Origin of the sequence: Streptomyces sp. NPDC053541 (genome assembly GCF_044544705.1) — a bacterium.
Taxonomy (GTDB): Bacteria; Actinomycetota; Actinomycetes; order Streptomycetales; family Streptomycetaceae; genus Streptomyces.
Map to the genome: position 1 here is coordinate 56,469 of NZ_JBITXM010000007.1, position 115,343 is coordinate 171,811.

Below are 115,343 nucleotides of genomic sequence, written 5' to 3' on the forward strand. Positions count from 1 at the left end.
CCTTCCCTTCGTCGGCGCCCCCTACGGGCACCCCACCCGCCTGGCGGGCGGGCCGGAGCGGATCGCGGCCGACTGCCGCCGCGCCGAGGCCGTCGGCTGCGCCGGCGTCGACCTGCTCGCCCACCGCGCCACCGACGCCGACCCGCTCGACCTGGTGAGGGCCGCCCGCGCCGCCACCGCCGGGCGGCTCGTCGTCGCCGGGTCGATCACCACCGACGCCCAGATCCACGCCCTCGCCGAGGCCGGCGCCGACGCCTTCACGGTCGGCTCCGCGGCCTTCGCCGGGGCCGTCCGGCCCGCCGCCGGCGGACTCGCCGCGCAGCTCACCGCCGTGCTCGCGGCGGCCGGACGCCCGGCCCGGCGCCGGGGTCGCCCCGGGCCCGCGGCCGAGCGGGCCGGGCAGCTCCGCGCCCCCCTTACCCTTGAGTGATGACCAGCAGCAGCGACCGGACCGGAGCAGTGGACGAAGTGGGCGAAGTGCGAACCTACGAAGTGCGCACCTACGGGTGCCAGATGAACGTCCACGACTCCGAGCGGCTCTCCGGCCTGCTCGAGGACGCCGGTTACGTCCGCGCCCCCGAGGGCTCCAACGGCGACGCCGACGTGGTGGTCTTCAACACCTGCGCGGTCCGCGAGAACGCCGACAACAAGCTGTACGGCAACCTCGGCCACCTCGCGCCGATGAAGGCCGCCCGGCCCGGCATGCAGATCGCCGTCGGCGGCTGCCTGGCGCAGAAGGACCGCGACACCATCGTCAAGCGGGCCCCCTGGGTCGACGTGGTCTTCGGCACCCACAACATCGGCAAGCTGCCGGTGCTCCTGGAGCGCGCCCGGATCCAGGAGGAGGCGCAGGTCGAGATCGCGGAGTCGCTGGAGGCCTTCCCCTCGACGCTGCCCACCCGCCGCGAGTCCGCGTACGCCGCCTGGGTCTCGATCTCCGTCGGCTGCAACAACACCTGCACCTTCTGCATCGTCCCGGCGCTGCGCGGCAAGGAGGAGGACCGCCGGCCCGGCGACATCCTCGCCGAGATCGAGGCGCTGGTCGCCGAGGGCGTCTCCGAGATCACCCTGCTCGGCCAGAACGTCAACGCCTACGGCTCCGACCTGGGCGACCGCGAGGCCTTCAGCAAGCTGCTGCGGGCCTGCGGCGAGATCGAGGGCCTGGAGCGGGTCCGCTTCACCTCCCCGCACCCGCGCGACTTCACGGACGACGTGATCGCCGCGATGGCCGAGACTCCGAACGTGATGCCGCAGCTGCACATGCCGCTGCAGTCCGGCTCGGACACGGTCCTGAAGGCGATGCGCCGCTCGTACCGCCAGGAGCGCTTCCTCGGGATCATCGAGAAGGTGCGCGCCGCGATCCCGCACGCCGCCATCTCCACCGACATCATCGTGGGCTTCCCCGGCGAGACCGAGGAGGACTTCGAGCAGACGATGCACGTGGTCCGCGAGGCCCGCTTCGCGAACGCCTTCACCTTCCAGTACTCCAAGCGCCCCGGCACCCCCGCGGCCACCATGGAGGGCCAGGTCCCCAAGGAGGTCGTGCAGGCGCGCTACGAGCGCCTCGTCGCCCTCCAGGAGGAGATCTCGTGGGAGGAGAACAAGAAGCAGGTCGGCCGCACCCTGGAGGTCATGGTCGCCGAGGGCGAGGGCCGCAAGGACGGCGAGACCCACCGCCTGTCCGGCCGCGCCCCCGACAACCGGCTCGTCCACTTCACCAAGCCCGACGAGGACGTGCGCCCGGGCGACGTGGTGACCGTCGAGATCACCTACGCCGCCCCGCACCACCTCCTCGCCGAGGGCCCGACCACCGCCGTCCGCCGCACCCGCGCGGGCGACGCCTGGGAGAAGCGCCGCGCGGACGCCGCCGCGAAGCCGGCCGGCGTGCTGCTCGGCCTGCCGAAGATCGGCGTGCCGGAGCCGCTGCCGGTGGCGGACGCGCCGGCCTGCGGCAGCCACTGAGCCACGGCCCCCGGCCCGGGCGGACCCGCCGCCCCCGGCGCGCCGGCGCAGTAGGCTGCGGATCATGCTTGTCGCCGTCGCCGTCTGTCCCTGCCCCCCGCTCCTGGTGCCCGCCGTCGCGGCCGGGGCCGCGTCCGAGCTGGACGAGGCCCGCACGGCCTGTTCCGACGCGCTCGGGGTGCTCGCCGCGTCCCGCCCCGACCGGCTGGTCGTGGTCGGACCCGGCGGGGAGGGGGAGCCGGTGTGGTTCCCGGCCGGCTCGGGCGGGTCGTTCGCCGGGTACGGCGTGGACCTGACCGTACGGCTCGGGGACGGGCCCGGCGGGGAACGGCCGCTGCCCGCCCCGCTGGCGGTGGCCGGCTGGCTCCTGGAGCACACGGACTGGGCCGACGCGCCCATCGAGGGCCTGGCCGTCGGCGAGTCCCTGGAGGCGGCGCGCTGTGCCGGGACGGGCCGGGAGCTCGCCGCGTCGGCGGAGCGGGTCGCGCTGCTCGTCATGGGCGACGGCAGCGCCTGCCGGAACGTGAAGGCCCCGGGCTACCTCGACGAACGCGCCGAGCCCTTCGACGCGGCCGTCGGGCGCGCCCTGGGCGCGGCGGACCCCGAGGCCCTGCTCGCCCTGGACGCGGAGCGGGCGCGGGAGCTGCGGGCGGCCGGCCGGGCGCCCTGGCAGGTGCTCGCGGGCGCCGCCGAGGGCGCGGGCCTCGCGGGCCGGCTGCTCTACGAGGACGCCCCCTACGGCGTCGGCTACTTCGTCGCCGCCTGGAGCTGACGGCACGCCCCACCCGTACCGCACGACGGCGGACGGCCGCCGAGCGCGCTGCCCGGCGGCCGTCCGCCGTCGTGCGGGGGAGGAGCGACCCGGGTCAGGCGGCCGGCGGCGGAGGCGGCGTGGGCGGCGTGGGCGGCGTCGGGCCCTCGTCCTTGTGGGCGAGCCGCTCGATGGCCTCCTTGGCCTTCCCGGTGCCGGTCTCGATCTTCCCGCTGTACTTGCCCTTGGTCTTCTCGTCGACCACCTTCGCGGCCTTCTCCAGGCCCTGCTCGACCTTGCCGCCGTGCTGCTGTGCGAGATCGGAGACCTTGTCCTTGGCCGGGGCGAGCTTCGCCTTCAGTGAATCCAGGAGACCCATGGGGTCACCGTCCCTCCGCGTCCTCGTCGCTCTACTTCCGGGCGTCCTCGGCGGCCGCACCGCTGTCCGCGGCCTCCTCGGCCGACTGCTGCCGGGGGATCTCCACGGTCCCGTCCCGCAGCACCGGCACGTCCTCCCCGGCGCCGGCCCCTCCGGAGACCTCGGCCCCGGAGACCTCGGCCCCGGAGACCTCGGCGCCGGAGACCGCGACGCCGGACTCCGCCACCGGCTCGGCCGCCTCCGCCTCCGTCTCCTCCGTCACGGCCGCGGTCTCCGCGGCCTCCTTGCCCTTCCGGCGAAACAGCGCGAAAACGCCCATATCTGCTCCCTAGCGTACTCAGGGTCGGAATTCCGCAACAGGCAACGAAGCCGGATCGGAGCCGTCACGTCGCTCATTCGGGGACGCGCCGTGAGGTTTGCGAGACTGGGGCGGTGAGAAGTGCAGCTCCCGCCTCGCGGGTCATCGCCGTCGTCGGCCCCACCGCGGCCGGAAAGTCCGATCTGGGCGTCTTCCTCGCCCAGGAGCTGGGCGGCGAGGTCGTCAACGCCGATTCCATGCAGCTCTACCGGGGGATGGACATCGGCACCGCCAAACTGACGATGGAGGAGCGCGCCGGCGTCCCCCACCACCTCCTCGACATCTGGGACGTGACCGAGGCCGCCAGCGTCGCCGAGTACCAGCGGCTCGCGCGCGCCGAGATCGACCGGCTGCTCGCCGAGGGCCGGGTGCCGATCCTGGTCGGCGGCTCCGGCCTGTACGTGCGCGGGGCCCTGGACGTCATGGAGTTCCCCGGCACCGACGCCGGGATCCGGGCCCGTCTGGAGGCCGAGCTCGCCGAGCGCGGCTCCGGCGTCCTGCACGCCCGGCTCGCCGCCGCCGACCCCGAGGCGGCCCGCGCGATCCTGCCCAGCAACGGGCGGCGCATCGTGCGCGCCCTGGAGGTCATCGAGATCACCGGGAAGCCCTTCACGGCCAACCTGCCGGGTCACGAGTCCGTCTACGACACCGTGCAGATCGGCGTCGACGTCGCCCGCCCCGAGCTCGACGAGCGGATCGCGACCCGGGTGGACCGCATGTGGGAGGCCGGCCTCGTCGACGAGGTGCGCGCCCTGGAGGCGCGCGGCCTGCGCGAGGGGCGCACGGCGGCCCGCGCGCTCGGCTACCAGCAGGTGCTCGCGGCGCTCGCCGGGGAGTGCACCGAGGACGAGGCCCGGGCCGAGACCGTGCGCGCCACCAAGCGCTTCGCGCGCCGCCAGGACTCGTGGTTCCGGCGCGATCCCCGGGTGCACTGGCTCAGCGGGGCGGCCGAGGACCGCGGGGAACTCCCGCGGCGGGCCCTGACGTTGGTCGAACGAGCGGTTACAGCCTGATCACGTGATGGCATCGGGACGTCATGCCCGTCATTCCGGGGGTGCCGGGCGTGCCATCATCGAGCATCGATCGACCAAGTGGAGTCCGAGTTGGGAGGGCGCGTGGCGATGGAGGCCGGCCCTCGTGACACCGATCAGCAGGCCGCCGTCCGGGGAGAAGTCCCCGGTGGGGCGCCCGGGCTGACGCCGGACGGCCCGGACGAGGCCGAGGGCAGCGCCGTCGAGGTGGACGCGGCGGAAGTCGAGGTGGAACTGCGCCCGCAGCGCCGCCTGAGGATCTGGCAGCTCGCGCCGATCGTGGCGCTGGCCGCCGTCGGCTCGCTGATGTTCGCCTTCCCGCTCGCCTTCGGCTCGGGCGACGGCGGCGCCGTCGTCGCCATGCTCGGCCTGCTGATCAGCTCCTGCGCGGCCGGCTGGGGCATGATGGCGGCCCGCCGGGTCGGCCACACCTGGCCGGGCCTGCCGGCCCGCGGCTCCGGCGAGCGCCCGAACTGGCGCGCCCTCGCCCTGTACGTGCTCCTCAGCGGCGTCCTGGTCGCCCTGGCCGTCTGGCGCGTCGCCCGCCTCCGCTGAGCCCGGCCCGCGGCCGATGGCCCGTCCCGTCCGGCGGACGTTCCGTCCGGTGGCCCGTCCGTCCGTCCCACGGACCGTTCCGCGCCGCGCCGTACCCGACCCGTACAGTTGATCCCGTGACCAGCGCGCAGACCTCTCCCCTCGTCTTTCTCAAGGGCCACGGCACCGAGAACGACTTCGTGATCGTCCCCGACGCCGAGAACGCCGTCGACCTGCCCCCCGCCGCCGTCCGGCGGCTGTGCGACCGACGGGCCGGGATCGGCGGGGACGGGGTGCTGCACGTGGTGCGCAGCGCCGCCCACCCCGACGCGCGGGACATGGCCGGCGAGGCCGAGTGGTTCATGGACTACCGCAACGCCGACGGCTCCGTCGCCGAGATGTGCGGCAACGGCGTCCGGGTCTTCGCCCGCTACCTCCAGCACGCCGGGCACGTCACCGCCGGCGAGGTCGCCGTCGCCACCCGCGGCGGGGTCAAGCACGTCCACCTCGACAAGGACGGCTCCGTGACCGTCCGCATGGGCCGGGCCCTGCTGCCCGCCGACGGCGTCACCGTGACCGTCGACGGGCGCAGCTGGCCCGCCCGCAACGTCAACATGGGCAACCCGCACGCGGTCGCCTTCGTCGAGGACCTCGCCCACGCCGGCACCCTCCACGACGAGCCGCCCTACGAGCCCGCCGCCGTCTACCCCGAGGGCGTCAACATCGAGTTCGTCGCCGACCGCGGCCCCCGGCACGTCGCCATGCGGGTGCACGAGCGCGGCGCCGCCGAGACCCGCTCCTGCGGCACCGGCGCCTGCGCCGTGGCCGTCGCCACCGCCCGCAGGGACGGCGTCGACCCGGCCGAGACCGGCGCCCCCGTCACGTACACCGTCGACGTGCTCGGCGGCACCCTGGTGATCACCGAGCACCCCGACGGCGAGATCGAGATGACCGGCCCCGCCGTGATCGTCGCCGAGGGCACCGTCGAGCCCGAGTGGCTCGCCGGCACCGTCTGAGACCCGTCCCGGGGCGCGGGCGGGGCGCCGGAATCGAAACCGTCAACGACTGATTCGTCCCTCGAATGGGTGATCCCGTTCACGCTCGGCGAGAGCGGGACTGCGCCACGTGGTGGGGTCGGTAGCATCAAGCACCGGCCCGCCGGGCACGCCTGCCCGGCCCTTCCGCCGGTCGACGCCGCCGGAGGTGCCCCATGAGCGCAGAGGCCGCCAACCCCGTGAGCGACGCCGAGGCCGCCGGCCCGGACGCTCCCGGGCGCAGACGAGCCCGCCCCAGGATCGACCTGCGCCGCCTCGGCCGCGCCGCGCTCCTCGGCGCCACCGCGGGACCGGCCGCCCGCGACCGGCTGCCCGACGCGATCGGGCACGTCGCCGAGGCCCACCGCGCCCACCACCCGGACGCCGACCTCGCCGTGCTGCGCCGCGCCTACGTGCTCGCCGAGTCCTCGCACCGCGGCCAGTTCCGCAAGAGCGGCGAGCCGTACATCACCCACCCGCTCGCGGTCACCCTGATCCTCGCCGAACTCGGCGCCGAGACCACCACGTTGACCGCCGCGCTGCTCCACGACACCGTCGAGGACACCGAGGTGACGCTCGACCAGGTGCGGCGCGAGTTCGGCGACGAGGTCGCCTATCTCGTCGACGGCGTCACCAAGCTGGAGAAGGTCGACTACGGGGCGGCGGCCGAGCCCGAGACCTTCCGCAAGATGCTCGTCGCCACCGGCAACGACGTGCGCGTGATGTCGATCAAACTCGCCGACCGGCTGCACAACATGCGCACCCTCGGCGTGATGCGGCCCGAGAAACAGGCCCGGATCGCCAAGGTCACCCGCGACGTCCTCATCCCGCTCGCCGAACGCCTCGGCGTCCAGGCCCTCAAGACCGAGCTGGAGGACCTGGTCTTCGCCATCCTCCACCCCGAGGAGTACGAGACCACCCGGGCCCTCATCGCGGGCAACACCGGCGCGGGCGACGCCCTCGCCGCCATCGCCGAGAACGTCTCCGGCGTGCTCCGCGAGGCCGGCATCGGCGCCGAAGTCCTCGTTCGCCCGCGGCACTTCGTCTCCGTCCACCGGGTCCGCCTCAAGCGCGGCGAGCTGCGCGGCAGCGACTTCGGCCGGCTCCTCGTGCTGGTCGCCGAGGACGCCGACTGCTACGCCGTCCTCGGCGAGCTGCACACCTGCTTCACCCCGGTGGTCTCGGAGTTCAAGGACTTCATCGCCGCCCCCAAGTTCAACCTCTACCAGTCGCTGCACACCGCCGTCGCCGCCCCCGACGGCGCCGTCGCCGAGGTCCTCATCCGCACCCACCGGATGCACAAGGTCGCCGAGGCCGGCGTCGTCGCCCTCGGCAACCCGTACATCGGCCCGGAGGGCGGCGACGGCGTCGAGGACGGCGAACGCGTCGACCCCACCCGCCCCGGCTGGCTCTCCCGGCTCCTCGACTGGCAGCAGTCCGCCCCCGACCCCGACACCTTCTGGACCTCGCTGCGCGCCGACCTCGCCCAGGACCACGAGATCACCGTGTTCCGCACCGACGGCGGCGCCCCCGGCATGATCAGCCTGCCGGCCGGCGCCACCTGCGTCGACGCCGCCTACGCCGCGCACGGCGAGGCCGCCCACAGCTGTCTCGGCGCCCGCGTCAACGGCCGGCTCGCCCCGCTGAGCACCGTTCTGCACGATGGCGACACCGTCCAGCTGCTGCTCGCCGAGGACGCGCCCTCGGGGCCCTCCCCGCAGTGGCTCGACCACGCCCGCACCCCCGCCGCCCGGATCGCCATCACCGGCTGGCTCCAGGCGCACCCCGAGGCCGCCCGGATCCCCGCCGCCGCGCCCCGCCCGCCCGCCAGCGTCACCGCCGACCGGCGCACCGGCAGCCGGCTGCGCGCCGAGCTGCCCGGCGGGCCCGAGGGTGCCCCGCCCCCCGTCGTACGGCCCGCCGGCTGCTGCACCCCCGTGCCGCCCGACGAGATCACCGGCTTCGTGGTCCGCGGCGGCTCCGTCACCGTCCACCGCACCGGCTGCGCCTCCGCCGACGCCATGCGCCGCCTCGGCCGCGACCCCGTCACCGTGCACTGGGGCGACACCGCCGAATGCCGGGTCACGCTCGTCGTCGAGTCCTTCGGCCGCCCCCGGCTGCTCGCCGACCTCACCGAGGCCATCGCCGCCGAGGGCGTCGCCGTCGTCGCCGCCACCGTCGAACCGCCCAGCGAGCAGCGGGTCCGGCACACCTACACCCTCCAGCTCCCCGACGCCGCCGGTCTGCCCGCGCTCATGCGAGCCATGCGGGACGTGCCCGGCGTGTACGACGTGAGCCGCGCCCGGCACCCCGCCACCCCGCAACGGTGAGCGCCGGCGCGTGACACCTTCGGGTGGCGGTCGCGCGCGCCGCCCCGGAGGGCGGCCAGGGTCCTGGTAGCGGTAACCCATGTCGCTCCCCTCCCGTGCCGTCCCCGCCCCGCAGCCGTCCCCACGCGCGCGTGCGCCCCGCGCGCGTGCCCTGCGCGCCGCCGTGCTCGTCGCCCTCTCCGCGGGCCTGGTCGCCGCCGCGCTGCCCGCCCCCGCCCCGCTCGGCATCGGCGACCCGCTCTTCCCGCAGCTCGGCAACCCCGGCTACGACGTCCTGTCGTACGACATCGCGCTCGACTACCGCGGTCGGAACACCGAGCCGCTCGCCGCCGCCACCACCATCGAGGCGGTCGCCACCGACGCGCTGGACCGGATCAACCTCGACTTCACCCACGGCACCGTCTCCGCCGTCACCGTCGCCGGCGAGCCCGCCTCGTTCGAGAGCAGCGGCGAGGACCTGGTGATCACCCCGGCCAGCCCGGTCGAGCGCGGGGAGGTCGTCGAGATCGCCGTCCGCCACACCAGCGACCCCCGCGGCCCCGCCGACTCCGGCGGCTGGGTCCGCACCGGCGACGGCCTCGCCATGGCCAACCAGGCCGACGCCGCCCACCGGGTCTTCCCGTCCAACGACCACCCCTCCGACAAGGCCTTCTTCACCTTCCGGATCACCGCGCCCGACCGCTTCACGGCCGTCGCCAACGGCCTGCGCGAGAGCCGGGTGCGCAGCGACGGCAGCACCACCTGGACCTACCGCACCACCCACCCCATGGCCACCGAGCTCGCCCAGGTCTCCATCGGCGAGTCCGCCGTCGTGCACCGGCGCGGCCCGCACGAGCTGCCCGTGCGCGACGTCGTGCCCGCCGCCGACAAGGAGCGCCTGGAGCACTGGCTGGCGCGCACCCCGAAGCACCTGGAGTGGCTGGAGCGCCGGGTCGGTCCGTACCCCTTCGAGAACTACGGGGTGCTGATCGCCGACGCCGACACCGGCTTCGAGCTGGAGACCCAGACCCTCTCGCTCTTCGAGCGCCGCCTGTTCACCCAGCCCGGCTTCCCCGAGTGGTACGTCGAGTCCGTCATGGTGCACGAGCTGGCCCACCAGTGGTTCGGCGACAGCGTCTCCCCGCGCGCGTGGTCCGACCTGTGGCTCAACGAGGGGCACGCCACCTGGTACGAGGCGCTGTACGCGGAGGAGCACGGCGGGCCCACCCTGGACCGGCGCATGAAGGCCGCCTACGCCGCCTCCGACCAGTGGCGCGCCACCGGCGGCCCGCCCGCCGCGCCGGAGCCGCCCGAGCCGGGCGAGAAGATCAGCCTCTTCCGCCCCGTCGTCTACGACGGGGCCGCCCTCGCCCTCTACGCGCTGCGCGAGGAGATCGGCACCGAGGCCTTCGAGGCCCTGGAGCGCCACTGGGTGGCCGAGCACCGGGACGGCACCGCCACCACCGCCGACTTCACCGCGCTGGCCGGCCGGATCGCCGGGCGCGACCTGAGCGCCTTCTTCCAGGCCTGGCTGTACGGGGCCAAGACCCCGCCGATGCCGGGGCACCCCGACTGGAAGAGCCGGGCCCCGCGCGCCGAGCGCCCGCCGACGGCGGCGAAACCGGGGTGACGGGCCCCCTCCGGCCGTGTCACCATCGTCGGGTCGGCGACGCGGCCGGACGGGCGGGAATTCTCCCGCCGGGTCACGCGTTGTGACCGGCATCAAGTGTTTTCTCTTCGACGTAAGGATCCAATGACCTCCTCTTCATCCCCTTCCCAGGACAAGCAGAGCTTCGCGGACACCCGCCGCACCGAGAGCCTTCGGGCCGATGCCCTGATGGAAGAGGACGTCGCCTGGAGCCACGAGATCGACGGGGAGCGGGACGGCGACCAGTTCGACCGCTCCGAGCGCGCGGCCCTGCGCCGTGTCGCGGGCCTCTCCACCGAGCTCGAGGACGTCACCGAGGTCGAGTACCGGCAGCTGCGCCTGGAGCGCGTGGTGCTGGTCGGCGTCTGGACCTCGGGGACGGTGCAGGACGCGGAGAACTCGCTCGCCGAGCTCGCCGCCCTCGCCGAGACGGCGGGCGCGCTCGTGCTCGACGGCGTCATCCAGCGCCGCGACAAGCCGGACCCGGCCACCTTCATCGGCTCGGGCAAGGCCCAGGAGCTGCGGGACATCGTGCTGGAGACCGGCGCCGACACCGTGGTGTGCGACGGCGAGCTCAGCCCCGGCCAGCTCATCGCCCTTGAGGACGTCGTCAAGGTGAAGGTGGTCGACCGGACCGCCCTCATCCTCGACATCTTCGCCCAGCACGCCAAGTCGCGAGAGGGCAAGGCGCAGGTCGCCCTCGCGCAGATGCAGTACATGCTGCCGCGACTGCGCGGCTGGGGTCAGTCGCTGTCCCGGCAGATGGGTGGCGGCGGCGGTGGCGGCATGGCCACCCGCGGTCCCGGTGAGACCAAGATCGAGACGGACCGGCGACGGATCCGCGAGAAGATGGCGAAGATGCGCCGGGAGATCGCGGAGATGAAGACCGGCCGCGACATCAAGCGCCAGGAGCGCCGGCGCAACAAGGTGCCCTCGGTCGCCATCGCCGGTTACACCAACGCGGGCAAGTCCTCGCTGCTCAACCGCCTCACGGGCGCGGGCGTGCTGGTGGAGAACGCGCTGTTCGCCACCCTCGACCCGACCGTGCGCCGGGCCGAGACCCCGTCCGGCCGGGTCTACACCCTGGCCGACACCGTCGGCTTCGTCCGGCACCTGCCGCACCACCTGGTCGAGGCCTTCCGCTCCACCATGGAGGAGGTCGCCGACTCGGACCTCATCGTGCACGTGGTGGACGGCTCGCACCCGGCCCCCGAGGAGCAGCTCGCCGCCGTGCGCGAGGTGTTCCGCGAGGTCGGCGCGGTCGACGTGCCGGAGCTCGTGGTGATCAACAAGGCGGACGCGGCGGACCCGCTGGTGCTCCAGCGGCTGCTGCGGATCGAGAAGCACTCCATGGCCGTCTCCGCCCGCACGGGCGAGGGCATCCCGGAGCTGCTCGCCCTGATCGACGCCGAGCTGCCGCGCCCGCAGATCGAGATCGAGGCCCTCGTGCCGTACACGCAGGGCGGTCTGGTCTCGCGGGTGCACGGCGAGGGCGAGGTGATCTCCGAGGAGCACACCGCGGAGGGCACCCTGATCAAGGCCCGGGTGCACGAGGAGCTGGCGGCGCACCTCGCGTCGTACGTCCCCGCCGCGCACTGACCGGCCCGACACGGAACGGGCACGGACCGAAAAGGGCGCCGGCCGCCTCCCGCGAGGGAGGCGGCCGGCGCCTTCGTCCTGTCCGCAGCCCGGATCAGCGGGCGAACTTCTTGCTGATCATCTCGTGGGCGTTCTTGGCGCCCCTGCCCAGCTGCGGTCCGGCCAGCCAGCCGTTGCTGCCGGCCGGGCCGATCGAGGTGTTCGACACCAGCGCCGTGGTGCCGTTGGGCAGTACCCGGAACCAGCCGCCGCCCGAGGAACCGGCGGTCATCGTGCAGCCGATCCGGTACATCACCGGGGTGGCCGGAGCGGTGCTGAGCCGGGTGGCCCGGTCCAGGCACTTGTGCATGATCACGCCGTTGTACGGCGCCGCTCCCGGGTAGCCCCAGGCGCCGATGGTGCCGGCCTGCGCGGGCTGCGGGGCGGAGAAGTCGACCGGCAGGGCCGCGCCGACGGTCTCCTCCAGGGACTTGCGGCCGTTCTGCGGCCGCACGTGCAGGATCGCGTAGTCGTAGGGCCAGGCCTGGTTGGTGCCGCCGCTCTGGATCCACTCGCCGGAGGTCACGGCCCAGTCGGCCCAGTACTGCCCGTAGGGGTAGATCTCGTAGCCCTGCGCGTTGCGCAGCGCGGCGGGGGACTTGCCCTTGTCGTTGAAGGCGGGCGCGAACATGATGTTGCGGTACCAGCCGCCGCGCTTGCCGGCGTGCACGCAGTGCCCGGCGGTCCACACGAGGTTGGACTTGCCGGGGTGGCGCGGGTCCTTCACGATCGTGCCGGAGCAGGCCATGGAGCCCTCGGGCGCGTCGAAGAAGATCTTGCCGACGGGAGCCGCGTAGCGGTGGTACGGGGTCTTCTCGCGCTGGGCCGTCACCGGCCTCGGCGTGGGGTCGCTGCCCCCGCTGGTCGCCTGGGTCTCGACGGTCTGGTCGGGGCTCTTCGCGGACTGCATCCGCTCGCCGTCCCAGAGGTCCTCGATCACCGGGTTGACGAAGTCCTCGGCCTCACGGAGCCAGGTGTCCCGGTTCCAGTTCTTCCACTCGCCGTCCTTCCACTTGTCCAGGTCGACGCCGTGCTTCTTCAGCTTGTCGGCGAGGTCCTTGGGAAGGCCGGACGAGGAACCGGAGCCGTCCCCGGTCGGGCTCGCGGTCGCGGTCTGGTCGGCGGGCTTGTCGCCCGCCGGGGTCTCCGTCGGGCCGCAGGCCGTGGCGGTCAGCGCCAGCGCGAGCGCGGCCGCGACGCCGCCGGCGGCGGGCAGGAGTCGTATGGAACGCATGAAGTGGTGTCCCCCTGGGATGTCGGCGCGTCCGGCCGGGAGGGCAGGGCCGGTCGCCACTGCCGCGCGATTGCCATGGACGCGTCATTCTGCGGTGCACAGTATGCCCCGGTGCCGGGCGGGACCGAGGGGGCCCGCCCGGCTTCACGGAGTCCTACTGGTTCGCGTACTTCTTGCTCACGCCCTCGTAGAGGGCCTTGGCCTCGGGACCGAGCCGCGGACCGGCCAGCCAGCCCGCCGTCACCGGGCCGATCGAGGTGTTGGACACCAGCGCCGGCTCGCCGTCCTTGCCGGTGGCCACCCAGCCGCCGCCGGACGAACCGCCCGTCATCGTGCAGCCGATGCGGTACATCGTCGGCTGCGAGGCCTTGATGGACAGCCGGCCCGGCTTGTCCGCGCACTGGAACATCTTCTGCCCGTCGAAGGGCTTGCCCGCCGGGTAACCGGTCGCCGTCATGCTCGCGATCTTCGGCACCGCCGGCGCGTTGAACTCCACCGGGAGCGCCGAACCGACCGTCTCCTCCAGGGACTTGCCGTTCCCGCCCTTCTCCGGCGTCACGTGCAGCACCGCGAAGTCGTACGGCGCGCCCTTGCCGCCGGTCTGGCCGCCCTCGTCGATCCACTGCTGCGAGGTCTGCGCCCAGTCGCTCCACCACACGCCGTAGGGAGCGATCTCCTCGCGGGTGGCGTTCTCCAGCGCGGAGGTCGGCCGGCCCGCGTCGTTGTACGAGGGGACGAAGGCGATGTTGCGGTACCAGCCGCCCTTCTGGCCGGCGTGCACGCAGTGCCCGGCCGTCCAGACCATGTTCGACTTGCCCGGGTGCGCCGGGTCCTTGACGACCGTCGCCGAGCAGACCATGGAGCCCTCGGGGCCGTCGAAGAAGACCTTGCCGGAGGCGGGGGAGCTCTGGTGGTACGGCGGCTGCACGGCCTTCGCCGGCACCTTGGCCGGGGTCGGGTCGGTCACGCCCTTGTCACCGGAGATGTCCTCCTCCTCGACCGGCTTGTCGGGGCGCTCGGCGTCCCGCATCCGGTCCGGGTCCCAGAGGTCCTCGATGATCGGGTTCACGAAGTCCTTGGCCTCGCGCAGCCACTTGTCGCGGTCCCAGTTCTTCCACTCGCCGCCGCGCCACTTGTCGACGTCGATCCCGTGCTCCTTCAGACGGTCCTTCAGGTCGTCCGGAATCTTGATCTTGCCGTCGGCGGAAGGCGTCACGGCGGTGGGCTTGTCACCCCCCGCGGTGTCCTCGGTCGGACCGCAGGCCGTGGCCGTCAGCGTCAGCGCCGCCACGGCGGACGCCGCGGCCAGCAGCGGACGAATCGATCGCATCTCGTGATCCCCCTGGGACTACGTCAACTTGTGCATCAGTGAACAGCGGCGGCACGGCGCGCCGTGCCGCGTGAAGCCCCCACTATGCCGGTGCCGGAGGGGACGGTACGACGCAGGTCCGCGGTTCCGGCACCGGCCGGGCCGTTGCCGTGCCGTGATCCGGGACACGCCAAGGAACTTGGCTCCGGCCCGTGATCCCCGGCAGAGACCGTCGTTGGTACGTACGGGGGACACACCGGCGGCCTTCAGAACGCCCTCGCGGGGCGGCTCTGCAACGTACCGATGTGCAACGCAACCGTTACCGCAACCGTGACAGCGGGAGGACACCGAGCCGTGGCCGTGACCGAACCAGCTCCGGCCGCAGCGCCGGGCACGCGGAGCCGTGAGGAGCAGCGGGCGAGCGGCGAGGGGGGCGCCCACGAGGGCATCCTGCGCCGCCAGGCGCAACGCGAGTCCGCCGCGCGCACCTATGCGCGGTCGCTGCCGATCGTCCCCGTCCGGGCCCGGGGACTCACCATCGAGGGCGCCGACGGGCGCCGCTACCTCGACTGCCTGTCCGGCGCGGGCACCCTGGCGCTCGGGCACAACCACCCGGTGGTCCTGGAGGCCGTCCGCAAGGTGCTCGACTCCGGCGCGCCGCTGCACGTCCTGGACCTCGCCACCCCGGTCAAGGACGCCTTCGTGACCGAGCTGTTCGCCACCCTGCCGCCCGAACTCGCCGCCGACGCCCGCATCCAGTTCTGCGGACCGGCCGGCACCGACGCCGTCGAGGCCGCCCTCAAGCTCGTCCGCACCGCCACCGGCCGGCGCGGCGTCCTCGCCTTCACCGGCGCCTACCACGGCATGACGGCCGGCGCCCTCGACGTCTCCGGCGGCGCCGAGGACGTGCGGGTCGCCCGGCTGCCCTACCCCCGGGACTACCGCTGCCCGTTCGGCGTGGGCGGCGAGCGCGGCGCCGAACTGGCCGCCCGCTGGACCGAGACCGTCCTCGACGACCCCAAGAGCGGCATCCCCGAGCCCGCCGGGATGATCCTCGAACCGGTCCAGGGCGAGGGCGGCGTGATCCCCGCCCCGGACAGCTGGCTGCGCCGGATGCGCGCCCTCACCGCGGCCCGCTCCATCCCGCTGATCGCCGACGAGATCCAGACCGGCGTCGGCCGCACCGGCGCCTTCTGGGCGGTCGACCACGCCGGCGTCGTGCCCGACGTGATGGTCCTGTCCAAGGCCATCGGCGGCTCCCTCCCGCTCGCCGTCGTCGTCTACCGGAGCGCGCTCGACGCCTGGGAACCCGGCGCCCACGCCGGCACCTTCCGCGGCAACCAGCTCGCCATGGCCGCCGGCGCCGCCACCCTGGCGTACGTCCGCGAGAACGGCCTCGCCGAGCGCGCGGGCCTGCTCGGCGCCCGCATGATCGGCCGCCTCCAGGGCCTCGCCGCCGCCCACCCGTGCGTGGGGGACGTGCGCGGACGCGGCCTGATGCTCGGGGTCGAACTGGTCGACCCGGCGTACGGGACGGGGCGGCCCCGGGGAGAGCTCGCCGACCCCGGCGCGACCGCCCCGGCCGAGGCGTACGGCCCCGGCGGCGCCGCGCCCGACCTCGCCGTCGCCACCCCGCCGCCCGACCCGGAGCTCGCCGTCGAGGTGCGGCGCCAGTGCCTCGACCGCGGGCTCATCGTCGAACTCGGCGGCCGCCAGGGCGCCGTCGTCCGGCTGCTGCCCCCGCTCACCCTCACCGACGAGCAGGCGGAGGCGGTCCTGGACCGCTTCGCCGACGCGCTGGCCGCGGCCGAACGCGCCCTCCGGTCCCGCCCCACCGGACCGTCCCGCTGAACCCCGGACCGCCTCCCACCCGGTCCCCTCCCCCCTCCCCAAGGAAGACCCGTGAACCCGACCCCCGCCCCCACCCCGAGCACCGCCGGCGCGACCGCCACCGCCACGGTCGACGGACCGCCGAGCGCCGCGGCGTCCTTCCCGCGCCAGTTCCCGGGCCCGCACCCGGCCCCGTACCCCGCCGCACCGGCCGGCGCCCCGAGCGGGGCACGCACCGACTCCCGGGCCGACGCCCAGGCCGACCCGCTCGACGACGCCGACCCCGCGCGCGCCGCCGACGCCGCCGCCGTCGAGAACCTGCTCCGCTGCTGGGTGCGGGAACGGAACCTGCCCGCGCCCGAGCCCGCCGCCACCGGTGCGGCCGACACCCTGCGCATCCCGCTCGACGCCAGCGGCACCGCCCTCCTCGTTCCCGTCCGCCACTGGTCGCCCACCGGCTGGCACCGCTTCGGCGCCCCCGTCCTCGAAGGGCTCCCCGGCACCGCCCCCGCCGTCGACGCCGTCACCCTCGCCGCCCTGCTCGGCCGCGAGACCGGCGGCTCCGGCGGCACCGAGGCCACCGAACTCGTCGGCCGGGTCGCCGACTCCGCCCGCCGCACCGCCGAGTTCATCGCCGAACGGCGCCGCGACCCGCGCCCCGCCCCCGGCGCCGACCTCTTCCTCACCGGCGAGCAGTCCCTGCTGCTCGGCCACCCGCTGCACCCCACGCCCAAGAGCCGCGAGGGCCTCTCCGAGGCCGAGGCCCGCCGCTACTCGCCCGAACTGCACGGCTCCTTCCCGCTGCACTGGATGGCCGTCGACCACTCCGTCCTCGCCACCGACTCCGCCTGGACCGAACAGGGCCGCCCGGTCGCCGCCGCCCAGCTCACCGCCGGCCTCGCCGAGGGCCTCGACCTCCCGCCCGGCACCGCCGCCCTGCCGCTGCACCCCTGGCAGGCCCGCGAGCTGCGCGAGCGCCCCGCCGTCGCCGCCCTCCTCGACGCCGGCCTGCTCCACGACCTCGGCCCCTACGGGGAGCCCTGGCACCCCACCTCCTCGGTCCGCACCGTGCACCGCCCCGGCGCCCGCGCCATGCTCAAGCTCTCCCTCGGCGTCCGGATCACCAACTCCCGCCGCGAGAACCTGCGCAAGGAACTGCACCGCGGCGTCGAGGTGCACCGGCTGCTGCGCACCGGACTCGTCGACCAGTGGCAGGCCGCCCACCCGGGCTTCGACATCGTCCGCGACCCGGCCTGGCTCGCCGTCGACACCCCCGAAGGGCAGCCGCTGCCCGGCCTCGACGTGATGATCCGACACAACCCCTTCGGCCCCGGCGACGACGCCGTCTGCCTCGCCGGACTCACCGCCCCCCGACCCTGGCCCGGCTCGCCCCGGATGCGCTCCCGGCTCGCCGACCTCGTCCTGCGGCTCGCCGCCCGCACCGGCCGCCCCACCACGGCCGTCGCCACCGAATGGTTCCTGCGCTACCTCGACCTCGTGGTCCGCCCCGTGCTGTGGCTGGACGGGCAGGCCGGCGTCGCCCTGGAGGCCCACCAGCAGAACACCCTCGTCCTGCTCGACACCGAGGGCTGGCCCGCCGGCGGCCGCTACCGCGACAACCAGGGCTACTACTTCCGCGAGTCCCGCCGCGAGGAGCTGGAGAGCCGCCTCCCCGGCATCGGCTCCGTCAGCGACACCTTCGTCTCCGACCAGGTCGCCGACGAGCGCTTCGCCTACTACCTGGGCATCAACAACGTCCTCGGCCTCATCGGCGCCTTCGGCTCCCAGCACCTCGCCGACGAGCGCGTGCTGCTCGCCGCCCTGCGCCGCTTCCTCACCGGCGCCACCGGCCTCGGCTCCCCGCTGCCGCACCGCCTCCTGGAGGCCGCCACCCTGCGCTGCAAGGCCAACCTGCTCACCCGGCTGCACGGCCTCGACGAGCTCGTCGGCCCCGTCGACACCCAGTCCGTCTACGTCACCGTGACCAACCCGCTGCGCGCCTGAGCCGCCCCGCGCGGGCCCACGACCGTCCCCCGGGCCCGCGCCGCCCCCGGCCCGTGACCGTCCCACCCACCGAAGCCGAGAGGAGAGCGCCCCCGTGCCTCCCACCGAAGCGCGCCCCGACACCGGGCCGAGCCCCGAGGACACCCTCGACCTCCACCTGCCCGCGGACTTCCTCGCCCTGCTCGCCGCCGACGGCCCCCGCCGCCCGGCCGTGGCCGCCCGCGACCTGCCCGCCGATGCCCTGCCCGCCGAGGACCTGCTCGACCGGGTCGCCGGCTGGCGGCCCGCCGACACCCCCGCCGGCCGCTTCGCGCTCGTCCCCGTACGCCTCGACCACGACCTGCCCCTCGTCACCCGCTGGATGAACGACCCCGCCGTGGCCGCTTTCTGGGAGCTCCAGGGCCCCGAGCGCGTGACCGCCGACCACCTGCGCGCCCAACTCGACGGCGACGGACGCAGCGTGCCCTGCCTCGGCGTCCTCGACGGCACCCCCATGAGCTACTTCGAGATCTACCGCGCCGACCTCGACCCGCTCGCCCGCCACTACCCGGCGCGCCCGCACGACACCGGCGTCCACCTGCTGATCGGCGCCGCCGCCGACCGCGGCCGCGGCCTCGGCACCCTGCTGCTGCGCGCCGTCGCCGACCTGGTCCTCGACCACCGTCCCCGCTGCACCCGGGTCGTCGCCGAACCCGACCTGCGCAACACCCCCTCCGTCACCGCCTTCCGCCGCGCCGGCTTCCGGTTGGCCGCGGAGCTCGACCTGCCCGACAAGCGCGCCGCGCTCATGGTCCGCGACCGGGACCCGCGCCCCGCCCCCTGACCACAGACGCACCCGCACCCACCCTCAGAGCCTGCCGGGTGGCCCCCGACCGGACCGCGGACGAGGGCCACCCGACGGGCTCTCCGCCCCACCGCGCCACCCACCGCGGTGCCCACCTGGAGGAGTCCTCGTGTCGACGTCCCCTGCACCCCACGACTCCGCACGCCCCGACCCCCGGCCCACCCCCGCACCGCCGCCCCCGGCCGACGCCGCCCTGCACAGCCCGCCCGAGCTGACCGCGCAGGCCTGGGAGCGGGCCGGCGCCCGGCTGCTCACGAAGACGGTCGCCGAGTTCGCGTACGAGGGCATCCTCCGGCCCCGGCCGGTCGACCCCGCACCGGACGGGCGCGGGCCGGAGGAGCCCGGGCGGGAGGGGCGCTACGCCCTGGCCCTCGACGACGGCGCCGAGCTCGCCTTCACCGCCCGCCGCGGCGCGTACGACAGCTGGCGGATCACTCCCGGCTCGGTCACCCTCGACGGCCGACCGGCCACCGACCCGCTCGACTTCCTGGTCCGCGCCCGGCGGCTGCTCGGCCTCGACGGCGCCACCCTCGGCCACCTCATCCGCGAGCTCACCACCACCCTCGCCGCCGACACCCGGCTCGACCACACCGCGCTGGCCGCCGCCCGGCTCGCCGAGCTCGGCTACGCGGAGCTGGAGGGCCACCAGACCGGGCACCCCTGGCTGGTCCTCAACAAGGGCCGGATCGGCTTCTCCGCCGCCGACGCCGCCCGCTGGGCCCCCGAGGCCCGCCGCCCCGCCCGCCTCCCGTGGATCGCCGTCAGCACCCGCCTCGCCGCCTACCGGGGCGTGGGCGGCCTCGACACCCCCGAGCGCCTGTACGAGCGCGAGCTCGACCCCGGGGTCCGCGCCGTCTTCCACGGCGTGCTGCGCGAGCGCGGCCTCGACCCGGACGGCTACCTCCTGCTGCCCGTCCACCCCTGGCAGTGGGACGAGGTCCTGCTGCCGCTGTACGCCCCCGCCGTCGCCGCCGGCACCGTGGTGCCGCTGCCCGCCGACGACGACCTGCGGCTGCCCCAACAGTCCATCCGCACCTTCCTCAACGTCTCCCGGCCCGACCGGCACACGGTCAAGCTGCCGCTCTCCGTCCTCAACACCCTGGTCTGGCGCGGCCTGCCCACCGAGCGCACCCTCGCCGCCCCCGCGGTCACCGCCTGGGTGCTCGGGCTGCGCGACGCCGACCCCTTCCTGCGCGACGAGTGCGGGGTGATCCTGCTCGGCGAGGTCGCCTCCGTCACCGTCGAGCACCCGCTCTACGACCGGCTCCCGGAAGTGCCGTACCAGTACAAGGAGCTCCTCGGCGCGATCTGGCGCGAACCCCTGCGGCTGCCGCCGGGCGAACGCGCCCGCACCCTCGCCTCGCTGCTGCACACCGATCCCGCCGGCCGGGCCTTCGCCGCCGAGCTGGTCGAGCGCTCCGGCCTCGCCCCTCGCGCCTGGCTCCAGCGCCTCTTCGCCGCCCTGCTGCCGCCGCTGCTGCACTTCCTCTACCGCTACGGCACCGTCTTCTCCCCGCACGGCGAGAACGCGATCGTGGTCTACGACGAGCAGGACGTGCCCGTCCGCCTGGCGATCAAGGACTTCGTCGACGACGTCAACATCAGTGCCGTACCGCTCCCCGAGCACGCCGGCATGCCCGAGGACGTCCGGGCCGTGCTGCTCACCGAGGAGCCGGACTTCCTCACCCAGTTCATCCATTCGGGCCTCTTCGTCGGCGTCTTCCGCTACCTGGCACCGCTCTTCGAGGAGCAACTGGGCGTGCCGGAGGAGGAGTTCTGGACCCTGGTGCGCGCCGAGATCCTGCGCCACCAGGGCCGCTTCCCGGAGCTGAAGGAACGCTTCGAGCTGTTCGATCTCCTGGTGCCGCGGATCGAGCGGCTCTGTCTCAACCGCAACCGGCTGCACCTCGACGGCTACCGCGACCGCTCCGAGCGGCCCCACGCGGCCGTCGACGGCACCGTCCCGAACCCGCTCGCGTGAGCGCGGGGAGGGACCGCGGTGTCAGTGCCGCCCCGTAGGGTGGAAGGGCTATGACGAAGCCATCCCTCCCCGATCTCCTCCACGCCGCCGTCTCCGCCGTCGGCGGTGTGGAGCGCCCCGGCCAGGTCGCCATGGCCGAGGCCGTGGCCGAGGCCATCGACGACGGTTCCCACCTCCTCGTCCAGGCCGGCACCGGCACCGGAAAGTCCCTCGGCTACCTCGTGCCGGCCCTGGCGCACGGGGAGCGGGTCGTGGTCGCCACGGCCACCCTGGCGCTCCAGCGCCAGCTGGTCGAGCGCGACCTGCCGCGCACGGTCGAGTCGCTGCACCCGCAGCTGCGCCGGCGCCCGGAGTTCGCGATGCTCAAGGGCCGCTCGAACTACCTGTGCCTGCACCGGCTGCACGAGGGCGTGCCGCAGGACGAGGAGGAGGGCCTCTTCGACCCCTTCGAGGCGGCGGCCCCGACCAGCAAGCTCGGCCAGGACCTGCTGCGGCTGCGGGACTGGTCGGACGAGACGGAGACCGGCGACCGGGACGACCTGACGCCGGGCGTCTCCGACCGGGCCTGGGGTCAGGTCTCGGTCTCCTCGCGCGAGTGCCTGGGCGCGAGCAAGTGCGCGTACGGGGCGGAGTGCTTCGCCGAGGCCGCCCGCGAGCGGGCCAAGCTCGCTGACGTCGTCGTCACCAACCACGCGCTGCTCGCCATCGACGCGATCGAGGGCGCGCCGGTGCTGCCGCAGCACGAGGTGCTGATCGTGGACGAGGCCCACGAGCTGGTGTCCCGGGTGACCGGGGTGGCCACCGGCGAGCTCACCCCGGGCCAGGTGAACCGGGCGGTGCGGCGCGCGGCCAAGCTGGTCGACGAGAAGGTGGCCGACCAGCTGCAGACCGCCGCCGAGGGCTTCGAGAAGCTGATGGAGCTGGCGCTGCCGGGCCGCCTGGAGGAGATCCCGGAGGACCTGGGCTATGCGCTGATGGCCCTGCGGGACGCCTCCCGCGCGGTGATCACCGCGCTCGGCTCCACCCGTGACCGCTCGGTGCAGGACGAGGACGCCGTCCGCAAGCAGGCCCTCGCCTCGGTGGAGACCGTGCACGGGGTCGCGGAGCGGATCACCAACGGCTCGGAGTGGGACGTCGTCTGGTACGAGCGGCACGACCGCTTCGGGGCCTCGCTGCGGGTCGCGCCGCTGAGCGTCTCCGGGCTGCTGCGGGAGAAGCTGTTCGCGGACCGCTCGGTGGTGCTGACCTCGGCGACCCTGAAGCTGGGCGGCGACTTCAACGGGGTGGGCGCCTCGCTGGGCCTCGCGCCGGAGGGCACCCAGGGCGAGGACGTGCCGGTCTGGAAGGGCATCGACGTCGGCTCGCCCTTCGACTATCCGAAACAGGGCATCCTCTATGTCGCCAAGCACCTGAACCGGCCCGCGCGGGACGGGGAGCGCGGCGACATGCTGGACGAGCTGACCGAGCTGATGCAGGCCGCCGGCGGGCGGACGCTCGGCCTGTTCTCCTCGATGCGCGCGGCCCAGCAGGCGGCGGAGGAGCTGCGCACCCGGATCCCGGAGCTGCCGATCCTGCTCCAGGGCGAGGACACCCTCGGCGAGCTGATCAAGAACTTCGCGTCCGACGCGAAGACCTGTCTCTTCGGCACGCTCTCCCTGTGGCAGGGCGTGGACGTGCCGGGGCCGAACTGTCAGCTGGTCGTCATGGACAAGATCCCCTTCCCGCGCCCGGACGACCCGCTGATGAGCGCCCGGCAGAAGGCGGTGGAGGAAGCCGGGGGCAATGGCTTCATGGCGGTCGCGGCCACCCACGCGGCGTTGCTGATGGCGCAGGGCGCCGGCCGTCTCGTCCGCGCCACGGGCGACCGCGGCGTGGTCGCGGTCCTCGACCCCCGGCTGGCGACGGCCCGCTACGGCAGCTATCTGAAGGCCTCGCTGCCGGACTTCTGGTACACCACGGACCGCAACCAGGTGCGGAAGTCCCTGGCGGCGATCGACGCGGCCGCGATCAAGGCCGCCGCGGACCAGCCCTGAGGGGCGGGGGTGCACACCGAGGGCGAGTGAGCCGAAGGGCCACGCCGAGGGAACGGTGCCGGGCGCGCGCAGGCCCCGAGGAACGGGGGGCGAGCACGAGCGGTGCCGTGAGCTCGGCTCCGGCGCCCCGGAGGCGAACCGAGCCTTGGAACAACGCAGGGCCCCGGGACCGGCGCAGTGGGTCCCGGGGCCCGGTTCAGGGGCGGCGGGGTGGGGTCAGACCCGTCGCAGGACGGCGACGACCTTGCCGAGGATGGTGGCCTCGTCGCCGGGGATCGGCTGGTACGCCGAGTTGTGGGGGAGCAGCCAGACGTGCCCGTCCTCGCGCTTGAAGCGCTTGACGGTGGCCTCGCCGTCGAGCATGGCGGCGACGATGTCGCCGTTCTCGGCGACGGGCTGGCGGCGGACCGTGACCCAGTCGCCGTCGCAGATCGCGGCCTCGATCATGGAGTCGCCGACCACCTTGAGGACGAAGAGCTCGCCGTCGCCGACCAGCTGCCGGGGGAGCGGGAAGACGTCCTCGACGGACTCCTCGGCCAGGATGGGGCCACCGGCCGCGATGCGGCCGACCAGGGGGACGTAGGAGGCGGCGGGCTTGCCGGTGGTGTCGGTGGGCTGGGTGCTGGGCTGGTCGGAGCCGCGCACCTCGTACGCACGGGGGCGGTGCGGGTCGCGGCGCAGGAAGCCCTTGCGCTCGAGGGCCATCAGCTGGTGTGCCACGGAGGAGGTGCTGGAGAGGCCGACGGCCTGGCCGATCTCGCGCATCGACGGCGGGTAGCCGCGGCGCTGGACGGAGTCGCGGATGACCTCGATCACCCGGCGCTGGCGGTCGGTGAGGCCGGAGCTGTCGGCCCGGATGCCTGGAGGTCGTCCGGGGAGGGAGCGCGCGGGTCGGCCGGGCTCCTCCCCGTTCATGGCGGCGTCATTCATCGCATGCACCGGCTCGAGTCGGCCCTGGGAGCGGCCCTGGGCAGTGATGGTGGCACTGTCTGCGGTGGTGGTCACGTCGTCGGCCCCTCTCGAATGTTCTCCCTGGCTGGCACAACGGTAGTAGCTTTCGAAAGGTTGCGCCAAACACACGTTCGAGTGAAAATTCGCCGTTCGCCTTACGTGTGCGCGAGGGCAGGTGTATACGCCGATCCGACGAGTTCCCGAAGGGTTCGCAAATCGGGGCATCACGGTCGTCTTCGCCGCCGGTTCGCAGGACCCCGGGACCCGCTGTGCGCCCCGCTGCGGGCGCCTCGGCGCCGGCTGCACAGTCTGACACCGGTGACCCCGGGAAGGCCGCCGCCGCGCCCTTCCCGTACCCTCGTGGCCGGTCGCCGGAGCTTCTCCACCGGCCCCCGGGCGCGCGACACGCGCAGGGGCCCGAAATGCCGACCAACCCAAGATCTAGTGGTTGGATGGCACCAGCCACCCACAAGTAGTGGTCCCGGTCGGCCGGGGCAGCTCGTATCGCCTATGCTGGTGGTCGCTTCGCGGGGGCCTTGACGGGCCGGGCGGGGCTATTCAGTCGTGCCTTGAGGGAGGGTCGGAACCACATGCACTGCCCCTTCTGCAGGCACCCCGACAGCCGCGTCGTCGACAGTCGCACCACCGACGACGGGACGTCGATCCGCCGTCGCCGCCAGTGCCCGGACTGCTCCCGTCGTTTCACGACGGTGGAGACCTGTTCGCTCATGGTGGTGAAGCGGTCCGGGGTCACCGAGCCCTTCAGCCGTACCAAGGTCATCTCCGGCGTGCGCAAGGCCTGCCAGGGCCGGCCCGTCACCGAGGACGCCCTCGCCAAGCTCGGCCAGCGGGTCGAGGAGGCGGTGCGCGCCACCGGGAGCGCCGAGCTGACCACCCACGACGTGGGCCTGGCCATCCTCGGCCCGCTGCAGGAGCTCGACCTCGTCGCGTACCTGCGCTTCGCGTCCGTGTACAAGGCTTTCGACAGCCTCGAAGACTTCGAGGCCGCCATCGCGGAACTCCGCGAGCGGCCTCCCGCCGGGAACGGCGAGCGCGGGGCTGCCCCCGCCGTGCCCGTTCCCGCCCACGCCGCCGACTAGCGGCGCGCCGGACCCGAGGGTCCGGCTGCCGGCCCGCGCGGCCGGACGGAAGACCTGCCCCGAGCGGCCCCTGAGGTGTTCGTGGCAATTGCACTACATAACGCAGTACAGAAGGCGGAGCCCTGGAATTTTCCGGGCGCTCCAGGGTGTTTTGCCCGTATATGGGAGGCGGCATGACAGAGACGGCGAGCGGTCCGGCACGTGGTTCCCGCACCAAGGGAGCCAAGGCGGCGAGCAAGGGCCTGCGTATCGAGCGCATCCACACCACCCCCGGCGTGCATCCGTACGACGAGGTGAACTGGGAGCGCCGTGACGTCGTCATGACCAACTGGCGCGACGGCTCGATCAACTTCGAGCAGCGTGGCGTCGAGTTCCCCGACTTCTGGTCGGTGAACGCGGTCAACATCGTCACCAGCAAGTACTTCCGCGGGGCCGTCGGCACCCCGCAGCGCGAGACCGGTCTCAAGCAGCTCATCGACCGGATCGTGAAGACCTACACGAAGGCCGGCGAGGACTACGGCTACTTCGCCTCGCCCGCCGACGCCGAGATCTTCGAGCACGAGCTGGCCTACGCCCTCCTGCACCAGATCTTCAGCTTCAACTCCCCGGTGTGGTTCAACGTCGGCACCCCGCAGCCCCAGCAGGTCTCCGCCTGCTTCATCCTGTCCGTCGACGACTCCATGGAGTCGATCCTCGACTGGTACAAGGAAGAGGGCATGATCTTCAAGGGCGGCTCCGGCGCCGGCCTGAACCTCTCCCGCATCCGCTCCTCCAAGGAGCTGCTCTCCTCCGGCGGCAACGCCTCCGGCCCGGTCTCCTTCATGCGCGGCGCCGACGCCTCCGCCGGCACCATCAAGTCCGGTGGTGCCACCCGCCGCGCCGCCAAGATGGTCATCCTCGACGTCGACCACCCCGACATCGAGGACTTCATCGAGACCAAGGTCAAGGAGGAGGAGAAGATCCGCGCCCTGCGCGACGCGGGCTTCGACATGGACCTGGGCGGCGACGACATCACGTCCGTCCAGTACCAGAATGCCAACAACTCCGTCCGCGTGAACGACGAGTTCATGAAGGCCGTCGAGTCCGGCGGGAAGTTCGGCCTGCGCGCCCGCATGACCGGCGAGGTCATCGAGGAGGTCGACGCCAAGGCGCTCTTCCGCAAGATGGCCGAGGCCGCGTGGGCCTGCGCCGACCCGGGCATCCAGTACGACGACACGATCAACCACTGGCACACCTGCCCCGAGTCCGGCCGCATCAACGGCTCGAACCCGTGCAGCGAGTACATGCACCTGGACAACACGTCCTGCAACCTCGCCTCGCTGAACCTGATGAAGTTCCTCAAGGACGACGGCAAGGGCAACCAGTCCTTCGACGTCGAGCGCTTCGCCAAGGTCGTCGAGCTCGTCATCACCGCGATGGACATCTCCATCTGCTTCGCCGACTTCCCCACCCAGAAGATCGGCGAGAACACCCGCGCCTTCCGCCAGCTCGGCATCGGCTACGCCAACCTCGGCGCCCTGCTGATGGCGACCGGCCACGCCTACGACTCCGACGGCGGCCGCGCCCTCGCCGGTGCCATCACCTCCCTGATGACCGGCACCTCGTACAAGCGCTCCGCCGAGCTCGCCGCGGTCGTCGGCCCGTACGACGGCTACGCCAAGAACGCCACCCCGCACCAGCGGGTCATGAAGCAGCACGCCGACGCCAACGACAAGGCCGTCCGCATGGACGACCTGGACACCCCGATCTGGGCCGCCGCCACGGAGGCCTGGCAGGACGTGATCCGGCTCGGCGCCAAGAACGGCTTCCGCAACTCCCAGGCCTCGGTCATCGCCCCGACCGGCACCATCGGTCTCGCGATGTCCTGCGACACCACCGGCCTGGAGCCCGACCTCGCCCTGGTCAAGTTCAAGAAGCTGGTCGGCGGCGGCTCGATGCAGATCGTCAACGGCACCGTCCCGCAGGCCCTGCGCCGCCTGGGCTACCAGGAGGAGCAGATCGAGGCGATCGTCGCCCACATCGCCGAGCACGGCAACGTGATCGACGCCCCCGGCCTGAAGACCGAGCACTACGAGGTCTTCGACTGCGCCATGGGCGAGCGCTCCATCTCCGCGATGGGCCACGTCCGCATGATGGCCGCCATCCAGCCCTGGATCTCCGGCGCCCTGTCCAAGACGGTCAACATGCCGGAGTCGGCGACCGTCGAGGAGGTCGAGGAGATCTACTTCGAGGCCTGGAAGCTCGGCGTCAAGGCGCTCGCGATCTACCGCGACAACTGCAAGGTCGGCCAGCCGCTCTCCGCCAAGAAGAAGGAGGACGAGAAGGCCGAGGTGACCGCGAAGACCGAGGCGACGATCCGCGAGGCCGTCGAGAAGGTCGTCGAGTACCGCCCGGTCCGCAAGCGCCTCCCGAAGGGCCGCCCGGGGATCACCACCTCCTTCACCGTGGGTGGCGCCGAGGGCTACATGACCGCCAACTCCTACCCGGACGACGGTCTCGGCGAGGTCTTCCTGAAGATGTCGAAGCAGGGCTCCACCCTCGCGGGCATGATGGACGCCTTCTCCATCGCCGTCTCCGTGGGTCTGCAGTACGGCGTGCCGCTGGAGACCTACGTCTCGAAGTTCACCAACATGCGCTTCGAGCCGGCCGGCATGACGGACGACCCGGACGTGCGGATGGCGCAGTCGATCGTCGACTACATCTTCCGCCGCCTGGCGCTCGACTTCCTGCCCTTCGAGACCCGCTCCGCCCTCGGCATCCACTCCGCCGAGGAGCGCCAGCGCCACCTGGAGACCGGCTCCTACGAGCAGTCCGTCGAGGACGTGGACGTCGACGTCGAGGGCCTGGCCCAGTCGGCGCCCCGCGCCCAGGAGCTGAAGGCCGTCGAGACGCCGGTCGCCGCCAAGGCCGAGATCCCGGCCCCGAAGCAGGCGCACACCTCCGCGGAGCTGGTCGAGATGCAGCTCGGCATCAGCGCGGACGCCCCGCTCTGCTTCTCCTGCGGCACCAAGATGCAGCGCGCCGGCTCCTGCTACATCTGCGAGGGCTGCGGTTCGACCAGCGGCTGCAGCTGACCCACCGCGGCGGCCGCGCGCCCACGCGCGCGTGGCCGCCGCCGGCTGACCCGTAGCACGCGAAGGGGACCGACCACACCGGGTCGGTCCCCTTCGGCGTACGGGTCCCGGTCAGGCCGGGCGGGCGCCCATGACCGCGCCGAAGGTGCTCGGGTCGATGTCGAAGCCGCGCAGCAGCGGCCGGAACAGCCACTCACCGGAGCCGTCACCGCCGTCGCCCTCGCCGCCGCCCTCGGCCCCGTCCCGGACGAACTCGGCGATCGTCGCCGCGGTCGCGTCCGCCACCGAGCCGAGGGTGTCCTCCAGGAGGTCGGTGTAGCCCTCGCGCACCCGCACCCCGGTCCGCGCGACCTGCCCGAAGGTGAGCCGCCCACCGCCCTGCTGGATGGCCACGCCCACCACCACGCGCGCGTACCGCGCGGCGATCCGGTCGAGCTCCACGGTCATCGCCTCGTCGTAGCCGAAGCCCTGCCCCGTACGGCTGTCGCGGTGGAGGGTGATCGTGCCGTCGGGGGAGCGGCTGTCGAAGTGCACCAGATGGGCCGGCGGACCGTACGGGGCGTCCGCCGGGTAGACCGCCGCGACGAGATCCAGGTCGTGCGCGGGGGAACCGGCCGGGCTCGGGTCCCACTTGAGCGCGACCTCGACCTTGCCGACCCCCTTGTTGAGCCCGCTCACGCTCAATCCCCTCTCTCTGTACGGTTCCTGACGAGCAGTTCATGGTGTCATGTGATCAACATGTCATCGCTGGAGGGGGAGTGCCGCATGTGGGGCGGGGAAGAGCTGGATCTGGACGCATATCTGGCGCGGATCGGACACTCGGGCGCGGTCGCCCCGGATCTCGCGACCCTGCGCGCCGTGCACCGCGCGCACGTGGAGAGCCTGCCCTTCGAGAACCTGGACGTGGCGCTCGGCCGCCGGATCCCGCTCGACGTGAAGAGCCTCCAGGCCAAAATGGTCGCCCGCCGCCGCGGCGGCTACTGCTACGAGCAGAACTCGCTGCTCGCCGCCGCCCTGGAGCGGATCGGCTTCATGGTGGCGGGACGCGGCGCCCGCAACCGCACCCGAGGCCCCGCGCTGACCCCGATCACCCACGCGCTGCTCGTCGTCACCGTCGACGGGCGCCCCTGGCTGGCCGACGCGGGCTTCGGCTGGCAGGGCCCGCTGGAGCCGGTGCCGCTCGCCGACGGGGCGCGCGTCGAGCAGGACGGATGGGTCTACGGCATCGGCACCGAGGCGGACGGCGTCCGCGTGCTGCGCACGCTGCGCCCGGAGGGCTGGACCGACCTCTACTCCTTCGCCCCGCATCCGCTCCACCCGGTCGACTTCGAGCTCATGAACCACTACAGCTCCAGCCACCCGCGCTCCCGCTTCGTCGGGCAGGTGGTGGCCCACCGGCCGGGCGCCGCCGTGCGGCACGCGCTGGTCCGCGACGGCCTCATGTCGGTGCGCGCCGACGGCAGCCGGGAGGAACGCCGGATCGGGGCCCAGGAGTTGCCGGCGGTGCTCACCGGCCTGTTCGGAATCGAACTGGACGACGAGGAGCTCGCCGCCCTGCCGAGGGCGGACTCCCCGGAGGTCTGACGGGGCGTCGCTCCGCCCCGTACGATGGCGCGGTGCTGGTCAAGTGGATTCGCTGCACCGTGGTGGACCGTCGAGGGTTCGAGCGGGGGCAGCGGAAGTGGGCGGGGCTGCTCGGTGAGCCGGGGTTCCGGGGACAGGGCGGCGGATGGAGCCGGCGACGGCCGGACGTCGCCCACGTCTTCGCGTTCTGGGAGAGCAGGGCCTTCTACGACTCCTTCATGGCGCGCTCCCACGACCGGCTGGCCGCCGCCCAGGTCGGCACCTTCCGGAACGCCCAGGTCAAGCTGTTCGACCACCGCTTCGACGTGAAGACCGGCTTCGAGCCGCGCTTCGCCGACGCCGACGTCGCCCGGGTCGCCCACTGCCGGGTGCACGAGGAGCGGGTCGAGCACTTCGCGCTGATGCAGGAGAAGGTGTGGAACCCGGCGATGGCAGGGTCGCCCGGCATGCTCCGGGGCCTGTTCGGCGAGGCGCCCGGCCACGAGTTCCTGGTCCTGTCGATGTGGAACTCGGCGGCGGAGCACGGCAAGTACCGGGTCGAGCGGATCGAACGGCTCGGCCTGCGCGCCCAGACCGAGGCGGACGTCGCCGCGATGAGCGGCGACGTGGTGCAGCTCGAACCCGCCTGGGCGGTCTGACCCCGCCGGGCCCCTCCGCCGCGGCGCCGCCGTTCCCGTACCGGAACCGGCCGGGTCCACCGGATGGCCGCCGGACCCCCGGCCCGCTGAGCCGTCCGGAGGAACGTTGTCTAGGGTCGAGCCATGGCACGACCACGGCGCATCGTCCTCGTACGGCACGGCGAATCCGAGGGCAACGTGGACGACACGGTGTACGAGCGCGAGCCGGACCACGCCCTCCGGCTCACCGGCACCGGCTGGCGCCAGGCCGAGGCGACGGGGGAGCGGCTGCGGGAGATGTTCGGCGACGAGGCGGTCAGCGTCTACGTCTCCCCGTACCGCCGCACCCACGAGACCCTGCGCGCCCTCCGGCTCGACCCCGCCCGGGTCCGGGTCCGCGAGGAGCCCCGGCTGCGCGAGCAGGATTGGGGAAACTGGCAGGAACGCGACGACGTGCGCCTCCAGAAGGCCTACCGCGACGCCTACGGCCACTTCTTCTACCGCTTCGCCCAGGGCGAGTCCGGCGCCGACGTCTACGACCGGGTGGGCGCCTTCCTGGAGAGCCTCTACCGGAGCTTCGAGGCCCCCGACCACCCCCCGAACGTCCTGCTCGTCACCCACGGACTGACCATGCGCCTCTTCTGCATGCGCTGGTTCCACTGGTCGGTCGCCGAGTTCGAGTCGCTGTCCAACCCGGGCAACGGCGAGACCCGCTGCCTGCTGCTCGGCCCCGACGGGAAATACCGCCTCGACCGGCCCTTCGAACGCTGGCGTACCCCGGAACCGTACGGTCCCACCGGATAGAGTGGCTGGTCGATGACCCCTGACTCCACTCTCGACCGGCGCTTCGCCCGCGCCCTGGCCAGCCTGCGCGGGCTGTCCGTGGGAGACGCCCTGGGCTCCCAGTACTTCGTCCCCGCCCACTATCCGCTGCTCAAGCGGCACGAGCCGCCGACCGGCCCCTGGCAGTGGACCGACGACACGGAGATGGCCTGCTCGGTCCTGGCCGTGCTCGCCGAGCACGGACGCATCGACCAGGACGCCCTCGCGCGGTCCTTCGCCCACCACCACGACTTCGACCGCGGCTACGGCCCGGCCGTCAACCGCATGCTCCGGCTCGTGCGCGAGGGCGGGGACTGGCGGCAGCTCGCGGCCGAGCTCTTCAACGGGCAGGGCTCCTGGGGCAACGGCGCCGCCATGCGGATCGCGCCGCTCGGAGCCTGGTACGCCGACGACCCGGAGCAGGCCACCCACCAGGCCGAGATCTCCGCGTACACCACGCACCAGCACCGCGAGGCCGTCGTCGGCACCATGGCCGTCGCCGCTGCCGCCGCCCTCGCCGCCGACCCCGGCGGCCCGCCGACGCCCGAGGCGCTGCTCGACGGCGTCATCGCGCTCATCCCGCGCAGTGCGGTCGGGGCCGGCCTGCGCCGGGCCCGCGACATGCTCGACTACGGGGACGCCGGCACCGTCGCCGCCGTCCTCGGCAGCGGCCGGCGCACCAGCGCCCACGACACCGTGCCCTTCGCGCTCTGGTCCGCCGCCCGCGGCCTCGGCGACTTCGAGCGGGTCTTCTGGACGACCGCCGGAGTCGGCGGCGACGTCGACACCACCTGCGCCATCGCCTGCGGCGTCGTCGCGGCCGGCCCCGGCGGCACCCCGCCCGCCGCCTGGCTGGAACAGACCGAGGACCTGCCCGACTGGCTGCCGGAGGCGCCCCGCCCGTAGGGACCTGCCCGCAAGGTCCTGCGCGGCTTCGCTCCCGCCCGGGCGAATGGTCCGGTTCTTCCGGACCTGGCCGCTCCGGCTGTGTCACGGTCCTGCCACAGCCGCCCCCGGGCCGGTCCGGTGCGGGCTCCCGCCGTTAAAGTCGGCCACTCGCAGCGCTGATCATGACAAGCAGCGTGCCGACGAGACGCCCGGGACGCGGCGGGCCGCACGGCCCCGCGCGCCGGGCCGGGAGGGGCCCCGTGACCGACACACCATCCGCGGACCAGCCGTCCGAGCAGCCGCCCGCGGACCAGCCGTCCGAGCAGCCGTCGCCGGCGGACCAGTCGCCGGTGGACCGGCCGTCCGCGGAGCGGTCGTCGCCCGTGGACCAGCCGTCCCAGCAGCCGTCGCCGGCGGACCAGTCGCCGGTGGACCGGCCGTCCGCGGAGCGGTCGTCGCCCGTGGACCAGCCGTCCGAGCAGCCGTCGCCGGCGGACCAGTCGCCGGTGGACCGGCCGTCCGCGGAGCGGTCGTCGCCCGCGGACCAGCCGTCCGAGCAGCCGTCGCCGGCGGGCCAGCCGCCGGTGGACCGGCCGTCCGCGGACCGGCCGTCCGTAGACCGGTCGCCCGAGCGGCCGTCCGCCGCGGGCAAGCCGTCCGCGCAGCCCGTGGACAGCCCGCCGCCGAGCGGCCCCCCGAGCGGATCGCCGAGCGGTGCGGCCCCGCCGGCCGGTGCGCCCGCCGGTCCGCGGGCCGCGGCCTCGGCGGGCGTGTGGGCCACTCCTCCCGGCGGCGCCCCGACGGGCCGGCCCGTCGCCGTGGCGCCGCCGCCCGGCGCGTATCCGCCCGGCGGCCACCCAGGGGCCGGTGGGCACGCGCGAGCGGGCTACCCGCAGGGCGCGTACGCCCCGTACCAGGCCTGGGCGCCGCACCGGAAGCCGCAGCCGAGCAAGCTGCGGCCGCCGGTTCCGGCCCGGCCGAACTCCGCCACGCTGTGGGCGGTCGTGGCCACCGCCGTGGCCGCCGCGTTGCTCCTCAGCGGCGGCGCCGGCGCCAACCTGCTGCTCGTGGCCGTGCCCGCCACCGCGGCCGGCGCCCTCGCCGCCCGCGCGGCCGGCCGCCGGCTGCGCCCCTGGACGCTGGTGTGGGCCGTCGGCGGCGCCGCGCTGCTCGTCGTCCCCGTCCTCAGCGACGCGGGCTGGCCCACCTTCCTCGCCGTCGTCACCACCCTCGGCCTCACCGGCTACGCGCTGCACGGCGGCCGCGGCTGGCCGAGCATGCTCTTCGCACCGCTCGGCCTCTTCGACTCCATGGGCAGCGGCATGCCGTGGATCTGGCAGGGCATGCGGCAGGGCGCGGGCGGCGCGCCGGGCCGCTTCGGCGCGCTGCTGCGCCCGATCCTGATCGCCCTGGGCCTGCTCGTGGTCTTCGGCGCCCTGTTCGCCGGCGCCGACGCCGCCTTCGCCGACCTCCTCGGCGGGCTGATCCCCGACATATCCCTCGACCAGGCGCCCTGGCGGCTGCTCTGCTTCCTGATCGGCCTGTTCGGCGCGATCGCCGTCGCCCGCACCGCCGCCGCCCCGCTGCGCTGGGACCGGCTCGCCTTCGCCCCGGGCCGTCCCCGCGCCCGCCTGGAATGGGCACTTCCGCTCGTCGTCCTCTGTCTGCTCTTCGCCGCCTTCAACGCCATCCAGCTCACGGTGCTCTTCGGCGGCTACCGCAAGGTGCTCAGCGAGACCGGCCTCAGCTACTCCGAATACGCCCGCCAGGGCTTCTGGCAGTTGCTCTTCGCCACCCTGCTCACCCTCGTGGTGATCGGCCTCGCGCTGCGCTGGGCGCCCCGCGGCACCCCCGGCGACACCCGCCTGGTCCGCTCGGTGCTCGGCACGCTGTGCGTGCTCACGCTGGTCGTGGTCGCCTCGGCGCTGCGCCGCATGGACCTGTACGTGGACGCGTACGGCCTCACCCGGCTGCGCATCTCGGTGGCCGCCATGGAGATCTGGCTCGGGGTGGCGATCCTGCTGATCATGGCCGCCGGGATCTGGGGCGCCCGCCTGCTGCCCCGCGCCATCGCCGCGAGCGCCGCCGGCTTCGTGCTCGCCTTCGGACTGATCCAGCCGGACGCCGTGATCGCCGAGCAGAACGTCCAGCGCTACGAGCGCGACCACAAGATCGACGTGCGGTACCTCGCCGGTCTGTCCGCCGACGCCGCACCGGCCCTCGACCGGCTCCCCGAGCAGCTGCGCACCTGCGCGCTGTCCGGGCTCGCCGACCGCTTCGAGGACACGGAGGAGCCCGCCTGGTTCGCGACCAGCCGTTCCGAGGCCCGCGCCCGCGAGATCCTCGAACGCCGCCCCGCGAGCTCCCGCGCCTACTGCGGCGACCCCACCCGCGAGGAGGACTACGACCCGGAGGACGACCCCTACGCCCCCGACGCGGACCCTTACGCCCCCGACGCGGACCCCTACGCGCCCTGAGGAGTGGCCACTTCACACCCCGTGGCCGCCTTCCGGAACGACCCTGACCCTGCTTCGCGAACGCGATGCGGACGCGGTCGGGTCATACGGGGTGACGTGTGAACATCTCGCTCCCGGCGCCGTTTTCCCGCTGTCTTCGCTTCCCCCTCCAGGGTGTGCGGCAGCGAAGGAGGCGGCGCCGGACCGCTTCCGGAGCCGGTCGCTCCGACCGGCCGGTTCCGGCCGGTTCCGCCCCGGCCGGAGCGGCGGCGGGGAGGGCGAAGGGGAATCCGGGTACCGAGGGAGGTATCGATCGGCGTAACCTGTCAGCGCCATGCCGTACGAACCACCCACCCACACCGTCGAGCGTTCGATCCGGGCCACCACCGGCGCCAGGATCGTTGCCGGTGTCGACGAGGTCGGACGCGGGGCATGGGCCGGGCCCGTCACCGTGTGCGCCGCCGTCACCGGCCTGCGCCGCCCGCCCGCCGGGCTCACCGACTCCAAGCTCCTCACCCCCAAGCGCCGCACCGAGCTCGCGCTCGAACTGGAGGGCTGGGTCACCGCGTACGCGCTGGGCGACGCCTCGCCCGCCGAGATCGACGAGCTCGGCATGACCGCCGCCCTCCGGCTGGCCGCCGTGCGCGCCCTGGAGGGCCTGCCCGTCCGCCCCGACGCGGTCATCCTCGACGGCAAGCACGACTACCTGGGCAGCCCCTGGCAGGTCCGTACGGTGATCAAGGGCGACCAGTCGTGCGTCGCCGTGGCCGCCGCCTCCGTGATCGCCAAGGTGCGCCGCGACACCCTGATGGCCGGACTGGAGGGCGTGACCGGGCCGTACGCGGCCTACGCCTTCGACGCCAACGCCGGCTACCCCTCGCCGGTCCACAAGGCCGCCCTGGAGGAGCTGGGGCCCACCCCGTACCACCGCCTCTCCTGGGCCTATCTCGACGCGATGCCCCGCTGGCGCCACCTCAAGAAGGTCCGCCTCTCGGCCGAGGCCGCCGCACTCGAAAGCGGGGGTCAACTCGGCTTCGACTTCTGACCTTCCCACCGTTCGGACCCCTTCCGCCCCCCGCGCCCGCGCGCGCCCGGCGAGCCCCTGGCGGCCCACGGGTCTCACGGGCCCGCGGAGCCGGCCCGTAGAGCCCTCCGGGCCGGCCGGATCCCTCCGGCCCCCGGACCCTTCCGGCCGGGTCCCCGGTCCGACCCTGATCTTCCGGCTTCTGGCATGTCCGGCGGGACTCCGGGGAAACCCCCCGACGGAACCGTGCGAGGAGTCGGGGCGCCCCTGTGCGCCCACCCGCCCGAGCCCCTTGCGACGGCGTTTGATAGACATCCACCCATGCCTCTCATCCCCGAGGAGCCTCAGATTCACGAGAGTGCCCAGGGTCCCCGCGCGACCGCGGCCGCAGGCCGCCCCGTGCCGACCCCCCGACCCGTACCCGGCCCGCGTTCCGCGGCCTCTCCGCGCCCCGGGCGTCCCGGCCCCGGCCCGGCCAGGCCCGCACCGCCGGCGCCGCGCCCGCCCGCTGCCGGAGCCGCTTCCCCCGCCGCCCGTGCGGAGAATCGTTCCGACCAGCGGACCGAGCCGCAGATCCAGCTGATCCCCGCGCCCGTCGACGGAGCCGTCGACGCCGCCGAGGAAGCGGTGGACCTGCTCCTGGACAACGGCCGCGCGCCCGGTGACGTCCTGGTGCTCACGACCGGCGAGCAGCACCCCTGGACGGCCCACGAGCTGTCCTTCGGTGAGGCCGCCTACTGGGCGCAGCAGGACACCCGCGAGGACGTGTTCTTCGCGGACGCCGCCGCCGTGGACCGGGCCGCCGCCCGTCCCGTGGTGGTCGTCGCGGTCAACGGCGGCACCGACGAGGACGTCGCCCGCCGGCTGCCCGAGGCGCTGCGCCGCGCCACCGCCCTGCTGATCGTCTGCGGCGACCCGCAGCGGGTCAACGCCGCGCTCGGCGCCGGCGTCTGACCCCGACCGGCCCCGCCCGCTCGGGTCCCGGCCGCCCACCGGCCGGGTCACCCGGCGGGCCGGCCGTGCCCGGCACCCGTCCCGTACGGGGGCTCCACGCGCGCGTGGCGTGACGGGGCGGCCGGCGCCCGTCGTACGGCGGCGGGGTCGTGCTCGTACGCACCCGGCCCCGGCCTCGTACCGTCGCATCGTCGTGTCGCAGGCGCCGAGGCCCGACGCCGGGCCCTCGGCGGAAGCGGGTCAGTGGGCACCGCGTGGGCCCCAGTGGGTCAGCGGGCCGCGGCCCGGCGCAGGGGCTCGGGGGCGCCGCTCGCGATCCGCGGCACCAGGCGGTCGAGTGCGGGGTCCGCGCCCAGCGGCGCCGGCTTCGAGTCGGAGCTGGGCCTGCGCCCGCCCCGCCCCTCGCCGAGCACCTGCCAGCCGCCGCCGGTCAGCGTGATGTACGCCCCGCAGCGCAGCCCGTGCAGGGTGCACGCGTCGCGCAGGCCCCACATCCAGGCGCCGTCCTCCTCGGTCCAGCGCTCGTCTCCCTCGCGGCAGTAGAGCAGCACCGCCGTGCGCACCGGCGCACGCCGGCGCAGGTCGTGCGGGACGACCCGGCGCAGGTGGGCGAGGAGCGCGTTGCGGAACTCCCAGCCGTCCGCCGGTACGGCCCGGCGGGTGAACGAGGCGCTGGCCGCGAGCCGTTCCTCGTGGTCGAGCACCGCGACCACGGCCGTGGTCGGCGTGGGGCTGTGACGGGAGTGCAGGCCGCTGACGACCTCGCGCGGATTGCGCAGGAGCGGGATCCCGGCGGCTGCCCACTCGGCCGGTTCGAGCATCCGAGCGAGGCGGCTGGCCGACCCGGACGACGAGGTCGACGGAGCGGTCGAGGGCGGAGCGAATCCGAGGGTCACGATCCTCCCTTCGGATACGCGCCCGCTCCGCGGGCAGGGTCGGATGAGGGCGCACCACGGCACGGCCAACGGGCCGCGTTGGGCGTGCGGGGTGTGTGAGCAATTCTTCCCTGGCCCGTGCGCGGGCGGCAACGAGCAATTGGCGCCGCTGACTGGAATCCACCGGTATGACTCTCATATCCCTGCCCAGTTGCCCATTGTTCACGCTCCGTTCCGCGAACGGACGTCTGACGGGGAGCGCGCGGGGTCACCGTCCGTCACGGGGGGTGAAGTGGCCGATTGTCAGTGCCATCGGGTTGCATGGGGGCATGGACAACCTGGACCTCCGGACCGAAGCAGACGCCGTCCTCGCCGAGCTCGTCGGCGACCCGGGCGGCGCGGCCAGACTGCGCGAGGACCAGTGGCAGGCGGTCTCGGCCCTGGTCGAGGACCGCCGGCGCGCGCTGGTGGTGCAGCGCACCGGCTGGGGCAAGTCCGCGGTCTACTTCGTGGCCACCGCGCTGCTGCGCCGCCGCGGCGCCGGACCCACCGTGATCGTCTCCCCGCTGCTCGCCCTGATGCGCAATCAGGTCGAGGCGGCGGAGCGGGCCGGCATCCGCGCCCGCACCATCAACTCGGCCAACCCGGAGGAGTGGGAGGCGATCCACGAGGAGGTCGAGCGGGGCGGGACGGACGTCCTGCTGGTCAGCCCGGAGCGCCTCAACTCCGTCGACTTCCGCGAACAGTTGCTGCCCAAGCTCGCCGCCACCACCGGTCTCCTCGTGGTCGACGAGGCGCACTGCATCTCCGACTGGGGACACGACTTCCGGCCCGACTACCGCCGCCTGCGGGCCATGCTGACCGAGCTCGCGCCCGGCGTGCCGGTCCTCGCGACCACGGCCACGGCGAACGCGCGGGTGACCGCCGACGTCGCCGAGCAGCTCGGCACGGGCGCGGGCGAGGCCCTGGTGCTGCGCGGCACGCTGGAGCGGGAGAGCCTCCGGCTCGGCGTGGTGCGGCTGCCGGACGCCGCCCACCGGCTGGCCTGGCTCGCCGAGCACCTGGACGAGCTGCCCGGCTCCGGCATCGTCTACGCGCTGACCGTGGCCGCCGCCGAGGAGGCCACCGCCTACCTCCGGCAGCGCGGCTTCGCGGTCGCCTCCTACACCGGCCGCACGGAGAACGCCGACCGGCTCCAGGCCGAGTCCGACCTCCTTCGGAACCGGGTCAAGGCGCTGGTCGCCACCTCCGCCCTCGGCATGGGATTCGACAAGCCGGACCTCGGCTTCGTCCTGCACCTCGGTTCGCCTTCCTCCCCGATCGCCTACTACCAGCAGGTGGGCCGGGCCGGCCGCGGCGTCGACCACGCCGACGTGCTGCTGCTGCCCGGCAAGGAGGACGAGGCGATCTGGCGCTATTTCGCCGACACCGCCTTCCCGCCGGAGGCCCTGGTCCGCCAGACCCTCGCCGCCCTGGAGGAGGCCGGGGGCCGCCCGCTGTCCGTGCCGGCCCTGGAAGCCGCCGTCGACCTGCGCCGCAGCCGCCTGGAGACGATGCTGAAGGTGCTCGACGTGGACGGGGCCGTCAAGCGCGTCAAGGGCGGCTGGATCGCCACCGGCAACCCCTGGGTGTACGACGCGGAGCGGTACGCCTGGGTCGCCCGGCAGCGCGCCGCCGAGCAGCAGGCCATGCGCGACTACGTGAGCAGCACCGCCTGCCGCATGGAGTTCCTGCGCCGCCAGCTGGACGACGAGGGCGCCGTCCCGTGCGGCCGCTGCGACAACTGCGCGGGCCCCTGGGCCGATTCCTCCGTCTCCGCGGAGACCCTGACGGCCGCCGAGAAGGAACTCGACCGCCCCGGCGTCGAGATCGAGCCCCGGCGCATGTGGCCCACCGGCATGCCCGCCCTCGGCGTCGACCTCAAGGGCCGGATCCCGGCGGGCGAGCAGTGCTCCCCGGGCCGCGCCCTCGGCCGCCTCTCCGACATCGGCTGGGGCAACCGGCTGCGCCCGCTGCTCGCCGAGCACGCGCCGGACGGCCCCGTCCCGGACGACGTGCTGCGGGCCGCCGTCGCGGTCCTCGCCGACTGGGCCCGCTCGCCCGGCGGCTGGGCCTCCGGCGCCCCGGACGCCCCGGAGCGCCCGGTGGGCGTCGTGGCCCTGCCCTCGCTGTCCCGGCCGCAGCTGGTCGGCTCGCTGGCGCACGGCATCGCCACCGTGGGCCGACTGCCCTTCCTCGGGACCCTCGCGTACGTCACGGAGGAGGGCGCCCACGCCGCCCGGCGCAGCAACTCCGCGCAGCGCCTGCGGGCCCTGTCCGGTGCCCTCGACGTGCCCGCCGAGCTGGCCGCTGCCCTGCGCGAGGCCCCCGGCCCGGTCCTCCTCGTCGACGACTCCACCGACTCCGGCTGGACCCTCGCCGTCGCCGCCCGCCTGCTCCGCCGCGCCGGCAGCGGGCCCGTGCTGCCACTGGTGCTGGCCGCGGCAGGCTGACCGGCGCGCCCGGCGCCGGCCCGGGCCGGGGGTCGAACCGGGCGCGTTGCCGGGTCCGGGCGGGTGCCGGCTCCGAGCGGGTGCCGGTCTTCCATCGAAGCGCATCGGGCGGCCGGGCGCGACCCCCCGGACCCGGCCTGTGGAAAACTCCCGAAGCCCCGTCAACCAGGAGTTATCCACAGGGGTTTCGCGATCGCGGAGATCGCGGGACCGTCGTGACCATGAACACGAACCGCCATGAATCCCACGACTCCTCCGCACCCCAGCAGATCACCCTGCGCGGCCCCGCCGAGCTCGCCGACGCGCTGCCCTTCATGCTCGGCTTCCACCCCAGCGACTCCGTCGTCCTCGTCGCGCTCCACGGCGAGCACGGGCGCTTCGGCGGGCGGGTCAGGGTCGGCATCCCCGGCTCGCCGCGCGAATGGCCCGCCACCGCCGGCCACTTGGCCGACTGCCTCGTCGAGGGCGCCGGCCGCCGCGGCGAGCGGCCCGACGGCATCGTCGTCTTCCTCTGCCAGGACCCCCGACCCGGCGAGACCGCCCGGCACGTCATGGAGCGGCTGCGCCCCTTCGCCCAGCGGCTGCGCACCGCCTGCGGCGCGCTCGACGTCCCGGTCCTCGAAGCCCTCTGCATCTCCGACGGGCTCTACTTCTCCTACTGCTGCCCGGACCCCCGCTGCTGCCCGCCGGACGGCACGCCCCTCGCCCTCTCCGGCACCTCGGTCATGGCCGCCTCCGCCGCCTACGCCGGCATCCAGGTGCGCGGCACCCTCAAGGACATGGAGGCCCGGCTCAAGCCCCGCACCGAGGACGACGCGGCGCAGCGCGCCGCTCTGAACGAGGCGGCGACGGTCATCGTGCCGAGGATCCTGGACGCCCCGGCGAGCGGCCACGGGCGGCGCGAGACCCGCGAGACCACCCTCGGGCTCGCCCGCCGCCTGCTCGACCGGTTCGCCGCCGCACCGGAGGACCCGGCGCCCCGGCCCCTCTCCGGCGGCGCCCACCTGCCGCCCGGGCTCACGGCCGCCCTGACCGGCCCCGTGACCGCCGACGACCGGGACGACGCGCTGCTCTCGCCCGACGAGGCCGCCACCCTCATCCTCGGCCTCCAGGACCGCGACACCCGCGACCGGGCCGCCGAGTGGATGGAGGGCCCCGAGGCCGCGCCCGCGCTCCGGCTGTGGCGCGCGGTGTCCCGGCGCTGCGTGCCGCCCTACCAGGAGTACGCGGCGGCCCCGCTCACCCTGGCCGGCTGGGTCGCCTGGTCCACCGGCGACGAGCCCTCCGCCCGGGTTGCCCTCGGCCTCGCCCTGGAGGCCGACCCCGACTACCTCTTCGCCCGCCTCCTGCACCAGGCGTGCAACGAGGGGCTGGACCCGGAGGCCCTGCGCGTCTGCCTCCGCCGCGAACGGGACACCCGCCTCGCGGCCGAGGCCGGCACCCCGGACGACCCGGCCCCGAACAGCCCCGCCCCGACGGCGGACCCCCGCCGCCGCGCCCGCCGGACCACCCACCAGCCCGCCCTGCGCGCCCCCTCCGCCACCGCCCGCCGCCGCGCCCTCGCCGCCCGACCGGCGCGGCGCGCGGTGGTGACGCGCGGCCGGCGGCCGGGGCGGACGAGGAACGGGGGGTGAGGGCCGTGGCGGGATGGCGTGCCAGGGAGACGGCGGTGCCGCGGGGGCCCGGGGCGGAGCGGGGCCGTCGTCCGGAGGCTCGGCCGACCGGGGTTCCGGGACGGCGTGCGGCGTGGCGCGGCCGGCGGGCCGGGACGGTGCGGAGCGCGAGGTGGACGGCGTGTTCGGGCGGGGCGTGACTCGGCGGGGTGCGGGGGCGTTCACGTGGGTGGCGGTCGTGCGGGAGCGGGACCGCCGTTGCACGGCCGGTCGGGCGGACCGCCGGGGCCGCCCGACCGGGCCCGGTGAGGACGCCGCCCGGGCCCGGCCGCACCGCCCGGACCGCACAGAGAGCGCCGCAGACCCGTCATGGCCCCCAGTACCGCCCAGGTCCCCGGACCCGCAGCCGGACATCCGCCCCTGCCCGGCGCGGGGGCGGCCCGCCCCGGCGAGCCGCCGGCCGTGCACGACACCCTCGTCGGCGTCGCCCTGCCCGCCCTCGCCGTCAGCCCCCGGCACGGCCAGCTCACCGGCACCGGCCTCGAAGGCGTCTACCAGCACGGCCGCCGGCTGCTCGCCCGCTGTGTCCTGCGCGTCGCCGGACGCGAGCCGGTCCCGCTCCGAAGCCGTGCGGACGGCGCGGAACGGGCCGAGTTCCTCGGCGTGCTGCGCGGCCCCGGAGACCTCGGCCCCGACCCCGGCCTCGTCGTCGAACGCACCCGCGACGCCGACGGCACCGAACGCCTCACGGTCCGCAGCTCCGCGCCCAGGCCGGTGCGCATCCCGGTGGAGCTCGCTCTGGGCACGGATCTCGCGGACCTGGGCGCGGTGGCGGCCGGCTGCCCCGGGCCCGAGCTCACCGCAAGCGTCCACGGCAGCGGACTGCGCTGGACCGCCCCCGACGGCACCGCCGTCAGCGTCCTCGCCGAACCGGCGCCCAGCGAGGCGCTGGCCGCCGCCGGACTGCTGCGCTGGGACGCCGAGCCCGCCCCCGGTGCCCCCTTCACCCTCACCCTCCGGGTCCGCCGCGAGCGCGCCGGCCGGACCCAGGCCGCCGGGGCGGGAAGGCCCGGCGGACACCTCCTCGCCGACGCCGTCGCCGAGGGCGACGACCCGCGCGTCGGGCCGCTGCTGCGGGCCTGCGTCGCGGACCTGCGCGCCCTGCTCCAGCGGGATCCCGCGCATCCCGCCGACGTGCACCTGGCGGCCGGCGTCCCCTGGCGCATGGGGCCCGTCACCGCCGAGGCGCTGTGGGCCGCCCGGATGGCCCTTCCGCTCGGCACCCGGCTCGCCGCCACCACCCTGCGCGCCCTCGCCCGCACCCAACTCCCGGGCCCGGGGCCGGAGTCCGGGCGCGTTCCGGGTCCGCTGCGGGACGCCGGTCCGCTCCTTCCGCCCCGCTGCACCGGTGTCGAGGCCACCCTCGCCTTCCCCGTCGTGCTCGCCGAGGCCCGCCGCTGGGGCCTGCCCGAGCAGGACCTCGCCGAGCTGCTGCCCGCCGCCGAGCGGTGCCTGGACTGGCTGCGCGGCGCCGTGGACGGTGCCGGGTTCGTGCCGGACCCGTGGCCCTCCGGACCCGCGCGGGCCGAGACCCAGGCCCACGCGCACCGGGCTGCCGTGCTCGGCGCCGACCTCCTGGACGCCTGCGGGCGGCCCGGCGGCGAGGCCTGGCGGGAGTGGGCGAGGGCGCTGCGGGCCCGGTTCCGCGAGCGGTTCTGGCAGGACGACCCGGCCGGCGGGCGGCCGCTGCTCGCCCTGCTGCCCGACGGGCGCCCGCTGCCCCACCTGGGCGGCTGGGCCGCGCACCTGCTCGACACCGGCCTCGCCGACGCCGGGCGCCGGGCCGCCGGGCTGCTCGACAAGGCGCGGACCGAGCGCCTGGCCCGGCTGCTCGCCGCGCCCGCGCTCGACTCCGGCTGGGGGCTGCGGGGCCTCGGCGAGAAGGAGCCCGGCTACAGCCCGTTCGGGCACCGCTCGGGCGCGGTGCGGGTGCACGAGACGGCGGTCGCCGTCGCGGGACTCGCCGGCGCCGGGCACGAGCGGGAGGCGGGGGCGCTGCTGCGCGGGGTGCTCGACGCGGCGGAGGCCTTCGGTCTGAGGCTGCCGGAGATGTACGCGGGGGAGCGGCGCACCCCGGGCGCACCGCCGGTGCCGCATCCGGCGGCGTGCCGACCGGCCGCGGTGGCGGCTGCCGCCGGGGTGCACCTCCTGGCGAGCGTCCTCGGCGTCCGTCCGGACGCCCCGGGCCGCACGGTCACCCTCGCGCCGCTGCGGTCCTCGCCGCTCGGCGAGCTCCGGCTCTCCGGTCTCGTCGTGGCCGGCGAACCCTTCGCGGCGCGCGTCGGCCGACTGGGCCTCGGCATGGTGGAGGAGGCCGCTCCCGGTCTTCAGCTGGGAGTCTGAGGGGGAGTCGCGCGAAGAAGTGGAGGCGGATCCTTCCGGCGGGCGTGTTTATCGTCAGGAAGACGACTATGATCGCGGGCATGTCTCCCTACGACCCGTCGGCCTTTCCGCCCTTCGCTGTCACCGTCGATCTGGTCGTCCTCACCGTGCGGCGCCATGCGCTGTGCGCGCTGATCGTGAAACGGGGGGAGGCGCCCTTCCAGGGCCGCTGGGCGCTGCCCGGCGGGTTCGTCCGGGACGACGAGGACCTCGACGCGGCCGCCGCGCGGGAACTGGTCGAGGAGACCGGACTGTGCGTGCACGAGCCGGGGGCGCCCGAGCCGGAGCCGGTGGCCGGGCACGGCGCGCACCTGGAGCAGCTGGCGACGTACGGGGCGCCCGACCGCGATCCGCGGATGCGGGTGGTCAGCGTGGCCCACCTCGCGCTCGCCCCGGACCTGCCCGCGCCGCGGGCCGGCGGCGACGCCAACAGCGCGCGCTGGGCGCCGGTGGAGGAGCTGCTCGGCGAGGACGGCACGGCCGAGCGGGAGGGCGAGCCGGTGCCGCTCGCCTTCGACCACGCGAAGATCCTGGCGGACGGGGTGGAGCGGGCCCGCTCCAAGATCGAGTACTCCTCGCTCGCGACGGCCTTCTGCCCGCCCGAGTTCACGGTCGGCGAGCTGCGCCGGGTGTACGAGGCGGTCTGGGGCGTGGCGCTCGACCCGCGCAACTTCCACCGCAAGGTGACCGGCACGCCCGGCTTCCTGGTGCCCACGGGCGGGACCACGACCCGTCAGGGCGGGCGCCCCGCCCAGCTGTTCCGCGCTGGTGGGGCCACGCTGCTGAACCCGCCGATGCTGCGCCCCGAGGTCTGACGGGCGCTCGCGGGGCCGCCCCGAGGCGCCAACCCTGCACCAAAAGTCCGAAATGTAGCGTTATCTTGCTGGGACAGCCGCCCTGCCGCGGAGCGGTCTCACCTACCCGCGAGAGAAGCGATGCTCCAGGCCATCGGACTCACCAGCACCCCCCGCCGGGACCGCCCGGCCGCCGTGGACGACCTCACCTTCGACGCCCGGCCGGGCACGGTCACCGCCCTGCTCGGCCCGGCCGGCGCCGGCAAGACCACGGCCCTGCGCCTCATGCTCCAGCTCGAACCCGGCCGTGGCGTCACCTACTTCCGGGGTCGCCCCTTGCACCGGGTCGCCCACCCCGCCCGCGAGGTCGGGGTGCTGCTCGGCGACGTGCCCGGACACCCGTCGCGCACCCTGCGCAGCCAGCTGCGCATGCTGTGCGCCGCCGCCGGAGTGCCCGGTTCGCGCGCCGACGACCTGCTCCGGACCGTCGGCCTCACCGGCCTGCACGACCAGCGGATCGGCAGCCTCTCGCTCGGCATGGACCGCCGACTCGGCCTGGCCTCCGCGTTGTTGGGCGACCCCCACACGCTGCTGCTCGACGAGCCCGCCGCCGGACTCTCCGTACGCGAGAGCGCCTGGCTGTACGAACTCCTGCGCGCCCACGCCGACGAGGGCGGCACCGTCCTCTACACCACCGCCGATCCCAAGGACGCGGCCCGCAACGCCGACCGGGTCGTCACCCTCGACGGCGGCCGGCTCGCCGCCGACCAGGACGCCGCCGAGTTCGCCCGCACCCGCCTGCGCCCCCGGGTCGCCGTGCGCACCCCGCACGCCGCCCGGCTGGCCGCCCTCCTCACCCAGGAGTCCCGCTCCGCCCGGCGCCCCGTGGAGGTGGTGACCGAGGGCGGCAACCGGCTCTCCGTCTACGGCAGCGACTGCGCGACCGTCGGCGAGAGCGCCTTCCGTCACGGCGTCCTCCTCCACCGCCTCGCCGACGAGACCGGCGACACCCGTGACGCCGGCGCCCCCCACGGCCCCGAGGCCGCCCGGGCCCCGCGGTCTCCGGAGACCGCCGGGGCCGCACCGGCCGGGGGCCCGCCCGTCCCGGCGGCGCCCGCGCCCGCCGCGTACCGCAAGCACCGCGCGCCCCACCGTTCCCCGCTCCGCCCGGTGCGCTACGAGATCCGCCGGCTGCTCGGGGTGCCCTCCACGCCGCTGGTGGCGGCCGGGGTGCTGCTGGTGTCGGTGGTCCTCGCGGTGCTCCTCGCGCGCAGCGGGCGCACCCCGCTGCCCGCCGTCCTGGCCGGCTGGCCGGGGATCTCCCCGCTGCCGCCCGCCGCGCTGGGTGCCGGGCTGCTCGGCGCCTTCTCCTTCGGCGAGGAGTACCGCTACCCGGCGCTGACCACCGGACGCGGCGCCGTACCGCGCCGGCTCGGGCTGCTGCTGGCCAAGCTGGCGGTCGCGGCGGGCGTCGGCGCGCTCCTCGCCGCGCTGGCCGTGCTGGCCGACCTGGAGGCCGTGCGCTTCGTCTACGGCGGGGAGTTGATCCCCGTACCGAAGAACTGGCCGACCCTGTGCGCGAATTGGTTCGGCCTGGTGATCGGCTGCGCCTGGGCCGGGCTGCTCGGCGCGGGAGTGTTCCGGGCCGCGGCCGCCGGGGTCGCGGCGGTGCTCGCGGTGCCCGTGGTCTTCGCGCCCCCGCTGCAGCGGATGCTCGCGGGCGTGCCCCGTCGCTCGGTGGCCGGACTCCCGGCCCGGCTCCGCGAGTTCGCCAGCGTGGAGTGGTCCTCGGCCGCCGACCGCTGGGTGATGGGCGCCCTGCGGGTGGTCGGCCAGCCCGTCGGGGTGGCCCTCTCCCTGACGTTGACTGTCCTGCTCTGCGCCTATGTGCTCACCGGCCGCCGCAGCAGGGCCCGTTGGTGATCACTGCCGGACCGAATGCTTTCGTTTCCCCGGTAACTCCCCAAAAAATTGCCGGGAATGTCCGGTAAATCGTCAATTGCCCAAGGGGTGCCGATCACCCTTTCGTGTGCTTTTCACCAAAGACCTCAAGGGGCACGGGAGCCACGCCGACAAAGGATGCGTGAGTACCCTTGCGCACACGATGATGACCCCCGCCCGCCCCGTCGAGTCCGGCCTCGGCGCCCCGGGCGACCTCGACCGCTACCCCTACGCGGAGGCGCCCGGAGCCGACCGCGTCGGACCGCCCGCCTGGGAGGCGACGGAGGAGCTCGGCAGGGTCGGCCGCCGCGCCGCCGGCAGCCGCGGCCGCGGACTGCACGGCCAGCTCGTCCAGCAGCTCGGCCAGATGATCGTCTCCGGCGACCTCGGCGCCGACCGCCCGCTCGTGCCCGAGGAGATCGGCCAGCGCTTCGAGGTCTCGCGCACCGTCGTCCGGGAGTCGCTGCGCGTCCTCGAGGCCAAGGGCCTGGTCAGCGCCCGCCCGAACGTCGGCACGCGGGTCCGCCCGGTCAGCGACTGGAACCTGCTGGACCCCGACATCATCGAGTGGCGCGCCTTCGGCCCACAGCGCGACGACCAGCGCCGCGAGCTGAACCAGCTGCGCTGGACGATCGAGCCGCTGGCCGCCCGGCTTGCCGCCGGCCACGGCCGCGAGGACATCCAGCAGCGCCTCGCCGACATGGTCGAGATCATGGGCCACGCCTACGCCCAGGGCGACGGCATCACCTTCTCCCGGGCCGACACCGAGTTCCACGCCCTGCTGATCCAGCTCGCCGGCAACCGCATGCTGGAGCACCTGTCCGGCATCGTCGGCGCCGCCCTCCAGGTCTCCGGCGCCCCCGCCACCGGCTGCGACCGGCCGAGCGAGAGCTGCCTCGCGCACCACGCCCGGATCGTCGACGCGCTGGCCGCCGGCGACGCCAACGGTGCCGAGACCGCCATGCGGCAGCTGCTCACCGTCCACCCCGAGGAGGGGCGGGTGGTCCCGGCCCCGCGCGGGAACTGATCCGCCGGCCGTGACGAACAGCGCCGAGGCGTACGCAGCGCGTGCCGCCGGACCCGAGTGGAGCCCGGGAACCACCCCGTTCCCGGGCGCGCCGGGGTCGGGCGGCACGATCTCGTGCCGATCCGGGCGGTTCGGGGCGGATTCGCCACATATGCGGTGTGACTCGGGCCACGCGGATTGGGCGTAACGCTCTTCGAAGCCGTGCGATGACCTAAGAGGTGACAGCCGAGGAAGGAATACAGCCGCCGATCAGGGCGCTGTGCAGTTCCCCGGTCCAGCCCGCGCCGTCGGCACATTCCCGGCCGTCGGTCGTCGGCTCCAGCCTGATCCAGGGCGGGGCCGGAAGCCGTTTTCCATCGTTCCGAGAGGTTGTTCGTGTCGGCCAGCACATCCCGTACGCTCCCGCCGGAGATCGCCGAGTCCGAGTCTGTGATGGCGCTCATCGAGCGGGGAAAGGCTGATGGGCAGATCGCCGGCGATGACGTGCGTCGGGCCTTCGAGGCTGACCAGATTCCGCCAACCCAGTGGAAGAATGTTCTGCGCAGCCTCAATCAGATCCTCGAGGAAGAGGGTGTGACGCTGATGGTCAGTGCAGCGGAGTCGCCGAAGCGCGCCCGCAAGAGCGTCGCAGCGAAGAGCCCGGCCAAGCGCACCGCCACCAAGACCGTCACCGCCAGGACGACCGTGACGAAGACCGTCGCGGCCGCCACCGCGGCCCCGGCGGCCGAGAGCGCGGACCCGGCCGACGAGGCCGCCGCGCCCGCCAAGAAGGCCGCGGCCAAGAAGACCGCCGCGAAGAAGACGGTGGCGAAGAAGGCCGCCGTCAAGAAGACCGCCGCCAAGAAGACCGCGGCGAAGAAGGACGACGAAGAGCTGCTCGAGGGCGAGGAGCTGCTCGAGGACGTCGCGCCCGGCAAGGACGACGAGGAGTCCGAGGGCGAGAGCAAGGGCTTCGTCCTGTCCGACGAGGACGAGGACGACGCGCCCGCCCAGCAGGTCGCCGTCGCCGGTGCCACCGCGGACCCGGTGAAGGACTACCTCAAGCAGATCGGCAAGGTCCCGCTGCTCAACGCCGAGCAGGAGGTCGAGCTCGCCAAGCGCATCGAGGCCGGTCTGTTCGCCGAGGACAAGCTGGCGAACTCCGACAAGATCGCCCCCAAGCTCAAGCGCGAGCTGGAGATCATCGCCGAGGACGGGCGCCGCGCCAAGAACCACCTCCTGGAGGCCAACCTCCGTCTGGTGGTCTCGCTGGCCAAGCGCTACACCGGCCGCGGCATGCTCTTCCTGGACCTGATCCAGGAGGGCAACCTGGGTCTGATCCGCGCCGTCGAGAAGTTCGACTACACCAAGGGCTACAAGTTCTCCACGTACGCCACCTGGTGGATCCGTCAGGCGATCACCCGCGCCATGGCCGACCAGGCCCGCACCATCCGCATCCCGGTGCACATGGTCGAGGTCATCAACAAGCTCGCCCGTGTGCAGCGCCAGATGCTCCAGGACCTGGGCCGCGAGCCCACCCCGGAGGAGCTGGCCAAGGAGCTCGACATGACCCCGGAGAAGGTCATCGAGGTCCAGAAGTACGGCCGCGAGCCGATCTCGCTGCACACCCCGCTGGGCGAGGACGGCGACAGCGAGTTCGGTGACCTCATCGAGGACTCCGAGGCGGTCGTCCCGGCCGACGCGGTCAGCTTCACCCTGCTCCAGGAGCAGCTGCACTCCGTCCTCGACACGCTCTCCGAGCGCGAGGCCGGCGTCGTCTCCATGCGCTTCGGCCTGACCGACGGCCAGCCGAAGACGCTCGACGAGATCGGCAAGGTCTACGGCGTGACGCGTGAGCGCATCCGCCAGATCGAGTCGAAGACGATGTCGAAGCTGCGCCACCCGTCCCGCTCGCAGGTCCTGCGCGACTACCTGGACTGACGCGGCCCGTCCCGCCGAGGGACAAGCACGGCGTACGAAGGACCCGGTTCCCCGTTCGGGGGGCCGGGTCCTTCGCGCATGAGTGCGGGTGCGCGGTGGGCGGGCCCGGGCGACGCTGGGTGAAAAGATGTCAGCGGAGAGTCAGGAGGCTTCATGCGTCGTCCCATCGCCCGTGCCGTCACCGGAGTCCTGGGCCTGGTCGCGACGGCCGCCGTGCCGCTCGGCGCGGCCGGTACCGCGCGCGCCGACAGCGTCGTGGTCGGCGGGCAGCCCGCCCGGACCAGCGAGGCGCCGTGGGTCGTGGCCCTGTCCAGCCGTGACCGGTTCGGCGGCAGCAGGGCGGGGCAGTTCTGCGGTGGGGTCGTGGTGGCCCCCACCAAGGTGCTCACCGCGGCGCACTGCCTGGGCCGCGAGGTGCTCGGCGGGACGCCGGACCGGCTGTCCGACTTCTCGGTGATCGCCGGCCGCACCTCGCTGCGCGGCCACGGCGGCCAGGAAGTGAGGGTCGCGGACACCTGGGTGAACCCCGACTACGACCCGTCGAGCAATTCGGGCGACCTGGCGGTGCTCACGCTGGCGAGGGCGCTCCCGGAGTCGTACGCGATCGAGGTGGCCCGCCCCGGTGACGCGGCGCTCGCGGAGGGGCAGGCGGCGGACGTCTACGGCTGGGGCGACACGACGGGCAACGGCACGTACGCGACCTCGCTGCGCTCTGCGCGGGTCCGGGTGCTGCCCGACACGGTCTGCGAGCGCGCGTATCCGGGCGGTTTCGGTGCCGCGTACCGCGGCGACACCATGCTGTGCGCGGGGGATCCGGCCGGGGGCCACGACGCCTGCCAGGGCGACAGCGGCGGTCCGCTGGTGGCCCGCGGCCGGCTGATCGGGCTGGTGTCGTGGGGGAGCGGCTGCGGTCAGGCGGAGAACCCCGGCGTCTACACCCGGGTCTCGGCGCTGCTGCCGCGGCACGTCTGAGGGCGCCTCCGGTCCGGCGCCGGCCGGAATGCGAGAACGGGCGGCCACCCCCCTCGGAACGCGGGGGTGGCCGCCCGTCGGCCGGTCGTCAGGAACCGGCCCGTGGCTCGTCGGGGATGCGAGGCGTCAGTGGTCGTCGCCCTGGGTGCGGGCCGGCACGTCGGTGAGCCGGTCCGTCTCATCCTGTATCTCTGCGGCGATCTTCTTGAGTTCCGGCTCGAACTTGCGTCCGTGGTGGGCGCAGAAGAGCAAGTCACCGCCGCTGACCAGGACGACACGCAGGTATGCCTGGGCGCCGCAGCGGTCGCAGCGGTCAGCGGCCGTCAGGGGGCTCGCGGGGGTCAGAACAGTAGTCACGTCGCCTCTTCTCTAGCTCGACGAGCTGTCGTACCAGGGTCAACATCCAACCAGGCCGAAAACGTTCCCGCTCGTGGCTTTTCCTCGAAACTTTTTCTTCCCAAGGTGGCTGTCTGCTGCCGGTTGGCGGCGAATGAGCCGTATTGCTTCGCTCTACGGGTTTCGCATTGCTGTGTGTGGTCGTGCCCTCCCGGCGGGTTGCCGGTTGTTCATGAGGACGTGCCCGGAGCCTAAATGGTTCATGCCTGGAAGGGAACGTGACGTTCGCGTCACCCCATCGAGGGATCGAACACCCATGCGACTCTGGACTAGCATGAGGAATCAGGAGGGTGGCGTGACAACGGCTCTACCAGGGCTCTGTACCCTCTGAACCGGTGCAGGCCGCCGTGCCTTACCCACCGGGCCAGATTTCAAATTCAGCGAGGAGCGAACCGCGTGACCGCCGAGACGTCCGTGCCGTCCAGTGCGCTGCTGACCGCAGACCGTGACGGTTCCAACTACACCGCGCGGCACCTGCTCGTCCTCGAAGGGCTCGAAGCCGTCCGCAAGCGCCCCGGCATGTACATCGGGTCCACCGACAGCCGCGGCCTGATGCACTGCCTCTGGGAGATCATCGACAACTCCGTCGACGAGGCCCTCGGCGGCTACTGCGACCACATCGAGGTCGTCCTCCACGACGACGGATCCGTCGAGGTCCGCGACAACGGGCGCGGCATCCCCGTCGACGTCGAGCCCAAGACCGGACTCTCCGGCGTCGAGGTCGTCATGACCAAGCTGCACGCCGGCGGCAAGTTCGGCGGCGGCTCGTACGCGGCCTCCGGTGGTCTGCACGGCGTGGGCGCCTCCGTGGTGAACGCGCTCTCGGCCCGCCTCGACGTCGAGGTCGACCGCAACGGCTCCGTCCACGCGATCAGCTTCCGCCGCGGCGTCCCCGGCATCTTCACCGAGCAGGGCCCCGACAGCCCCTTCGACCCCTCGGGCGGCCTGCGCAAGACCAAGCGCGTCCCCAAGACCCGCACCGGCACCCGCGTGCGCTACTGGGCGGACCGCCAGATCTTCCTCAAGGACGCCAAGCTCTCCCTGGAGACGCTGCACCAGCGCGCCCGCCAGACCGCCTTCCTCGTCCCCGGCCTCACGATCGTCGTCCGCGACGAGCGCGACCTCGACGGCATCGGCAAGAGCGAGGAGACCTTCCGCTTCGACGGCGGCATCAGCGAGTTCTGCGAGTTCCTCGCCCAGGACAAGGCCGTCTGCGACGTGCTGCGGCTCACCGGCCAGGGCACCTTCAAGGAGACCGTCCCGGTCCTCGACGACCGCGGCCACATGACCCCCACCGAGGTCACCCGCGAGCTCGGCGTCGACGTCGCGCTGCGCTGGGGCACGGGCTACGACACCACGGTCCGCTCCTTCGTGAACATCATCGCCACGCCCAAGGGCGGCACCCACGTGTCCGGCTTCGAGCAGGCGATCACCAAGACGGTGAACGAGGTGCTGCGCGCCAGCAAGCTGCTGCGCGTCGCCGAGGACGACATCGTCAAGGACGACGCCCTGGAGGGCCTCACCGCCGTCGTCACCGTGCGCCTCGCCGAGCCGCAGTTCGAGGGCCAGACCAAGGAGGTGCTCGGCACCTCGGCGGCCCGCCGGATCGTCGCCAACGTGGTGAGCAAGGAGCTCAAGGCCTTCCTGACCTCCACCAAGCGGGACGCCAAGGCCCAGGCCCGCGCCGTCCTGGAGAAGGCCGTCGCCGCCGCCCGTACCCGGATCGCGGCCCGCCAGCACAAGGAGGCGCAGCGCAGGAAGACCGCCCTGGAGTCCTCCTCGCTGCCCGCCAAGCTCGCCGACTGCCGCAGCGACGACGTGGAGCGCAGCGAGCTCTTCATCGTCGAGGGCGACTCCGCGCTCGGCACCGCCAAGCTCGCCCGGAACAGCGAGTTCCAGGCACTCCTTCCGATCCGCGGCAAGATCCTCAACGTCCAGAAGTCCTCCGTCTCGGACATGCTGAAGAACGCCGAGTGCGGAGCGATCATCCAGGTCATAGGAGCGGGCTCCGGCCGCACCTTCGACATCGACGCCGCGCGGTACGGAAAGGTCATCATGATGACCGACGCCGACGTCGACGGCTCGCACATCCGCACCCTGCTGCTGACCCTCTTCCAGCGCTACATGCGGCCCATGGTCGAGCAGGGCCGGGTCTTCGCCGCCGTGCCGCCGCTGCACCGCATCGAGCTGGTCCAGCCCAAGAAGGGCCAGGACAAGTACGTGTACACGTACTCGGACAACGAGCTGCGGCAGACCCTGCTGGAGCTCCAGCGCAAGGGCGTCCGCTACAAGGACGCCATCCAGCGCTACAAGGGCCTCGGCGAGATGGACGCCGACCAGCTGGCGGAGACCACCATGGACCCCCGCCACCGCACCCTGCGCCGGATCAACATCGGCGACCTGGAGGCGGCCGAGCAGATCTTCGACCTGCTCATGGGCAACGACGTGGCGCCCCGCAAGGAGTTCATCACCAGCTCCGCCGCCACCCTGGACCGCTCCCGCATCGACGCCTGACGCGGCCGGCGGGTCCGTGGACCCGCCGCGCCGTCCACCGGCCGGCCCACCCGATACGACTGTCGGACGGGCCGGTCCGCCATGTCCGGGCTTCCGTCACCTGATGGGGTGAAGAAGGCGGGAGAAGAGTCCGGGATCCGCCCAGTCTGTCCATCCTTGGGCACGCGGCCGAAACGGTTCGCTGACAAGGAGAGTTCACCGGTGGAGAAGCAGGACGGGCTCGGTGCCGCGGAGGTGCGGCTCGACGACCCCTGGTACGACGAACTCGCCGCCGGCTGGGGCGAGCACGACGGGGCGGCGGCGGCCGGCGCCGTCCCCCGCCCACAGGCCCCGGACCCGGCCGGCGGCCACAGCGCCGCGGACATCTATCTGGAGGTCCAGCGGAGCCCCGCCTTCCAGGAAGTGCGCCGCCGATACCGCCGCTTCGTCCTCCCGGCCTCGCTCGCCTTCCTGCTCTGGTACCTGGCGTACGTCGTGGCCGCCACCGCCGCTCCCGGCCTGATGGCCCGCCCGGTGGCCGGCGCGGTCAACGTCGCGATGCTCGCCGGGCTCGGCCAGTTCGCCACCACCTTCCTGCTGACCTGGGCCTACGCCCGGCACGCCCGGCTGCGCCGGGACCGGGCCGCGCTCGAACTGCGCTGGGACACCCAGGAGATGACCCGGGGAGCGCGGCGATGACCGGAGACCACCAGACCCTCGCGCTGCTGCTGTTCAGCGCCTTCATCGCGGTCACCCTCGGCATCACCACCTGGGTCAGCCGCAACCGGCACGGCTCCGCCGAGGAGTTCTACGCCGGCGGCCGGCTCTTCTCGCCGCTGGAGAACGGCTTCGCCATCGCCGGCGACTACATGTCCGCCGCCTCCTTCCTCGGCATCTCCGGCCTCATCGCCCTCTTCGGCTACGACGGCATGCTCTACTCCGTCGGCTTCCTCGTCGCCTGGCTGGTCGTGCTCCTGCTGGTCGCCGAACTCGTGCGCAACTGCGGCCGCTTCACCCTCGCCGACGTCGTCGCCGCCCGCATGGCCGAGCGGCCGGTCCGGATCGCCGTCGGCACCTCCTCCGTCACCGTCTCCGTGCTGTACCTGGTGGCCCAGATGGTCGGCGCCGGCAGCCTCGTCGCCCTGCTGCTCGGCGGCACCAGCGACGCCGCCCGCTCCTGGACCGTGATCGGCGTCGGCGCGCTCATGGTCGTGTACGTGTCGCTCGGCGGCATGCGCGCCACCACCTGGATCCAGATCGTCAAGGCCGTCCTGCTCATGGCCGGCACGATCGCCCTCACCCTGCTCGTCCTGCTGCGCTTCCACTTCGACGTCGACCAACTGCTCACCACCGCCGCCGAACGCAGCGGCCACGGCCGGGACTTCCTCGCGCCCGGGCTGCGCTACGGCGGCGACTGGACCGCCCGGGCCGACTTCGTCAGCCTGGGCCTCGCGCTCGTCCTCGGTACCGCCGGGCTGCCGCACATCCTGTCCCGCTTCTACACGGTGCCCACCGCGCGGGCCGCCCGCCGCTCGGTCGTCTGGTCCATCGGCCTCATCGGCGGCTTCTACCTGATGACGATCGTGCTCGGCTTCGGCGCCGCCGCCGTGGTCGGCCCCGACGCCGTCCGCGCCTCCAACGCCGCCGGCAACACCGCCGTGCCGCTGCTCGCCCTCGACCTCGGCGGCGGGGCCGGCTCCACCGGCGGCACCGTGCTGTTCGCGGTCGTCGCCGCCGTCGCCTTCGCGACCATCCTCGCCGTGGTCGCCGGCATCACCCTCGCCTCCTCGGCCTCCGTCGCGCACGACCTCTACGCCTCGCTGCGCCGCCCCGGCGGCAGGCAGCGCAGCGAGGTGGCCGTGGCCCGGCTCGCCGCCGCCGGCATCGGGGCCGCCGCGATCGGCCTCGGCCTGCTCGCCCGCGACCTCAACGTGGCCTTCCTGGTCGGCCTCGCCTTCGCCGTCGCCGCCTCCGCCAACCTGCCCGCGCTGCTCTACTCGCTCTTCTGGCGCCGCTTCACCACCCGCGGCGCGGTCTGGTCGGTGTACGGCGGGCTCGTCCCGGCCGTGCTGCTCGTGGTGGTCTCGCCGGTCGTCTCGGGCAGCCCCGAATCGCTGTTCCCCGGCGTCGACTTCCAGCTCTTCCCGCTGCAGAACCCCGGCGTGGTGTCCATCCCGCTGGGCTTCCTCGCGGGCTGGCTCGGCACCGTGACCTCCCCGGAGCCGCCGGACGAGGCCCGGCACGCCGAGACGGAGGTACGGGCCCTCACGGGCGCCGGAGCGGTCTGAGGAGTCGGCGGGCCACGGCGCGGCTCAGCCGGTCGCCGCCGGGCCCGCCCACGCGTACCGGTGCTCGGGGCGGCCCGTCTCGCCGTACTTCAGCGACAGCCGCACCCGGCCGGTGCGCTCCAGGAGCTTCAGATAGCGCTGGGCGGTCTGCCGGCTCACCCCGGCCCGCTCGGCGATCGCCTGCGCCGACAGCGGTCCGTCCGCCGCGAGCAGCACCTGCCGCACCAGTTCGGCCGTCGTGGGGGAGTGCCCCTTGGGCAGGTCCGGGACGACGGAACCGGCGGACAGGGCGCCGAAGATCCGGTCCACCTCGGCCTGCTCCGCCTCGCCGCCGCCGTCCAGGGTGCGGCGCAGGCCCGCGTACGCCTCCAGCTTGGCCCGCAGGCCCGCGAAGCCGAAGGGCTTCACCAGGTACTGCAGCGCCCCCTGCCGCATCGCCGCCTGGACGGTCGCCACGTCACGGGCCGCCGTCACCATGATCACGTCGGTCTGCCGGCCGAGCGCGCGCAGCTCCCGGACCACCGCCAGACCGTTGCCGTCCGGCAGGTAGTGGTCGAGCAGCACCAGGTCCACGGCGGGCTCCGGCGCGGTCAGCGCGGCGAGCGCCTCCGCCGCCGAGTGGGCCACGCCGACCACCCGGAAACCCGGCACCTTCGCCACGTAGGCGGCGTTGACCCGCGCCACCCGCACGTCGTCGTCGACGACCAGGACGCCGATCACCAAGCCTCCTCCGCGACCACGGGCGCGAGGGCGCCGTCCGCCCCTCCGTCCGCCTCGCCGAGCGCGTCCGGCAGCAGCACGGTGAACTCGGCGCCGCCGTCCGGCCCGGTGCCGACCACGGCGCTGCCGCCCCGCCGCTCCGCGAGCCGGCGCACCAGCGGCAGCCCGAGGCCCCGCTTGCCGTGAGCCGGCGGCTCCTTGGTGCTCCAGCCCTCCGCGAAGATCAGCTCGCGCCGCTCCTCGGGCACGCCGGGCCCGCTGTCGCCGACCCGCAGGACCACCGTGCGCCCCTCGGCCCGCAGCTCCACCTCCACGCGCGCGTGCGGCGTGCCGGAGGCCGCGTCCAGGGCGTTGTCCACCAGGTTGCCGACGACCGTGACCAGCTCGCGCGGGTCCACCAGGCGGTCCGGGAGCAGCGAGCCGGGCGCGACGCGCAGCGCCACACCGCGCTCGGCGGCCACGGCCGCCTTGCCGACGAGCAGCGCGGCGACCAGCGGGTCGTGCACCTTCTCGGTGACCTGCTCGGCAGTCGCCCGGTGCACGCCGACCACCTCGGTGACGAACTCGACGGCCTCCTCGTACATCTCCAGTTCGAGCAGGCCGAGGAGGGTGTGCATCCGGTTGGCGTGCTCGTGGTCCTGGGCGCGCAGCGCGTCGATCAGACCGCGCGTCGAGTCCAGCTCGCGGCCCAGGCGCTCCAGCTCGGTGCGGTCGCGGAGGGTCGCGACGGCGCCGCCGTCGTGGGTCGGCATGCGGTTGGCGATCAGGACCCGGCTGCCACGCACCGTGACCAGGTCCTCGCCGGTGGCCCGGCCCGCCAGCACCTCGGTGGTGCGGCCCTCGCCGAGCACCTCCTCCAAGGGGCGGCCGGTGGCCTCGGGGCCGATGCCGAGCAGCCGCTGCGCCTCGTCGTTGACGAGCCGGATCCGCCCCGCGCCGTCGATCGCGACGACGCCCTCGCGGATGCCGTGCAGCATCGCCTCGCGCTCGGCGAGCAGCGCGGAGATGTCGGAGAAGGCCAGGTCGTGGGTCTGCCGCTGGAGCCGGCGGGAGATCAGCCAGGCGGCCAGCGCGCCCGCCGCCAGGGCGCCGCCGGCGTAGCGCAGCAGCCCGGGGATGGCCGCGACCAGGCGGTCGCGCACGCTGTCGTACTCGATGCCCACCGAGACGGCGCCGACGATCTCGCCGCGCCGGTCCCGCAGCGGTGCCTTGCCGCGCGCCGAGCGTCCCAGGGTGCCGCTGTCGATCTCCATCACGGTGCGCCCGGCGAGCGCGGCGCTGGGGTCGGTGGACACCCGCCGCCCGATCTGGGCGGGGTCGGTGTGCGACCAGCGGATGCCGGCGGTGTCCATCACCACCACGTACTCCGCCCCCGTCGAGCGCCGGATCCGCTCGGCCTCGGTCTGCACCGGGCCGTCCGGCGTGGGCCGGGTGGTGGCGAGGTCGGCGGCGACCTGCGGGGAGGCCGTGGTCTCCGCGATGGCCAGGGCCCGGCGCATGGCCTGGTCGTCCAGCTGGGCGCTGAGCGGGGCGAGGAAGAGCCCGGTGGCGAGCACCGTCACCCCCGTCGCGACGGCCAGCTGCATCAGCAGGACCTGCGAGAACACCCGCCGCGGCCACCCGATCCTGCGCCGGCGGCCGGGCGGCCGCGCGGGCGGGGAGGCTGCGGGGCTCATGCCGGAAACGGTACGGGCAGGAGGTCGCCGACCGGAAATGCCGGGCCGCATCGCCGGGCGCGGCCCGCGCCGTGCGGCGCGCCGAGTCGGTCGGGCCCCGGGTCCGGCGGCCCCGAGGCCCTGGTCCCGCCGCCGGCCCGGGCGCCTCGCCGCGCGGGGCGCGGGGCGGCACGCGCGCGTGCCTATTCTGGGGGCTTCGTCATCGCAGGCACCGAGCGTACGGAGGCACGATCCTTGACCACGCCGCAGATCCCCGTCGTCGTCCTGGCCGGGTTTCTCGGGGCGGGGAAGACCACCCTGCTCAACCATCTGCTGCGCAGCGCGCGGGGGACCCGGATCGGGGTGATGGTCAACGACTTCGGTGACATCGGCATCGACGCCATGACCGTGGCCGGTCAGGTCGGCTCCACCGTCTCCCTCGGCAACGGCTGTCTGTGCTGCGCCGTGGACGCGAGCGAGCTCGACACCTACCTGGAGGTGCTCACCCGGCCCGAGCTGCGGCTCGACGTGATCGTCATCGAGGCCAGCGGCCTCGCCGAGCCGCAGGAGCTCGTGCGCATGGTGCTGGCCAGCGACAACGACCGGATCGTCTACGGCGGTCTGGTCGAGGTGGTGGACGCCGCGGAGTTCGCGGCGACCCGGGAGCGGCACCCGGAGACGGACCGGCACCTGGCCGTCGCCGACCTGGTGGTGGTCAACAAGGCCGACCGGGTGCCGGCCGAGCGGCTGGCGGCGGTGCGCGGCGAGGTCGCCGAGCTCGCCCCGCGCGCCGCGGTGGTGGAGGCCGCGCACGGGCGGGTGGATCCCGAGCTGCTCTTCGACCGGGTGGTGCCGGAGGGCGAGATCGAGGGCCAGATGTCGATCGAGGACATCCTGTACGGCGAGGACGCGGACGGGGCGGAGGCGCACGCCCACCCGCACGCCGCCTACGAGACGCTGTCGCTGACCGCCGCCACCCCGCTGCACCCGCGCCGGCTGATGGCCTTCCTCGACGCACGGCCCGAGGGGCTGTACCGGATCAAGGGCTTCGTCGACTTCGGCGCCGCCGACCCGGCCCACCGCTACTCCGTCCACGCGGTGGGCCGCTTCCTGCGCTTCTACCCCGAGCCCTGGCCGGACGGCGAGGAGCGGCTGACCCAGCTGGTGCTCATCGGCTCCCGCATCGACGCGGCGGGCCTGCGCGCGGAGCTCGCCGGCTGCGAGCTGGGCGGCCCGCAGGACGTGCCCGACGAGCACGCGATGTGGGGCGTGCTGCGCTACGTGCCGCGGACCGAGGAGCCCTCCGAGGATCCGGACGGCTCCGAGGAGCACGACCCCTCCGGGGAGCAGGCCGACGCCTACCCGGAGACCGTCGCCGGCTAGACCGTCTCTTCCGCATCCTGCCGGGCTCCCGACTCCCTCAGGCTTCGCCCGGGTGGGGGTGCCCCCGGCGGAGCCTGGGGGAGTGCCCCCCGAACGGCCTGATCCGAGAGAAACGACCTGGGCGACGAGCGGCCGGACGGCGTCCGGCGAGGTGCCCGCGGTGGTGCGTGCACACGTCGGAGCCCCCGGCTCCGCGCTCCTCGCAGCGCGGAGCCGGGGGCTCCGTCAGGATCCGGTCAGCTGGCCGGGCCGGCCACCACGTCGACCGGCTTCGCCAGCGGCGTGCCCGAGCCGTCCCGGCGCGGGTCCGGCTCCGGCAGCTCGGACGGCGTGCCGTTCCGCTGGGCGGCCCGCGCCGGTGTGGCGCCCGCCCAGGCGAACACCAGCAGGTCCTCGCCCTTCAGGAAGCGCTGGCAGCGCACACCGCCGGTGGCGCGGCCCTTGCGCGGGTACTGGTCGAACGGGGTCAGCTTCGCCGAGGAACCGGCCGAGGCGTCCAGCGTGCCGGAGCCGCCGGCCACCGTGAACACCACCGCGTCCGCGGCCGGGTCCACCGCCGTGAAGGAGATCACCTCGGCGCCGGCCGCCAGCTTGATGCCGGCCATGCCGCCCGCCGGGCGGCCCTGCGGCCGCACCTGGGAGGCCTGGTAGCGCAGCAGCTGGGCGTCGGAGGTGATGAAGACCAGGTCCTCGTCCCCGGTGCGCAGCTCGGTCGCGCCCACGACCCGGTCGCCCTCCTTGAGGGTGATGACCTCCAGCTCGTCCTTGTTCGCCGGGTAGTCCGGCACGACCCGCTTGACCACGCCCTGCAGGGTGCCGAGCGCGAGGCCCGGCGACTCCTCGTCGAGGGTGGTCAGGCACAGCACCGTCTCGTCCGCCTCCAGGGACACGAACTCCGCGAGCGGCGCCCCGCCCGCCAGGTTCGGCGCGGTGGCGGTGTCCGGCAGCTGCGGCAGGTCGATCACGGCGACCCGGAGCAGCCGGCCGGCCGAGGTCACCACACCGACGTCGCCGCGCTGGGTGGCCGCCACCGAGGAGAGGATCACGTCGTGCTTGGCCCGCTTGCCGTCCTGCGCGGCCGGCAGCGTCTCCGTCACCGTGCGGGCGAGCAGGCCCGTGGAGGAGAGCAGCACCCGGCACGGGTCGTCCGCGACTTCCAGGGAGGTGGCCGCGACCGGCGCGCCCGCCGACTCCAGCAGGACGGTGCGCCGCTCGGTGCCGAACTTCTTGGCGACGGCGGCCAGCTCCGCCGACACCAGCTTGCGCAGCTCGGCGTCGGACTCCAGGATCCCGGTCAGCTCGTCGATCTCGCCGGTGAGCCGGTCGCGCTCGGTCTCCAGCTCGATCCGGTCGAACTTGGTGAGCCGGCGCAGCGGGGTGTCCAGGATGTACTGCGTCTGGACCTCGCTCAGCGAGAAGCGTTCCATGAGCCGGGACTTGGCCTCCGCCGAGTTCTCGCTCTCCCGGATCAGGCGGATGACCTCGTCGATGTCGAGCAGCGCGACGAGCAGGCCCTCCACCAGGTGGAGGCGGTCGCGCTTCTTGCCGCGGCGGAACTCGGAGCGCCGCCGCACGACGTCGAAGCGGTGGTCGAGATAGACCTCAAGGAGCTCCTTGAGGCCGAGGGTGAGCGGCTGTCCGTCGACCAGCGCCACGTTGTTGATGCCGAAGGACTCCTCCATCGGCGTCAGCTTGTAGAGCTGCTCCAGGACCGCTTCCGGCACGAAGCCGTTCTTGATCTCGATGACCAGGCGCAGACCGTGGTTGCGGTCGGTGAGGTCCTTGACGTCGGCGATGCCCTGGAGCTTCTTGGAGCCGACCAGGTCCTTGATCTTGGAGATGACCTTCTCGGGGCCGACCGTGAAGGGCAGCTCGGTGACGACGATGCCCTTGCGGCGGGCGGTCACCGTCTCGATCGTGGTGGTCGCGCGGATCTTGAAGGTGCCGCGGCCCGTCTCGTAGGCGTCCTTGATGCCGGACAGGCCGACGATCCGGCCGCCGGTGGGCAGGTCGGGGCCCGGCACGAAGCGCATCAGCGCATCCAGGTCCGCGTTCGGGTGGCGGATCAGGTGGCGGGCGGCCGCGACGACCTCGCCCAGGTTGTGCGGGGGCATGTTGGTCGCCATGCCGACGGCGATCCCGGAGGCGCCGTTGACCAGCAGGTTCGGGTACGCGGCGGGGAGCGCGACCGGCTCCTGCTCCTGGCCGTCGTAGTTCGGCGTGAAGTCGACGGTGTCCTCGTCGATGGACTCCGTCATGAGCAGCGCCGCCGGAGCCATCCGCGACTCCGTGTACCGCATGGCGGCCGGCGGGTCGTCGTTGCCCAGCGAGCCGAAGTTGCCGTGGCCGTCGACCAGCGGCACGCGCATGGAGAAGGGCTGCGCCATGCGCACCATCGCGTCGTAGATGGACGCGTCGCCGTGCGGGTGCAGCTTGCCCATGACCTCGCCGACGACGCGGGCGCACTTGACGAAGCCGCGGTCGGGGCGCAGGCCCATCTCGTTCATCTGGTAGACGATGCGCCGCTGCACCGGCTTCATGCCGTCGCGGGCGTCGGGCAGCGCGCGCGAGTAGATCACCGAGTACGCGTACTCGAGGAAGGAGCCCTGCATCTCGTCAACGACGTCGATGTCGAGGATTCGCTCCTCGAACGCGTCGTCCGGCGGCGGTGTCTTCGTGCTGCGGCGGGCCATCGCGGCTGCGGCTCCTTCACCAACAAGGTTGATCTGACGCGGACCATTGTGGACCGTGGCACCGACAACGCCGACCGCGACCCGGAAGAGGGACATCCGAGGCGGCCGGGAACTTCGCCAGGTGTCGGCGCGCTTGCATACAGTGGCAGGACTTTTTCCCGATCGCGATCGAAGGGGACACATGCCCATGGGTCACACGGCTGCGGCCGAGGCCGGCTCCGGCGGCCTGACAGCGACCGAGCACCGGCTGGCCAACGGCCTGCGCGTGGTGCTCTCGGAGGACCACCTGACCCCGGTCGCCGCGGTCTGCCTCTGGTACGACGTCGGCTCCCGGCACGAGGTCAAGGGCCGTACCGGTCTCGCCCACCTCTTCGAGCACCTGATGTTCCAGGGATCGAAGCAGGTCCACGGCAACGGCCACTTCGAGCTGGTGCAGGGCGCGGGCGGTTCGCTCAACGGCACGACGAGCTTCGAGCGCACCAACTACTTCGAGACGATGCCGGCCCACCAGCTGGAGCTCGCGCTCTGGCTGGAGGCCGACCGGATGGGCTCGCTGCTCGCCGCCCTGGACGACGAGTCCATGGAGAACCAGCGGGACGTCGTCAAGAACGAGCGCCGCCAGCGCTACGACAACGTGCCCTACGGCACCGCGTTCGAGCGGCTCACCGCCCTCGCCTACCCGGACGGTCACCCGTACCACCACACCCCGATCGGCTCGATGGCCGACCTGGACGCGGCCACCCTGGAGGACGCGCGGAACTTCTTCCGCACGTACTACGCGCCGAACAACGCGGTCCTCTCGGTGGTCGGCGACATCGACCCCGAGCAGACCCTGGCCTGGGTGGAGAAGTACTTCGGCTCCATCCCCGCGCACGACGGCAAGCCCGAGCCGCGCGACGGCTCGCTGCCCGACGTGATCGGCGGGCAGCTGCGCGAGGTCGTCGAGGAGGAGGTGCCGGCCCGCGCGCTGATGGCCGCCTACCGGCTGCCGCACGACGGCACGCGCGAGTGCGACGCGGCCGACCTCGCCCTGACCGTCCTCGGCGGCGGCGAGTCCTCCCGGCTGCACAACCGGCTGGTCCGCCGCGACCGCACCGCCGTCGCCGCCGGCTTCGGCCTGCTGCGGCTGGCCGGCGCGCCCTCGCTCGGCTGGCTGGACGTCAAGACCTCCGGCGGCGTCGAGGTGCCGCGGATCGAGGAGGCCGTCGACGAGGAGCTGGCCCGGTTCGCCGCCGAGGGCCCGACGGCCGAGGAGATGGAGCGCGCCCAGGCCCAGCTGGAGCGCGAGTGGCTGGACCGGCTCGGCACCGTCGCGGGCCGCGCCGACGAACTCTGCCGTTACGCGGTGCTGTTCGGCGACCCGCAGCTGGCGCTGACCGCCGTCGACCGGGTCCTCGACGTGACCGCCGAGGAGGTCCGGGCGGTCGCCGCGGCCCGGCTGCGGCCCGACAACCGCGCGGTGCTCGTCTACGAGCCGGTGGGTGACGCGGCCGAGGAGGCCGACAGCGACGAGGAAGAGGGAGCGGACCAGTGAGCGACACCGCCGCGTCTTTGACCAGCATGACCTTCCACCCGCAGCCGCGGGCCGGCGAGGCGAAGCCCTGGGCCTTCCCGGCCCCCGAGCGCGGCGCGCTCGACAACGGGCTCACGGTGCTGCGCTGCCACCGCCCCGGCCAGCAGGTGGTGGCCGTCGAGATCTGCCTCGACGCGCCGCTGGACGCCGAGCCCGAGGGCCTCGACGGCGTCGCCACGATCATGGCCCGCGCCCTGTCCGAGGGCACCGACCGGCACACCGCCGAGGAGTTCGCGGCCGAGCTGGAGCGCTGCGGCGCCACCCTCGACGCGGCCGCCGACCACCCCGGCGTACGGGTCTCCCTGGAGGTCCCGGTCTCCCGGCTGCCCAAGGCGCTCGGCCTGCTCGCCGAGGCCCTGATCGCCCCGGCGTTCCTGGAGACCGAGGTCGAGCGCCTGGTGCGCAACCGCCTCGACGAGATCCCGCACGAGACGGCCAGCCCGGCCCGCCGGGCCGCCAAGCAGCTCTCCAAGGAGCTGTTCCCGGCCTCCTCGCGCATGTCCCGGCCGCGCCAGGGCACCGAGGAGACCGTGGCCGCGATCGACGCCGCCGCCGTCCGCGCCTTCTACGACGCGCACGTGCGCCCGGCCGCCGCCACCGCCGTCGTGGTCGGCGACCTCACCGGCGTCGACCTGGACCAGGTGCTCGCCGACACCCTGGGCGCCTGGAGCGGCGAGCCCGCCGCCCCGCGCCCGATGCCGCCGGTCACCGCCGACGACACCGGACGGGTCGTCATCGTGGACCGCCCGGGCGCCGTCCAGACGCAGCTGCTCATCGGCCGCGTCGGCGCCGACCGCCACGACAGCGTCTGGGCGGCCCAGGTGCTCGGCACGTACTGCCTGGGCGGCACCCTCACCTCCCGCCTGGACCGCGTGCTGCGCGAGGAGAAGGGATACACCTACGGCGTGCGGGCGTTCGGCCAGGTGCTGCGCTCGGACGGCGAGGGCAACGGCGCGTCGATGCTCGCCATCAGCGGCTCGGTCGACACGCCCAACACCGGCCCGGCCCTCGACGACCTGTGGAAGGTGCTGCGCACCCTCGCCGCCGAGGGGCTGACCGACGCGGAGCGCGACGTCGCCGTGCAGAACCTGGTCGGCGTGGCCCCGCTGAAGTACGAGACGGCCGCCTCCGTCGCCGGGACGCTCGCCGACCAGGTCGAGCAGCACCTCCCGGACGACTATCAGGCGCAGTTGTACGCGCGGCTGGCCGCGACCGGCACGGTGGAGGCGACCGCCGCGGTGGTCAACGCCTTCCCCGTGGACCGGCTCGTGACCGTGCTGGTGGGTGACGCGGCGCAGATCGCGGAGCCCGTGCGGGCCCTCGGCATCGGCGAAGTGAGCGTCGTCTCCGGCTGATTGAGACGCCGTCACGAGGGCCCCGGCGACCTGGTTCGTCGGGGTCCTCCCTTTTGTCCGTATTGCCAATGAGTGTGATCGAATGCCCTGTGGCATGTCTTACAAAAATGCGTGTCCGTTTGGTTATTGAAAGGTGATCGGCCTAGCGTCGATGCGGCTGTCCGGCCACTGCTCGACGCCGCACCCGCGGCAACGGACAGTCATCGCCGAGTCCCCACAAGGCGCGAGCCTGGGGAGCCGGGGACCCGCACGCAGTCCCTGGGGTGAATCGGACGCCTTCGCTCCGCGCGGAGGGGCCCGTAGGAGACCTTCCTGCTCCGAACCCGTCAGCTAACCCGGTAGGCGAGAGGGAAGGAAAGGACCAGCCACTTCATGGCGTTCACCCGTGCCACCGGGAAGCACCGTGCCCCGAGCCGGCTCGCTCGCCGCAGCGCCGGCATCGCCGGCGTCGCGACGCTCGCCACCACCGGTGTCATCGGCACCCTCGCCTCCCCGGCGCTCGCCGCCGACACGGAAGGCGCCTCCCCGGAGGACACCGGCCTCACCCAGGTCATCGTCGACGAGTCCCTCGCCGAGCGGGTCGACGCCCAGGCCGCCGCCCAGGAGAAGGCGGCCGCCGAGGAGGCCGCCCGCATCCGGGCCGCCGCCGAGGCCAAGCGCAAGGCCGAGGCCCGCGCCAAGGAGATCCGCGAGGCCAAGGAGCGCGCCGCCCGTGAGGCCGAGCGCAAGCGCCTCGCCTCCTTCCAGCTTCCCGTGGCCGGCTCGTACGTGAGCACCGGCTACAAGACCGGCGGCTCGCTCTGGTCCTCCGGCAGCCACTCCGGCGTCGACTTCCACGCCGCCTACGGCACCAAGGTCGTCTCCGTCGGCTCCGGCACCGTCGTCGAGGCCGGCTGGGGCGGCGCCTACGGCAACAACGTCGTGATCCGGATGAACGACGGCACGTACACCCAGTACGGGCACCTCTCCGCCATCACCGTCTCCGTCGGCGAGAAGGTCACCCCCGGCGAGCAGATCGGCATCTCCGGCTCCTCCGGCAACTCCACCGGCCCGCACCTCCACTTCGAGGCGCGCACCACCGCGGAGTACGGCTCCGACATCAACCCGATCAGCTACCTCCGCGCCCGCGGCGTCGACGTCTGACGGCCCGGACCGCCCCCGGGCGGCCGATCCCGTGAAAAGGCCCCGGCTCGAAACGAGCCGGGGCCTTTTTGCGTCCCTTTCCACCGGGCGCCGTCGGAATTTCCGGCGACCTGCAATAGAGTCGCCGGACAAGGCGGCGCTCGACGGGGTATCGCGCGGCGGAAAACGGAGGTCGGACATGCGCATTCCCGCGCAATCGGTATGCACGGCGATCCGGGACGACATCGTCTCCGGGGTGTACGCGCGGGGCGACCGGCTGACGGAGGAACAGTTGGCCCGCCGCTACGGGGTCTCCCGCGTCCCGGTCCGCGAGGCGCTGCGCACGCTGGAGTCCGAGGGCTTCGTGGTGAGCCGCCGGCACGCCGGCGCCCATGTCGCCGAGCCCGGCGAGCAGGAGGCCGCCGACCTGCTCGACATGCGCTCCCTGCTGGAGCCGCTGGGTGCCGCCCGGGCCGCCCAGCGGCGCACCGAGGCGCACCTCAAGGTGCTGCGCGGCCTGGTCAGGCTGGGGCAGGAGCGGTCCAGGGCCGGACGCGGCGCGGACCTGGCGGCGCTCGGCGGCTGGTTCCACGAGACCCTGGCCCAGGCCTCCGGCAGCCCGCCGCTCACCGCGCTGCTCACCCAGCTGCGGCACAAGATCGCCTGGATGTACGCGGTCGAGCCGGCCGAGCGGCCCGCCGAGACCTGGGCCGAGCACGGGGCGATCGTGGACGCGGTGGCCCGCCGGGACGCCGAACGGGCCCGGGCGCTGACCGCGCTGCACGTGGAGCGGGCCCTGCCGCGGCACCGCCTGAAACGGCCGGACCGGGCGCGCGTGAGGGTTTCGCAACATCCCGTACACAGTGCGGGACCGGGGAATTAACACGGGCGCCGTATACAAAGGGGCGGGAATTCGCATCCCTTTTCCGTGCTGCCCGGAAACGGATAAACCGCGCGCGCCCCGGGGTGCGGGCATTCCGGCGAGTGCGCCGAAATTTCCCCACCGCATTTCGCGCGGCCCCTCGTCCCGGAAAGGCGACGGCCGCGTCCGCCGGGGAAGCCGGGGACACGGCCGTGCGCGCGGTCCGTCGTCGGGGAGGGAACGGACGGAGGAGGACGGGAGACGCGCGGGTCAGACCGTCTCGGGGAGCTCGTCCAGGCCCTCGGCCACCAGCCGGGCGAGACGGTCGAGCGCGGCCTCGGCGCCGTCGGCGTCCGAGGCGAGCACGATCTCCTCGCCGCCCTGGGCGCCCAGGCCGAGCACCGCGAGCATGGAGGCGGCGTTGACCGGGTTGCCGTCGGCCTTGGCGATCGTCACGGGGACGCCGGAGGCCGTGGCGGCACGGACGAAGATGGAGGCGGGGCGGGCGTGCAGGCCCTCGGCCCACCCGACGTTGACGCGGCGCTCAGCCATGGTGGTAGCCCTTCAACTTTCAGCGGGTTGTCTAGACCAGTCTCTCACGGGTGGCGGCGTGCTCCCGTACCGACCTTCGGCCCCGGCCGGACGGCCGTTCGGCGTTCCCTACCTTGCCCGGCGCACCAGGCCCGCGCGACCCGTGCCACCGCCCGGTTCCGGTCTTAGGCTGACCCCATGCAGAGCGGGTCGGAGCAGTCGGGGCAGCCGGAGCACGCGTATCCGGACCACTGGGAAGCGGACGTGGTCCTCCGGGACGGCGGCACCGCGCGGATCAGGCCCATCACCACCGACGACGCCGACCGGCTGGTCAGCTTCTACGAGCAGGTCTCCGACGAGTCGAAGTACTACCGCTTCTTCGCGCCCTACCCCCGCCTGTCCGCCAAGGACGTGCACCGCTTCACCCACCACGACTTCGTCGACCGGGTCGGCCTCGCCGCGACCGTCGGCGGCGAGTTCATCGCCACCGTGCGCTACGACCGCATCAACGAGCACGGACGCCCCGCCTCCGCCCCGGCCGACGAGGCCGAGGTCGCCTTCCTCGTCCAGGACGCCCACCAGGGCCGGGGCGTCGCCTCCGCGCTGCTCGAACACATCGCGGCCGTCGCCCGCGAGCGCGGCATCCGGCGCTTCGCCGCCGAGGTGCTGCCCGCCAACAGCAAGATGATCAAGGTCTTCACGGACGCCGGCTACACCCAGAAGCGCAGCTTCGAGGACGGCGCCGTCCGCCTCCACCTCGACCTGGAGCCCACCGACCGCTCCCTCGCCGTCCAGCGCGCCCGCGAGCAGCGCGCCGAGGCACGCTCCGTCCAGCGGCTCCTCGCCCCCGGCTCGGTCGCCGTCATCGGCGTCGGCCGCGCCCCCGGCGGCGTCGGCCGCACCGTGCTGCGCAACCTCCTGGACGCCGGCTACACCGGGCGCGTCCACGCGGTCAACGCCGCCCTCGACGAGGGACCGCACCGGCTGGAGGGCGTCCCCGCGGTCCGCTCCGTCGCCGCCATCGGCGCCCCCGTCGACCTCGCCGTGATCGCCGTCCCCGCCGAACGCGTCCCCGAGGCCGTCGCCGACTGCGGCGAGCACGGGGTGCGCGGACTCGTGGTGCTCTCCGCCGGCTACGCCGAGAGCGGCCCCGAGGGCCGGGAGCGCCAGCGGGCCCTGGTCCGCCAGGCCCGCTCGTACGGCATGCGGGTCATCGGGCCCAACGCCTTCGGAATCATCAATACGGCCGAATCCGTCCGGCTGAACGCCTCCCTCGCCCCCCAGATGCCGGCCGCCGGCCGGATCGGGCTCTTCACCCAGTCCGGCGCCATCGGCATCGCCCTGCTCGCCGGACTGCACCGGCGCGGCGCGGGCCTGTCCTCCTTCCTCTCCGCCGGCAACCGCGCGGACCTCTCCGGCAACGACCTCCTCCAGCACTGGTACGACGACCCGGCCACCGACGTCGTCCTCCTCTACCTGGAGTCCATCGGCAACCCCCGGAAGTTCACCCGGCTCGCCCGCCGCACCGCCGCCGTCAAGCCGGTCGTGGTGGTCAAGGGCGCCCGGCACAGCGGCAGCGCCCCGCCCGGCCACCGGGTCCCCGTCACCCGCATCCCGCACGCCACCGTCTCCGCGCTGCTGCGGCAGGCCGGCGTCATCCGGGTCGACACCGTCACCGAACTCGTCGACGCCGGGCTGCTCCTCGCCGAGCAGCCGCTGCCCGCCGGGCCCCGGGTCGCCATCCTCGGCAACTCCGAGTCCCTCGGCCTGCTCGCCTACGACGCCTGCCTCACCGAGGGCCTGCGACCGCTGAGGCCCCGGGACCTCACCACCGGCGCCACCCCGGCCGACTTCCGGGCCGCGCTCACCGAGGCGCTCGGCTCCGAGGCCTGCGACGCGGTCGTCGTCACCGCCATCCCGTGGGTGGGGGAGAACGGAGCCACCGAGTCCGGCGGTGGCGAGGTCCTGGCAGAGGCCCTGCGCGCCGCCGTCGCCGCCGCGCCCGGACCGGCCAAGCCGGTGGTCGTCGTGCACGTCGAGATGGGCGCCCTCGCCGAGGCCCTGTCCGAGGCCGCCCGCACCGGCCCGGCCGCCCGCACGACCCCGGCCCCCGCCCCGGCCCCCGCTTCGGGCCCCGCGCCCGACCCGGCCACCGCCCCGGCGGCCCCCGCTTCGGGCCCCGCGCCCGGCCCGGCCCCCGCCCCGCCGGCCCCCGCTTCGGGCCTCGCACCCGCCCCGGCCACCGTCCCGCCGGCCCCCGCGCCCGACCCGGCCCCCGCGCCCGACCCGGCCACCGCCCCCGCCGCGCCCGCCGCACCGGCCCCGCCCGCCCCTGCGCCCGCCGCACCCGCCCCGCCCGTACCCGTACCCCCGTCCGCGGACGCCACGGCTCCGCCCCCCGCACCGCCCCGCGCCCCCGAGCCCGGTGTCATCCCCGCGTACCCCGCCGCAGAGCGCGCCGTCCGGGCGCTCGCCGAGGCCGTGCGCTACGCCCAGTGGCGCCGGCAGGCCGCCGACCCGGGCCGGGTGCCCGAGTTCGACCGGATCGACGAGGCCGCGGCCGCCGCCCTCGTCGAGCGGGCCCTCGGCGCGGCGGACGCCGACCCCCGCGGGGTCACCCTGGACGCCGACACCACCCGCGCGCTGCTCGGCCACTACGGCATCGAGCTGCTGCCCACGCTGCCCGCGCCCGGCCCCGACGAGGCCGTCCGGGCCGCCGCCAGGCTCGGCTACCCGGTCGCGCTCAAGACCACCGCCCCGCACCTGCGCCACCGCCCCGACCTGGGCGGGGTCCGCCTCGACCTGGCCACCGAGGAACAGCTGCGCACCGCCTACGCCGAGCTCACCGAGACCCTCGGCAAGCCCGAGGAGCTCCAGCCGGTCGTCCAGGCCATGGTGCCCCGCGGGGTCGACACCGTCGTCCGGGCCGCCATCGACCCCGCCGTCGGCGCCGTCCTCTCCTTCGGCCTGGCCGGTGCCGCCTCCGAACTCCTCGGCGACACCGCCCACCGGCTGGTCCCCGCCACCGACCGCGACGCCGCCGAACTCGTCCGTTCCATCCGCACCGCCCCCCTCCTCTTCGGCTGGCGCGGCTCCGCCCCGGTCGACACCCCCGCCCTGGAGGAGCTGCTGCTGCGCGTCTCCCGGCTCGTCGACGACCACCCCGAGGTCGTCGCCGTCTCCCTCGAACCGGTCGTGGTCGCCCCGCGCGGCCTGTCCGTCCTCGGCGCCACCCTCCGCCTCGCCCCGCCCCCGCCCCGCACCGACCTCGGCCCGCGCAGCCTCCCCGTCTACTGAGGGCGCCCCGCGGCCCGCAGCGGCCGGAGGGGGGCCCGCGGCCCCGTAGGATGGAGCCCATGGCGAAGACCGGTACGACGACCCAGGGGCTGCGCGCGGCGATCGAGCGCAGCGGCTACTACCCGGCCCTCGTGGCCGAGGCGGTGGAGGCCGCCGTCGGCGGCGAGGCCGTCACGTCGTACGTGGTCCACCAGGAGACCACCTTCGACGCCAACGAGGTCCGGCGGCACGTCACCGTCCTGGTCCTCACGGGCAACCGTTTCATCGTCAGCCACACCGACGAGCAGTCCGCCGACAACAGCTCCCCGACGCCGTACGCCACGACGTCCACCGAGTCCGTGAAGCTCGACCGGATCTCCTCGATCGTCGTCAGCCGCGTGGTCGCCAACCCCGAGTCGTACACCCCGGGCACCCTGCCCCGCGAGGTCGTCCTCACCATCGGCTGGGGCGCCGTCTCCCGGCTCGACCTGGAGCCGGCCGCCTGCGGCGACCCGAACTGCGACGCCGACCACGGCTACACCGGCAGCTCCACCGCCGACGACCTCAGCCTCCGGGTCAGCGACGCCGGCGACGGCCCGGACACCGTCCGCCAGACCCTCGCCTTCGCCCAGGCGCTCTCCGAGGCCACCGCGACGACCCCGTCCGCCCGCTGATGGTCCAGCCCGCCGCCGTCGCCCAGGGCTGGCCGGACGAGCCGGAGCCGCTCGACCCCGCCACCGCGCCGGTCCCCCAGTACGGCACCGGTTCGCTCGGCGACCTGCTGCCGACCCTGGTCGCCGGCCAGGGCGTGCCCGGCTGCGCGCCGCGGATCGCGGAGCTGGAGCCCGCCGACCGCAACTGCGTCTTCCTCATCGACGGGCTCGGCTGGGAGCAGATCCTCGCCCACCCCGACGAGGCGCCCTACCTGACCTCGCTGCTCGGCTCCTCGCGCGGCGGCACCGGCCGCCCGATCACCGCCGGCTTCCCCGCCACCACCGCGACCTCGCTCGCCTCGGTCGGCACCGGACGCTTCCCCGGGACCCACGGACTGCCCGGCTACACCGTGCGCGACCCCGACACCGGCGAGCTGATGAACCAGCTGCGCTGGCGGCCCTGGACGTCGCCGCAGGTCTGGCAGCCCTACCCGACGATCTTCCGGCTCGCCGACGAGGCCGGGATCCACACCGCCCAGGTCTCCTCGCCCGCCTTCCAGGACACCCCGCTCACCAAGATCGCGCTGAGCGGCGGCACCTTCCACGGGCGCCTCTCCGGCGAGGAGCGCATGGACCTGGCCGCCGAGCAGCTGGCCGCCGGCGACCGCTCGCTGGTCTACACGTACTACAGCGAGCTGGACGGCGCCGGGCACCGCTTCGGCATCGACTCCGACGCCTGGCGCGGCCAGCTGATGTTCGTCGACCGGCTGGCCCAGCGGCTCGCCGAGCAGCTCCCGCCGCGCTCCGCGCTCTACGTCACCGCCGACCACGGCATGGTCGACATCCCCTTCGACGAAGACCACCGGATCGACTTCGACGAAGACTGGGAGCTGCGCGCCGGCGTCGCCCTGCTCGGTGGCGAGGGCCGCGCCCGGCACGTCTACGCCGTCCCCGGCGCCGCGTCCGACGTCCTGACCTGCTGGCAGGAGGTCATCGGCGACCGGTTCTGGGTGGCGAGCCGCGAGGAGGCCGTCGCGCTCGGCTGGTTCGGCGACGCGGTCGACGAGCGGGTGCACGGGCGGATCGGCGACGTGGTCGCGGCGGCGCGGGGCGACCTCGCCATCACGGCCTCCGTGAACGAGCCCAACGAGTCCGCGATGACCGGCATGCACGGCTCCATGACCCCGGCGGAGCAGCTGGTGCCGCTGCTCGAAGTGCGCACCTGAGCCTCCGGTCCCGCCCCGGCCCCCGGGCCGCCGGCCCCGCCCCCCCGTCCCTCCCCGATCCCGAAAGGTCTCCGACCTCCCATGCCCGAGCTGGTGTTCTTCTCCGGAACGATGGACTGCGGAAAGAGCACCCTCGCTCTTCAGATCGAACACAACCGCTCCGCCCGGGGCCTGCAGGGCATGATCTTCACCCGGGACGACCGGGCCGGGCAGGGCAAGCTCTCCTCGCGCCTCGGACTGGTCACCGACGCCGTCGAGGCCGCCGAGGGCTTCGACTTCTACGCGTACCTGGTCGCCCACCTCTCCCAGGGCGGGCGCTGCGACTACGTGATCGCCGACGAGGCGCAGTTCCTCGCCCCGGAGCAGATCGACCAGCTCGCCCGGGTGGTCGACGACCTGGAGCTCGACGTCTTCGCCTTCGGCATCACCACCGACTTCCGCTCCAAGCTCTTCCCCGGCTCGCAGCGCCTGGTGGAGCTGGCCGACCGGGTGGAGGTGCTCCAGGTCGAGGCGCTGTGCTGGTGCGGCGCCCGGGCCACGCACAACGCGCGCACCGTGGGCGGCGAGATGGTCGTCGAGGGCGCGCAGGTCGTGGTCGGCGACGTCAACGCGGGGGACGAGGTCGGCTACGAGGTGCTGTGCCGGCGCCACCACCGCAAGCGGATGACCAGCGCGACGGCGCGCGCGGCGGCGCTCTCGCCGGACGTCCTGCCGGTCTCCATGAACTGACGCCGCCCCGGTCCCTGCCGCTGCGCCCCGCCCCGGGCCGTACGGGCCCGGCTCAGGCCGTCCCCTCGGCCAGGGTCTCCGCCACCACCTGTGCGAAGGCCTCGGCCTGCGGCGTACCGTTCCCGCGCCGGAGCACCACGCCGAGCAGCGAGTCCGGCAGGCCCTCGACCGGTACGAACGCGATCGAGCCCCGGTGCCCGTGGTACTCCGCCGTCGAGCGGCAGAGCAGCATCGCGCCCCGGTCCGCCGCCGTCAGCGAGAGGCCCTCCTGGAGGGTGTTGACCAGTGGACCGGCCGGGATCGGCAGCCCGCCCGGCGTCTCGCGCGGGGCCTGGGCGAGCCGCCAGTACTCCGGCGCCGAGTCCTGGATGCCGATCAGCCGGCAGCCGGCCAGCTCCTCCGCCGAGACCGAGGCCCGCCGCGCCAGCGGATGCCGGGCGGACACCGCCAGGGTCTGCGGCTGCCGGGAGAACACCGGCCCGAGCCGCAGGTCGTCCTCCGCCACCGGCAGCAGGACCACCGCGCAGTCCACCTCCTTGCGCCGCACCGGCCCGAAGGGGTCGGACAGCGCTATCTCCGCCACCTCGATCGCGCACTTCGGGAAGCGCTCCTCGAAACCCGTGATGGCCCGGGCCAGATAGTCGTCCACCGTGCCCTGGAAGCCGATCCGCAGCACCCCGTCCAGGCTCCGTGCCGCCGCCCGGGCCTCGTCCACCGCGCCCCGCAGCGCGTCGTACGCCGGACGCAGCGAGGCCAGGAAGGACTCGCCCAGCGGGGTCAGGCCCACCCGGCGGCTGGTCCGCTCGACCAGCGGGGCGCCGATCCGGCCCTCCAGGGACCGCAGCAGCTGGCTGACCCGGCTCTGCGACACGTACAGGCGCTCGCCCGCCCGGCCGAAGTGCAGCTCCTCGGCGAGCACGAGGAAGGCCTCCAGCTCGCGGATGTCCAGACTGCTCATCGTCTCCCCTTCTGCGCGGCGCTCCCAGGGTTGTCTACCCGGGCGGGCGGGCGGTCCGCCAGGCGGGCCGGGGGAATCGATCAAGTAGCCCGGCTCATCGAAGCATGAGGGATTGGGCGTTGTTCCCGCAGGTCGCGGCGGGTTGGCTGAAGTCATGGCACAGACAGAGGAAATCGCAGGGGTGACACCGGAGGCTCCGGAACCCCGGAGCGGCGGCTGGCCCGCCGTGGTCGCCGTCGCCGGAGCGACGTTCACCGTGGTCACGTCCGAGATGCTGCCGGTCGGGCTGCTCACGCCCATCGGCGACGCGCTGAAGGTGACGGAGGGCACGGCCGGACTGACCCTGACCATCACGGGTCTGGTGGGCGCGGTGTCCGCGCCGCTGCTCACCCCGGCGCTCGGCCGCTTCGACCGGCGCCCGGTGCTGTGCGGACTGATGGCGGTGCTGATCGTCGGCAATCTGCTGGCCGCCTGGTCCCCGCACTTCGCCGTCATGGTGGCGGCCCGCGTCCTGGTCGGCATCGGCATGGGCGGGGTGTGGGCGATCGCCGCCGGCCTCGCCGTCCGGCTCGTCCCGGCGAAATCCGTGGCCCCGGCCACCTCACTGGTCTTCAGCGGGATCGCGGTCGCCTCGGTGCTCGGCGTCCCGGCCGGCACCTACATCGGCGAACTCGCCGACTGGCGCACCGCGTTCGTCACCATCGCCGGGCTCGCCCTCGTCGTGCTCCTGGCCCTGGCGGTGCTGCTGCCGAAGCTGCCCGCCGAGCAGGAGATCCGGCTCGGCGGCGTGCTGCGGCTCGTCGGCAACCCGCGGGTGGCGACCGGGCTCGGCGTGGTGCTGCTCCTGGTCACCGGCCACTTCGCGGCCTACACCTATGTGCGGCCCGCCCTGGAGGAGATCTCCGGCGCGAGCGCCTCCGTGATCGGCACCCTGCTGCTGGTGTACGGCGTGGCCGGCGTGCTCGGCAACTTCGCCTCGGGCGCGGTCGCCTCCCGCACCCCGCGCGGCGCGCTCCTGGCGATCAGCCTGGTGCTCGCGGCGACGGTCTGCCTGATGCCGCTGATCGGCGGCTCGGTCGTGACCGCCACGGTGCTGCTCGCGGTCTGGGGCGTCTCGTACGGCGGGGTCTCGGTGGCCACCCAGACCTGGCTGCTCGCGGCGGCGCCCGAGGCGCGCGAGTCCGCGTCCGCGCTGTTCGTCGGCGTGTTCAACGGCTCGATCGCGCTGGGCGCCTTCGTCGGCGGGCTCGCCGCGGACGGCGCCGGCATCGAGGCGGTCATGTACCTGGGCGCCGCCCTGGCCGTCGGGGCCTTGCTGGTGACGGCACTCGGCAAGGCCCCGGCCGCCGGGCGGCTCTGAGCGGCGGCCGGCCAGGGGCGGACCCCGCCCGGCCGGCCCCACGAACCGGCGGCGCTCCGGGGTACACCCCCGTCCCCGGAGCGCCGCCACCCGGCCGAGGCCCCGCCGACGCCCCCGCCGGCACCGGCCGGCGGATCAGGCGCCGACGCGGTCGAGGAAGCTCCGGATCAGCTCCGCCCACTCGGCCGGCCGCTCGGCGGCGATGGCGTGCCCGCAGTCCAGGACCGCCAGCTCCGCCCCCGGAATGCCGTTCGCGAGTTCACGGGAGTGAAGAGGTGTGATGAGGAGATCGCGGGAGGGCGAGACGACCAGGACCGGCACCCGCACCCGGGCCAGATCGGGCCGCACGTCGATCTGCTCGAACAGCGCCAGCTGGGCGTCCGTGCCGGCCGGCAGGCCCGCCGCGAACAGACCGAGCTGCTCCTCGATCTCGGCCCCGGAGCGCTCGTCGAGCCAGTCCGGCCCGCCGACCATCAACGACAGATAGGCGGCCAGTTCCCGCCCCGCCGGATCGCGCCGGCCGAGCGCCCGCCAGGTGTCGACAGCGAGCCGCATCCGGGGATTGGGGAAGGCGAAGCCCGCGGAAAGCACGAGGGCCCGCACCCGTTCCGGATGGCGGACCGCGGCCCGTACCGCCACCGTCGTGCCCATCGAGAAACCGGAAATGGCGAAGGACTCGGCGCCGGATTGAACGGCGCTTTCCACGATTTCGTCGGCCAGGTTGTCCAGATTCAAGGGACGATCCGTGAGAGGGGTGGAACCGGAGCCCGGATAATCCGGTCCTATGACGGTCCTGGATTCGGCGAGAGAGGCGATCACGGGGCCGAAGCTGTCCTGCACGTCACTGCCGGCACCGTGCGCGAGCAGGAGCGCGGGGCCGCTGCCCCACACCGAGCGGGATAACACGGAAGGAGGTGAAGAGGTCATGCGGGCGATGCTAGCGAATCACCGTTCCCTTTCCCTGAATTCTCCGTCGACTTCGCGCCAACGCGACCGACCACTACTTGATCGAGTGGTCGGCGACTACTCGATCGAGTAGTGGTGGAGCGGATCACGTGAAACGTAGGCTCACGAGCATCGGGCAACGAAAATTCCCTGAGCCTGAATTATCGAAGGAAGGCCGATGCTCACTTCACGTCAGCTCCCGCTGTCCGCCTACCAGCGCGATATCTGGGCTGCCGAATCCGCTGCCGCCGCCGACCCTCAGTTCAACGTCCTCCTGCACGAACGGCTGGACGGGGAGCTGGACACCGACGTCCTGTGCGCCTCCCTGGAGCACGTGCTCCGCTCCCACGACGCCTTCTCGCTGCGCTTCGACGACACCGCCGGAATCCCGTTCCAGTGGCACGCCGACGAGGACGCCGCCCCCTGGGTGCAGTTCGCCGACCACTCCGACGCGCCCGCCCCCGCGGCGGCCTGCGCCGCCCGCCGCCGGGACTCCCTGAACCGCCCCTTCCCGCTGCGCCGTTCGCGCCTGTTCACGGCCGAAGTGCTGCGCGAGAGCGAGCGCGTGGTCCACCTGCTCCTCACCGTGCACCACCTGATCGCCGACGCCTGGTCCCTGAAGCTGGTGCTGCGCCAGGTCCACGAGGAGTACCTCCGGCGCACCGGGGCCGCGCCCGCCGGCCGGGCCCCCGCCGGCGGCTCCACCGTGACCACCCTGCTGGACGCCGAGGCCGCCTACCGCGCCTCCGCCGCCCACGAGGCCGACCGCGCCCACCACCGCGAGGCCCTCGCCGGAGTCGCGCCCGCGCTCTTCACCCGTACCGCCGCCACCGGCGAGAGCCGCGTGCTGCGCGGCCGGCACGGCTTCACCGTGGACGCCGCGCTGGTCCGCCGGATCCGCGGCCTCGGCGGCTCGCCCTTCGCCTTCCTCGCCGCCGCCTTCGCCACCTATCTCGCCCGGGCCCACCAGGCCGACGAGACCGTGCTCGGCGTCCCCTTCCTCAACCGCCCGACCGGGCCCGAGAAGGAGACCGTCGGCCAGGTCGCCAACAGCCTCCCGGTCCGCGTGGCCGTCGACGCCGGGGCCGGCCTGCCCGAGCTCGCCGCCCGCTTCCGCGCCGGCACCGACACCCTGCGCCGCCACGAGCGGCTCGCCCTCGGCGACGTCCTGCGCGAACTCCCGGCCACCGGGCCCGGCTCCCGCCGCCTCTTCGACGTCACCCTCTCCTACCTGCGCTTCCCGCGCCCCGCGGAGCTGCCCGGCGTCACCGCCGAGACCGTCGTCCAGGCGCCCGTGCACGCCCAGGACGCGCTGTCCGTGATGATCCACGCCTTCGAGGACGACGCCGACCTGCGCGTCGACCTCGACTACGCGCTCGACGTCTTCGACGAGGACCTGCCGATCACCGCCGTCGCCGACCAGCTGCTCACCCTGCTGCGGGCCGGCGTCGAGCGGCCCGAACAGCCCGCCGTCACCCTGCCCCTGCTGAGCGGGGCCGATCACGCCCGGCTGGTCCACGACTCCCGCGGCCCCCGCGTCCCGTACGCCGACGACACCACCGTGCACGCGCTCGTCGCCGCGCAGGCCGCCCGCACCCCGGACCGCACCGCCGTCACCGGCGCGGACGGCACCGAGACCCTGACCTTCGCCGAACTGGACGCCCGCTCCAACCAGGTGGCCCGCGGGCTGCGCGCGCACGGCGTCACGACCGGCGACCGGGTCGCCGTCCTCATGGAGCGCTCGCCCCGGCTGCTCGTCGCCCTGCTCGGGGTGCTCAAGGCGGGCGGCGCCTACGTGCCGGTCGACCCCGGCTACCCGGCCGAGCGGATCGCCCTGCTCCTTCAGGACAGCCGCGCCGCCGCCGTCCTCGTCGACCCCGGCACCGAACTGCCCGAGGCGGCGGCCGGCAAGCAGCCGCTGACCGTGGCGGAACTCCTCGACGGCCCCGACGGACCGCTCCCGGCCCACGCCGGCCCGCACGACCTCGCGTACGTCATCTACACCTCCGGCTCCACCGGACGCCCCAAGGGCGTGATGGTCGAGCACCACTCCGTGGTCAACCGGCTGGCCTGGATGCAGCGGGCCTACCCGATCGGCGCGGACGACGTGCTGCTCCAGAAGACCCCGATCTCCTTCGACGTCTCCGTCTGGGAGCTGTTCTGGTGGGGGATCGAGGGCGCCGGCCTCGCCCTGCTGCCCGTCGGCGGCCAGCGCGACCCGCGGCAGATCCTCGCGAGCATCGAGGACCGCCGGGTGACCGTGCTGCACTTCGTGCCCTCCATGCTCGGCCCCTTCCTCGACCTCCTGGAGATATCCCCCGAGCTCCGCGCCCGGGCCGGCTCGCTGCGCACCGTCTTCTGCAGCGGCGAGGCCCTGCCCGCGGCACGCGTCGAGCAGTTCAACCGGGTCCTCGGCACCGGCCCCGATGCCCCGCGCCTGGTCAACCTGTACGGGCCCACCGAGGCCACCGTCGACGTCTCGTACCACGACTGCCCGCGGGCGGCCGACGAGCCGGTCCGCCGGGTGCCCATCGGCCTGCCCATCGACAACACCGTGCTCTACGTGGTCGACGCGCACGGCGGCCTCCAGCCGCCCGGCCTGCCCGGCGAGCTGTGCATCGGCGGCGTCGGCGTGGCCCGCGGCTACCTGGACCGGCCCGAACTCACCGCCGAGAAGTTCGTCGAGGACCCCTTCCCCGGCCGTCACACCGCGGGGGAGGAGCCCTTCACCCCGGAGCGCCGGATCTACCGCACCGGAGACCTCGCCCGCCGGCTCGCCGACGGCAGCATCGAATACCTCGGCCGGATCGACGGCCAGGTCAAGATCCGCGGCAACCGCGTCGAGCTCGGCGAGGTGCAGAACCGTCTCGCCTCGCTCCCCGGGGTCCGCGACGCCCTCGTCGTCGACCGCGACACGGCGGCCCGCGGCACCGTGCTCGTCGGCTACGTCGTCACCGACGAGGCCCTCGACCCGGCCCGGCTGCGCACCGAACTCGGCGCCCGGCTGCCCGAGTTCATGATCCCCTCGCACTTCGTGCGGATCGACCGCATCCCCCTCACGCCCAACGGCAAGGCCGACCGGCGCGCCCTGCCCGCCCCCGCCACCGGCTCCGGGCCGGACGCCGGGGAGGCCGCCGAGCCGCCCCGGAACGCCACCGAGGAGACGCTGCTGCGCATCTGGTCCGAGGTCCTGGAGACCGAGCCCGGCGCGATCGGCGTCCACGACGACTACTACGCCCTCGGCGGCGACTCCATCACCCTGCTGCGCATCCAGGCACAGGCCGAGAAGGCCGGCATCCGCTTCTCGCCGACCGACCTCATGAACCACCCCACCGTGGCCCGGCTGGCCGCCCGCGCCACCACCGGAGGCCCCGCCGCCGCGCCCGCCGAGCTCGCGCCCTTCGCCCTGGTCTCCCAGGTCGACCGGGCCCGCCTCGAAGGCCGCGCCGACGCCCACCCGCTCACCCGCCTCCAGCTCGGGCTGCTCTACCACAGCCGCGCCGAGGAGCGGTCGGCCGTCTACCACGACGTCTTCCAGTACAGCCTGGAACTCGCCTGGGACGAGGAGCACTTCCGGGCCGCCTTCGACCGGCTCGTCGACCGCCACCCCGTGCTGCGCTCCTCCTTCGACCTCGGCTCCTTCTCCGAGCCGCTGCAGATCGTGGACCACACCGTCGACGGCGGCCTCGCCGTCCTGGACCTGCGCGGTCGCCCCGAGACCGAGGCCCGCGCCGAGATCGCCGCGCACATCGAGGAACGGCGCTTCCACCGTTACGTGTTCGAGCGCGCCCCGCTCTACCTGTTCCGCGCGCACGTCCTGGACGACACCGTCGAGCTGGTGCTCAGCTTCCACCACGCGATCCTGGACGGCGGCAGCGTCGCCACCCTCCTGCGCGAACTCCTCCAGGACTACCTGCACCGCCTCGGCCACCCCATCGCGGCCGTCCCGGACACCGCCCTGCCCTCCGGCGCCCACCACGTGCTCGCCGAGCGCCGGGCCCTGGAGTCCGCCGAGACCCGCCGCTTCTGGCAGGAGACGCTCGCCGCCGCCCCGCTGCCGCAACTGGAGGCCTTCCGGCCGCACGAGACCCCGCGCGAGGCCGAGCAGATCACCCGGATCGTCGACCTGCCGCGCGAACTCACCGACCGGGCCCGCCACCTCGGCGCGGCCCGCGGACTGCCCCTGAAGTCGGTGCTGTTCGCGGCGCACTGCCTCACCCTGCGGCTGTACTCCGGCTCCGCCGACGTCACCACCGGTCTGGTCACCCACGGCCGCCCCGAGATCGAGGGCGCCGACCGCACCGCCGGCCTCTTCCTCAACACCATGCCCGTGCGGCTCGACACCTCCGCCGCCACCGACTGGGCCGACGTGGTCGGCGCGGCCTTCGCCGAGGAGCGGCGCAGCCACGAGCACCGGCGCTATCCCCTCAGCGCCATCCAGGAGGACCACGGCGGCACCGTCCTGGAGACCGCCTTCAACTACATCCACTTCCGGCAGCTCGCCGCCGTGCTCGAACTGCCCGGCGTGCGCATGCGGGACTTCCGCACCTGGGAGGAGACCAACTTCCGGCTCCTCGTCAACGCCATGACCGACCCGGTCGAGGGCACCGTGCGGCTGCGCATGGACTTCCACGGCCAGACCTTCACCCCGGCCCAGGCCGAGCTGTACGCGGAGACCTTCACCGCCGTGCTCGACCGGGTGGTCCGGCACCCCGACGAGCCCGCCGACCTGGGCTTCCTGCACCCGGAGCCGTACCGGACGGAGGACACCGCCGGCACCTCGGACACCGCGGACGCCGGCTTCCGGGACGTGGCCCGCACCGTCGCCGAGCGGACGGAGCAGGCCCCGGACGCGGTCGCCCTCGTCCAGGGGGCCCGCCGCTGGACGTACGCCGAACTCGGCGCCGCCGCCGACCGGGTGGCCGCCCGGCTGCTGGCCCTGGGAGCCCGGACCGGCGACCGGGTGGGCATCGCGCTGCCCCGCTCGCCCGAGACCGTCGCCGTCATCCTCGGCGTCATGCGGGCCGGGGCGACCACCGTGCCGCTCGACGTGAGCTACCCGGCCGAGCGCCTGACCTCGATGGTGCGGCAGGCCGAGCCCTTCCGGATCGTCGCCGGGGCCGAACACGCCGGCGCGCTCGGCGAACTCGCCCCGGTGCTGCCCGCCGAGGAGCTCTTCGCGGACCCCGCGGACGCACCCGCCGACCGGGCCGGTGCGCCCGCCGACCTGTCCGGCGCACCCCGGATCGGGCCCGCCGACCTCGCGTACATCCTCTTCACCTCCGGCTCCACCGGCGCCCCCAAGGGCGTCGCCATGCCGCACCGCTCGCTCGCGAACCTGGTGGCCTGGCAGAACTCGGTGCCGAGCGGGGTCGTGGGCGGCACCACCGCCCAGTACGCGCCCCTCAGCTTCGACGTCTCCTTCCAGGAGATCTTCTCGACGCTGTGCGGCGGCGGCACCCTCCACCTCCTCACCGAGGACGAGCGCCGCGACATGCCCGCCCTGCTCCGGCTCCTCGACCGCGAGGGCGTCGAGCGCCTCTACCTGCCGTACGTCGCCCTCCAGCAGCTCGCCGAGACCGCGGCCGCGCTCGACCTGGCCCCGCGCGGGCTGAAGGCCCTGCTGTCGTCCGGCGAACAGCTGCGCGTCACCGACGAGATCCGGCGGCTGTGCGCGGCCCTGCCGGGGGTGATCCTGGAGAACCAGTACGGGCCCACCGAGTCCCATGTGATCACCGCGTACACCATGCAGGGCGACCCGGCCGGCTTCCCGGCCCTGCCGCCCATCGGCCGGCCCGTCCACCGCTCCCGGGTGCACGTCCTCGACGGCGACGGCCGCCCGGTGCCGCCCGGCGTCAAGGGCGAGCTGTACCTGGCGGGCGACTGCCTCGCCGAGGGCTACGTGGGCCGGGCCGACCTGACCGCCGAGCGGTTCACCGCTCACCCGGTCACCGGCGAGCGCCTCTACCGCAGCGGCGACCTGGGCATGCGGCTGCCCGGCGGCGACATCGTGTGCCTGGGCCGGGCCGACTCCCAGGTCAAGGTGCGCGGCTACCGCGTGGAGCCGGCCGAGGTGGAGCTGGCCGTCGGGCGCTTCGCCGCCGCCCATCCCGGCATCCGGGAGGTCGCCGTCGTCGCCCGCCGGCGCGAGGGCAACGACTCCTTCCTGGCCGCCTTCCTCACCGGCGACCGGGACGGCGCCGACCTGGTCCTGCTGCGCAAGCAGCTGCGCACCGTGCTGCCCGACTACATGACGCCCTCGCACTTCGAGTGGCTGGACGCGCTCCCGCTCACCCCGAGCGGCAAGCGGGACGACGCCGCGCTGCGCCGGCTGCCGCTCACGGCGGGCGCCGCGGACGAGGCCGCCGAGCCGCTCGACGCCTACGAGCGGACGCTGACCGCGATGCTCGCCGACCTGCTCCAGCTGCCGGCGGTGGGCCCGCACCAGAACATCTTCGACCTCGGCGGCACCTCGCTCACCGCGATGCGCCTGGTGGTGCAGATCGAGCAGCGGTACGGCACCAGCATCCCGCTCTCGGACTTCGTCGCCGCGCCCACCGCGGCCGCCCTCGCGGCCCGGCTGCGCTCCGGGGAGGCCCGGACCGCCTTCGACCCGCTCGTGCCCATCCGGCCCGGCGGCGACAAGCGGCCGATGTTCTTCGTGCACCCCATGGGCGGCAACGTGCTCTGCTACGTGCGCTTTGCCAAGCACCTCCCCGACGACCGGCCCTTCTACGCGCTCCAGGCGGCCGGCGCCGACCCGGGCACCGAGGCGCTGCGCAGCGTGGAGGAGATCGCCGCCGGTTACGTCGAGGCGATCCGGCGGGTGCAGCCCAGCGGGCCGTACGTGATCGGCGGCTGGTCCTTCGGCGGCTTCGTCGCCTTCGAGATGGCCCGCCAACTGCGGGCGGCGGGCGAGGAGATCGCCCGGCTGGTGCTGCTCGACACCACCGCGCTCAACCCGGGGCGGCGGCTCAACACCGGCGACGAGGCGCTGCTCGGCTGGTTCTTCTGGGAGCTGCTCTGGCTGCGCCGCGGCGGCGACTCCCCGCTGGAGCTGATCCCGGCGGAACTGCGCACGCTGGAGGAGAAGTTCGACTTCATCGCCCAGCTCGCCATCGACGAGGGCGTGCTGCCGGCCGGCAGCACCGGAGCGGTCGTCCGGCGCCTGTTCCACGTGTACGAGGCCAACTGGAAGGCGGCCTTCGCCTACCGCCCCGAGGTGGTGGACCAGGACATGGTCCTCATCCACGCCTCCGAGCCGCTGCCCGAGGTCCTCAACTCGATGCACACCGCGATCGAGAGCATGCACAAGGACCCCACCAACGGCTGGCGCGAGCGCACCAGCGGCGTCCTCGACGTGGTCGACGTCCCCGGCGACCACCTCACGATCATGGAGGAGCCGCACGTGGGCCACATGGTCAGGACCGTCGTCGAGCTGATCGGCGAGTGAGATGACACCTCGCCATGACGACCGCCACGACGACCGCCACGACGACCGCCACGACGACCGTCACGACGACACGGAACAGGAGACGGACCGCACCATGGCACGCACCGGAGCAACGGCACGCAAGGCGATCGTCCTCGGCGCGGGCATCGGCGGCCTCACCGCCGCCATCGCCCTGCGCGAGGCGGGCCTCGACGTCGAGGTGTACGAGCGGGCCGGCGAGCTGCGGGCCGCGGGCTCGGGCCTGTCGGTCATGAGCAACGCGGTCGGCGCCCTGGACTCCCTCGGGGTGGGCATCGACCTGGAGCAGCGGGGCACCGCCCTGGAGTCGTACCACGTGCGCACCGCGCGGGGCCGGCTGATCAGGGAGTTCCCCTTCCCGGAGATCATCGGGCGGCTCGGCGTGCCCAGCGTGCTGATCACCCGCTCCGACCTCCAGGCCGCCCTGCTCGAAGCGGCGGACGGCATCCCGCTCCGGCTCGGCGCCACCGCCACCGGCTTCGAGACCGGCGAGGACCCCGGCGACGGGGTGCGGGTGCGCTTCGAGGACGGCGGCGAGGTCCACGGCGACGTGCTGATCGGCGCCGACGGCTTCCACTCCGCGGTCCGCCGGCAGCTGGTCGGCCCGGAGGACTCGCAGGACAGCGGCTACCTCTGCTGGCTGGCCGTGGTGCCCTTCGCCCACCCGCGGTTCGCGCCCGGCTCGGTCACCCACTACTGGGGCAGCGGCAGGCGCTTCGGCATGGTCGACATGGGTGGCGGACGGCTCTACTGGTGGGGCACGAAGAACATGCCCGCCGAGCGCTCCGCGAACTGGCGTGGCGGCAAGGAGGAGATCCTCGCCACCTACGCCGGCTGGGCCGACGAGGTCCAGGAGGCCGTCCGGGTCACCCCCGAGGCCGACATCATCGCGGTGCCCTCCCGGGACCGGGTCTTCCTGGAGCGCTGGGGGAGCGGACCGGTCACCCTGCTCGGCGACGCCGCCCACCCGATGCTCACCAGCCTCGGCCAGGGCTCCGGCATGGCCATCGAGGACGCGGTCGTGCTCGGCCGGGCCCTGAAGGGCGCCACCGACCTGCCGCGCGCCCTGCGCCGCTACGAGGACGAGCGCCGCGAGCGGACCCGGGGCATGGTCGCCGCCTCCCGCGGCATCAGCACCTTCGAGCAGTCGGAGGACCCGGTGCGCCGGCCCGTCCGGGACGCCTACTTCCGGTTCCTGCCGGCCCGGAAGCTGGTCCGCACCCTGGAGGACGCGCTCACCTTCCCGCTGAGCACCCCGCGCCCGCCCCGTACCCCACGCGTCTCCGCCACGGCCTGACCGCCGCCGGACCACTGAGGAGGACAACACATGTCAGGCACTCTCGGCGCCCTCACGCCGCACGGCAGGTCCGTGCTCGTCACCGGCGCCTCCTCCGGGCTCGGCCGGGTCTGCGCGCTCGTCCTGGAGCGGGCCGGCTTCCGGGTGTTCGCCGGCGTGCGCAAGGAGACCGACGGCGAGACGCTCGCCCAGGAGGCCGCGCACGGCCGGATCGTCCCGGTCCGGATCGACGTGACCGAGGAGAAGAGCATCACGGAGGCGGCCGAACGGGTCGCCGCGGTCGTCGGCGACGACGGCCTGTGGGGCCTGGTCAACAACGCGGGCATCTGCGTCTCCGCGCCGCTCGAATGCGTCCCGCCCGCCCAGCTGCGCCGCCAGCTGGACATCAACGTGGTCGGGCAGCTCGCCGTCACCCAGGCCTTCCTGCCGCAGCTGCGGCGGGCCCGCGGCCGGGTGGTCAACGTGACCTCGGGCCTCGGCAGCGTCGCCGTCCCCTACCTGGGGGCGTACGCCTCGGCCCAGTTCGCCAAGGAGGCCCTCACCGACGTGCTGCGCCGCGAACTGCGCCCGCACGGCGTGGACGTGAGCGTGATCCAGCCCGGGGCGATCATGACCCCCATCTGGGACAAGGTCGGCGAGACCGCCCGGGCCGCGATGGACGGGGTCCCGGGGCCGATCGCCGAGCTCTACCGGATCCCCTTCCACCGCTTCCTGCACGCCAACGAGCGCCAGGCCCGGGACAGCAGCACCCGCCCCGAGGACTTCGCCCGCACCGTCGGCCGGGCGCTCACCGCCCGGCGCCCGAAGTCCCGCTACCGGGTCGGCGCGGACGCCCGCACCGTGAGCGTCCTCGCCCGGGCCCTGCCCGACGCGGCACTCGACCGCTACCTGAGCCCGATCACGCGGTAGCGCCACCCGGGCCGGAAACGGCCCGTAGGAAACAGGCCAGCCGACGGGCCCGCCCGAGCGCCTTCCCACCGGGATCACGCCACGATCATGACCGGAACCGCGTGTCCCGGACATGCCGGGAAAACACCACTCCCGCCCCTCCGGAAGGCCGGGCGGGCCCGTCAAGGGCCCCCGCCCGCCCGCGCGTTCCACGGGCTCCGGCGCCCGCCCGGCGCGCCGGCGGCACACGGCCGGCGCACGGCGCCCGGCCCGGCGGCCGTGAACGATACGTCAAGTCGGCGCACTGACCGAGTTTGCTGTGGAACCGGCGTTCCCCGTACGACAAGGATAAAGATCATGGCCCGCACCGCTCAGCACCCCACCCCCACCGAGGCCGCAGCCCCGGCACGCCTGATCGCCCGGCACCGGACCACCCTGGACCGGGCCCTGACCGCCGTCCGCACCCGAGAGCACTGGTCGCCCTACCCCGAGGACACCCGGGTCTACGGACCGGGCGGCGCCGCCGACGGCGAGGCCTCCTTAGCCGCCCTGCTCGGCCGGCCGCTCGACCTCGGCCAGCCCGGCCGGGACGGCACCGTCGGACCCGAGCCGGACCGGGGCGGCGAGCGCTCCCCGTACGGCGGGGACCTCGGCATCTCCTACGCCCACCACGACCCCGCGGTGCTGCTGCCCGCGATGACCGCCGCCCTGCCCGCCTGGCGCGACGCCGGGCCCGAGGTCCGGGCCGCCGTCTGCCTGGAGATCCTGGACCGGATCAACGCCCTCAGCCCGCTCTTCGCCGCCGCCGCCGAGCACACCAGCGGCCACAACCCCGTCATGGCCTTCCACGCCGGCGCCGTGCACGCCCAGGACCGCGGCCTGGAGGCGGTGGCCCAGGCCTATGCCGAACAGACCCGGCTGCCCGCGACCGCCCGCTGGCGCAAGCCCATGGGACCGGGCCGCGTGGTCGACATCCACAAGCGGTTCACGCCCGTGCCGCGCGGCATCTCCCTCGTCGTCGCGAACAGCGTCTTCCCCGCCTGGAACGGCTACCCCGGCCTCTTCGCCTCCCTCGCCACCGGCAACCCCGTCCTGGTCAAGCCCCACCCCGCCGCCGTCCTCCCGCTCGCGCTCACCGTCCGCGAGGCCCGCGCCGCGCTCGCCGCCGCCGGCTTCGACCCCAACCTGGTCTGTCTGGCCCCCGAACACCCCGGCGAGGGACTCGCCCGGCGCCTCGCGACCGCCCCCGAGGTCCGCCTGGTCGACTACTCCGGCCGCACCGCCTTCGCCGACTGGCTGCGTGAACACGCCCGACAGGCCCGGGTCTTCACCTCCGTCTCCGCCGTCAACTCGCTGCTCGTCGAGTCCACCGACGACTACCGCGACATGCTCGCCAACCTGGCCTTCTCGGTCTCCCTCTACAGCGGCCAGCTCTGCACCAGCCCGCAGAACCTGCTGATCCCGCGCACCGGCATCACCACCGACGAGGGCCCCAAGAGGTACGAGGAGGTGGTCGCCGACCTCGGCGCCGCCCTGGACGCCCTGCTCGGCGACGACGCCGCGGCCTGCGCGGTCCTGGGCGCCTTGCTCGGGCCCGAGGTGCGCGCCCGGGTGGAGCGCGCGGCGTCCGGCGCGCTCGGCCCGGTCGGGGTGCCCTCGCGGGCGGTCCGGCACCCCGCGCACCCGGACGCGGACGTCCGCACCCCGGTCGTGGTGAAGCTCGACGCCGGCCGGGACGCCGACCGCGCGACCCTGCTGCGCGAGTGGCTCGGACCGGTCTGCTTCGCCGTGGCCGTGGACTGTGCCGAGGCGGGCGTGGCGCTCGCCGCCGAGACCGCCCGGACCTGCGGCGCGCTCTCCGTCGGCCTCTACTCCGTCTCCGAGGAGGTGACGGAGGCGATGACCGCCGCCTGCGCCGAGGCCGGCGTGATGCTCTCGGCCAACCTGATGGGCGACTGGTACATCTCGCAGTCCGCCGTCTACTCCGACCTGCACGGCACCGGCATGAACCCCGCCGGCAACGCCGTGTACACCGACGCCGCCTTCGTGGCGGAACGATTCCGTACGGTGGTCGTCCGACGCTACGGCGGTGCCACATGAGCACCCTCCTCGCCCCTGACCTCCCGCTCCGCGGCCGGGACCGCGAACTCGCCCTCATCCGCGAGGTGCTGGAGCACGGCCTGCGCGGCGGCCCCGTCGTCCTCGCCGTCGAGGGCATGCCCGGCATCGGCAAGACCCGGCTGCTCAGCGAGGCGGCGGCGCTCGCCCGGGAGCTCGGCTACCAGCCCGCGCGCCGCCCGCACGGACGCGAGGCCCGCCACCACCGGCCCGGCGCCCGCCCCTCGGGCCCCCATCTGACGATCCTCGACGACCCCTGCGGCAGCCCCGACCGCCCGGGGCACCGCACCCGCCTCCCCGCACCCCGCGGCCGTCACGGCGGCACCGCCCGGGGCGTCTGGCTGATCGCCCACCGGCCCGGCGAACCCGCGCCGCCGCCCGGACCGCTGCTCGCCGACCCCGCCACCCGCACCGAGCGCCTGCTCCTCGGCCCGCTCGCCCCCGCCGACACCCACCGGCTCGCCCAGGACCTCCTCGGCGCGCCGCCCGCCCTCTCCCTCCTCCCGCTCGTCGACGACACCGGGGGCCACCCCCGGCTGCTCATCGAGCTGCTCACCGGCCTGCGCGAGGAGGGCGGCGTCCAGCTGTCCGGCGGCGAGGCGGAGCTGCTCACCGCACGCCTTCCGGCCAGGCTTTCCGCCCGGGTCCGCGCCACCCTGGAGCGCTACTCGCCCGCCTGCCGCCAACTCCTGTGCGTGGCGGCCGTGCTGGGCGACGAGGTGGTGTACGGGGAGCTCGCCCGGATGATGGGCACCTCCGTCTCCGCGCTGCTGCCCACCCTCGAAGAGGTCTGCGCCACCGGCGTGGTCCGGGACGTCGGCACCCGCGCCGTCTTCCGCAACGCCCTGCTGCGCCGCCTCGTCGCGGAGTCCGTGCCCGCCCCCGTACGCCTCGCCCTGGAGCAGGAGGCCGCGGCCCTGCGCGCCACCCGCCGCCCGCCGCGCCCGGCGGCTCCCGCCCGCCCGGCCCCGCCGAGCCCCCCGGCACCCTCGCCCCGCCCCGGCGAACCGAGCCGCCAGCAGCGCGCCCTGGTGGCCCTGGTCGCCGAGGGCCTGACCAACCAGCAGATCGCCAGCCGGCTCGCCCTCTCGCCGCACACCGTCAACTACCACCTGCGCAAGCTCTACAAGCACTACGGAGTGAGCTCGCGGATCGACCTGCTCCGCGCCGCCCGCGTCGCCCACTGAGCTTCGCCCTCCTTGTTCCCTCCTTTGCAGACCCGCACCGACCGGAGGTCCCACACCCCGTGGCCGAACTGCGCCTGTCCCCGACCTGGCCCCACCCCGACACCCCGCCGCCCGCCCGCCGCACCCCCTGGCTGCGCGACGCCCTCGCTGCCGAGAGCGCCACCGAGGCCGGCCGCACCCCGCCGCTCCACGAGGAGACCCGCTGCGACGTGTGCGTGGTCGGCGGCGGCTTCACCGGACTGTGGACGGCCCTGGAGATCCTGCGCCGGGCCCCCGGCACCGACGTCGTGCTGATCGAGGCCGACGTCTGCGGCGGCGGCGCCAGCGGCGCCAACGCCGGCTTCCTCATGCCCATGTGGGCCCGCTTCAGCAGCCTGGTCGCGATCGGCGGCCACGCCGAGGCCCGCCGCATCGGCGAGGCCTCGGCCGCCGCCGTCGACGAGATCCTCGACTTCGCCGACACCCACGGCATCGACATCGAGCACCGCCGCGGCCCCTGGATGTGGGCCGCCTCCTCGCCCGCCCAGCGCGGCGCCTGGCAGCGCACCCTGGACGACCTGCACCGGGCGGGCATCCAGCCGCTGCACCGGATCACCGCCGCCGAGGCCCGCGCGACCGTCGGCACCCGCCACCACTACGGCGCGGTGCTCGACCCCGGCTGCGTCACCCTCCAGCCCGCCCGGCTGACCCGCGGCATGCGCCGGGTCGCCCTCGACGCCGGCGTACGGATCCACGAGCGCACCCCGCTCACCGCGCTGCGCCCCGCGCCGGGCGGCACCGTCCGCGCCCGCACGCCCCACGGCACCGTCCACGCCGACAAGGTGGTGCTGGCCGTCAACGCCTGGGCCGGGCAGCTGGAGGACCTCGGCCGCCGCATGGTCACCGTCGCCAGCGACACCGTCCTGACCCGGCCCGTGCCGGAGCGCCTGAAGGCCCTCGGCTGGGACGGCGAGGTCTCCGTCTGCGACTCCCGGCGGCGCCTCAACTACTACCGCACCACCCCCGACGGCCGGCTGCTCTTCGGCAAGGGCGGCTCGGGCGTCGCCCCCGGGCAGCTCGGCCCCAGCACCCTCTGGGGCGACGCCCTGCGCCCCGCCGAGCTGCGCGCCCACCTCGCCCGGCTCTTCCCGGACCTCGCCGACGCGCCCGTCGACATGCGCTGGACCGCGCCCGTGGAGTACTCGGTGACCCATCTGCCCTTCGCCGGCTGGCTGCGCTCGGTGCCCGGCGTCGCCTACGCCACCGGGTACTCCGGCGACGGCGTGGGCCCCTCGCGGCTGATGGCCCGGGTCCTCGCCTCCCTCGTGCTCGGCACCTCCGACGAGTGGTCGCGGTCCGCCTTCACCCGGGCGCCGGGCGGCTGGTTCCCGCCCGAACCGGTCCGCACCCCCGGCGCCCGCCTGGTGCTGCCCGCCCTGCGCGCGGTCGAGGCCCGGGAGGACGGCGGCGGGCGGGTCCCGCAGGCGCTCAAGCGGCTCCTGGAGGTCTTCTGACGCGGGGCCCGGAGCGGCGCCGGCTCAGCCGGCCGGCTCGGTGCGGAAACGGCGCCGGTACTCCATCGGCGTCGTGTCGAGCCGCCGCCGGAAGGCCCGGATCAGGGTGTCCGTGGTGCCGAACCCGCAGGCGCTCGTGATCCGTTCCAGGGTCGCGTCGGTCGACTCCAGGAGGTGCCGGGCCCGTTCCACCCGCGCCGACTCCACATAGGCGCTCGGAGTCGTCCCCAGCTCGGACTTGAAGATCCGGGTCAGCTGCCGCTCGCTGACGTGCGCGCTCGCCGCCAGGTCGGCGAGGGTGAGCCGGCCGTCGAGGTTGCGGTTGATGTGGTGCCGCAGCTCCTCCACCCGCCGGGTGGTCGACACCGGCTCCAGCGGCACGCTGAACTGGCTCTGCCCACTGGGCCGCTTCAGGTACATCACCAGCTGCCGGGCCACTCGCAGCGCCGTCGTCTCGCCGAAGTCGTCGGCGACCAGCGCGAGCGACAGGTCGAGGCAGGAGCTGATGCCGGCCCCGGTCCACACGTCGCCGTCCCGGATGAAGATCGGGTCGGCGTCGACCTCCACCTCCGGGTGGTCGGCGGCCAGCTGCCCCGCCGTCGACCAGTGGGTGGTGGCCCGCCGGCCGTCGAGGAGTCCGGCGGCGGCCAGGATGTGCGCCCCGACGCAGACCGAGGCGACCCGGCGGCTCCGCCCGGCCAGCTCCCGCACCCGGGCGACCACCGCCGGGTCGACCAGCGCGTGCACCCGCCGCCCGCCGTCCGTCTCCACCGCGCCGGGCACCAGCAGCGTGTCGAGGCGCCGGCCGGCCAGCTCCTCGAAGGTGACGTCCGGCAGCACCCGTACCCCCGCCGAGGTGGTGACCGGACCGGCCGACTCCGCGGCGAGCACCACCTCGTACCCGTCGGCGCCGTCCGTCTCGCGGCGCAGCAGCGCGAAGACCTCCGGCGGGCCGGTGACGTCGAGCAGGTCGACGCCCTCGAACAGGACGATGACGACGAGCCGTCCGGCGCTGCTCATGGGGTTCCCGTCCTCTCCGGCCGGCGGGCCGACGCGATCTTCCGGATCCCGCACGATCGTACGGGTCCCGGACGGGCGGCCGGATCCGGCGCCGGGCACCGGCTGTTCACCTGAGGTGCGCCCGGAGACCGCCTGCCGATCGGCCGGCGGTCGCACGGCTCGGCGGTAATGCGTCTCTACGACGATCAGCACGCGGCCCGGGCAGCGCCGAGCGCCCCGCCGCGCCGAGCCCGGTCGCGCCCGCACCCGCCGGCCGACCGCCCAGGAGGACGTGTGGCACCCGCAGCCGAGACCGCGAGCCGACCCTCCCGGCCCCGGCTGCGGGCCGCGGCCGGCGCGGCCCTGCTCACCGGCGTGCTCTTCGCCCTCGCCTCCCGGCTCGCCGGCAGCCACCCCCTCGGCGACCGCACCCGCAACATCGTCGACCTGGGCCAGCAGTACCTCCCGTACCACGCCTACTGGCGCTCCCTGCTGCTCGGCGAGACCCACGGCGACCTGTTCCTCAACTGGAACTCCGGCTTCGGCAGCAACTTCCTCGGCGACCTCGGCACCTATCTGAGCAGCCCCTTCGCCCTGCTCGTGGTGGCCTTCCCGGCCGACCGGCCCGAACTCGCCCTCTACGTCGTCACCGCGCTCAAGATCGCCACCGCGGGCGCGGCCATGGCCGCCCTGCTGCTCACCCTGCGGCGCGGCCCGTGGCCGCTCGCCGCGCTCCTCGGCACCGCCTACGCGCTGTCCGGCTGGACCTTCAACTACGGCGCCACCGTGCCGATGTGGCTCGACGGACTGATCGCCTTCCCGCTGCTCTGCCTGGTGGGGGAGTGGGCCGGGAAGGGCCGCCGCCCGGTCCTCGGGCCGCTGGTCGTCGCCCTCGCCTGGACCGCCAACTTCTACACCGCCTACATGGCCACCCTCGGCGCCGCCGTGGTGCTCGTCGTCCGCCTCCTCACCGCCGAGGACGCCCCGGCCGGCGTCCGGCGGGCGCGCCTCACCGCCGTGCTGCGCGCCGCCCGGACCGTCGCGATCGGCCTCGGGCTCGCCGCCCCGCTCGTCCTCGTCGTCTTCCTCGGCACCAGGTCCGCCGACCCGACCCCGCCGACCGCCTTCGCCCCGGCCGCCTGGACCGAGGTCCTGGCCCGCTTCCTGCCGGCCACCGCGAGCGTCGCCTCGCCCGCCCTCTTCATCGGCACCCCCGCCCTGGCGCTCGCCCTCACCCTGCCCTTCAACCGCGCCGTCCCCGGCCGCGTCCGGGCCGGCTGGGCCGCCGCGATCGTGCTCGTCACGCTCTCTCTCCAGTGGGAGCCGACCCACCTGCTCTGGCACGCCGGGGCCTCGCCGAACGGCATCCCGTACCGTCAGACCTTCGTGCTGTGCGGCCTGTTGCTGACGGCGGCCTGGCTGTCCGCCGCCGACGGCGTGCCCCGGCCGCTCGCCCTGCTCGGCGGCGCCGGCACCTTCGCCCTCCTGGCCCTGGGCGCGGCCGGCAGCGTCGACATCGACCGCTGGACCTACCCGGCCGCCGCCGGGGCCGCCGCCCTCGCCGTGCTCGCCGCCGCGGCCGCCCTGCGCGCCCGCTCGCGCCCGGCCGGCCGGCTGCTGCCCGTGCTCGCCGTCGGCCTGCTGCTCACCGCGCAGGCGGGCGAGACCCTGGTCACCGGCAAGCGCATCGAGGAACGACAACTGGCCGGCGTCTCCTGGTCGCCCCGGATCGGCCCCTGGCACACCGACATGGCCGCCGCCGTCGCCGCGCACGACGCCTGGCCGCGCCACCGCACCGACCCCGGCGAGGTCCCGGGCGGCAACGACGTGCTCCTGGTCGGCGGCCAGGGCGCCGACTACTACAGCAGCCTCACCTCCGAGACGTACTCCCGGACCCTGGCCGCCCTCGGCTTCGGCTACTACGCCAAGGGCCGCCACCCGGTGAGCCTCGACAACCCCGTCACCGACGCGATCTTCTCCATCGGCACCCGGATGCGTTCCACGCCCGCGGGCCCGCCCGCGCTCGACCGGCTCCCCGAGGCCGGGATCGAGGTCGCCGAGAGCCCCGTGCCGCCGCTCGTCACCGTCCGCCCCGGCCCGCCCGCCGCCGGCCCCCGGCCCGGCTCGGCCGCCGACACCGCCTTCGCCCGCCAGGAACGCATGCTGGGCAGCCGGGTGTACGAGGTGCCGGCGGCGCCGCTGCGTACCGCCACCGCCGGCGGGGCCGTCCTCACCGCGAGCTGCCCGGCCGGCTCCGAAGTATGGTTCTGGGCCCCCGACTACCGGGGCACCGCCGCCCTCGCCGGGACCGCGTCCGCCGCCCCGCCCGCCGCCTTCGCGGGCAAGCCGCCCTCCGTGCGCGCCGCCATGCAGCGGCTCGGCACCGTCCCCGCCTCCGGCGCCGTCCGCGTCGAGCTGACCCCCGACCCCGAGGGCAAGCCCCGGCCCCGGCTCCCCGCCCGGCCGATCGGCTGCCTGGAACGGCACCGGCTCGACACCGCCGTCCGCGAGCTGACCGCCACCGGAGCCACCGCCGTCCGCGCCACCGGCCACACCCTCACCGCCGAACTGCCCCCCGGCAGCACCGGCACCGCCGTGCTCGCCGTCCCCCGCATCCCCGGCTGGCGCTGCGCCGCCGGCGACGCGCCGCTGGAGCCCGCCCACCGCCGCCTCGGCCTGATCGCCGTCCCCCTCGACGGCAAGGCCACCACGGTCACCTGCGCCTTCCGCCCGCCCGGTGTGCGGCCCGGCGCCGCGGCCGGCGCCGCCGCCCTCCTCGCGCTGCTCCTCACCGGCCTGCCGCACCGCCGGCGCCGGAGCCGTGAACCCGCCGGACAGCGGGAGTTCACCCCCCGTGCACCCGCGGCTCGTTCCCCGGAGAAGACCCCTGCCTAGCCTGCCCGACCAGTACCGATCAGCGAGTTGGTGAGTTCCGAGTGCCGAAACTGTCCGTCGTCGTGCCCTTCCACAATGTCGGGCCCTACGCCCCCGACACCCTGCGCAGTCTCGCCGACAACGCGGACGACGACACCGAGTTCCTGCTGGTCGACGACCACTCCACCGACGAGACCCCGGACCTCCTCGACCGCTGGAAGAGCCGCATCCCGCAGGCCACCGTCATCCGCCACAGCACCAACCTCGGCGTCGCCCAGGCCCGCAACACCGGCATCGACGCCGCCACCGGCGACTACCTCACCTTCCTCGACGGCGACGACTGGTACGCCCCCGGGCACCTGCGCGCCATGACCGAGGGCATCCACCGGCTCGGCGTCGACTTCGCCCGCACCGACCACGTCCTGTCCACCGACCGGAACCGGCAGATCCGCTACGCCCCCGCCAAGGTCCGCGACACCGCCATGGACCCCCGCGACGGCATCGCCCCCGCCAGCACGATCACGATGGTCGACTACCCCTTCGTGCCCTTCGGCGTCTACAGCGCCCGCCTCTTCGAGGACGGCGCCGGGCGCTTCGAGACCAAGCTGCGCACCGCCGAGGACCGGCTCTGGGTCTGGCGCCTCCACCTCAACGCCACCAGCTACGCCGCCCTCTCCCTGCACGGCGTCTTCTACCGGCGCGGCGTCACCACCTCCCTCACCCAGATCACCGACCACCGGCAGCTCGACTTCATCCCCTCCTACGACCTGCTGCTCGACGAGGTCGGCAGGGACCGCGACGCCGAGCGCTTCCTGCCCAAGGCCGTCCGCACCTACTGCGCGATGATCGCCTTCCACATGGCCAAGGCCGACCAGTACGAGGCGGCGGTCGGCAAGCGGCTGCGCCGTGACGTCACCGACGCGCTGCGCCGGATGCCGCAGCGGGTCCTCGACGAGACCCTCGCCACCATGGACACCCCCCGCAGCACCCTCCTGAAGAGCCTGCGCGACATCGGAAAGGCCGCCTGAGCATGCCGACCACGGACCGCACCCGCGTCCAGATCTTCCAGGTGTCCACCCTGTACGGCGCCGCCACCGCCGCCGCGGCCGTCGACGCCGGCCTCTTCGGCGCCCCCGGCGAGGCCCGCCGCCTGCTCCTCGTCTCGAACAACGCCGAGATCCCCGAGACCGCCGTCCCCCTGGCGACCATGACCGGCTACGAGCGGGTCGCCGCCCGCTTCGACGGCGTGCTCGACTGGAACGAGGCCGTCCACCCGCACCACCCCGGCACCTGGGCGCCCCGCCCCGAGGAGACCCCGCTCTGGCAGCGGGTCCTGCGCACCGCCTGGGACCTCGGCGCCGCCCCGGTCGAGCTGGTCGTCGAGTCCATCCAGGTCAACCCGGCCAAGGCACTCGCCGCCGTGTTCGCCGAGAGCTCCGTGCACGTCTACGCCGACGGCCTGATGAGCTACGGCCCCACCCGCGACGAGCTGCCCCAGTCCCTCGCCTGCCGCATCCGCCGGGTGCTCCACCTCGACCTGGTCCCCGGACTGCGGCCGCTGCTCCTCACCGAGTACGGCGTCGGCGCCGAACTCGTCCCCGACGAGGCCTTCCGCGCCGTGCTGCGCGAGATCGCCGAGGCCTCGCGGGACTCCGCGGAGGACGCCGCGCTCACCGCCGCGGCCGCCGCCGCGCCCACCGCGCTGCTGCTCGGCCAATACCTCGCCGCCCTCGGCATCCTCAGCGTCGAGGAGGAGGAGGACCTGCACGTACGGATGCTGCGCGGCGCCGCCGCGGCCGGCCACCGCTCGGTGGTCTTCAAGCCGCACCCGACCGCCCCCGCCGGCTACTCCACCGCCCTGCACGAGGAGGCCGCCCGCACCGGCGTCCGGCTCACCGTCCTGGACGGCCCGCTGCTCGCCGAGACCTACTACGAGCGCTGCCGGCCAGGCCTCGTCGTCGGCTGCTTCTCCACGGCCATGCTGACCGCCGCCCACTACTTCGGCGTGCCCGTCGCGCGCGTCGGCACGCGCACGGTCCTGGAGCGCCTCACCCCGTACGAGAACAGCAACCGCGTGCCACTCACGCTGGTCGACCACCTGGTGCCCGACCTGGAGGGCGACACCCCGCCCGCCGTGCCGGACACCACGCGGGCCGGGCTCGCCCCGCTGGTCCGGGCGGTCGGCCACTGCATGCGCCCGTCCGCCCACCCCGGCCTGCGCGAGGAGACCGCCGCCTACCTCGCGGCACACGGAAGCGACCCGGACCTCGCCCACCACTTCCCGGCCGAGCGCCTGGCGGAACTCGGCCTGCGGGCCCCGGCCCGGGCCTGAGGGACGAGCTACGCGCCGGCCGACCTGACCAGGGTGAAGACCGCGCCCTCCGGGTCGGCCACCAGCGCGAGCCGGCCCGCCGTGCCCTCGCGCGGCGGCCGGAGCACCTGGCCGCCCAGCTCCGCCACCGTCCGGGCCGAGGCGTCCACGTCGGCCACCTCGAAGTAGGTCATCCAGTGCGCGCCCCGGTCCCGGGGCAGGGCCGTGCCCACCCCGTGCAGCGAGGCGACCGGCCGCCCGTCGAGGTGCAGGGTCAGGTAGTCGAAGTCGGCGGACACCACCGGCTCCACCTCGTAGCCGAAGACCGTGGCGTAGAACTTGCCGACCGAGGCGGTCTCGTAGGTCAGCAGCTCGTTCCACACGGGCGTGCCGGGCGGACCGGCCGTCGCCGTGCCGTGGTGGGCGTCGGCCTGCCAGACGCCGAACACGGCGCCCGCCGGGTCCGAGCAGATCGCCAGCCGTCCCGCCTCGCCCGCGTCCAGCGGGCCGACCGCGACCGTGCCGCCGCAGCAGCGGATGGTCTCCGCCGTCTCGTCGGCGTCGTCCGTGGCCAGGTAGGTGGTCCAGGCGATCGGCAGATGCCGGTCCGGCGGGAGCTGGCCGATCCCGGCCACCTCGCGGCCGTCGAGCAGCGCGCGCACGTACGGGCCGAGCTGCTGCGGGCCGGGCACGAACTCCCAGCCGAACAGCGCCGCGTAGAACTCCCGCGTCGCGTCAAGTCCATGCACCATCAGGCTCACCCAACAGGGTGTACCGGGTGTGCGCCGAGTCGCCTCGGTCATCGTCACTCTCTTCTCGCCAGGGGCCGCACGGCCGGGGGCGGGCGGGGCCGTACGGGGCCTCCCGGCGGGTCACTGCCCGCGCGCCGCCCGTCGTACACCTGCACCGGGCGTCCGTCCCGTCCCGATGGTGGCACCCCGGGGCGCCCCGCGCGTCCCGGCCGAACCCGGCGGGTGCCCTCCGTCAGGCGACGGGCTGCGCGAGGATGGCTCCCATGAAGCCCATCATCTCCGCAAGCGAACTCGTCAGCGAATCGGCCGGGCCGAGGCCGCCGGTCCTCCTGGACGTCCGCTGGTCCCTCGGCGGCCCGCCCGGCCGCCCGGAGTACGAGGCCGGGCACCTGCCCGGCGCCGTCTACGTGGACCTGGACGCCGAACTCGCGGGGCCGCCCGGGGCCGGCGGGCGCCACCCGCTGCCGGACGTCGCCGCCTTCGGCGCGGCGATGCGCCGCGCGGGCGTCTCGGCCGGCACCCCGGTCGTGGTCTACGACGGCGGGCTCGGCTGGGGCGCGGCCCGCGCCTGGTGGCTGCTGCGCTGGACCGGACACCCGGACGTCCGGGTGCTCGACGGCGGTCTCGCCGCCTGGCCCGGCGAGCTGTCCAAGGACGTGCCCGTGCCCGCCCCGGGCGACTTCGAGCCCCGCCCGGGCGCGCTGCCGCTCCTCGACGCGGACGCCGCCGCCTCGCTGGCCCGCTCGGGCCTTCTGCTCGACGCGCGCGCCGCCGAGCGCTACCGCGGGGACGTGGAGCCCATCGACCGGGTCGGCGGCCACATCCCGGGCGCGGTCTCCGCCCCGACCACGGAGAACGTGGCGGGGGACGGGCGCTTCCGGCCCGCCGAGGAGCTGGCGGCCCGGTTCGCCGGCCTCGGTGCCGGCACCGCGGGCGAGATCGGCGTCTACTGCGGCTCGGGCGTCTCCGGCGCCCACGAGGTGCTGGCCCTGGAGCTGGCCGGCTTCCGGGCCGCGCTCTACGCCGGCTCCTGGTCCGAGTGGTCCGCGGACCCGGCCCGCCCGGTGGCGACGGGCCCGGATCCGCAGTAACCGGGGACACGCACGCGGCGAAGGGCCCGCGCTGTCACCGCGGCGCGGGCCCTTCCCCGTACGAACTCAGCCGGTCACTCCGACTGCTTCTTGCGGCGGGTGCCGAAGACGATCTCGTCCCAGCTGGGCACCGCCGCGCGCCGCCCGGGGCGGACGCCGTCCGCCTCGGCCTGCCGGTCGGTGGTGCCGATGAGCCGGTCCCGGTGGCCCGAGACGGCCCGCGGCATGAGGACGTCCGCGTAGGCGGAGCCGGCGCCGGCGGAGGCCGCCGGGGCGGGCGGCTCCTCGGCCTCGACCTCGTCGGCGGGCTCGCTGTCCGGCTGCTCGGGCACGACCAGGTCGCCGCGGAAGCTCGGCACCGCCTCCAGGAGACTGGTCAGCGAGTCGCGCTCCTCCTCCGGCTCGGGGGCCGGGGCGGGGGAGCGGTCGATCTGCCGGTCGAGCGCGCGGTCCAGCGGCCGGTCCCGGGGCAGCCGGGCGATCCGCGGCACGAAGGGGAAGCTGGGCTCCGGCACGGCCGCCAGGGTGTCGTCGGTCTCGCCGATCAGCGCCCGGGCCTCGTCGTCCACGGCCTGGACGAGCCGGCGCGGCGGGTCGTAGGTCCAGCTCGCCGTGTGCACCTCGCCCGCGACCCGGTAGACGAGCAGCACCTCCCAGGTGCCGTCGTCCCGGCGCCAGGAGTCCCACTGCACGGTGTCCTTCTCGGCGCCGCGCAGCAGCAGCCGCTCCTGCACCGCCTCGCCGAGCTGGGGTCCGGTGTTCTCGCCGGGCCGGCGCACGGGGGTCTTCCGGGCCCGCTCCGCCATGAAGGCGCGCTCGGCGAGGACGGGGCCCTCGAAGCGGCGCACCCGGTCGACGGGGATGCCGGCGAGCTGTGCGACCTCCTCCGCGGAGGCACCGGCCCGTATCCGGGCCTGGATGTCGCGGGGGCGGAGGTGGCTCTCGACCTCGATCTCGATCTGTCCGAGCCGGGCGCGGTCGTTGCGGACGGCGGCCCGCAGCCGCTCGTCGATCGGAAGTGTGTACTCCGTGTTGTCAGCAGCCTTCAGCACCAGTCGTGTGCCGTCGTTCGAGACGGCCACGACACGCAGTTCGGGCATGGGAACCTCCCGGGTGGTGCCTGCCGACGTCACGTGCGTCGCTGCTTCCGCTAGTCGAGTGTGGCCTGCCCGGGTGCAGCCTGCCACAACCCTGCCGAGTTGCCCGGCGTGTCGGGCCTGGACCCTGGAACGCCGTTATGGCACGGTTACCCGAATGCGACGCAGAGTGACTGCCCGTCACGCTGTGTCGCGGGTGCCCGTACGGTGCCGTGGCGCCGCCGGTTCGAGTGCCACCTTCGGCCCCCTTCCGTCGATTCCGGACACCCGTGAGGGAATCCGGACCCAGGGCTCGCCACAGTACTCCATTCGGGCCACCTGGGTGGACCGGCGCGCCGCCCAACTTCTCCGGCGATTCCGGAGTTGAGTCTCCGGGGTCGCGCTCCCCGCGTGTCCCTCTTCACAGAAGCACCCGAAACGGAACCAATCCCTTCGCCCATTTGTCCCTTCTGGGTGCACGGTGGAACAGATGACCAGCTGGGACGGACATGCCGGAAGAGAAGAAGAAACGGTTCGACCTGAGCCTTCCTCAGGTCGCGGGCAGTGCGCTCGCGGCCGTGCTCGCCGCCAAACTCGCGTCCACGCTCGGCGTCTACGGCACCATCCTCGGCGCCGGTGTGATCAGTGTCATCGCCACCTGCGGCGGCCCCCTCCTCCAGCACCTCCTCAAGCGCACCGGTGAGCAGATGCGCGAGGTCACCGCGACCGGCCGGCCGAGGCCCCGTCAGGCCGCCGCCTCACGGGGCGAGCTGCCGGGGGAGGGGCTCGGCGAGGAGTTCAACGCGCCGACCACGCACGGCACCCGGGTCCGCGGCTGGAAGCGCTCCGCCGTCGGCGCGGCCGCCGTCTTCCTGCTCGCCATGGGCGGCATCACCGCCTACGAGCTGACCTCCGGCCAGGACCTCGCCGGCACCCGGGGCACCACGACCTTCGGCTCGGCCGTGCGCGGCCAGGGCGGTGACCCGGGGAGCGGCCGGGGGAGCGACCGGGACGGCGGCGAGGAGCGGCGCCCCGCCACGGACGGCACGTCCTCCCCGACCCCCGGCTCCGGCGGCGGCCGGCAGGAGGACCGGGACGCCGGCGGGACGCCGACCCCGGACCGTACCCCCGGGACGGGGACGCCGACCCCGGGCCCGACGTCCTCGGCGTCCACCGAGCCCACCGGCGGCTCCACTTCGACCACCACCCCGCCCACGACGGCGCCGACCACCCCGGCCGGCACCACGCCGCCGGCCGCCGGGGCGCCCGCGGGCGACGCGGCCGAGTGACCGTCAGTCGCCCAGCACCCGGCGGAGGTAGTCGTTCCCGAAGCGCCGGTCCGGGTCGAGCCGGTCGCGCAGCGCGGTGAACTCGCCGAAGCGCGGATAGGCCTTCTCGAAGTAGGCCGCGTCCCGGGTGTGCACCTTCCCCCAGTGCGGGCGCCCGCCGTGCCCGGTCATGATCCGCTCCACCGCGGTGAAGTACGCGCGGTGGGGCGTGCCCTTGTAGAGGTGCACGGCGATGTACGCGGACTCCCGGTCCGAGGCGGTGGACAGCGCGATGTCGTCGGCCGGCGCGGTGCGCACCTCCACCGGGAAGCTCACCTTCAGCGGCGAGCGCTCGATCATCGCCTTCAGCTCGCGCAGCGCGGACACCGCCGCCTCGCGCGGCAGCGCGTACTCCATCTCCAGGAAGCGCACCCGGCGCGGCGAGGTGAAGACCTTGTACGGGATGTCCGTGTACGTCCGGGCGGACAGCGCCCGGCTGGAGACCCTGGCCAGCGCCGGCACGACCGGCGGCACCGCCCGGCCCAGCGAACAGGCCAGCTGGAAGACCCCGTTGGACAGCAGCTCGTCCTCGATCCAGCCGCTGACCCGGCCCACCGGGGCGGCGGGACCCGCGCTGCGGTTGTTGCGCTTGGTGTTGCAGTTGTCGGTGTGCGGGAACCAGTAGAACTCGAAGTGCTCGTTCTCCGCGTGCAGCTGGTCGAACTCCGCGGTCACGCGGTCGAAGGACATCGGCTCCTCGCGCGCGGTGAGCAGGAAGAGCGGCTCCACCGCGAAGGTGAGGGCGGTGACCACGCCGAGCGCGCCGAGGCCGATCCGGGCGGCGGCGAAGACCTCCGGGTTCTCCTCGGGCGAGCAGGTCAGCAGCGAACCGTCGGCGGTGACCAGCTCCATCGCGCGGATCTGCGCGGCGATCGAGGCGGAGTCGCGGCCGGTGCCGTGGGTGCCGGTCGAGGTGGCGCCGGCCACCGTCTGCTCCATGATGTCGCCCATGTTCGTGAGCGAGAGGCCCTCGCGCGCGAGCGCCGCGTTGAGCCGCTTCAGCGGGGTGCCGGACTCCACGGTCACGGTCATCGCCTCGCGGTCGATCCGGCGGATCCCGGTGAGCAGGTGCGGGCGCACCAGCACCCCGTCGGTGGCGGCGATGGAGGTGAAGGAGTGGCCGGTGCCGACCGTCTTCACCCGAAGTCCGTCCTCGGCGGCCGCGCGCACGACCGCCGCCAGCTCCTCGGCCGAGGCCGGGCTCGCCTCCCGCACCGGGCGGGCCGTGACGTTCCCCGCCCAGTTACGCCACGTGCTGCCCGCCGCCCCGGTGCTCTTCTGCTGCGTCGTCGACCTGGTCAAGCTGCCCCTCCCGCGTCGGCGCCGGCCTGCGCAGCCGGCGGTGACCGAGCACCGCCACGGCGACCGCGAGCGCACCCGAGAGGACGGGCACCACGTACCCCGACTCCGCCCCCGACGCGTCGACCACCCAGCCGGCGGCCGAGGAGCCCAGCGCCACACCGATCGCGAGCCCGGTTCCCGTCCAGGTCATGCCCTCGGTCAGCTTGGTGCGCGGTACGTGCGCTTCGACGAGGGCCATCGTGGTCACCATCGTCGGCGCGATGGACAGGCCCGCGACAAAGAGCGCCACGGCCAGCAACGGCAGGTTCCCGGCCAGTAGGAGGGGGATCATACTCACGGCCATGGCGCACACGCCCACGAGCCAGCGCACCGCCGGCTCGCCCTTGACCCGGAGCAGTCCGAAGACCGCGCCGGCCAGGCAGGAGCCCAGCGCGTACACCGCGAGCACCAGGCTCGCGGCCGACTTGTGGCCCTGCTCCTCGGCGAAGGCGACGGTCACCACGTCCACCGAGCCGAACACGGCGCCGGTGGCGACGAAGGCCAGGGTCAGCACCTGCAGGCCGGGGGAGCGCAGCGCCGAGCCGCCGGAGTGGCTCTCGCGCGGGTGCGGGGCGGGCTCGGTGGCGCGCTGCGCGGTCAGCCAGAAGACGCCGGCGGCCAGGAAGAGGCCGGCGAGCAGCGGGCCGGCCTCGGGGAACCAGGTGGTCGACAGTCCGATCGAGATGATCGGGCCGAAGATGAAGCACACCTCGTCGACGATCGACTCCCACGAATAGGCCGTGTGCAGCCGCTGGGCGTCGCCGCGGTAGAGCTCCGCCCACCGGGCCCGGGTCATCGCGCCGAGGCTCGGCACGGTGCCGACACAGGCCGTGAAGACGAAGAGGGTCCAGTCCGGCGCCTCGAACTTCACGCACAGCAGCAGCCCGGCGGCGGCCGCGAGCGAGATCAGGGTGGCCGGGCGCAGCACCGCCCGCTGCCCGTGCCGGTCGACCAGGCGGGAGATCCGCGGGCCGAGCACGGCGGCGGAGAGCGCGAGCGTCGCGGACAGCGCGCCCGCGAGCCCGTACCGCCCGGTGACCTGGGAGATCATGGTCACGATGCCGATGCCCATCATGGACAGCGGCATCCGGCCGATGAAGCCCGCGACGGAGAAGGACGTGCTGCCGGGGGCCGCGAAGATCGCGCGATAGGGACTGGGCAAGGGGAGCTCCGGCTCGGGCAGGCGTGCGTGACCGCACGGGTGTGGCACACACGTGTCAATTAACAGCTAAAGCCTACGGCCTTGAAGTCGTCCGGTCACTCCCTTTTCCGGTCGGGCCGCGCCCCGGGCCGTCACCGCCGGGTGGCAGGATCGGTGCCATGTCCGACGAGCTCGATCCCGCCCCGTACGACGCCCTGCTGCTGCTCTCCTTCGGCGGCCCCGAAGGCCCCGACGACGTGGTCCCGTTCCTGGAGAACGTGACCCGCGGGCGCGGCATCCCCAAGGAACGGCTGAAGGAAGTGGGGCAGCACTACTTCCTCTTCGGCGGCGTCAGCCCCATCAACGACCAGAACCGCGCCCTGCTCGACGCCCTGCGCACGGACTTCGCCGAGGCCGGCCTCGACCTGCCGGTCTACTGGGGCAACCGGAACTGGGCGCCGTACCTCACCGACACCCTGCGCGAGATGGTCACCGACGGGCGGCGCCACATCGCCGTCCTCGCCACCAGCGCCTACGCCTCCTACTCCGGCTGCCGGCAGTACCGCGAGAACCTGGCGGACTCCCTCGCCCAGCTGGAGGCGGAGGGCCTGCCACTGCCCCGCGTCGACAAGCTCCGGCACTACTTCAACCACCCCGGCTTCGTCCGCCCCATGATCGAGGGCGTGCTCGCCTCCCTGGCCGAGCTCGACGAGTCCGTGCGGGCCGGCGCCCACCTCGCCTTCACCACCCACTCCATCCCGGACTCCGCCGCCGACACCTCCGGCCCCGTCGCCGACCACGGCGACGGCGGCGCCTATGTGAAGCAGCACCTGGACGTGGCCCGGGTCATCGCCGACGCCGTCCGCGAGGAGACCGGCGTCGAGCACCCCTGGCAGCTCGTCTACCAGTCCCGCAGCGGCGCCCCGCACATCCCCTGGCTGGAGCCCGACATCTGCGACCACCTGGAGGAGCTGCACGCCGCCGGGGCCCCGGCCGTCGTCATGGTCCCCATCGGCTTCGTCTCGGACCACATGGAGGTTCTCTACGACCTCGACACCGAGGCCACCGCCAAGGCCGCCGAGCTCGGGCTGCCGGTCCGGCGCTCGGCCACCGTCGGCGCCGACCCGCGCTTCGCCGCCGCCGTGCGCGAGCTGGTCCTGGAGCGGGCCGCGAGCGAGCGGGGCCTGCGCGCCGAGCGCTGCGCCCTGGGCGCCCTCGGTCCCTCGCACGACCTGTGCCCGATCGGCTGCTGCCCCGCCCGGGCCGAGCGCCCCGCGGCGGCCGGTGCCGACAGCCCGTACGCCTGATCCGTACGCCCGATCCGTACGCCCGACCCCACCGTCCGACCCGAACGTCCGACTCGTCCGTACGAGGAGACCGAGGCATGACCGACCCCCTGCTGACCGAACTGCACGAGCTGGCCCTGGAGGCCGCCCGGCGGGCCGGCGTCCTGCTGCGCGACGGGCGCCCCGACGACCTGGCCGTGGCCCAGACCAAGTCCAGCGCCGTCGACGTGGTCACCGAGATGGACATCGCCGCCGAGAAGCTGATCACCGGCTTCCTCGCCGAGCACCGCCCGCACGACGGCCTGCTCGGCGAGGAGGGCGCCGCCACCCCCGGCACCACCGGTGTGCGCTGGGTCATCGACCCGCTCGACGGCACCGTGAACTACCTCTACGGCCTGCCGACCTGGTCCGTCTCGATCGCCGCCGAGCGGGACGGCGAGACCGTGGTCGGCGTCGTCGAGATCCCGATGCGCGGCGAGACCTTCCACGCCACCCTCGGCGGCGGCGCCCGCCTCGGCGACCGCACGCTCGCCGTCCGCCCCGCGCCGGACCTCTCCCAGGCCCTGGTCGCCACCGGCTTCGGCTACGTCCAGGAGCGCCGCGACCACCAGGCCCAGGTGGCCCGCGAGCTGCTGCCCCAGGTCCGCGACATCCGCCGGGCCGGCTCCGCCGCCGTCGACCTCTGCGACGTCGCGGCCGGCCGCCTCGACGCCTACTACGAGCGCGGCCTCAACCCCTGGGACCTCGCGGCCGGCGACCTCATCGCCCGCGAGGCCGGCGCCCGCACCGGCGGCCGCCCGGGCGAGCCCCCGTCGGGCGAGCTGGCCCTGGTGGCCCCGGAGGGCCTCTTCGGGACGCTCCAGGGGTTCCTGGAGCGGGCGGGGGCGTGGCACGACTGACGTGCTGCCCCGGGCGACGGAAGGGCCCCCGGAGCCATCGGCTCCGGGGGCCCTTCCGTCAGGTCCGCGGGGTCAGGCGCAGGAGGCGCCGACCTCCACGCCGTGTTCGGCGGCCAGCCGGTGCAGGTCCTCCAGCTCGGCCTGCTCGACCTCCGCCAGGAAGTCGTCGCCGGCCTCGCGAGCGCGCGTGAGGTCGGACTGCGTGGCCTTGATGCGGTGCAGCAGTCCTGCGGTGAAAGCGTCCATCGTGCGCCCCCTCGTCGTGGGTCGGTGGCACGGGGAGTGCCGGGGGTGGATGGATCACGCACTGCTACCTCTGGGGGACAGAGAGCGGTAGGTGGCAGCCCACCTACGGGGCGTGATCGCGGGGTGTGCAGTCGTCCTCCCCAGCCCTCCGCGGACGGAAACATCAACGGCCCGCCGAATCAGGTGAATTCTCGGTGCGCGCGGCCCGCCGCCGCGCTCCGGCGCCGCCCCCGCCGCACCCCCTCAGGGCCGCCTTACAGCCGGTTTACGCGCGTTCGGGGCAGGATGGACACGCACAGTCAGTGCGCAGAACCGCCTTGTCCGCCTCAGGGTCCGCCCGGATCCGCCGCAAGGGAGCAGGGCGCCCAGGAAAGGACTTACGGACGTGCGCGTACTCGTCGTCGAGGACGAGCAGCTCCTCGCGGATGCGGTGGCCACCGGTCTGCGCCGCGAGGCCATGGCGGTCGACGTCGTGTACGACGGGGCCGCCGCCCTGGAGCGGGTCGGCGTCAACGACTACGACGTCGTGGTGCTCGACCGCGACCTGCCGCTGGTCCACGGCGACGACGTCTGCCGCAAGATCGTCGAGCTGGGCATGCCCACCCGGGTGCTGATGCTGACCGCCTCCGGCGACGTCAGCGACCGCGTCGAAGGCCTGGAGCTCGGCGCCGACGACTACCTCCCCAAGCCCTTCGCCTTCAGCGAGCTCACCGCGCGCGTGCGCGCCCTGGGCCGGCGCACCAGCGTCCCGCTGCCGCCCGTCCTGGAGCGGGCCGGCATCAAGCTCGACCCCAACCGCCGCGAGGTCTTCCGCGACGGCAAGGAGGTCCAGCTCGCGCCCAAGGAGTTCGCCGTCCTGGAGGTCCTGATGCGCAGCGAGGGCGCCGTCGTCTCGGCCGAGCAGCTCCTGGAGAAGGCCTGGGACGAGAACACCGACCCGTTCACCAACGTCGTCCGGGTCACCGTGATGACCCTGCGCCGCAAGCTCGGCGAGCCCCCGGTGATCGTCACCGTCCCCGGCTCGGGATACCGGATCTGAGCCGATGGCCCCGAACACCACCACGCTCAACGCACCACCGAAACCGCACTGGGACCCACGCGACCCGGTCCGCCCCCTGCTGCGCCCCACCATCCGGATAAGGCTCACGCTGCTCTACGGCGGCATGTTCCTGATCGCCGGCATCATCCTGCTGGCGATCATCTACCTCTTCACCGCGCAGGCCGTCCGGGACACCACGGCCACCCTGCCCTTCAAGGTGGTCAACGGCACGGTCACGGCCACCACCGACTGGTGCGAGCTGCCCGACCGGTCCACCGGCGAGCAGCTCAACAACGCCGTCTCGATGTGCCTGCGGCACCAGAGCGACCTCGCCCTGGACGACCTGCTGCGCCGCTCCCTCTTCGCCCTGCTCGGCCTCAGCATCATCGCCTTCGCCTTCGGCTACGCGATGGCCGGCCGGGTGCTCTCCCCGCTGGGCCGGATCACCCGGACCGCCCGCCAGGTGGCCGGCACGGACCTGTCCCGGCGGATCGAGCTGGACGGGCCCGACGACGAGCTGAAGGAGCTCGCCGACACCTTCGACGAGATGCTGGAGCGCCTGGAGCGGGCCTTCAGCGCCCAGCAGCGCTTCGTCGCCAACGCCTCGCACGAGCTGCGCACCCCGCTGGCGATCAACCGCACGCTCCTGGAGGTCACGCTCTCCGACCCGGCGGCGCCGGTGGAGATCCAGCAGCTCGGCAAGACGCTGCTCGCGACCAACGAGCGCAGCGAGCAGCTGGTCGAGGGCCTGCTGCTGCTCGCCCGCAGCGACAACGAGATCGTGGAGCGCAAACCGGTCGACCTGGCCGAGGTGGCCTCCCGGGCGATGGACCAGGCCCGGGCGGAGGCCGACACCAAGGGCGTGGAGTTCCGGGGCGAGCGGGCCGCGGCCGTGGTCCAGGGCAACGGCGTCCTGCTGGAGCGGATCGCCCTGAACCTGGTGCAGAACGCGGTGCGGTACAACGTGCCGGAGGACGGCTGGGTGGAGGTCGCCACCTCCGTGCAGGGCGGCCAGGCGGTCCTGGAGGTGACGAACACGGGCCCGGTCGTCCCGGCGTACGAGATCGACAATCTTTTCGAGCCATTCCGGCGCCTCCGGCAGGAGCGCACGGGGAGTGACAAGGGCGTCGGCCTCGGCCTGTCGATCGCGCGCTCCGTCGCACGGGCGCACGGCGGCCGTATCATCGCCGAGCCGCGCGAGGGCGGCGGGCTCGTGATGCGCGTCACGCTGCCGATCTGACAGACTGCACGCAAGCCGACCTCTTTGTTCGCTTTGCGCTGAATTTCCGGATCTTTTTCCCCGGGTCGTTCTGTGTGATCGATCACAGGAATGAGTGTCCGGCCCTCCACTCTCCGTGATCGCGAATTCCCTCGGAAAACCCGGAAAAGTCCGGGTTTCCAGGGGTCCGAATGACGGGAAGTACACGGGGTGGCACCCGTGAGGGAGGGTCGCGGGACCGTGTACGGTCCGCTTCGCCACCCAAAGCCGGTCACTCGTGAGAGGGCGGATTGGGTGTCGATTGAGTAACAGACCTTGATGTGAGGCAAAATCTCCGCCTCAGGTCGGGCACAAGTCCGGCCTCTCACGCGTTACGTGCGCTGGAGACACCCGCAAACCACCCAGAGGGGGAGAGCTGACATGGCAACGGATTACGACACCCCACGCAAGACCGACGACGACGTCGACTCGGACAGCCTTGAGGAACTGAAGGCCCGCCGGAACGACAAGTCGACCTCGACCGTCGACGTCGACGAGTTCGAGGCCGCCGAGGGCCTGGAGCTCCCGGGCGCCGACCTCTCGAACGAGGAGCTGGCCGTCCGGGTCCTGCCCAAGCAGGCGGACGAGTTCACCTGCATGAGCTGCTTCCTCGTGCACCACCGGAGCCAGCTGGCCCGGGAGAAGAACGGTCAGCCGATCTGCCGCGACTGCGACTGAGATCGAGTGACCGTGGCAGGCGACACACCGTCTCGGAAGCGACGGCTCCGGCTCCCCGGGAGGTCGGAGGCGTACCAGGGCGGCTCGGGCCCGGCGGAGGGCGTCCAGGACGCTTCCTCGGCCGAGCACTCCGCCCCCCTGCCCGCACCTGGCGCACGTGACGACGAGCGAGGCCCCACGGCCTCGCTCGAAGCAGCGGGCGCGCCGCACCGGGCCGGTCACCGGCTCGACCCGGACGACACCCGCAGCACCGACGGCGCCACCCCGGACGACCGGGGCGACACCGCCGAGGCCGCGGACACCGCGGACACCGAGGGGACCGCCAAGCGCGGCGTCCTCGCGCGCGTGGCCAACCCCGCGCGCGTCCAGCTGGACCGCCTCAGGATCGACAGCGCCCGCATCGACGCCGTACGGCGCGGAGTCAAGCGCGGCGGCCAGGGCGCCAGGGCCGGCATCGGCTATCTGGCGGACCGCGTCATCGAGCTCGCCCCGCGCGTGCCCGTACGCGACCTGGCGACCCTCCGGCGGCAGTTCCCGGGCCTCGGGCCCGAGGAGATCGCCGACAAGCTCATCGCCGGCGCGGCCAACGCCAGCGCCACCGTCGGCGCCGGCATCGGCGCCGCCGCCATGCTGCCCGTGCCCCCCGCGATGCCCGCCGAGCTGGCCGCGGAGATCACCGGCGTCGCCGCCATCGAGCTCAAGCTCGTCGCCGAGCTGCACGAGGTCTACGGCCTGCGGCCCCCCGGCACCCTCACCCAGCGCTCCGCCGCCTACCTCACCGCCTGGACCGAGGAGCGGGGCATCGACCCCACCAAGCCGACCACGGTCAACGCGGCGCTCGGCGGGCAGATGAAGCGCGAACTGCGCCAGCAGATCATGAAGCGCATGATGCGCAACCTGCCGAACCTCACCCCGTTCATGGTGGGCGCGGCCGTCGGCGCCGTGATGAACCGGCGCGACACCAAGAAGCTCGCCGCGCACGTCCGCAAGGACCTGCGGGCCCGCCAGATCCCCTGGGACGCCCTCCCGGCCCTGCCGCCCCTGGAGCAGCCGGAGAACCCCAAGGAGATCGACTTCTGACCCGAAGTCCGGCCCACCGTCCCCGGGCCCCCTGGCGGGCGCCCAGGGCCCTTCGCGGGCCCCGGCGGTGTCCGACGGTGTCCCGGGCCGCCGCGGCTCAGGCGGACTCGGTACGGGCCGCCTCCAGGGCCGCCGCCAGCGCCTCCGGCTCGCGGCTGGACAGATAGACGTACGGCGTCGGGTCCTCCGGGTCGGTGACCTCGATCCGCACCGCCGTCGCCACATAGCTGCGCATCAGCATGTACGCCCGCGGGTCCGCCTTGTGCGTGCGCCACGCGCGCGCCTCGTCGGCGTCCAGCACCTCTGCCGTCCCCAGCGCCGACACCGGGATCCGGGCGTCCCCGGCGACCAGCGAGCCGGCCACCACGCGGATCCGGGCCGAGCCGTAGGAGGAGACGCCCACCGCGGCGAGCGCCCCGGCGACCAGCAGTCCGCCGAGCGCCGGCAGCACCCCCAGCGGGAACATGATCAGGGCGCCCGACAGGCCGAGCAGGAACGCGATCACCCACCAGGAGCGGGGCGCGGTCAGGCGTTCGTCGAAGGCCGGGGCGGTCGCGGGCGCGGAAGGCTGCTGCATGCCTCCAAGCTTGGCACGGCGCGACCGGCGCCCGGCCGCGCGGGTAAGGTCTGCGCCTGTGACTGGAACATCTGCCGCTCTCACCCCGCCGGCCGACGCCATAGCGCCGGTACGCCACCCCGACGCGCCCGCCCCCGGCGAGCTGCTCGGGGCGCACTACGAGTACTGCTTCGGGTGCGGCGGCGGGCAGCCCCACGGTCTCCACCTGGAGGCGCGCGCGGGCGAGGGCGTGACGGTCACCGCGGAGTTCACCGTGACCCCCGACCACCAGGGCGCCCCCGGTCTCGCGCACGGCGGCGTGCTCGCCACCGCGCTCGACGAGACCCTCGGCTCCCTGAACTGGCTGCTGCGGGTGATCGCCGTGACCGGGCGCCTGGAGACCGACTTCGCCCGGCCGGTCCCGGTCGACACCGTGCTCCACCTCCAGGCCGAGGTCACCGCCGTGCACGGCCGCAAGATCTACTCGACCGCCGTCGGCCGGATCGGCGGGCCCGAGGGCCCCGTCGCCGTCCGCGCCGACGCCCTCTTCATCGAGGTCAAGGTCGACCACTTCATCGACAACGGGCGCCCGGAGGAGATCCGGGCCGCCATGTCCGACCCCGACCAGGTCCGGCGCGCCCGCGCCTTCGAGGTGAACCCCTGATGCGCCATCCCGTCGACGTACTCATCCGCCGGGTCGACCCGGAGGTGCCGCTGCCCGCGTACGGGCACCCCGGCGACGCCGGCGCCGACCTGGTGACCACCGAGGCCGCCGAACTCGCCCCCGGGGAACGGGCCGTGCTGCCCACCGGGGTGTCCATCGCGCTGCCCGACGGCTACGCCGCCTTCGTCCATCCGCGCTCCGGGCTCGCGGCCCGCTGCGGCGTCGCCCTGGTGAATGCCCCGGGGACGGTCGATGCCGGGTACCGTGGAGAGATCAAGGTGATCGTGGTCAATCTGGACCCGCGCGAAAGCGTGCGGTTCGAACGTTTCGACCGGATCGCCCAGCTGGTCGTCCAGCAGGTCGAGAAGGTGCGCTTCCACGAGGTCGCGGAGCTTCCCGGCTCTGCGCGGGCCGAGGGGGGCTTCGGGTCCACCGGCGGTCATGCCGCCGTGGACGGCTCTACGGGTGGGAATCGATACGCTTCGGTCGTATCCGACCGGGAAGGACAGTGACGTGTTCGGACGTCGCAAGAAGAGCGGTGCCGCCGAGGACGCCGCCGAGCAGGTCGTCGACGCGGTGGACACCGAAGACACGACCGACGCCGCCGCGGGGCAGCGCCGGGTGAACCTTCCGCCGGCACCCCGGCCCGACGGTCCCTGGGACATCTCCGAGGTCAGCAAGCCCGAGGAGGGCCGCGTCGACCTCGGCGGCATCTTCGTGCCCGGTGTCGACGGCATGGAGCTCAGGGTCGAGGTGGCGGGCGACGCGATCGTCGCGGCCACGGTCGTGCTGCGGGACAGCGCCGTGCAGCTCCAGGCCTTCGCCGCCCCCAAGAAGGAGGGCATCTGGGGCGAGGTCCGCGAGGAGATCGCCAACGGCATCACCCAGCAGGGCGGCGTCATCGAGGAGGTCGAGGGCCCGCTGGGCTGGGAGCTGCGCGCCCAGGTCCCGGTGCAGCTGCCCGACGGCAACCGGGGCGTCCAGCTGGTGCGCTTCGTCGGCGTCGACGGCCCGCGCTGGTTCCTGCGCGGCGTGATCTCCGGCCAGGGCGCCGTGCAGCCGGAGGCCGCCGGGCTCCTGGAGCAGATCGTCCGGGACACCGTGGTCGTCCGCGGCGACGGGCCGATGGCCCCCCGCGACCCGATCGTCCTCAAGCTGCCCAACGACGCCCAGATGGTCCCGGACGGCGTGCAGCAGGAGGACCAGTCCGGCTCCCGCTTCTCCGGCGGCATGGGCCAGCTCCAGCGCGGTCCGGAGATCTCCGAGATCCGCTGAGACCCAGCGGTCCGGAGATCTCCGAGATCCGCTGAGGTCCGCGGACCCGGTGGGGCCCGCCAGGATCCTCCGGGACCCGCGAGGGTTTTCCACAGCCGCGGCCGGCTCGACCGGCCGCGGCTTTTCCACAGGCTCCGGCCGCGTCTTCCCCCGGCACCCGCCCCCGGCACATACTGGCGGCGCACACGTTCGCACCAGGGGGGTACAGCGGTGAGTGAGAGCAACGCGCGGACCGGCACGGCCGTCCTCGACGACCCGGCCGGCGCGCCGATGGTCCGGGTGGAGGACCTGCACCGGTCGTACGGGACGGGGGCCGCCGCCGTGCACGCCCTGCGCGGTGTGTCCTTCGAGATCCCGCGCGGCGAGCTGGTCGCCCTCAAGGGCCGCTCCGGCTCCGGCAAGACCACCCTGCTCAACCTGGTGGGCGGCCTCGACACCGCCGACCGGGGGCGCATCGTCATCGACGGCACCGACCTCGCCGAGCTGAGCGAGGACGGCCTGCTCGCCCTGCGCCGGGACCGGATCGGATTCATCTTCCAGTCCTTCGGGCTCATACCGATCCTGACCGCCGCCGAGAACGTCGGCGTGCCCCTGCGGCTGCGCAAGGCCGACCCGAAGGAGCGCGAGGACCGCGTCGCCCTGCTGCTCGCCCTCGTCGGGCTCGCCGACCACACCGCCCAGCGCCCCGGGGAGCTCTCCGGCGGCCAGCAGCAGCGGGTCGCCATCGCCCGCGCCCTCGCCAACCGGCCCGCGCTGCTGATCGCCGACGAGCCCACCGGCCAGCTGGACGCCGAGACCGGCCTCGCCGTCATGGAGCTGCTGCGGGCCGTGGTGCGCAGCGAGGGCTGCACCGCCCTCGTCGCCACCCACGACACCCAGCTGCTCGGCCTCGCGGACCGGGTCCTGGAGCTGCGCGACGGCGAGATCATCGAGCACTGAGACGGGCCGCCCGCCGTCGCCCGGCCGGGACGCATCAGGATCACGTCAAGACCACCCGGAGTGCCGTCACCCGTGCGAAATGTCCGATGAGCTGGACGTAGGGTCATGGGCATGGGACGCGGCACACTCCGGATCTACCTGGGAGCGGCACCGGGCGTCGGCAAGACGTACGCGATGCTCTCCGAGGCGCACCGCCGTGTGGAGCGGGGCACGGACTGCGCCGTCGCGTTCGTCGAGCACCACGGCCGGCCGCGCACCGAGGTGCTGTTGCACGGCCTGGAGCGGATTCCCCGGCGCCGCCTGGAGTACCGGGGCGGCGTCTTCTCCGAGATGGACGTGGACGCGGTCCTGGCCCGGCGGCCCGCCGTCGCCCTGGTGGACGAGCTGGCGCACACCAACGTGCCCGGCTCGCGCAACGCCAAGCGCTGGCAGGACGTCGAGGAGCTGCTCGCGGCCGGGATCGACGTGATCTCGACCGTGAACATCCAGCACCTGGAGTCGCTGGGCGACGTGGTCGAGTCGATCACCGGGGTGCGGCAGCGGGAGACCGTGCCGGACGAGGTGGTGCGCCGGGCCGACCAGATCGAGCTGGTCGACATGTCGCCCCAGGCGCTGCGCCGCCGCATGGCGCACGGCAACGTGTACCAGCCGGACAAGGTCGACGCGGCCCTGTCGAACTACTTCCGCCCCGGCAACCTCACGGCGCTGCGGGAGCTGGCGCTGCTGTGGACCGCCGACCGGGTCGACGAGTACCTGCGGCAGTACCGCGGCGAGCACGACATCCGCTCCACCTGGCAGGCCCGGGAGCGGATCGTGGTCGGCCTCACCGGCGGCCCCGAGGGCCGCACCCTGATCCGGCGGGCCGCCCGGCTCGCCGAGAAGGGCGCCGGCGGCGAGGTCCTCGCCGTCTACGTCTCCCGCAGCGACGGCCTCACCGCCGCCTCGCCCAAGGAGCTGGCGGTGCAGCGCACCCTGGTCGAGGACCTCGGCGGCACCTTCCACCACGTCATCGGCGACGACGTGCCGCACGCCCTCCTGGAGTTCGCCCGCGGGGTCAACGCCACCCAGATCGTGCTCGGCTCCAGCCGCCGCCGCACCTGGCAGTACGTGTTCGGGCCGGGCGTCGGCCAGACCGTGGCCCGTGAGTCGGGCCCCGACCTCGACGTGCACATCGTCACCCACGAGGAGGCCGCCAAGGGCCGCGGCCTGCCCGTGGCGCGCGGCGCCCGGCTCGGCCGGGGCCGGATCCTCGCCGGCTGGCTGGTCGGCGTCGCCGGACCCGCCCTGCTCGCCCTGCTCCTCACCCATGTCGACGCGGACCTCGGCCTCGCCAACGACATGCTGCTCTTCCTCACCCTGACCGTGGCCTCCGCCCTGCTCGGCGGTTTCCTGCCGGCCCTGGCCTCGGCGGCC

88 protein-coding genes and 1 riboswitch (2 of these 89 cut by a window edge) are annotated in these 115,343 nt (G+C 74.3%); of the genes, 66 read left to right on the forward strand and 22 right to left on the reverse strand.

The window, feature by feature from the left end:
• The 3 genes from ACIGW2_RS19000 to ACIGW2_RS19010 all read left to right on the forward strand — a co-directional run.
• Nucleotides 1–430 carry the 3' portion of a hypothetical protein gene (locus ACIGW2_RS19000; protein ID WP_399844567.1) on the forward strand. The gene continues 314 nt to the left of window position 1, outside the view, so the window shows 430 of its 744 coding nt (coding positions 315–744); its start codon lies off the left edge, out of view; the stop codon is at nt 428–430.
• Entirely contained in the window at nt 430–1,962 is a 1,533-nt protein-coding gene (gene miaB / locus ACIGW2_RS19005; RefSeq protein ID WP_361590007.1) for a tRNA (N6-isopentenyl adenosine(37)-C2)-methylthiotransferase MiaB, read from the forward strand. The genes ACIGW2_RS19000 and miaB overlap by 1 nt, the downstream gene beginning before the upstream one ends.
• 64 nt (nt 1,963–2,026) lie before the next feature.
• Nucleotides 2,027–2,734, forward strand: a complete 708-nt coding sequence (locus tag ACIGW2_RS19010; RefSeq protein ID WP_399844569.1) for a class III extradiol dioxygenase subunit B-like domain-containing protein — start codon at nt 2,027–2,029, stop codon at nt 2,732–2,734.
• Nucleotides 2,735–2,828: 94 nt separating this feature from the next.
• Here ACIGW2_RS19010 and ACIGW2_RS19015 read toward each other — a convergent pair whose 3' ends face one another.
• Nucleotides 2,829–3,092, reverse strand: a complete 264-nt coding sequence (locus ACIGW2_RS19015; RefSeq protein ID WP_391653636.1) for an antitoxin — start codon at nt 3,090–3,092, stop codon at nt 2,829–2,831.
• A gap of 31 nt (nt 3,093–3,123) precedes the next feature.
• Nucleotides 3,124–3,411, reverse strand: coding sequence for a hypothetical protein (locus tag ACIGW2_RS19020; RefSeq protein ID WP_399844572.1), 288 nt, complete (start codon nt 3,409–3,411; stop codon nt 3,124–3,126).
• A 113-nt stretch (nt 3,412–3,524) separates the two neighbouring features.
• Between ACIGW2_RS19020 and miaA the strand changes: the two genes are divergently transcribed.
• The 6 genes from miaA to hflX all read left to right on the forward strand — a co-directional run bounded on the left by miaA (nt 3,525) and on the right by hflX (nt 11,605).
• Complete coding sequence (gene miaA, locus ACIGW2_RS19025; RefSeq protein ID WP_361580447.1) at nt 3,525–4,463, forward strand: tRNA (adenosine(37)-N6)-dimethylallyltransferase MiaA; 939 nt, start codon at nt 3,525–3,527, stop codon at nt 4,461–4,463.
• A gap of 108 nt (nt 4,464–4,571) precedes the next feature.
• Nucleotides 4,572–5,036: a hypothetical protein gene (locus ACIGW2_RS19030; RefSeq protein ID WP_356073281.1), complete on the forward strand. Its 465-nt coding sequence runs from the start codon at nt 4,572–4,574 to the stop codon at nt 5,034–5,036.
• A 116-nt stretch (nt 5,037–5,152) separates the two neighbouring features.
• Nucleotides 5,153–6,031, forward strand: a complete 879-nt coding sequence (gene dapF, locus ACIGW2_RS19035) for a diaminopimelate epimerase (RefSeq protein ID WP_391653634.1) — start codon at nt 5,153–5,155, stop codon at nt 6,029–6,031.
• A 194-nt stretch (nt 6,032–6,225) separates the two neighbouring features.
• Nucleotides 6,226–8,379, forward strand: a complete 2,154-nt coding sequence (locus ACIGW2_RS19040) for a RelA/SpoT family protein (RefSeq protein WP_399844574.1) — start codon at nt 6,226–6,228, stop codon at nt 8,377–8,379.
• Nucleotides 8,380–8,458: 79 nt separating this feature from the next.
• Nucleotides 8,459–9,988, forward strand: coding sequence for a M1 family metallopeptidase (locus ACIGW2_RS19045; protein WP_399844576.1), 1,530 nt, complete (start codon nt 8,459–8,461; stop codon nt 9,986–9,988).
• 123 nt (nt 9,989–10,111) lie between these two features.
• Nucleotides 10,112–11,605, forward strand: coding sequence for a GTPase HflX (gene hflX / locus ACIGW2_RS19050; protein ID WP_391653631.1), 1,494 nt, complete (start codon nt 10,112–10,114; stop codon nt 11,603–11,605).
• 94 nt (nt 11,606–11,699) lie between these two features.
• Here hflX and ACIGW2_RS19055 read toward each other — a convergent pair whose 3' ends face one another.
• Together ACIGW2_RS19055 and ACIGW2_RS19060 are read right to left on the reverse strand one after the other, a co-directional pair.
• Nucleotides 11,700–12,878, reverse strand: a complete 1,179-nt coding sequence (locus tag ACIGW2_RS19055) for a hypothetical protein (RefSeq protein WP_361580457.1) — start codon at nt 12,876–12,878, stop codon at nt 11,700–11,702.
• A gap of 154 nt (nt 12,879–13,032) precedes the next feature.
• Nucleotides 13,033–14,208 carry a trypsin-like serine peptidase gene (locus ACIGW2_RS19060; RefSeq protein ID WP_391653630.1) on the reverse strand — a complete coding sequence of 392 codons (1,176 nt, stop codon included), beginning with the start codon at nt 14,206–14,208 and terminating at the stop codon, nt 13,033–13,035.
• A 333-nt stretch (nt 14,209–14,541) separates the two neighbouring features.
• Between ACIGW2_RS19060 and ACIGW2_RS19065 the strand changes: the two genes are divergently transcribed.
• The 5 genes from ACIGW2_RS19065 to ACIGW2_RS19085 all read left to right on the forward strand — a co-directional run bounded on the left by ACIGW2_RS19065 (nt 14,542) and on the right by ACIGW2_RS19085 (nt 22,879).
• Nucleotides 14,542–16,038 carry a diaminobutyrate--2-oxoglutarate transaminase family protein gene (locus ACIGW2_RS19065; protein WP_399844579.1) on the forward strand — a complete coding sequence of 499 codons (1,497 nt, stop codon included), beginning with the start codon at nt 14,542–14,544 and terminating at the stop codon, nt 16,036–16,038.
• Between the two features lie 51 nt (nt 16,039–16,089).
• Entirely contained in the window at nt 16,090–18,021 is a 1,932-nt protein-coding gene (locus tag ACIGW2_RS19070) for an IucA/IucC family protein (protein ID WP_399844581.1), read from the forward strand.
• A 94-nt stretch (nt 18,022–18,115) separates the two neighbouring features.
• Nucleotides 18,116–18,844 (forward strand): GNAT family N-acetyltransferase, encoded by a 729-nt coding sequence (locus ACIGW2_RS19075; RefSeq protein WP_399844583.1) that lies wholly within the window; start codon nt 18,116–18,118, stop codon nt 18,842–18,844.
• A gap of 130 nt (nt 18,845–18,974) precedes the next feature.
• Nucleotides 18,975–20,846 (forward strand): IucA/IucC family protein, encoded by a 1,872-nt coding sequence (locus ACIGW2_RS19080; RefSeq protein ID WP_399844585.1) that lies wholly within the window; start codon nt 18,975–18,977, stop codon nt 20,844–20,846.
• 50 nt (nt 20,847–20,896) lie between these two features.
• Nucleotides 20,897–22,879 (forward strand): ATP-dependent DNA helicase, encoded by a 1,983-nt coding sequence (locus ACIGW2_RS19085; protein ID WP_391653623.1) that lies wholly within the window; start codon nt 20,897–20,899, stop codon nt 22,877–22,879.
• A 216-nt stretch (nt 22,880–23,095) separates the two neighbouring features.
• Here the strand turns inward: ACIGW2_RS19085 and lexA are convergent, their stop codons facing one another.
• Nucleotides 23,096–23,884, reverse strand: a complete 789-nt coding sequence (gene lexA / locus ACIGW2_RS19090) for a transcriptional repressor LexA (protein WP_356073241.1) — start codon at nt 23,882–23,884, stop codon at nt 23,096–23,098.
• A 536-nt stretch (nt 23,885–24,420) separates the two neighbouring features.
• Between lexA and nrdR the strand changes: the two genes are divergently transcribed.
• Nucleotides 24,421–24,930 carry a transcriptional regulator NrdR gene (gene nrdR, locus ACIGW2_RS19095; protein WP_391653622.1) on the forward strand — a complete coding sequence of 170 codons (510 nt, stop codon included), beginning with the start codon at nt 24,421–24,423 and terminating at the stop codon, nt 24,928–24,930.
• A gap of 173 nt (nt 24,931–25,103) precedes the next feature.
• The gene (locus ACIGW2_RS19100; RefSeq protein WP_356073236.1) at nt 25,104–28,004 is read left to right on the forward strand and encodes a vitamin B12-dependent ribonucleotide reductase; all 2,901 of its coding nucleotides are present in this window, start codon (nt 25,104–25,106) and stop codon (nt 28,002–28,004) included.
• A gap of 111 nt (nt 28,005–28,115) precedes the next feature.
• On the opposite strand, the gene ACIGW2_RS19105 is transcribed toward ACIGW2_RS19100, so the two are convergent.
• On the reverse strand, nt 28,116–28,682 hold the full coding sequence (locus ACIGW2_RS19105; protein WP_391653621.1) for a TerD family protein: 567 nt from the start codon (nt 28,680–28,682) through the stop codon (nt 28,116–28,118).
• A gap of 60 nt (nt 28,683–28,742) precedes the next feature.
• Between ACIGW2_RS19105 and ACIGW2_RS19110 the strand changes: the two genes are divergently transcribed.
• The 4 genes from ACIGW2_RS19110 (at nt 28,743) to ACIGW2_RS19125 (ending at nt 31,933) form a co-directional block, all read left to right on the forward strand.
• Nucleotides 28,743–29,588 (forward strand): arylamine N-acetyltransferase, encoded by an 846-nt coding sequence (locus tag ACIGW2_RS19110; RefSeq protein ID WP_399844589.1) that lies wholly within the window; start codon nt 28,743–28,745, stop codon nt 29,586–29,588.
• Nucleotides 29,589–29,620: 32 nt separating this feature from the next.
• Entirely contained in the window at nt 29,621–30,226 is a 606-nt protein-coding gene (locus ACIGW2_RS19115; RefSeq protein ID WP_361580476.1) for a YdbC family protein, read from the forward strand.
• A 123-nt stretch (nt 30,227–30,349) separates the two neighbouring features.
• Nucleotides 30,350–31,009, forward strand: a complete 660-nt coding sequence (locus ACIGW2_RS19120) for a histidine phosphatase family protein (protein ID WP_356073226.1) — start codon at nt 30,350–30,352, stop codon at nt 31,007–31,009.
• Nucleotides 31,010–31,021: 12 nt separating this feature from the next.
• Entirely contained in the window at nt 31,022–31,933 is a 912-nt protein-coding gene (locus tag ACIGW2_RS19125) for an ADP-ribosylglycohydrolase family protein (RefSeq protein ID WP_361580478.1), read from the forward strand.
• Between the two features lie 136 nt (nt 31,934–32,069).
• On the opposite strand, the gene ACIGW2_RS19130 is transcribed toward ACIGW2_RS19125, so the two are convergent.
• A complete protein-coding gene (locus tag ACIGW2_RS19130; RefSeq protein WP_391653619.1) occupies nt 32,070–32,696 on the reverse strand; it encodes a hypothetical protein in 627 nt (208 codons plus the stop codon).
• Here ACIGW2_RS19130 and ACIGW2_RS19135 point away from each other — a divergent pair.
• The 3 genes from ACIGW2_RS19135 to ACIGW2_RS19145 all read left to right on the forward strand — a co-directional run bounded on the left by ACIGW2_RS19135 (nt 32,686) and on the right by ACIGW2_RS19145 (nt 36,349).
• On the forward strand, nt 32,686–34,392 hold the full coding sequence (locus ACIGW2_RS19135; RefSeq protein WP_391653618.1) for a DUF4153 domain-containing protein: 1,707 nt from the start codon (nt 32,686–32,688) through the stop codon (nt 34,390–34,392). The genes ACIGW2_RS19130 and ACIGW2_RS19135 overlap by 11 nt on opposite strands.
• Before the next feature lie 313 nt (nt 34,393–34,705).
• Entirely contained in the window at nt 34,706–35,416 is a 711-nt protein-coding gene (locus tag ACIGW2_RS19140; protein WP_361580482.1) for a ribonuclease HII, read from the forward strand.
• 300 nt (nt 35,417–35,716) lie between these two features.
• A complete protein-coding gene (locus ACIGW2_RS19145; protein ID WP_391653617.1) occupies nt 35,717–36,349 on the forward strand; it encodes a hypothetical protein in 633 nt (210 codons plus the stop codon).
• A gap of 269 nt (nt 36,350–36,618) precedes the next feature.
• Here the strand turns inward: ACIGW2_RS19145 and ACIGW2_RS19150 are convergent, their stop codons facing one another.
• A complete protein-coding gene (locus ACIGW2_RS19150; protein WP_391653616.1) occupies nt 36,619–37,245 on the reverse strand; it encodes a hypothetical protein in 627 nt (208 codons plus the stop codon).
• A gap of 308 nt (nt 37,246–37,553) precedes the next feature.
• On the opposite strand from ACIGW2_RS19150, the gene ACIGW2_RS19155 reads away from it, so the two are divergent.
• From ACIGW2_RS19155 to ACIGW2_RS19190, 8 genes are all read left to right on the forward strand, one after another.
• Complete coding sequence (locus ACIGW2_RS19155; RefSeq protein WP_361580488.1) at nt 37,554–39,716, forward strand: RecQ family ATP-dependent DNA helicase; 2,163 nt, start codon at nt 37,554–37,556, stop codon at nt 39,714–39,716.
• A 221-nt stretch (nt 39,717–39,937) separates the two neighbouring features.
• Complete coding sequence (locus tag ACIGW2_RS19160; RefSeq protein ID WP_399844593.1) at nt 39,938–41,350, forward strand: DUF4192 domain-containing protein; 1,413 nt, start codon at nt 39,938–39,940, stop codon at nt 41,348–41,350.
• A 348-nt stretch (nt 41,351–41,698) separates the two neighbouring features.
• A complete protein-coding gene (locus ACIGW2_RS19165) occupies nt 41,699–43,732 on the forward strand; it encodes a glycogen debranching N-terminal domain-containing protein (protein ID WP_391653614.1) in 2,034 nt (677 codons plus the stop codon).
• Nucleotides 43,733–43,812: 80 nt separating this feature from the next.
• Nucleotides 43,813–44,586 carry an NUDIX domain-containing protein gene (locus tag ACIGW2_RS19170; RefSeq protein WP_391653613.1) on the forward strand — a complete coding sequence of 258 codons (774 nt, stop codon included), beginning with the start codon at nt 43,813–43,815 and terminating at the stop codon, nt 44,584–44,586.
• Nucleotides 44,587–44,706: 120 nt separating this feature from the next.
• Nucleotides 44,707–46,488: an ATP-binding cassette domain-containing protein gene (locus ACIGW2_RS19175; RefSeq protein ID WP_391653612.1), complete on the forward strand. Its 1,782-nt coding sequence runs from the start codon at nt 44,707–44,709 to the stop codon at nt 46,486–46,488.
• A 106-nt stretch (nt 46,489–46,594) separates the two neighbouring features.
• A complete protein-coding gene (locus tag ACIGW2_RS19180) occupies nt 46,595–47,533 on the forward strand; it encodes a FadR/GntR family transcriptional regulator (RefSeq protein WP_361580498.1) in 939 nt (312 codons plus the stop codon).
• Between the two features lie 375 nt (nt 47,534–47,908).
• Nucleotides 47,909–49,453: an RNA polymerase sigma factor gene (locus ACIGW2_RS19185; RefSeq protein WP_391653611.1), complete on the forward strand. Its 1,545-nt coding sequence runs from the start codon at nt 47,909–47,911 to the stop codon at nt 49,451–49,453.
• A 153-nt stretch (nt 49,454–49,606) separates the two neighbouring features.
• The gene (locus ACIGW2_RS19190; RefSeq protein WP_391653610.1) at nt 49,607–50,425 is read left to right on the forward strand and encodes a S1 family peptidase; all 819 of its coding nucleotides are present in this window, start codon (nt 49,607–49,609) and stop codon (nt 50,423–50,425) included.
• A 126-nt stretch (nt 50,426–50,551) separates the two neighbouring features.
• Here the strand turns inward: ACIGW2_RS19190 and ACIGW2_RS19195 are convergent, their stop codons facing one another.
• Nucleotides 50,552–50,782 (reverse strand): hypothetical protein, encoded by a 231-nt coding sequence (locus ACIGW2_RS19195; RefSeq protein WP_265864903.1) that lies wholly within the window; start codon nt 50,780–50,782, stop codon nt 50,552–50,554.
• Between the two features lie 435 nt (nt 50,783–51,217).
• On the opposite strand from ACIGW2_RS19195, the gene ACIGW2_RS19200 reads away from it, so the two are divergent.
• The 3 genes from ACIGW2_RS19200 (at nt 51,218) to ACIGW2_RS19210 (ending at nt 55,602) form a co-directional block, all read left to right on the forward strand.
• A complete protein-coding gene (locus ACIGW2_RS19200; protein WP_361580504.1) occupies nt 51,218–53,335 on the forward strand; it encodes a DNA topoisomerase IV subunit B in 2,118 nt (705 codons plus the stop codon).
• A gap of 156 nt (nt 53,336–53,491) precedes the next feature.
• The gene (locus ACIGW2_RS19205; RefSeq protein ID WP_361580506.1) at nt 53,492–54,013 is read left to right on the forward strand and encodes a DUF485 domain-containing protein; all 522 of its coding nucleotides are present in this window, start codon (nt 53,492–53,494) and stop codon (nt 54,011–54,013) included.
• Nucleotides 54,010–55,602, forward strand: coding sequence for a cation acetate symporter (locus ACIGW2_RS19210; protein WP_391653609.1), 1,593 nt, complete (start codon nt 54,010–54,012; stop codon nt 55,600–55,602). The genes ACIGW2_RS19205 and ACIGW2_RS19210 overlap by 4 nt, the downstream gene beginning before the upstream one ends.
• Before the next feature lie 24 nt (nt 55,603–55,626).
• On the opposite strand, the gene ACIGW2_RS19215 is transcribed toward ACIGW2_RS19210, so the two are convergent.
• Together ACIGW2_RS19215 and ACIGW2_RS19220 are read right to left on the reverse strand one after the other, a co-directional pair.
• The gene (locus tag ACIGW2_RS19215) at nt 55,627–56,322 is read right to left on the reverse strand and encodes a response regulator (protein WP_391653608.1); all 696 of its coding nucleotides are present in this window, start codon (nt 56,320–56,322) and stop codon (nt 55,627–55,629) included.
• Entirely contained in the window at nt 56,319–57,998 is a 1,680-nt protein-coding gene (locus ACIGW2_RS19220) for an ATP-binding protein (RefSeq protein WP_391653607.1), read from the reverse strand. Before ACIGW2_RS19220 ends, ACIGW2_RS19215 begins: the two co-directional genes overlap by 4 nt.
• Before the next feature lie 234 nt (nt 57,999–58,232).
• On the opposite strand from ACIGW2_RS19220, the gene ACIGW2_RS19225 reads away from it, so the two are divergent.
• Entirely contained in the window at nt 58,233–59,360 is a 1,128-nt protein-coding gene (locus tag ACIGW2_RS19225) for a CobW family GTP-binding protein (protein WP_391653606.1), read from the forward strand.
• 236 nt (nt 59,361–59,596) lie between these two features.
• Here ACIGW2_RS19225 and ACIGW2_RS19230 read toward each other — a convergent pair whose 3' ends face one another.
• Nucleotides 59,597–62,053 carry a DNA topoisomerase (ATP-hydrolyzing) subunit A gene (locus ACIGW2_RS19230; RefSeq protein ID WP_399844600.1) on the reverse strand — a complete coding sequence of 819 codons (2,457 nt, stop codon included), beginning with the start codon at nt 62,051–62,053 and terminating at the stop codon, nt 59,597–59,599.
• Nucleotides 62,054–62,240: 187 nt separating this feature from the next.
• On the opposite strand from ACIGW2_RS19230, the gene ACIGW2_RS19235 reads away from it, so the two are divergent.
• From ACIGW2_RS19235 to ACIGW2_RS19250, 4 genes are all read left to right on the forward strand, one after another.
• A complete protein-coding gene (locus ACIGW2_RS19235; protein ID WP_391653604.1) occupies nt 62,241–63,587 on the forward strand; it encodes a M16 family metallopeptidase in 1,347 nt (448 codons plus the stop codon).
• Nucleotides 63,588–63,613: 26 nt separating this feature from the next.
• The gene (locus ACIGW2_RS19240) at nt 63,614–64,981 is read left to right on the forward strand and encodes a M16 family metallopeptidase (protein WP_399844907.1); all 1,368 of its coding nucleotides are present in this window, start codon (nt 63,614–63,616) and stop codon (nt 64,979–64,981) included.
• Nucleotides 64,982–65,175: 194 nt separating this feature from the next.
• Nucleotides 65,176–65,341: riboswitch (cyclic di-AMP (ydaO/yuaA leader) on the forward strand.
• A 12-nt stretch (nt 65,342–65,353) separates the two neighbouring features.
• A complete protein-coding gene (locus ACIGW2_RS19245) occupies nt 65,354–66,124 on the forward strand; it encodes a M23 family metallopeptidase (protein WP_391653603.1) in 771 nt (256 codons plus the stop codon).
• A gap of 178 nt (nt 66,125–66,302) precedes the next feature.
• Entirely contained in the window at nt 66,303–66,986 is a 684-nt protein-coding gene (locus ACIGW2_RS19250) for a GntR family transcriptional regulator (protein ID WP_361580522.1), read from the forward strand.
• 249 nt (nt 66,987–67,235) lie between these two features.
• Here the strand turns inward: ACIGW2_RS19250 and ACIGW2_RS19255 are convergent, their stop codons facing one another.
• Entirely contained in the window at nt 67,236–67,517 is a 282-nt protein-coding gene (locus ACIGW2_RS19255) for an HPr family phosphocarrier protein (protein ID WP_356073485.1), read from the reverse strand.
• Between the two features lie 177 nt (nt 67,518–67,694).
• On the opposite strand from ACIGW2_RS19255, the gene ACIGW2_RS19260 reads away from it, so the two are divergent.
• The 4 genes from ACIGW2_RS19260 to ACIGW2_RS19275 all read left to right on the forward strand — a co-directional run bounded on the left by ACIGW2_RS19260 (nt 67,695) and on the right by ACIGW2_RS19275 (nt 73,380).
• Nucleotides 67,695–70,793: a GNAT family N-acetyltransferase gene (locus ACIGW2_RS19260; protein WP_399844603.1), complete on the forward strand. Its 3,099-nt coding sequence runs from the start codon at nt 67,695–67,697 to the stop codon at nt 70,791–70,793.
• A gap of 59 nt (nt 70,794–70,852) precedes the next feature.
• Nucleotides 70,853–71,446: a DUF5998 family protein gene (locus ACIGW2_RS19265; protein ID WP_356066308.1), complete on the forward strand. Its 594-nt coding sequence runs from the start codon at nt 70,853–70,855 to the stop codon at nt 71,444–71,446.
• A complete protein-coding gene (locus ACIGW2_RS19270) occupies nt 71,446–72,651 on the forward strand; it encodes an alkaline phosphatase family protein (protein WP_391653600.1) in 1,206 nt (401 codons plus the stop codon). The genes ACIGW2_RS19265 and ACIGW2_RS19270 overlap by 1 nt, the downstream gene beginning before the upstream one ends.
• 81 nt (nt 72,652–72,732) lie before the next feature.
• The gene (locus tag ACIGW2_RS19275) at nt 72,733–73,380 is read left to right on the forward strand and encodes a thymidine kinase (RefSeq protein ID WP_356066303.1); all 648 of its coding nucleotides are present in this window, start codon (nt 72,733–72,735) and stop codon (nt 73,378–73,380) included.
• Between the two features lie 52 nt (nt 73,381–73,432).
• Here the strand turns inward: ACIGW2_RS19275 and ACIGW2_RS19280 are convergent, their stop codons facing one another.
• Nucleotides 73,433–74,338, reverse strand: coding sequence for a LysR family transcriptional regulator (locus ACIGW2_RS19280; RefSeq protein WP_391653599.1), 906 nt, complete (start codon nt 74,336–74,338; stop codon nt 73,433–73,435).
• Between the two features lie 154 nt (nt 74,339–74,492).
• Between ACIGW2_RS19280 and ACIGW2_RS19285 the strand changes: the two genes are divergently transcribed.
• On the forward strand, nt 74,493–75,698 hold the full coding sequence (locus ACIGW2_RS19285) for an MFS transporter (protein WP_361580530.1): 1,206 nt from the start codon (nt 74,493–74,495) through the stop codon (nt 75,696–75,698).
• 135 nt (nt 75,699–75,833) lie between these two features.
• Here the strand turns inward: ACIGW2_RS19285 and ACIGW2_RS19290 are convergent, their stop codons facing one another.
• Nucleotides 75,834–76,625 (reverse strand): alpha/beta fold hydrolase, encoded by a 792-nt coding sequence (locus ACIGW2_RS19290; protein WP_399844606.1) that lies wholly within the window; start codon nt 76,623–76,625, stop codon nt 75,834–75,836.
• A 196-nt stretch (nt 76,626–76,821) separates the two neighbouring features.
• Here ACIGW2_RS19290 and ACIGW2_RS19295 point away from each other — a divergent pair, with 196 nt between their 5' ends.
• The 6 genes from ACIGW2_RS19295 to ACIGW2_RS19320 all read left to right on the forward strand — a co-directional run bounded on the left by ACIGW2_RS19295 (nt 76,822) and on the right by ACIGW2_RS19320 (nt 91,097).
• On the forward strand, nt 76,822–84,096 hold the full coding sequence (locus ACIGW2_RS19295; protein ID WP_399844608.1) for an amino acid adenylation domain-containing protein: 7,275 nt from the start codon (nt 76,822–76,824) through the stop codon (nt 84,094–84,096).
• Nucleotides 84,097–84,190: 94 nt separating this feature from the next.
• The gene (locus ACIGW2_RS19300) at nt 84,191–85,411 is read left to right on the forward strand and encodes an FAD-dependent monooxygenase (RefSeq protein ID WP_399844909.1); all 1,221 of its coding nucleotides are present in this window, start codon (nt 84,191–84,193) and stop codon (nt 85,409–85,411) included.
• A gap of 30 nt (nt 85,412–85,441) precedes the next feature.
• Nucleotides 85,442–86,320 (forward strand): SDR family oxidoreductase, encoded by an 879-nt coding sequence (locus tag ACIGW2_RS19305; RefSeq protein WP_391653594.1) that lies wholly within the window; start codon nt 85,442–85,444, stop codon nt 86,318–86,320.
• Nucleotides 86,321–86,656: 336 nt separating this feature from the next.
• Nucleotides 86,657–88,399, forward strand: coding sequence for a phenylacetic acid degradation protein PaaN (gene paaN / locus ACIGW2_RS19310; RefSeq protein ID WP_399844610.1), 1,743 nt, complete (start codon nt 86,657–86,659; stop codon nt 88,397–88,399).
• Entirely contained in the window at nt 88,396–89,604 is a 1,209-nt protein-coding gene (locus tag ACIGW2_RS19315; protein WP_399844612.1) for a LuxR C-terminal-related transcriptional regulator, read from the forward strand. Before paaN ends, ACIGW2_RS19315 begins: the two co-directional genes overlap by 4 nt.
• A 59-nt stretch (nt 89,605–89,663) precedes the next feature.
• Nucleotides 89,664–91,097, forward strand: coding sequence for an FAD-dependent oxidoreductase (locus tag ACIGW2_RS19320; RefSeq protein WP_391653590.1), 1,434 nt, complete (start codon nt 89,664–89,666; stop codon nt 91,095–91,097).
• A gap of 24 nt (nt 91,098–91,121) precedes the next feature.
• Here the strand turns inward: ACIGW2_RS19320 and ACIGW2_RS19325 are convergent, their stop codons facing one another.
• Nucleotides 91,122–92,117, reverse strand: coding sequence for a GlxA family transcriptional regulator (locus ACIGW2_RS19325; RefSeq protein WP_391653588.1), 996 nt, complete (start codon nt 92,115–92,117; stop codon nt 91,122–91,124).
• A gap of 168 nt (nt 92,118–92,285) precedes the next feature.
• Between ACIGW2_RS19325 and ACIGW2_RS19330 the strand changes: the two genes are divergently transcribed.
• The 3 genes from ACIGW2_RS19330 to ACIGW2_RS19340 are packed head-to-tail and all read left to right on the forward strand — an operon-like array spanning nt 92,286 to nt 97,302.
• Entirely contained in the window at nt 92,286–94,991 is a 2,706-nt protein-coding gene (locus tag ACIGW2_RS19330; RefSeq protein WP_399844614.1) for a YfhO family protein, read from the forward strand.
• 41 nt (nt 94,992–95,032) lie between these two features.
• Nucleotides 95,033–95,998, forward strand: a complete 966-nt coding sequence (locus tag ACIGW2_RS19335) for a glycosyltransferase family 2 protein (RefSeq protein ID WP_399844615.1) — start codon at nt 95,033–95,035, stop codon at nt 95,996–95,998.
• Nucleotides 95,999–96,000: 2 nt separating this feature from the next.
• The gene (locus tag ACIGW2_RS19340) at nt 96,001–97,302 is read left to right on the forward strand and encodes a polysialyltransferase family glycosyltransferase (RefSeq protein ID WP_391653585.1); all 1,302 of its coding nucleotides are present in this window, start codon (nt 96,001–96,003) and stop codon (nt 97,300–97,302) included.
• Nucleotides 97,303–97,310: 8 nt separating this feature from the next.
• On the opposite strand, the gene ACIGW2_RS19345 is transcribed toward ACIGW2_RS19340, so the two are convergent.
• Nucleotides 97,311–98,084: a VOC family protein gene (locus tag ACIGW2_RS19345; RefSeq protein WP_399844618.1), complete on the reverse strand. Its 774-nt coding sequence runs from the start codon at nt 98,082–98,084 to the stop codon at nt 97,311–97,313.
• Between the two features lie 212 nt (nt 98,085–98,296).
• Here ACIGW2_RS19345 and ACIGW2_RS19350 point away from each other — a divergent pair, with 212 nt between their 5' ends.
• Entirely contained in the window at nt 98,297–99,124 is an 828-nt protein-coding gene (locus tag ACIGW2_RS19350; RefSeq protein WP_391653582.1) for a sulfurtransferase, read from the forward strand.
• Nucleotides 99,125–99,198: 74 nt separating this feature from the next.
• On the opposite strand, the gene sepH is transcribed toward ACIGW2_RS19350, so the two are convergent.
• A complete protein-coding gene (gene sepH / locus ACIGW2_RS19355; RefSeq protein ID WP_361580562.1) occupies nt 99,199–100,257 on the reverse strand; it encodes a septation protein SepH in 1,059 nt (352 codons plus the stop codon).
• Nucleotides 100,258–100,709: 452 nt separating this feature from the next.
• Here sepH and ACIGW2_RS19360 point away from each other — a divergent pair, with 452 nt between their 5' ends.
• Entirely contained in the window at nt 100,710–101,489 is a 780-nt protein-coding gene (locus tag ACIGW2_RS19360; RefSeq protein ID WP_399844621.1) for a hypothetical protein, read from the forward strand.
• Nucleotides 101,490–101,492: 3 nt separating this feature from the next.
• Here ACIGW2_RS19360 and ACIGW2_RS19365 read toward each other — a convergent pair whose 3' ends face one another.
• Nucleotides 101,493–102,830, reverse strand: coding sequence for a D-arabinono-1,4-lactone oxidase (locus ACIGW2_RS19365; RefSeq protein WP_391653580.1), 1,338 nt, complete (start codon nt 102,828–102,830; stop codon nt 101,493–101,495).
• The gene (locus ACIGW2_RS19370) at nt 102,772–104,031 is read right to left on the reverse strand and encodes an MFS transporter (protein ID WP_399844624.1); all 1,260 of its coding nucleotides are present in this window, start codon (nt 104,029–104,031) and stop codon (nt 102,772–102,774) included. Before ACIGW2_RS19370 ends, ACIGW2_RS19365 begins: the two co-directional genes overlap by 59 nt.
• Before the next feature lie 158 nt (nt 104,032–104,189).
• Between ACIGW2_RS19370 and ACIGW2_RS19375 the strand changes: the two genes are divergently transcribed.
• A complete protein-coding gene (locus ACIGW2_RS19375) occupies nt 104,190–105,317 on the forward strand; it encodes a ferrochelatase (RefSeq protein WP_391653577.1) in 1,128 nt (375 codons plus the stop codon).
• A gap of 77 nt (nt 105,318–105,394) precedes the next feature.
• Entirely contained in the window at nt 105,395–106,195 is an 801-nt protein-coding gene (locus ACIGW2_RS19380; protein ID WP_399844625.1) for an inositol monophosphatase family protein, read from the forward strand.
• 72 nt (nt 106,196–106,267) lie between these two features.
• Here ACIGW2_RS19380 and ACIGW2_RS19385 read toward each other — a convergent pair whose 3' ends face one another.
• A complete protein-coding gene (locus ACIGW2_RS19385; RefSeq protein ID WP_361580580.1) occupies nt 106,268–106,441 on the reverse strand; it encodes a hypothetical protein in 174 nt (57 codons plus the stop codon).
• A gap of 385 nt (nt 106,442–106,826) precedes the next feature.
• On the opposite strand from ACIGW2_RS19385, the gene ACIGW2_RS19390 reads away from it, so the two are divergent.
• The 4 genes from ACIGW2_RS19390 to ACIGW2_RS19405 all read left to right on the forward strand — a co-directional run bounded on the left by ACIGW2_RS19390 (nt 106,827) and on the right by ACIGW2_RS19405 (nt 110,496).
• Entirely contained in the window at nt 106,827–107,480 is a 654-nt protein-coding gene (locus ACIGW2_RS19390; RefSeq protein WP_265864944.1) for a response regulator transcription factor, read from the forward strand.
• A gap of 4 nt (nt 107,481–107,484) precedes the next feature.
• Complete coding sequence (locus ACIGW2_RS19395) at nt 107,485–108,720, forward strand: sensor histidine kinase (RefSeq protein WP_399844628.1); 1,236 nt, start codon at nt 107,485–107,487, stop codon at nt 108,718–108,720.
• 399 nt (nt 108,721–109,119) lie between these two features.
• The gene (locus ACIGW2_RS19400) at nt 109,120–109,416 is read left to right on the forward strand and encodes a DUF4193 domain-containing protein (protein ID WP_003955561.1); all 297 of its coding nucleotides are present in this window, start codon (nt 109,120–109,122) and stop codon (nt 109,414–109,416) included.
• A 12-nt stretch (nt 109,417–109,428) separates the two neighbouring features.
• The gene (locus ACIGW2_RS19405) at nt 109,429–110,496 is read left to right on the forward strand and encodes a hypothetical protein (protein ID WP_399844630.1); all 1,068 of its coding nucleotides are present in this window, start codon (nt 109,429–109,431) and stop codon (nt 110,494–110,496) included.
• A 97-nt stretch (nt 110,497–110,593) separates the two neighbouring features.
• Here ACIGW2_RS19405 and ACIGW2_RS19410 read toward each other — a convergent pair whose 3' ends face one another.
• Nucleotides 110,594–111,073, reverse strand: a complete 480-nt coding sequence (locus ACIGW2_RS19410; protein WP_399844632.1) for a DUF3093 domain-containing protein — start codon at nt 111,071–111,073, stop codon at nt 110,594–110,596.
• Between the two features lie 58 nt (nt 111,074–111,131).
• Between ACIGW2_RS19410 and ACIGW2_RS19415 the strand changes: the two genes are divergently transcribed.
• From ACIGW2_RS19415 to ACIGW2_RS19435, 5 genes are all read left to right on the forward strand, one after another.
• On the forward strand, nt 111,132–111,716 hold the full coding sequence (locus ACIGW2_RS19415) for a PaaI family thioesterase (RefSeq protein WP_399844634.1): 585 nt from the start codon (nt 111,132–111,134) through the stop codon (nt 111,714–111,716).
• Nucleotides 111,716–112,228 carry a dUTP diphosphatase gene (gene dut / locus ACIGW2_RS19420; RefSeq protein ID WP_356066243.1) on the forward strand — a complete coding sequence of 171 codons (513 nt, stop codon included), beginning with the start codon at nt 111,716–111,718 and terminating at the stop codon, nt 112,226–112,228. Before ACIGW2_RS19415 ends, dut begins: the two co-directional genes overlap by 1 nt.
• A 1-nt stretch (nt 112,229) precedes the next feature.
• Nucleotides 112,230–112,991: a DUF3710 domain-containing protein gene (locus tag ACIGW2_RS19425; RefSeq protein WP_391653573.1), complete on the forward strand. Its 762-nt coding sequence runs from the start codon at nt 112,230–112,232 to the stop codon at nt 112,989–112,991.
• A gap of 270 nt (nt 112,992–113,261) precedes the next feature.
• Nucleotides 113,262–113,930 carry an ABC transporter ATP-binding protein gene (locus ACIGW2_RS19430; protein WP_361581210.1) on the forward strand — a complete coding sequence of 223 codons (669 nt, stop codon included), beginning with the start codon at nt 113,262–113,264 and terminating at the stop codon, nt 113,928–113,930.
• 111 nt (nt 113,931–114,041) lie between these two features.
• A protein-coding gene (locus tag ACIGW2_RS19435) for an ATP-binding protein (protein ID WP_391653572.1) crosses the window boundary here: on the forward strand, nt 114,042–115,343 show its 5' portion. Its footprint extends 1,254 nt past the window's final position; 1,302 of the gene's 2,556 nt are visible here — the first part of the coding sequence; it begins with the start codon at nt 114,042–114,044; its stop codon lies off the right edge, out of view.

What these genes read in the sequence shown, in the direction of transcription:
- miaB (WP_361590007.1), top strand. Translation starts at nt 430, where the DNA reads ATGACCAGCAGCAGCGACCGGACCGGAGCAGTGGACGAAGTGGGCGAA.
- ACIGW2_RS19010 (WP_399844569.1), top strand. Translation starts at nt 2,027, where the DNA reads ATGCTTGTCGCCGTCGCCGTCTGTCCCTGCCCCCCGCTCCTGGTGCCC.
- ACIGW2_RS19015 (WP_391653636.1), bottom strand. Translation starts at nt 3,092, where the DNA reads ATGGGTCTCCTGGATTCACTGAAGGCGAAGCTCGCCCCGGCCAAGGAC.
- ACIGW2_RS19020 (WP_399844572.1), bottom strand. Translation starts at nt 3,411, where the DNA reads ATGGGCGTTTTCGCGCTGTTTCGCCGGAAGGGCAAGGAGGCCGCGGAG.
- ACIGW2_RS19030 (WP_356073281.1), top strand. Translation starts at nt 4,572, where the DNA reads ATGGAGGCCGGCCCTCGTGACACCGATCAGCAGGCCGCCGTCCGGGGA.
- ACIGW2_RS19040 (WP_399844574.1), top strand. Translation starts at nt 6,226, where the DNA reads ATGAGCGCAGAGGCCGCCAACCCCGTGAGCGACGCCGAGGCCGCCGGC.
- ACIGW2_RS19045 (WP_399844576.1), top strand. Translation starts at nt 8,459, where the DNA reads ATGTCGCTCCCCTCCCGTGCCGTCCCCGCCCCGCAGCCGTCCCCACGC.
- hflX (WP_391653631.1), top strand. Translation starts at nt 10,112, where the DNA reads ATGACCTCCTCTTCATCCCCTTCCCAGGACAAGCAGAGCTTCGCGGAC.
- ACIGW2_RS19055 (WP_361580457.1), bottom strand. Translation starts at nt 12,878, where the DNA reads ATGCGTTCCATACGACTCCTGCCCGCCGCCGGCGGCGTCGCGGCCGCG.
- ACIGW2_RS19060 (WP_391653630.1), bottom strand. Translation starts at nt 14,208, where the DNA reads ATGCGATCGATTCGTCCGCTGCTGGCCGCGGCGTCCGCCGTGGCGGCG.
- ACIGW2_RS19085 (WP_391653623.1), top strand. Translation starts at nt 20,897, where the DNA reads ATGACGAAGCCATCCCTCCCCGATCTCCTCCACGCCGCCGTCTCCGCC.
- nrdR (WP_391653622.1), top strand. Translation starts at nt 24,421, where the DNA reads ATGCACTGCCCCTTCTGCAGGCACCCCGACAGCCGCGTCGTCGACAGT.
- ACIGW2_RS19100 (WP_356073236.1), top strand. Translation starts at nt 25,104, where the DNA reads ATGACAGAGACGGCGAGCGGTCCGGCACGTGGTTCCCGCACCAAGGGA.
- ACIGW2_RS19110 (WP_399844589.1), top strand. Translation starts at nt 28,743, where the DNA reads ATGTCATCGCTGGAGGGGGAGTGCCGCATGTGGGGCGGGGAAGAGCTG.
- ACIGW2_RS19120 (WP_356073226.1), top strand. Translation starts at nt 30,350, where the DNA reads ATGGCACGACCACGGCGCATCGTCCTCGTACGGCACGGCGAATCCGAG.
- ACIGW2_RS19125 (WP_361580478.1), top strand. Translation starts at nt 31,022, where the DNA reads ATGACCCCTGACTCCACTCTCGACCGGCGCTTCGCCCGCGCCCTGGCC.
- ACIGW2_RS19140 (WP_361580482.1), top strand. Translation starts at nt 34,706, where the DNA reads ATGCCGTACGAACCACCCACCCACACCGTCGAGCGTTCGATCCGGGCC.
- ACIGW2_RS19145 (WP_391653617.1), top strand. Translation starts at nt 35,717, where the DNA reads ATGCCTCTCATCCCCGAGGAGCCTCAGATTCACGAGAGTGCCCAGGGT.
- ACIGW2_RS19155 (WP_361580488.1), top strand. Translation starts at nt 37,554, where the DNA reads ATGGACAACCTGGACCTCCGGACCGAAGCAGACGCCGTCCTCGCCGAG.
- ACIGW2_RS19160 (WP_399844593.1), top strand. Translation starts at nt 39,938, where the DNA reads ATGAACACGAACCGCCATGAATCCCACGACTCCTCCGCACCCCAGCAG.
- ACIGW2_RS19165 (WP_391653614.1), top strand. Translation starts at nt 41,699, where the DNA reads ATGGCCCCCAGTACCGCCCAGGTCCCCGGACCCGCAGCCGGACATCCG.
- ACIGW2_RS19170 (WP_391653613.1), top strand. Translation starts at nt 43,813, where the DNA reads ATGTCTCCCTACGACCCGTCGGCCTTTCCGCCCTTCGCTGTCACCGTC.
- ACIGW2_RS19175 (WP_391653612.1), top strand. Translation starts at nt 44,707, where the DNA reads ATGCTCCAGGCCATCGGACTCACCAGCACCCCCCGCCGGGACCGCCCG.
- ACIGW2_RS19190 (WP_391653610.1), top strand. Translation starts at nt 49,607, where the DNA reads ATGCGTCGTCCCATCGCCCGTGCCGTCACCGGAGTCCTGGGCCTGGTC.
- ACIGW2_RS19210 (WP_391653609.1), top strand. Translation starts at nt 54,010, where the DNA reads ATGACCGGAGACCACCAGACCCTCGCGCTGCTGCTGTTCAGCGCCTTC.
- ACIGW2_RS19220 (WP_391653607.1), bottom strand. Translation starts at nt 57,998, where the DNA reads ATGAGCCCCGCAGCCTCCCCGCCCGCGCGGCCGCCCGGCCGCCGGCGC.
- ACIGW2_RS19230 (WP_399844600.1), bottom strand. Translation starts at nt 62,053, where the DNA reads ATGGCCCGCCGCAGCACGAAGACACCGCCGCCGGACGACGCGTTCGAG.
- ACIGW2_RS19235 (WP_391653604.1), top strand. Translation starts at nt 62,241, where the DNA reads ATGGGTCACACGGCTGCGGCCGAGGCCGGCTCCGGCGGCCTGACAGCG.
- ACIGW2_RS19240 (WP_399844907.1), top strand. Translation starts at nt 63,614, where the DNA reads ATGACCTTCCACCCGCAGCCGCGGGCCGGCGAGGCGAAGCCCTGGGCC.
- ACIGW2_RS19245 (WP_391653603.1), top strand. Translation starts at nt 65,354, where the DNA reads ATGGCGTTCACCCGTGCCACCGGGAAGCACCGTGCCCCGAGCCGGCTC.
- ACIGW2_RS19250 (WP_361580522.1), top strand. Translation starts at nt 66,303, where the DNA reads ATGCGCATTCCCGCGCAATCGGTATGCACGGCGATCCGGGACGACATC.
- ACIGW2_RS19255 (WP_356073485.1), bottom strand. Translation starts at nt 67,517, where the DNA reads ATGGCTGAGCGCCGCGTCAACGTCGGGTGGGCCGAGGGCCTGCACGCC.
- ACIGW2_RS19260 (WP_399844603.1), top strand. Translation starts at nt 67,695, where the DNA reads ATGCAGAGCGGGTCGGAGCAGTCGGGGCAGCCGGAGCACGCGTATCCG.
- ACIGW2_RS19265 (WP_356066308.1), top strand. Translation starts at nt 70,853, where the DNA reads ATGGCGAAGACCGGTACGACGACCCAGGGGCTGCGCGCGGCGATCGAG.
- ACIGW2_RS19270 (WP_391653600.1), top strand. Translation starts at nt 71,446, where the DNA reads ATGGTCCAGCCCGCCGCCGTCGCCCAGGGCTGGCCGGACGAGCCGGAG.
- ACIGW2_RS19275 (WP_356066303.1), top strand. Translation starts at nt 72,733, where the DNA reads ATGCCCGAGCTGGTGTTCTTCTCCGGAACGATGGACTGCGGAAAGAGC.
- ACIGW2_RS19280 (WP_391653599.1), bottom strand. Translation starts at nt 74,338, where the DNA reads ATGAGCAGTCTGGACATCCGCGAGCTGGAGGCCTTCCTCGTGCTCGCC.
- ACIGW2_RS19285 (WP_361580530.1), top strand. Translation starts at nt 74,493, where the DNA reads ATGGCACAGACAGAGGAAATCGCAGGGGTGACACCGGAGGCTCCGGAA.
- ACIGW2_RS19290 (WP_399844606.1), bottom strand. Translation starts at nt 76,625, where the DNA reads ATGACCTCTTCACCTCCTTCCGTGTTATCCCGCTCGGTGTGGGGCAGC.
- ACIGW2_RS19295 (WP_399844608.1), top strand. Translation starts at nt 76,822, where the DNA reads ATGCTCACTTCACGTCAGCTCCCGCTGTCCGCCTACCAGCGCGATATC.
- ACIGW2_RS19300 (WP_399844909.1), top strand. Translation starts at nt 84,191, where the DNA reads ATGGCACGCACCGGAGCAACGGCACGCAAGGCGATCGTCCTCGGCGCG.
- ACIGW2_RS19305 (WP_391653594.1), top strand. Translation starts at nt 85,442, where the DNA reads ATGTCAGGCACTCTCGGCGCCCTCACGCCGCACGGCAGGTCCGTGCTC.
- paaN (WP_399844610.1), top strand. Translation starts at nt 86,657, where the DNA reads ATGGCCCGCACCGCTCAGCACCCCACCCCCACCGAGGCCGCAGCCCCG.
- ACIGW2_RS19315 (WP_399844612.1), top strand. Translation starts at nt 88,396, where the DNA reads ATGAGCACCCTCCTCGCCCCTGACCTCCCGCTCCGCGGCCGGGACCGC.
- ACIGW2_RS19325 (WP_391653588.1), bottom strand. Translation starts at nt 92,117, where the DNA reads ATGAGCAGCGCCGGACGGCTCGTCGTCATCGTCCTGTTCGAGGGCGTC.
- ACIGW2_RS19330 (WP_399844614.1), top strand. Translation starts at nt 92,286, where the DNA reads ATGCGTCTCTACGACGATCAGCACGCGGCCCGGGCAGCGCCGAGCGCC.
- ACIGW2_RS19340 (WP_391653585.1), top strand. Translation starts at nt 96,001, where the DNA reads ATGCCGACCACGGACCGCACCCGCGTCCAGATCTTCCAGGTGTCCACC.
- ACIGW2_RS19345 (WP_399844618.1), bottom strand. Translation starts at nt 98,084, where the DNA reads ATGACCGAGGCGACTCGGCGCACACCCGGTACACCCTGTTGGGTGAGC.
- ACIGW2_RS19350 (WP_391653582.1), top strand. Translation starts at nt 98,297, where the DNA reads ATGAAGCCCATCATCTCCGCAAGCGAACTCGTCAGCGAATCGGCCGGG.
- ACIGW2_RS19360 (WP_399844621.1), top strand. Translation starts at nt 100,710, where the DNA reads ATGCCGGAAGAGAAGAAGAAACGGTTCGACCTGAGCCTTCCTCAGGTC.
- ACIGW2_RS19375 (WP_391653577.1), top strand. Translation starts at nt 104,190, where the DNA reads ATGTCCGACGAGCTCGATCCCGCCCCGTACGACGCCCTGCTGCTGCTC.
- ACIGW2_RS19380 (WP_399844625.1), top strand. Translation starts at nt 105,395, where the DNA reads ATGACCGACCCCCTGCTGACCGAACTGCACGAGCTGGCCCTGGAGGCC.
- ACIGW2_RS19385 (WP_361580580.1), bottom strand. Translation starts at nt 106,441, where the DNA reads ATGGACGCTTTCACCGCAGGACTGCTGCACCGCATCAAGGCCACGCAG.
- ACIGW2_RS19395 (WP_399844628.1), top strand. Translation starts at nt 107,485, where the DNA reads ATGGCCCCGAACACCACCACGCTCAACGCACCACCGAAACCGCACTGG.
- ACIGW2_RS19400 (WP_003955561.1), top strand. Translation starts at nt 109,120, where the DNA reads ATGGCAACGGATTACGACACCCCACGCAAGACCGACGACGACGTCGAC.
- ACIGW2_RS19410 (WP_399844632.1), bottom strand. Translation starts at nt 111,073, where the DNA reads ATGCAGCAGCCTTCCGCGCCCGCGACCGCCCCGGCCTTCGACGAACGC.
- dut (WP_356066243.1), top strand. Translation starts at nt 111,716, where the DNA reads ATGCGCCATCCCGTCGACGTACTCATCCGCCGGGTCGACCCGGAGGTG.
- ACIGW2_RS19430 (WP_361581210.1), top strand. Translation starts at nt 113,262, where the DNA reads ATGGTCCGGGTGGAGGACCTGCACCGGTCGTACGGGACGGGGGCCGCC.